Genomic DNA, 95,339 nt, shown 5'->3' with positions numbered 1-95,339 from the left:
AGTAGCCGGGCTCCACGATCGTGGTGTGGATGTTGTACGGCTCGACGTCGTAGCGCAGGGACTCCATCCAGCCCTCTTCCGCGAACTTGCCGGAAGGTCCACGCCGGTGGCCTTGGCCACGTCGGCGAGCATCTGCTCGGCCGCCTGGACGCCGATGCCGGACATCCAGGTCTCGTCCGGAACCTCGAAGACCTTCTTGTTCTTGACGGCGCCCAGGTCCTTCCAGACCGGGTTGGAGGTGACGGCCTTCTGCTGGGTCTTGTCCGGGGTGTCGGCGGTGGTGACGAAGATCAGGTCGGCGTCCGCACGGTCGATCTGCTCGGGGCTGACGTCCTTCATGGTCACGTCCGGGTCGTCGGAGACCTGGGAGGCCGGGCGCTTGAGGCCGATGTCGTTCAGAACGATGCCGCTGTAGGAGTTGGACTGGTACAGGCGGGTCGGTCCGGCGATGAAGCGGACGACCGACGCGGTCGGCATCGTGCCGCCGTCCTTCTTCTTGATGGCCGCGCCGAGCGCCTTGGCGCGGGTCTCGTACTCCTTGAGCTTCGCCGCGGCCTCGCTCTCCAGGCCGAGCGCCTTGGCGTGCACCTTCAGGTTGGCCTTCCAGGGGCCGCCGGTGGTCTCGGTGAAGACGGTCGGGGCGATCGCGCTGAGCTTGTCGTAGACCTTCTCGTGCCGGACCTTGGAGGACAGGATCAGGTCGGGCTTGAGCGAGGCGATCAGTTCGAGGTTCGGCTCCAGCAGCGGGCCGACGTCCTTGGTGCCGTCCAACTCGCCCTTCAGGTAGGTCGGGAAGCCGCCCTCCGTCTTGAAGTGCGGGGCGACGGCGCCGACCGGGTCGATGCCGAGCAGGGTGACGTCGTCCAGCTCGCCGGTGTCGAGTACGACGACCTTCTTCGGCTTGGACGGGATCTTCACGTCACCCATCACGGTCTTGAGGGTGCGCGGGAATCCGGCGAACGCGGCACCGGCGTTCGCCGCGTCGTCCTTCGTGCCGGAGTCCTTGTCGCTGCCGCAGGCGGCCAGCGCCGCGGTGCCGAGCACGACGGCGAGCAGCACGGCGAGGAGCCGGCCGATTCCGCGCAGGGGGGATCGCAAGAGCATGGGGGGTTCGTCTTTCTGGTAGGGGTACGGAGGTGCGGGTCAGGCGGACGCGGTGGTGCGCCGTAGGGCACTGCTCCTGGGGACGACCAGCGGTGTGCCGGTCTCCGGGTCGGGAATCACCCGGCAGTCCACGTCGAACACGGCCTTGACCAGCTCCGCGTCGAGTACGTCGGCGGGTGTTCCGGCGGCGGCGAGGCGCCCGTCCTTGAGGACCACCATGTGGTCCGCGTAGCGGGCGGCCTGTCCGAGGTCGTGCAGCACCATGACCACGGTGCGGCCGGCCTCGGCGTGCAGCGCGGCGACCAGGTCGAGTACGTCGAGCTGGTGCCGCAGGTCGAGGAAGGTGGTGGGTTCGTCGAGCAGCAGCAGTTCGGTGTCCTGGGCCAGTGCGAGGGCGATCCAGGCGCGTTGGCGCTGACCGCCGGAGAGCTGGTCGACGGGGTGGTCGCGCAGCTCCGCCGTGCCGGTGCGCTCCAGGGCGTTCTCGACCGCCGTCTGGTCGGCGGCGGACCAGGGGCTCAGCAGCCGCTGGTGCGGATAGCGGCCGAGTCGTACGAGTGCTTCGACGGTGATCGCCTCCGGGGTGACCGGCTGCTGCGGCAGGAGCCCCATCCGGCGGGCGAGCGCACGTGCGGACAGCCGGTGGATGTCGGCGCCGTCGAGGGCCACGGTCCCGGCGGCCGGTGCGAGCAGTCGGCTCAGGCCGCGCAACAGGGTGGACTTTCCACAGGCGTTGGGACCGACGATCGCGGTGACGGCGCCGCCGGGCAGCGTCAGATCGAGGCCGCCGACCACGAGCCGGTCGCCGTAGCGCAGGTCGAGTCCCTGCGTGGAGAGCTGGTTGGCGGCGGTCATCGATGGCTCCTGCGAACGAGTCATGGGTGACTCTTCGGGACGGGTCATGGCCGACTCCTGGGGGCGAGTCATGTCTGGCTCCGGTGGACGGGGGCGCTCTGGCGGAACATCAGCACCAGCAGCCAGGGGGCGCCGAGCGTCGCGGTGACCGCGCCGACCGGCAGCCCTTCGACGGGCAGCAGGTGCTGCACCACCAGGTCGGAGGCGAGCAGCAGGACGGCTCCGGTGAGAGCGGCCAGGGTCAGCGAGCCGGCGGTCGGCGGTCCCGTGACGAACCGCACGAGGTGGGGTACGGCGAGCGCCACGAAGGTCACGGGACCGGCGAGCGCGGCGGCCAGCGAGGCCAACACCACGGCGATGAGGAGGAGTTGGAGGCGCGCTGTGGAGGTACGCAGGCCGAGGGCGCCCGCGGAGTCGTCGCCCAGGTCGAGCACGGCGAGCGAGCGGTGCAGGGCGAAGGTGGCGATCAGCGCGAGCGCCATGGCACCGCTCGCGCCCCACACCTCGGTCCATGTGCGTCCGTACACGGACCCGGTCGTCCACTGGAGCGCCGAACCGGCCAGCTCGGCCGGGAAGCGCACGATCATCAGGTTCACCGCGGCGGCGAGGCCCGCCTGCACCGCCAGTCCCATGAGAACGAGCCGGGTGACGGCAAGCCCGGAGCGCCAGGCGAATACGCCGAGCAGCAGGGCGGCGAGGAGACCGCCCGCCAGCGCGCCCAGCGGGATGAGCGTCTGCGAGGCACCGGCGGCCACCAGCGCGACCGCGCCGAGCGAGGCCCCGCCCGTCACGCCCATGACATCGGGTGAGGCGAGCGGGTTGCGGAACAGCCGCTGCAGGACGCTGCCGGCCGCGCCGAGTCCGGCACCGGCGACGATCGCCGCCACGGCCCGGGGCGCACGGAACTGCTGCACCACGAGCACGTCACCGGAGTCCCCGAGCCCGAACAGCGCCCGCAGCGCGGTGGTCGCGGGCAGCCGCATCTCCCCCGTGGTGAGGGCGACGGTGAGCAGGACGAGAAGCAGGAGAAGAGCGCAGACGCCGTACGCGAGGACACGGCGACGGTGGCGGGTACGGGCTCGACCGGCTCGTACGACTCCCGTGAGCACGGCGGTCATCGGGCCACCTTCCGTGCCAGGAGCGCCAGCAGGGGGGCGCCGAGGAAGGCGGTGACGATGCCGACCTCCAGCTCCGAGGGCCGCACCACGAGACGTCCGAGGACGTCGGCGGAGAGCAGCAGCAGCGGTCCGGCGATCAGACAGCCGGGCACCAGCAGCCGGTGGTCGCCGCCCAGCAGCGGTCGTACGAGGTGGGGAGCGGCGAGCCCGATGAAGGCGACCGGACCGGCCACGGCGACAGCGGATCCTGCGAGCAGGACCACCGCGATGCCTCCGGCCAGCCGGATCCTGGCCACCGGCACACCGAGCGCCTGCGCCGAATCGTCGCCCAGCGCAAGGGCGTTGAGGGCTGGCGCCACGGCCATGGCGACGATCAGCCCGAGCACCAGGGTCGGCAGCACCGGCCACAGGACGTCGAAGGTACGTCCTGACAGTGATCCGGCGAGCCAGAACCGCGCCTCGTCCAGGGTCCGTTGGCTGGCCAGCATGACCGCGGACGTCCAGGAGATCAGGACGAGTTGGAGCACGGTGCCGCCGAGCGCGAGCCGTACGGGGTCGATGTCCCCGGCACGCCGGGCGAGCGCCTGGGCGAACAGTGCGGCCGCGGCCGCTCCTGCGAAGGCGAACCACAGGTACTCGACGGGGCTGGTGAGATGCAGCGCGAAGATGGCGACGACGACCGCGAATCCGGCACCCGCGTTGATACCGAGGGTGGTCGGGGAGGCGAGCGGGTTGCGCGTGATGCCCTGGGCGACCGCACCGGCGACTCCGAGCGCGGCACCGACCGCGAGACCGATGACGGTACGCGGCAGCCGCAGCCCGGTCACCACGAGCGCGTCACGCCCCTGAGCATGGCCGAACAGTGCGTCGGCCACGGTGGGCAGGGGTATGGAGCGGGCTCCGAGGGCGAGGCTCAGCGCCGCGCAGAGCAGCAGGGCACCGATGCCGGTGAGGAACAGGGGAATGTGCCGGAAGGCACGGAAGGGCACACCCGTGGGTGCGGCCCGTTCGGTCGCAGTCACAAAACGTGAGCTTAGGTTAGGCATGCTTTACTTTTCAACCAGCCATGGAATGGCTGTGACGTGCACACCTTCCGGCCGTCGATACATCCGCACCCCCGAAGTCGTCCGCGTGATCCTTTGAGTAAGGTAAGGCTTACCTATGGATCCCGCAATGACGTCTCATGCTCAGGAGTACCGATGACCGTGGCCCTGGAGACCCCGCCGACCGCCGTCCCGCACGGCGTGCCCGGGCGCCTCTCCGTCGCCTACCGGCGCCTGGGCGACCTCTGTGAGGCACTGACCGTGCATATCGCGGACGGGAGCGCGGAGGGTCACCAAGTCGGGGTCACCGGAGCTGAATTGATCGACCGTCAGGAGGCGGCCGACGCATTCGTCGAGGCCGAGGCCCGGCGGATCCACGACCGCTACGGGCACACCGCGCGCCGGGACGTCGCCGCGTCCCGCGCTCTCCACGACTACGCGTGGTCGGTCGGTCTGCTGATGAGCGGGGTCTGGTACCTGGAGCGGCGGGTGCCGCTGCTCCGGCCCCAGGACGTACGGCTCGACCTCGCGTCCGGTGTGTTCATGATCACGCCGGGGTCTGAGCTGGTGTGTCTGCCCGACGACCCGGCCGCCCGCCTCCCGGGCGCCCGCGTCGTGCCCGACGAGCAGTCGCTGCACGCCGAGTTGAGGACGGCGGTCGCCGACCACATGCGGCCGCTCCTGTCCGCGCTCGGCCCGATCGTCAGGCGCGGGCCGCGCGCCCTGTGGGGCATGGTCGCCGACGACCTCGTGTCGGGGATCTGGTACCTCGGCCGCACACTCGGCGAGGAAGACGACGCCGTACAGGCCGCCACCGCCCTGCTGCCCTCCGCCGAGGCGCCGTTCCCCGGCGGCGCGGACTTCCGCCGGCTCACGGGCGCGGACGGCCGAGTGCACCCGACCCGCACCCGCACGGGGTGCTGTCTCTACTACACAGTCCGCCCCGCCGAGGCCTGCATCACCTGCCCCCGGACCTGCGACGCCGAACGGCTGCGCAGGCTGGAAGCCTGACGCCTACTCCTGACCGCCCGCCTGGCGTCGACGCAGCGCGAAGAAGCCGGCCGCAAGGGCCAGGACACCGGTGCCCGCGATGGCGGTGATGCCTCCGGCACCGCTGAGTGCCAGGTCGCCGCCGCCGGAGTCACCGCCCTGCGGCCGCCCACCCGCGGCTCCGGACGCGGACGGCGAGGCGGAGGCGGCGGACGACCCGGTCGCCGAAGGAGTGACTGTCGTACCGGTGCCGGTGCCGGTCGGGCCCGGCGTGCTCCTCGGCACAGAGACCTCCCCCGCGTCCCGGCTGAACGTCAGTGTTCCGAAGCCGAGTTGGTCGAATCCACCGCTGTTGGGGCCGTAGTCGCCACCGCCTCCCTCGGGCGCCGACTTGGCGGCGATCTGGGTGACGTAGGGCGCGGAAAGACCCCGGCGCTTGGTGTAATGGTTGGCGATCATTGCCCAGATCGGCCGCGTCATCGCCGGGTCCACGGCGGCCGCGCGGCTCGCGGTCTCCGCGCCCGACCACACGCCCGGGGCGCCCTTCCTGCGGGTGTTGGCGGTGTACGGCACATCCCCGCCCATGCTCCACTTGGCCACGTACTGGGCGCCCTTGAGGAAGCGGTTGTCGTCGTATCCGTACAGGTCGATGCCCTGGTTCCAGGCCATCTCGCAGATGGTCCCCATCAGGCCCACACCGAGCAGGGCGTGGCCCTGGTCGCGTCCCGCCTCGACCCACTCGGCGAGACCGTCGCCGTACACGACCGGGATCGCGTTCTTGACGGAGCCCATGCCCTCGCCGTGCTTGAAGTACGCGACCGCGCGGCCGACTTGGTCGCGGTCGTCGCAGAGGATGCCGATGGCGAGAACACAGGCGATGGCGGTCAGGTCCCAGTTGGCCCAGTAGTTGGTGGAGTAGGCGCCGTTGTGGTTGACGAGGAAGTCTTCACTGAGCGGCGCGAAGACCTCTTGCATCATCTTCTGGAAGCGGGCCAGTTCGAAGCCGTCGCGGTCGCGGACGAGTTCGGCGGCGTTGGCGAACTGATAGCCGTACAGACCTGCCGCAAGGAACCGGTCCGCGCTGCCGTCGAGCTGGGTCAGCTTCGCCGACCAGGCGTTGAGGATGGCGACGGCGGTGTCGGCGTGGGCGGTGTCGCCGCTGACGTGCCAACGCAGGGCGTTCTGGTAGGCGGCGTGGATGTCGTTGTAGAGCGTGACGTAGTTCTGGGGGCTTCCCGAGCCCCGGTACACCGTCGCCTGCGGATTCGGCGTCCAGCCGCTCTGCGCATGCCGGTTGGCCACGAGCTTGGCGAAGCCCGCCTTCCAACGGCCGCTGCCCGCCTTCACCTTGGCCGCCATCCGCTCCAGGTCGGCCCGGGTGTGCAGCATCCCCGGATGCGCGAACGCCCCGGCGGCCGCCGCGCCGGGAGCAAGGACGGTGCCACCGAGCGCGGCGGCACCGGCGCCCACCATCGTGACGGCACCCGCCATGCGAAGCGCTCCGCGCCGGGTGATCGGGCGTCCGCTGCTGTCCTGGTTCACGCGCTCACTCCTGAGGGGTGGGGGTCCCGTACGGAGTGGAGACGCGCGGGCCGCTCAGGGATAACAGAAACTCAGCAGTTCGGGACGGGATCCGTCTCGCTGTAGATCGCGGTGTCCTTCATGAAACCCAGCTGCCCGTTGTCGGCCTTCGTCATCAGCCAGCGCGTCGGGTGCGGTCCACCGACCCAGGCCTGGCCGTCCTCCTTGCAGTAGAACCAGCTCGGGTTGGAGTACATGCGGCCCACGATCGTGTTGGGATCCGGGTAGGAGTGGTTGTTGCCGATGATGCCGTAGACCGCTGCGCCAGAGACGTTGTTGCAGTACCAGTGGATGCTGTCACTGGTCCAACAGCCCGAGGCGGCGTGGGCGGACGGTGCCGCCACCGCGCCGAACCCCACGGCCAGCGCCGCCGTCGCCAACGCCGCGCCGATCTTCTTCTGCTTACGCATGGCTACCCCCGAGTCGGTGTCCGCCGAGCGGCGAACGATCAAGATGTGTCGATGGACGTGGTCCACGGCCACTCTGCCGAGCGCGGGCACCTCGGTCGATCCTTTCGATCCTGGTGGAACTGTCCAAACCTCGGCGATTCCCCGGCGCGTGTCGATTTCGGCGGTGTCCGTTCGTGTGGAGAGTGAGACGCCGGCAACATGTCGACGCGAGCGAAGGGACGTGACCGTCATGAGCGAGGTACGCACACTGCTCACGGGGCGGGGACTGGTGGAATCGCCGCGCTGGCACGGTGACCGGCTGTACTTCTCCGACTGGACCGCGGGCGAGGTCGTCGCGTTGGATCTCTACGGCCGCAGCGAGGTGGTCGCACAGGTCCGGTCGCTGCCCCTGTGCACCGCCTGGACCCCGGCCGAAGAGCTGCTGATCGTGTCGTCGCGGGACGGTCTGCTGCTGCGCCGCGAGCCCGACGGGACGCTTGTCGCGTACGCGGATCTCGGCAGGCCCGGCTGGAACGACATCGTGGTGGACGGCCGCGGCAACGCCTACGTCAACCGCGTTGACTTCGATCCGATGGCCGGGGAAGCGTCCAAGCCCGGCTTCGTCCACCTGGTCACTCCGGACGGCTCGGTCACCCAGGTCGCCGACGACATCGCGTTCCCCAACGGGATGGCGGTGACGCCCGACAACTCGACACTGATCGTCGCGGACTCGTACCGGCACAGCCTGGTCGCCTTCGACATCGAGGGGGACGGCAGCCTCTCCCGTCGGCGTGTCTGGGCCGACCTCGGCGAGGGCACACCGGACGGCATCTGCATCGACGCGCACCAGGCCGTCTGGTACGCCGACGTCCCCAACCGGCGGTGCGTACGCGTCGCCGAGGGCGGCAAGGTCCTGCACACCCTCGAACTGGACCGCGGCGGCTTCGCCTGCGCCCTCGGCGGCCCCGACGGCACCACCCTCTTCGTCGTGACCGCCCAATGGCAGGGCATGACCGCGAGCGAGATGGTGCCCGCCGGAACCGGCCAGGTACTGGCCGTCGACGTGGAGGTCCCGGGGGCGGGTTGGCCGTGACCTCGGCGGGGCCGCAGTCGCCGGGCCCGCATCGGTGATCCGACGGACCCAGCGACCCGCGTCCGGTGACCCGCGACCCGCGACCCGCGACCCGCGACCGGCGACCGGCTACAGAGCGGCGGCCACCTCGGTGCCCTGCTTGATGGCACGCTTGGCGTCCAGTTCGGCGGCCACGTCGGCGCCACCGATGAGGTGCACGCTGCGGCCCGCGGCGCTGAGCTCCTCGTACAGGTCCCGGCGCGGCTCCTGCCCGGTGCACAGCACGATGGTGTCGACCTCCAGGACCTGGCTGGTCCCCTCGACGGTGACGTGCAGCCCGGCGTCGTCGATCCGGTCGTACTGGACACCGGGGACCATGGTGACGCCGCGGTGCTTGAGCTCGGTGCGATGGATCCACCCGGTGGTCTTGCCCAGGCCGGCGCCGACCTTGCTGGCCTTGCGCTGCAGCAGGTGGACCGTACGCGGCGGGGCGGGCCGCTCGGGCGCGGCGAGGCCGCCGGGGGCCCGGTAGTCCATGTCGACGCCCCAGGCACGGAAGTACGTCGCCGGGTCCTCGCTCGCCTTGTCGCCGGCGTCGGTCAGGTATTCGGCGACGTCGAAGCCGATGCCGCCGGCGCCGAGGATGGCGACACGGTCGCCGACCGGGGCTCCGTCGCGCAGCACGTCGAGGTAGCCGACGACGCTGGGGTGGTCGACGCCCTCGATGTCGGGGGTGCGCGGGCTGACGCCGGTGGCGACGACGACCTCGTCGAAGCCGGCCAGGTCCCCGGCGGCGACGGGGGTGTTCAGCCGTACGTCCACGCCGTGGTCCTGGAGCTGGGTGCGGAAGTAGCGGATCGTCTCGTCGAACTCCTGCTTGCCGGGCACCTTGCGGGCCACGTTCAGCTGGCCGCCGATCTCGCCCGCCGCGTCGTAGAGCGTGACGTCGTGGCCACGCTCCGCCGCGGAGACCGCGCAGGCCAGGCCCGCCGGGCCGGCGCCGACCACGGCGACGCGCTTGCTGCGGCGGGTCGGGGACAGCACGAGCTCCGTCTCGTGGCAGGCGCGCGGGTTGACCAGGCAGGAGGTGATCCGGCCGCTGAAGGTGTGGTCGAGGCAGGCCTGGTTGCAGCCGATGCAGGTGTTGATCGCCTCGGGGCGGCCCGCCGCGGCCTTGGCGACGAAGTCGGGGTCGGCCAGCATCGGCCGGGCCATCGACACCAGGTCGGCGTGCCCCTCGGCGAGCAACTCCTCGGCGATCTCGGGGGTGTTGATGCGGTTGGTCGTCACCAGCGGGACCGAGACGGCGCCCATGACCTTCTTGGTCACCCAGGCGTACGCACCGCGCGGCACCGACGTCGCGATCGTCGGGATACGGGCCTCGTGCCAGCCGATGCCGGTGTTGATGATCGTCGCCCCGGCGGCCTCCACGGCGCGGGCGAGCGTGATCACCTCGTCCAGCGAGGATCCGCCCGGGACCAGGTCCAGCATCGACAGGCGGTAGATGATGATGAAGTCGTCGCCGACCGCCTCGCGCACCCGCCGCACGATCTCCACGGGGAAGCGCATGCGGTTCTCGTACGAGCCGCCCCAGCTGTCGGTGCGCTGGTTGGTCTGCCGGGCGATGAACTCGTTGATCAGGTAGCCCTCGGAGCCCATGATCTCGACACCGTCGTACCCCGCCTGCCGGGCCAGCCGGGCCGCGCGGGCGTAGTCCTCGATGGTCTGCTCGACCTCGTCCCCGGTCAGTGCGCGCGGCACGAACGGGCTGATCGGCGCCTGCAGGGCGCTCGGCGCGACCAGGTCCGGGTGGTAGGCGTACCGCCCGAAGTGCAGGATCTGCATCGCGATCTTCCCGCCCGCGCCGTGCACCGCGGCGGTGATGGCGGTGTGCTCCTCGGCCTCCGCCTCGGTGGTCATCTTCGCCCCGCCCTCGCCCGGCCGGCCGGCGTCGTTGGGGGCTATACCGCCGGTGACGATGAGTCCCACTCCGCCGCGTGCCCGGGCGGCGTAGAACTCCGCCATGCGCTCGAAGCCGCCGTCGGCCTCCTCCAGCCCCACGTGCATGGAGCCCATGAGTACCCGGTTGGGCAGCGTGGTGAAGCCCAGGTCGAGCGGGTTCAGCAGGTGCGGGTAGCGGCTCACGGGGGCCTCCGTACGGGGTGTCATGTCCTCTGTTGTAGACGACGAACAACGCCTTATGCAACTAGTTGCACAAGGCGCGAAGGGTGAGGCCAGTCACGGAGGCGTACGGGGAGTCGTCGTAGTACGGAGGGCCGGCGGGCGGCGGGCAGACCTGGCAGGGGATGCCGCCCACGAGCCTCTCGCGGGCCGCGGTGCTCTGGCGCACAGGTGCACAGGCGCTCGGCCAAAACGAAAAAGGCCCCCACAGGCTCTCGCCTGCGAAGACCCTTCGCACCGTCGGGACGACAGGATTTGAACCTGCGACCCCTTGACCCCCAGTCAAGTGCGCTACCAAGCTGCGCCACGTCCCGGTGCGCTTTTCGTCGCGGTGACCCGCGTGATCGCGCAGGACAACACTACCGCACCCCGGAGGGTGCCCTCGGCGTCGTCCCGGACAGCGCGCGACAATCGCCGTATGAGTGTGAACAGCAGGGGAGGTACGAGCGACCCGCACACCGCGCCCGGGGCCGGGGCCGACGCGGGGCGCGACCGGGACGTGGAGGGGCGGGCTCGCAGCGCCCGGCCGCGGGACGGCCTGGGCAGACCGCTGCCGTACGGCACCGAGGGCGTCGAACGGCAGCCGGAGGGCGTCGTCCGCACACCCGGGGCGACCGTCGCCGAAGCTCAGGCCCTGCTGACGGCGGGCAAGCCCTTCCACGCCCACGAGGTGTTCGAGGACGCGTGGAAGTCGGGTCCGGAGGACGAGCGCGGACTGTGGCGGGGCCTCGCCCAGCTCGCGGTGGGCCTCACCCACGCGGCACGCGGCAACATCACGGGCGGCGCCAGGCTGCTGCGGCGCGGGGCGGGCGCGGCCGAGGAGTGGTGCACGACGGCGGGGCAGGAGCGCCCGTACGGCATCGACCTCCCTCATCTGGCTGTGTGGGCACGGGAGTTGGCGGGCGTCCTGGAGAGCGAGGGGGCGGCGGTCGACGCGCGTGCATGGGCGCCCCGGCTGGGCGGCGGGGACGCGGCCTGAGCAACGGCGTATGTGCTGCACATCGGGTTCGCGCGTAGCCAGGTTGCGCCTGAGACCGGGGCCGCGCGGGACGGCGTGCGCCGGACACCGGGAGGCCGCGGACGCAGGTCGCCGCGCGCATCCCGCGTGCGGCGCCACATGTATGCACCGCACCCATCCCGGGTGCGGTGCATCCGTTGTCAGTGGCGTGCGGCAGACTCGGGGCGTGCGAAAGATTCATGTCATCGGTATTGGCGCGGGCGATCCCGACCAGCTCACCCTGCAGGCGGTCAAGGCGCTGAAGAGCACGGACGTGTTCTTCATCCTGGACAAGGGCGAGGTGAAGTCGGACCTCGTGCAGCTGCGGCGTGACATCCTCGACGCGCACATACCGGACGGGGCGTACCGACTGGTCGAGGCGCGCGACCCGGACCGCGACCGCTCGGCCGGGGGCTCGGCGTACTCGCCGGCGGTCGGGGACTGGCGCAGCGCCCGGGCGGACATCTTCGAGCGGCTCATCACCGAGGAGCTGGGCGAGGACGAGAGCGGCGCGTTCCTGGTGTGGGGCGACCCCGCGCTGTACGACAGCACGCTCGGGATCCTGGAGGAGGTCCTCGCCCGGGGCGCGGTGGACTTCGCGTACGACGTCGTGCCGGGCATCAGCAGCGTCTCCGCGCTCGTCGCCAGGCACCGCACGGGGCTGAACCGGGTCGCGCGTCCGGTCCAGATCACCACGGGCCGCCGTCTCGCGGAGGGCTTCCCGGAGGGCGTCGACGACGTCGTGGTCATGCTGGACGCCCACCAGGCCTTCCGGCAGTACGCCGAAGAGGACATCGACATCTACTGGGGCGCCTACATCGGCACGCCCGACGAGATCCTGGCCTCCGGCCCCCTCGCCGAGGCAGCTCCCCGCATCGAACGGCTGCGTGCCGAGGCCCGGGAGCGCAAGGGCTGGATCATGGACACGTATCTGCTGCGCAGGAATCCGCGAGGGTAGTTCGGTTCCGTTCTGCGCGACGGCTGGGCCCCCCGAGGAGGCCCGGCGTCGCACGGGGCGGGGCAGGGTACGCCGGGCGGGTCGTTCCGCATGCGCGCCACGCCCGCCGGTGTGAAAGTGGCGATGTGACGACCACCCAGGAATCCGCGCCGCCTGCTGCCGAGGCCGCCGCTCCACCGGTGCTGGACAAGCGGCGCCGCAACGTCGTCTTCGTGACGATCATGCTGGGCATGCTCCTGGCGGCCCTGGACCAGACGATCGTGGGCACCGCCCTGCCGACGATCGTGTCGGACCTGGGCGGCGCCTCCCACATGTCGTGGGTGGTGACGTCGTATCTGCTGGCCGAGACCGTTGCGACGGTGCTGGTCGGCAAGTTCGGTGACCTGTTCGGCCGCAAGGTGGTCTTCCAGGCGTCGGCGATCATCTTCATCACCGGTTCGTTCCTGTGCGGTCTGGCCACCAACATGTCGCTGCTGATCGCCTGGCGGGCGATGCAGGGAATCGGCGCGGGCGGTCTGATGGTCACCGCGATGGCGCTCATCGCGGACGTCATTCCGCTGCGTGAGCGCGGCAAGTACCAGGGCGCGATCGGCGCCGTCTTCGGCGTGGCGACCGTCATCGGGCCGCTCCTCGGCGGTCTGTTCACCGACCATCTGACCTGGCGCTGGGCCTTCTACGTCAACGTGCCCATCGCGATCGTCGTGGTCATTGCCGCGGCCCGCAACATCCCCGTGGTGAAGTCGGCGACCCGCCCCGTCATCGACTACCTCGGCATCGCGTTCGTCGCGATCGGCGCCAGCTCCCTGATCCTGGCGACGAGTTGGGGCGGCAACGAGTACGCGTGGGGCTCGGCCACGATCATCGGCCTCTTCGCGGCCGGGGTGATCGCCCTCGGCCTGTTCTGCTGGACCGAGACGCGGGCCGCCGAACCGATGCTGCCGATGCGCCTGTTCGGGAACCCCGTCTTCACCGTGTGCTCGATCCTCAGCTTCATCGTGGGCTTCGCGATGCTCGGCGCGATGACGTTCCTGCCGACCTATCTGCAGTACGTCGACGGGGACTCGGCCACGGTCTCCGGCGTGCGGACGCTGCCCATGGTGATCGGCCTGCTCATCGCGTCCATCTTCAGCGGCAACGTGATCAGCAAGACCGGGCAGTACCGCTTCTTCCCCATCGTGGGTTCGCTGGTGATGGCGGCCGGACTGTATCTGCTCTCACGCCTGGGCCCGGACACCAGCGCGTGGCTGGCGTCGCTGTACATGTTCGTCCTGGGCACCGGTATCGGCCTGTGCATGCAGGTGCTGACGATCGCCGTGCAGAACACCGTCGACTACGCCGACCTCGGCACCGCGACGTCCGGCGTCACCTTCTTCCGTACGCTGGGCAGTTCGTTCGGCACCGCCGTGTTCGGCACGATCTACACGAACACCCTGAAGACGAACCTGACCGACGGGGTCAAGGCCGCTGCAGGGACCGGCGCGGCGGATCCCGCCACCATCGCCAAGGCCTCCCAGAGCCCCGAGGGGCTGCACGACCTGCCGTCGGCGGCGGCCGCACCTCTCATCAAGGCGTACGCCGACACGCTCCAGACCGTTTTCCTCTGGACGGTGCCGGTCGCCCTCCTCGGCTTCTTCGTCGCCCTTTTCCTCAAACAGGTGCAGCTGCGCGACAGTGCACGGATGGGCTCGACGGACATGGGCGAGGGCTTCGCGTCCCCGTCCGGCGCCGACTCGCAGCGGGTCCTGGAGGCCGCGGTCGGAAAGATCATCGGCGGTACGGAGCTGGAAACCACGCGCCGTATCGTCAACGAGTCGGACACCCGGCTCGACGTGGCGGGCGCGTGGGCGGTGATGCACGTGCATCTGTTCACGAAGCTGGTCGGGCACGCCAACCTCGGACTGATCGCCGCCAGCCACCACCTGCCTCCCGAGATCCTGGTGCCGGTCTTCGACCGCATGGTCGACGAGGGCTACCTCACCCGGGAAGGCACCCTCTTCTCGCACACCCCGGCGGGCGAGCGCGAGGCACAGGTCATCGGCGACGCCTGGGGCAGCTGGCTCGCTCAGCGCGTGGAACAGGACCTCGGCCGCCCGTCGAGCGAGGACCTCCGCGCAGCCGTCCACACCATCGCCAAGCGCCTCCTGGCAGAGGACCTGGCCCAGGAACTCCCAAGGCGCACCCCGGCGGCGGCAGTCGCCGCGGCCCACTGAGAAACCCGGGTGCCGCGCAGGGCACGCGGACCGCATACTCGGTCCATGTCCCCCGCACCGACCCGTTTCCGTGACCCGCTCCACACGAAGTACCAGTTCGTGGACTCGGTTCTGGTGCGCTGCCCGCGGTGCGAGCGGATCGCTCATGTCGTGCCGCGCGCGGAGGCCGAACCCGGCGCCCGGCCCGGGGTGTTCGATCCTCGAAGCCTCGTCTGCCGCGCCTGCGGGCTGTCCAGAACATGGGCCGAACGATCGGTCATGTTCTCCGGGAGCTCCCTCGCGCCCGCTCGTGACCCGTACTTCCGCGTCCCGCTGTGGCTCCGGACGGGGACCCGTCACGGCAGGTTGTGGGCGTACAACCTTGAACACCTGGAGCTGCTCCGGCAGTTCGCCGCGGCCTCGCTGCGGGAGCGGGACCCCTGGTACGAGCACGGGCGGAAGATGACCTACGTCGCCCGGCTGCCCGCCTGGATCAAGAGCGCCAAGAACCGGGACGAGGTGCTGCGCGCCGTCGACCGGATGCGTGCGTCCGTCACGGAAGCCTGAGGCCCAGCCGCTCCAGTACGCCCGGTACGTCCGGGACCGCGGCCGTGCCCTCCGGCAGCTGTGGACGTGGTACGACCACCACGGGCAGGCCGAGCCCCCGCGCGGCCACCAGCTTCGCCGCGGTCGCCGCTCCCCCGCTGTCCTTGGTGACCAGGACGTCGATGCGGTGCTCGCGCAGGAGCGCGGTCTCGTCGTCCACCGTGAAGGGGCCGCGGGCGAGCAGCACTTCGGTGTGCGCGGGGAGCGGTCGCTCGGGCGGCTCCACAGAGCGTACGAGGAAGTGGAGTTCGGGCAGGTCGGCGAAGGCCGCGAGGCCGAGCCGGCCGGTGGTGAGGAAGACGCGGCGGCCCAGCGAGGGCAGCAGCGCCGCGGCTTCGGTGAGGGAGGCCGCCGCATGCCAGCGGTCGCCGGGCTCGGGGCGCCAGCCCGGGCGGCGCAGCACCACGGCCGGGACGCCGGTCGCCGCCGCGGCCGCCGCCGCGTTGGCCGTGATGCCCTCGGCGAAGGGGTGTGTGGCGTCGACGACGGCGTCCACCTCGTGCTCACACAGCCAGGCGGCCAGCCCCTGCGCCCCGCCGAACCCACCGACGCGTACGTCCCCTTGCAGCGGCCCCGGCCGGGACACCCGGCCCGCCAGCGACGAGGTCACGCGCACACCGGGGCACGCCGAGAGCGCGGCGGCGAGTTCACGCGCCTCGGTGGTACCGCCGAGGACCAGGACGTGCGGGGACATGGCGTCGAGCCTACGAGAGCGTCAGCGCAGCAGGAGCTGCACCCCTCCCACCACCGTCGCCGCGATGACCAGCTGTTCGAACAGCCGCTGGTTGATCCGGGTCACGGCCCACTTGCCGAGGAGCGCACCCGGCACCACGAACACCGCGAGCGCCGCGTCCAGCAGCAGCGAGTGCCCGTCGATCAGGCCGAGGCCGACGCTGAAGGGCACCTTGGAGATGTTGACGATCAGGAAGAAGAAGGCAGAGGTGCCCAGGAAGCCGAGTTTCCGGAAGCCGGCCGACAGGAGGTACATCGACATGACGGGGCCGCCCGCGTTGGCGACCATGGTGGTGAAGCCGCCGAGGATGCCGTAGGAGCGGGCCTTGATCCGCCCTGTGGGGGTTGTCACCGCGTCGGGTTCGGCGTCCTGGACGGCGGCCCGGCGGCGCCACATCGTGACCGCCGCCATCAGCAGCAGGATCGCGCCGATCGAGGTCCGTACGGCCCCGTCGTCGGCCCACACCAGGAACAGCGTGCCGAGGACGACGCCTGCGGCGACCGCCGGGAACAGTCGCCACAGCGTCGGCCAGTGGGCGTGCCGCCGGTAGGTGAGCACGGCGAGGACGTCGCCCACGATGAGGACGGGCAGGAGTACGCCGGTCGAGGCGCGGGCGGGCAGCACGGCGGCGAAGATCGCGAGACTGACCGTGTTGGCCCCGCTCACGGCGGTCTTCGAGAAGCCGACGAGCAGGGCCGCGGCGGCGAGAGCGGCGAACTCCCAGGAAGTCAGGTGCCAGAGCGTCATCGTGTTCATGCGGGAACCGATGCTAGGCCCACGCATCCGCCGTCGTCAGGAGCGTCTCGACAGGTGACACCTGTGGGTCGGCGAGGTCGTGGACGTAGCGCACCGGTTTTCGCCCCGCTGTCCTGGGCACCCGCGCCTCAGGGAGTGGTGGCGGTGCGCTGCCCGCGCCCGGTGGCACCCCGGTCCGTGACGGAGCTCGGGGCGCGACGACACAGACGACGGCACAAGGAGGACCTCAGTATGACCGTGGTGAAGAGCACGCTCTCCGACCTGGCCCGACAGGTCACCGGGGATGCGCTGCAGGACACCCTCGTGGATCTTCTCGGACTCTCACTCATCGGGAAGCAGGCCCACTGGAACATCGTGGGTCCCCGGTTCCGGACGATCCATCTTCAGCTCGACGAGGTGGTCGCCACGGCACGCGACTACGCCGACACGGTGGCGGAGCGTGCGGCGGCGCTCGGCGTTCCGCCGGACGGGCGTCCCGAGACCGTGGCGCAGAGCGGCACCCTGCCCGTTCCCAAGGACGGCTGGCTGCAGGACACCGAGGTCGTGAGCCTGCTCGTGGAGGCGCTGGAGACCGCGATCCGGCGGCTGCGCGAACGTATCGCGGCGACCGAGGAGTCCGATCTTGTCAGCCAGGACCTGCTCATCGGCATCACTGCCGAGCTGGAGAAGCAGTTCTGGATGTTCCAGGCCGAGAACAGCCGGGCCGGCGACTGACCGGCACTCCGCGACGAGCACAGGGATGAGAGGGATACGCGATGACCGACGCCCTTGAACTCGACGCGCTGTGGGACGAGTTCCACCGCGTGGTGAACATGACCTCCCAGGAACTGGCGACCTGGCTGCGGGTCCGTGACGCCGGCGAGGAGACCGAGCCGCTGCCGGAACAGGCGGGCACGCCGACCGGGCAGCACGTCCTCGCGATCCTGCAGAAGCGGCGCACGGATCTCACCGACGACGACATCCGCACCATGTACGAGGTCGTGGACAGCGTCACCGCTCAGCGGGACGAGGCGAACGAGCCCGAGGCCGACGACACCCGGCGCCGCCACCGTCTGATGACAGTGGGGCACGATCCCCTCAAGCCACCCCATTCATAGGCTGGTCGAAGCCACGCCGGCCGCTCCCGACAAGGGGCCTGGACCATGGGCGCCAGACAGCAGCAAGTGATCGAGCGACTCGTCGCCTCGTGCGGGCGCACGTACGCCGAGGAGGCGGGCATCCGCCTGAGGAACACGCCGCAGCCGCTGTACCGCCTCCTCGTGCTGGCGTGTCTGCTGAGCGCACGCATCCGCAGCTCGACCGCGGTCGCGGCGGCGCGCGCCCTGTCCGATGCGGGCCTGCGCGATCCCCGGAGCATGGCGGCCGCGACCTGGCAGGAGCGGGTGGATGCCCTCGGCCGAGGCGGCTACCGGCGTTACGACGAGCGTACGTCTACCCAACTCGGCGACGGAGCCCAACTTCTGACGGATCATTGGGGCGGCGACCTGCGGCGTATGCGGGACGAGGCCGACGGGGACGTGGCGCGGCTGAGCGCGCTGCTCCAGGAGGTGCCCGGCCTCGGACCGGCCGGAGCGGACATCTTCCTGCGTGAGGTCCAGCTCGTCTGGCCGGAGGTCGCGCCGCGCTTCGACGCCAAGACCCTGGAGGGTGCGCGCCGCCTGGGCCTTCCGGACAGTCCCGGCCGGTTGGCCAGAATCACCGGCGCCACCGAACCGGCCCTGGTCGCGGCGGCGTTGGTGCGGACGGCGCTGGACAAGAACGTGGCGCAGGAGATCCTTGACGACGCCTCCGCACACGCGTGAGTCGACGACGCCCCGCGCAGACGTGCTTCGACCGTGGGACAGCGCCGACCGCCGCCCTCAGCTGAGCTCAGCTCAGCAGCCAGCCTCCGTCCACGCCGAGGTTGACCGCGTTGACCGAGCGGTTGCGGAGCAGGAAGTCCACGGCGTCCACCACGTCCCGCATGGTGGCCAGCCGGCCGGTGGGCGTTCGTGCGCGCAGACCCGCCAGGACCTCCTCGGGCTTGGCCGCCCAGTAGGGGCTGTCTCCGACGACGCCCGGGTGCACGGCGTTGACCCGGACGGGAGCCAGCTCGGTGGCGAGGGTGTGCACCAGGCCGGTCACGCCCGCGTTCACCGTGGCCACGGTCGTCGCCCCCGGGTACGGCCGTTCCTTGGCCTGTCCGCCGAACAGGACGACGGCACTCTCGTCGTGCAGCCGCGGGTGCAGCGTGTGCACGACCTCGGTGTAGCCGACGAGTTTGAGCGTGACGAGGTGGAGGGCGGCGTCGATGTCGTACGCGGCGACGCGGTTGTCGTCGCGGGAGATGCCGACGAGGACGAGATGGTCGACGCGGCCGAGGTCCGCCAGCGCCCCGGCGATCCCCCGCGGCCGGGAGAGGTCGAGGGCGATGCCGCGGGCCGCGCCGATCTCCTTGGCGACCGTGGCCGCCCGGTGGGCCTCGCGGCCGGTGAGGATCACCTCGTCGCCGCGCTCGGCGCGGAACCGGGCGATCTCGCGGCCGATCCCCGAGGTGCCTCCGATGACGACCACGCTGTTCATGGCTTCTCCTCCAGCGCCGTGCGCAGATGATCCCAGTCCCGGGTGAAGCGGTAGGAGTGGCGCGAGGGCGGTTGCGGTGCCTGTGTCTCCAGCCAGCGCACCGGAGTGTCACCGGCGTTGGCGAACCCGTGCACGCAACCGGCCCCCGCCCAGGCCGCGTCGCCCGGGCCGAGCCGGTGCCGCTCGCCGTCGAAGGTGGCGTCCACGGTTCCTTCCAGGATCAGATACGTCTCCTCGAACGGATGGTCGTGTGTCCGGGCCACACCGTCGGGGGCGTACTGCACCATGAACATGGTTGAGGACACCGCCCCCAGGTCGGCGTCCACCATCATCTTGACGGTGATGCCGCTGTAGACGAGCAGTGCGGTGCGCATGCTCGCCGATGCCGCCAGCAGGTCCTGGGACTGCTTGCCGGGGTCCATCTGTGCCCGTTCGAAGTGCCCGAACAGACGGGTGCGCGGATCGCGGACGTCGATGCGGACCGGTTGCCGGGCCGGGAGTGCGGGCACCTGCTGGGTGTCGTACCCGTAGCGGGCCCGCGGGACGGGCGCGAGCATGTCCGCCCAACGCGCGACGGTGTCTCCGGCGCCGCGCCAGGCGTGCGGCATTCCGGTGGGCAGCAGACCGTAGTCGCCCTCTTCGAGGAGGTACGAGCCTTCCGGCACGTCGAGGATCACGGATCCAGACACCATGTGGAACGTCTCCTCGTACGAGTGCACATGTGCGCCCACCACACCGTCCGGCCGTAGCTCGCAGATACCGAAGCCGGTGTGCACACTGCCGTCCGCCTCGGCGACGACCGCTCGGCGCCGGAACCCGTCGAGGTCGTAGGGGAGATCGGGCACGTTCGCGGCCCTGCGCACCAGGAAGGAGGTCATGCCCGGTCCCTCGCCTCCTTCGCCGCCAGCAGCCGGTCCCGCGACTCCTCCACCAGCCGCCGCGCCCGCCCGGTGTCGGCGAGCAGCCTGCCGTCCCGCTTGCGGACCATGCCGTCGACGATGACGGTGTCCACGTTGGACACGTCCGCGCTCAGCGTGACCGCGGCCGCCGCGTCGTGCACCGGAGCGACATTGAGCGCGGTGGCGTCGATCGCGACGATGTCGGCACGCTTGCCGGGGGTGAGGGAGCCGGTGCGGTCCTCCAACCGGGCGACATGCGCGCCGTTGAGCGTGGCGATGCCCAGCATCTGACGCGCCGTCAACATCGTTTCGGGGATGGGGACATCGGCCTCCCAGCAGGCGGCGTTGACGCGGGCTCGCTCGGCCGCGAAGGCCGCGCGGATCTGGGTGAACATGTCGCCGGGGACGGTGGTGACCACGTCGATGCTCAGGCTCGGCCGCAGCCCGTGCTCGATCGCCTTCATCACGGGCGGCCAGCCGTGCCCCATCTGCGTCTCGACCTGCGGTGCGATCGAGACCGTACCGCCGCTGTCTGCGACCATCCGCCACTCCTCGTCGCTGAGGTAGCAGCAGTGGACGTAGGTGGTGTCAGGGCCGAGCAGACCGAGGCCGTGGAGCTGCTTGACCATGCCGAAGCGGCCGGCCAGGCGGCCCATGGCGACGTGCACGGTGATCGGGAGGTCCAGCTCGCGCGCGAGGGCCCATTCGGAGATGACGACGTCGTTGATGCAGAAGCCGGGGCCGCGCGTGGCCAGCGCCATCGTCAACAGGCCGTCGTCGGAGGCGAAATGGCGCTCGCGGATGCGCCGGACGTCGTCACCCGGTATCGCGATCTTGCTGTCGAACCAGTAGTCCGCGAGTGAGGTGTTGGCGCTGCCGTACGCGTACTGCGCGCGGATACCGGTCTCCGCCAGGGCCTGGACCGCGGCGTCGGGGTGCTCGGGCGTGTTGTTGATGTGCGACCAGTCGACGAGCGTGGTGATGCCCGCGTCGAGGCATTCCAGGGAGCCGGCGAGGTTGCCCGCGTACACGTCCTCGGGTGTGTAGAGGGGGGCGAAGGTGTCGAGGACGTCCACGAAGTAGTCGTCGAGGGTGGCGTCGGGCGCGCAGCCGCGGATCGGCGCCTCCCAGGTGTGGCGATGGGTGTCGACGAAGCCGGGGACGACGATACGGCCCCTCATGTCGAGCACTTCGGCGTCGTCCGCGGCGGGGATCTCGCGGGCGACCGCCGTGATCCTGCCGTCCTCGACGAGGATGTCGCCCTGGGGCAGGTCCCCGATGTCCGGGTCCATCGAGACGACATGGCCCGAGCGCAGGAGCATCCGATGGGGCATGGCCCTTCCTCCCGTGGGGTGTTGGGTGAGCGGCGGTCAGTACGCGGCGAGACGGCGGACCGTCGCCACGACCTTTTCGGCGGTGGGAATGACCTGTTCTTCCAGGGCGTCCGCGAACGGCAGCGGGACGCACTCCCCCGCCACCCGTCGCACGGGTGCGTCCAGCAGGCCGAATCCCTCGTCGGCGACGATCGACACGAGCGTGCCGCCCCACCCGCCCTGGTACGGGTTCTCCTCCACGGTGACCAGCCGGGAGGTCCGGGCGAGTGAGGCGAGTACGGTGGCGGCGTCCAGCGGCACCAGGCAGCGCAGGTCGATCACGTCCGCCTCGATGCCTTCGCGGGCCAGCTCCTCGGCGGCGGCCAGCGCCACGGGCACCATCGAGGCCAGCGCCACCAGTGTGACGTCGCCGCCCGCGCGGACGAGGGCCGCGCGGCCCAGCTCGACCAGGTGGTCCGGGGGTGCGGGCGGGCCCTTGGTGGCGAGCAGTCCCTTGTGCTCGAAGAAGACGACGGGATCGTCACTGCGGATGGCGGCGGCCATCATGCCGATCACGTCGGCGGGTGTCGCCGGTGCCGCGATCTTCAGGCCGGGGACGGTGAACGTCCAGTTCTCGGTGGCCTGCGAGTGCTGTGCGCCGAAGCCGAGGCCGCCTCCGTTGGCGGTGCGCACGACGAGCGGCACCGTCACCTGACCGCCCGTCATGTACCGCACTTTGGGTATCTCGTTGGCGAGGTAGTCCCAGCAACAGGCGAGGAAGTCGGAGAACATTATCTCCGCTACCGGGCGCATGCCGGTCATCGCGGCGCCCATCGCCGCGCCCACGATGGCCTGTTCGGAGATGGGGGTGTCCCACACCCGATCGGGTCCGAACTCCTCGAAGAGCCCGGCGGTCGTCTTGAAGACGCCGCCGGCCGCGCCGATGTCCTCGCCGAGGCACACGACGGCCGTATCGCGGCGCATCTCGCGGGCGATGCCCTCGGCGACCGCTTCCCGGTAGCTGATCACGTCCGCCATGCCGCCCCTCCGTCCGCCCATACGTCGGTCAGTGCCTCGCCGGGGTCGGGCGGGGGCGCGCTCTTCGCGGCGTCGACGGCGTCCGCGACCGTCCGCTCGACGCGGGCGTCGACCTCCTGTGTGGTGGTTCCCAGAGCTTCGAGCCGGGCGCGGGCGAGGTCCAACGGGTCGTGTTTCAGCCAGCGTTCGACCTCCTCGGCCGGGCGGTAGGTCGCCGGGTCGGTGCGGCTGTGCCCGAAGTGGCGGTAGGTCTCCGCCTCCAGCAGGCCCGGCCCCTCCCCCGCCCGCGCCCGGTCCGCGAGCCGGCCAACCGCCTCCCGCACGAGCACCACGTCGTTGCCGTCGACGACCTCGCCCGTGATGCCGTACGCGGGGGCGCGGTCCGCCGCCGGCCGGGCGACCGCCGTGACCTCGGCGATGGGCGTGTACTCCATATAGAGGTTGTTCTCGCACACGAAGAGCACCGGCAGTTTCCATACGGCGGCGAGGTTGAGCGCCTCGTGGAAGGCGCCGATGTTGGTGGCGCCGTCGCCGAAGAAGGCCACCGCGATCTGTTCGGTGCCGCGCAGCCGGGCCGACCAGGCGGCGCCGACCGCCATCGGCAGATGGGCGCCCACGATGGCGTACGAGCCGAGCATGCCGGCGGACGCCTTGGTGAGGTGCATCGAGCCGCCCTTGGCCCGGCACAACCCCGTTGCCCGGCTCATGAGTTCGGCCAGGCACTCCTCGGGGGTGGCACCGCGGGCGAGGGCGTGATGGTGGCCGCGGTAGGTGGCGAAGACGTAGTCGTCGGGGCGCAGGGCCGCGCTCGCGCCGACGGCGATCGCCTCCTGTCCGGCGGCCAGATGTGTGGTGCCCTTGACCAGCCCGGACAGGAACAGGTCGTGGGCGGCCTTCTCGGTACGGCGGATGATCGCCATCCGTTCGTAGAGCGCGAGGAGTTCGGGGCCGTCCATCAGCGCGTCCCGCCTCGGGTGTTGAGGTGGGACTGGGCCTCGCGCCGGGTGTTCAGTTCGCCTCCGACGGTCCAGTACTTGCGGCCCGCGACGAGGAGTTCCTCGGCCGGGAACTTGGTGATCACCTCGCAGCCGTCGGCGGTGACGACGAGCTCCTCCTCGATGCGCGCCGCCGACCAGCCGTCCTTCGCGGGCCAGTACGTCTCCAGGGCGAACACCATGCCCTCTTCGAGGACTTCGGGGTGGTCGAGCGAGACGAGGCGGCTGAAGATCGGCTTCTCCCAGATGGACAGGCCCACTCCGTGGCCGTACTGCAGCGCGAAGGCGGCCGTCTCGTCGGGGAAGCCGAACTCCTCGGCGCGCGGCCACACTTGGACGATGTCGGCGGTGGTCGCGCCGGGTCGCACCAGGGCGATCGCCTCGTCCATGTACTCCCGGCAGCGGACGTACGCGTCGCGCTGCGCGCCCGAGGCGCTGCCGACGGCGAAGGTGCGGTAGTAGCAGGTGCGGTAGCCGAGGTGGCTGTGCAGGATGTCGAAGAAGGCGGGGTCACCGGGGCGGATCAGCCGGTCGCTGAAGACGTGGGGGTGCGGTGAACAGCGCTCCCCCGAGATGGCGTTGACGCCCTCGACGTACTCGCTGCCCAGGTCGTACAGCACCTTGCTGACGAGCCCCACGCACTCGTTCTCCCGGACGCCGGGGCGCAGGTAGCCGTAGAGCTCCTCGTAGGCGGCGTCGACCATCGCGCAGGCCTGGGTGAGCAAGGAGATCTCGTCGCGCGACTTGGTGCGGCGGGCCCGGAGGAACACCTGCTGTCCGTCGACGACGTCGATGCCCTGGGCGCGCAGTGCCATGAGGATCGGCATCTCGACGAGGTCGACGCCCAACGGCTCGCCCGCCAGGCCGCGTTCGCGCAGCTCGGCGGCGATCTTCGCGGCGACGTCCCCGGCGATGCCGGCGTCCGGGTGGAAGGCGCCGCGGAGGGTCGAGATTCCGGCCCGGGCGCCGGTCGGCGGTCCTTCCTTGCCGTCGCTGTAGTCCAGCCAGGGGTTGTGGAGCTGGTGGTGGCGGGCGGCGGAGCCGAAGTCCCAGACGATCGGGTCGCCGCCGCGGACGAGCAGCGCGAAGCGGATCAGCTTGTCCATGGCCCAGGTGCCGATGTGGGTGGACGACATGTAGCGGATGTTGGCGAAGTCGAAGCTGAGCACGGCGCCCAGCTCCGAGCGGTTGAGCGCCTCGTGCAGCCGGGCGAGGCGTTCCTTGCGCAGCCGGTCGAGGTCGATGCGCTCTTCCCAGTCGACCGCGTTCGGCCCGAATGTGCGGATCGTCATGGAGACCACCCCCAACCGGAGTGAACGACCGCAGAGCGGGAGTGTCAAGTGGTACTGAACACGAACCAGACGCCCACGGCCGGTTCGGAGCCGTCGTTGCGGTAGCGGTGCGGAGTGGTCGACTCGAAGCTGACCGCGTCGCCGGGGCGGATCGTGTACTCGTCGAAGCCGAGGGTGAGGACCAGTTCGCCTGAGGTCAGAACGCCGTACTCGGTTCCCGCGTGCCGCATCAGGCCGCCGGAGCCGGAGGAGGAGCCGCCGGGGCGGTAGGTCACGAGCAGGAAGTCGACGTCCGTGCCGGGGACATGGCCGAGGCGCTCCCACACCACGCCCGAGTCCAGCTCCAGCCTCTCCCGCTCCTCGGCACCGACCAGCGGTCCGATACGGCGGCCGGGGTCGGCGGCGAACGCGGCGAGGGCGTGCAGGACGGTGGCCGGTGCCCCCACGGCCGCCGGGGCCGCAGCGGTCGCCTCCCGGGCGTCGAAGAGCGACTCCACGGAGATGTCCAGGGCTGTCGTGATCGCGTACAGCGTGCTCACCGACGGCTGGCTCTTGCCGGTCTCGATCTGCGAGATCAGGCTCGCGGAGACCCCGATCTCGCGCGCGAGAGCGCGCAGGCTCACGCCTCGCTCCAGGCGCGCCCGCCGGATCCGCGCGCCGAGGGGCGGCACGACCGCAGGAGACACGGGCAACTCCCTTCACCGCCGAGCCGTGTTCAGCTTCATTGAACAGCAGAGCGGGCGATCCGACTCCGGAATCCGGTACCCCGGTCGGCGCTTGCGGTCCCCCGGGTTGCGGCGAGGCGGGCGGCCGGACCTGGTCAGGTGACCCGGTCAGGTGAGTTGCGGGACGACGCGGCGATGGCCCTTGCGGTCGTAGTAGAGGGTCATCGCGAAGCCGAAGAGGAGAGCGGCGGCGATTCCGATGGCGGTCATGACCCAGGCACGGCCCAGTCCGGCGTCCAGGCGCGCGTCGAAGAAGAGGATCGAGCGCACGCCGTCGGTGAGCTGCCGCATCGGCTCGAAGATCGCCAGCCCGCGGAAGAACGGGGGCACCGCGACCAGCGGGACGGTCGCTCCGGAGGACGGGATGCCCATGACGATGAAGACGAACATGCTGACCAGCTGCCCGAGCCCGCCGAAGGCGGCGTTGATGGCCTGGACACCGAGTCCTACGGCGGCGGTCGCGCAGAAGGAGAACACCCAGAGCATGGGCAGATGGGCGGCGTCCATGTTCAGGATGCCGACGGTGGCGGCCATGATCACCGATGAGGTGACGGCGGCCAGCACCACCGACATGACGCACTTGACGGCGAGGGTGCGGGTGCGGCTGATGGCCACGACGGGGTGCCGGACCATCCAGGGGCCGATCTCGTTGTCGACGTAGCCCAGGGCGACGTCCACGCCGTTGCTGATGATGTTGGCGCCCAGGAACCCGGCGAGGATCAACAGCAGCGTGTAGTACAGCGCCGACAGCCCGAGCCCGCTGTGGTCGCCGATGGGGTGCCCCTGCTGGACGGTGACCGCGACCGGGTCGGCGAGGACGAGTCGCAGCGGCCCGGAGATCGCCGTACCGCTGCCGCTCAACTGGCTCGTCAGGGTCTTGCCCAGCTCGATCGAGGCCTGCTGGGCGGTCTTCTGCGAGGTCTGCTGGGCCAGCGAGGACCCCAGGCTCCCCATGGAGGGGTTGGTCAGGACGGTCATGGTGGGGCGCGTGGGGTTCTTGGTGCGCGGATCGGCCAGCCCGGCCACCGATGTGGTGAACCCCGCCGGGACCACCAGGGCGCCGTACAGCTTCCCGGACTCCAGCTGCTCCTGGGCCTCCGCCCTGCTGAGCGGTCGCCAGTCGATCTTGTCGCTCCGGTCTCCGGCCTTCTTGACGGAGGCGGTGATCTGGCGCCCGAAGTTCTGCTGCCTGCCGCCCACCAGGGCCCCCTGATCGCTGTTGACCAGGCCGATCCTCATCTCGTGCAGGTTCCCGCGCGGGTTGAGGACACCGCCCATGTAGAACAACGGCAGCAGCAGGGCCAGCAGGGTGAGCAGGACGGTGGGGGTGGCCCAGACCCGGGGATTCCTCAGCACCGCCGTCACCTGGCGGATCGCGGGCGTCGGTGCGGGATCGGATGTCTGCGTCATGGTTCCTCCGAGCGGCCGTGGTGCGTCGCGGGCCGGACAGGACATGGGCCCGAAGGCCTTCGGGTCGGACGGAAGTCCGCGCCCAGAAGATACGTCGCCCGGCCGCCGCGACCGGTGAGGCCGGGATGACCGGGAGCGTGTCCCGGAACGAGCGCGGTCGGGAAGAACGAAGCGGCGGGAAGGACTGCGCGAAGGGCGGGGGACGGAGAGCGGAAGGACTGAGGGGGGCGGCTGCCGACGACGCCGTACGACCGCGGAGGGCGCCGTACGACCGCGCACGACGCCGTAGGACCGCGCACGACGGCGCACGCCCCCTGGCATACCACCCGGACCGGTCCCGACACAGGCGGGTATCGGCCGCCGGGAGCGGCCCCGCGGGAGGCGGTCCCGGACCTCGTAGCCACCTCGTACCCGCCCGGAAATCGCGGGCCGGCCGCCGGGCCGGCCGCTGCGACACCTCTTCTTCTAAACTTTGATGGATCGTTTTCTTGAATCGTTCGTGTTTATGAGGATAGGTTTGACGTCATGACCGCATCCCAGAGTCCGACCACCGCCGAGCAGCTGCGCGGTGCCGGCCTGCGGGTGACGGCCGCCCGCGTCGCGCTGCTCGAAACCGTCCGGCACGGTGATCACCTCGGTGTCGAGGCCATCGCCACCGGGGTACGCGCTCGCGTGGGCCATATATCCGTTCAGGCCGTATACGAAGCCCTGCACGCCCTCACCGCCGCCGGACTCGTACGCCGCATCGAACCGGCCGGCAGCCCGGCCCGGTTCGAAGGCCGCGTCGGCGACAACCACCACCACGTCATATGCCGGTCGTGCGCCGTCGTCGCCGACGTCGACTGCGCGGTCGACGTGGCCCCCTGTCTGACTGCGTCCGACGACCACGGCTTCGCCATCGACGAGGCCGAGGTCATCTACTGGGGCCTGTGCCCCACCTGTTCCACCGCCCTCAGTACCTGACCACCATGATCTGTCTGGTCCGGAAGGATTCCCATGTCTGAGAACCCCGATGCAATCGTCACCGACCCCAAGGTCGAGGGCACCGGTGGCTGCCCGGTCGCGCACGACCGTGCCCCGCACCCGACGCAGGGCGGCGGCAACCGCCAGTGGTGGCCGGAGCGACTGAACCTGAAGATCCTCGCCAAGGACCCCGTCGTGGCGAACCCGCTCGGTGCGGAGTTCGACTACTCCGAGGCGTTCCAGGCGCTTGACCTCGCTGCCGTGAAGCAGGACATCGCCGAGGTGCTGACCACCTCGCAGGACTGGTGGCCGGCCGACTTCGGCAACTACGGCCCGCTGATGGTCCGTATGGCCTGGCACAGCGCCGGCACCTACCGCATCAGCGACGGCCGCGGCGGTGGCGGCCGCGGCCAGCAGCGCTTCGCGCCGCTGAACAGCTGGCCGGACAACGGCAACCTCGACAAGGCCCGCCGTCTGCTGTGGCCGGTGAAGAAGAAGTACGGCCAGTCCATCTCCTGGGCCGACCTCCTGATCCTCACGGGCAATGTCGCGCTGGAGACGATGGGCTTCAGCACCTTCGGCTTCGGCGGCGGCCGCGCGGACGTCTGGGAGGCCGACGAGGACGTGTACTGGGGTCCCGAGACCACCTGGCTCGACGACCAGCGCTACACCGGCGACCGTGAGCTGGAGAACCCGCTCGGCGCAGTCCAGATGGGCCTCATCTACGTCAACCCGGAGGGCCCGAACGGCAACCCGGACCCGCTGGCCGCGGCCCGCGACATCCGCGAGACGTTCCGCCGCATGGCGATGAACGACGAGGAGACCGTCGCGCTGATCGCCGGTGGTCACACCTTCGGCAAGACCCACGGCGCCGGCCCGGCCGACGCGGTCGGCAACGACCCCGAGGCCGCCTCCATGGCCGAGCAGGGCCTGGGATGGAAGTCCACCCACGCCAGCGGCAAGGGCGGCGACGCGATCACCAGTGGTCTGGAGGTCACCTGGACCACCAAGCCCACCCAGTGGAGCAACGACTTCTTCGACATCCTCTTCGGCTACGAGTGGGAGCTCACGCAGAGCCCCGCCGGCGCCAACCAGTGGGTGGCCAAGGACGCCGAGGCGATCATCCCCGACGCCCACAGCGACTCGAAGAAGCTGCCCACGATGCTCACCACCGACCTCTCGCTGCGCTTCGACCCGATCTACGGCGAGATCTCGAAGCGCTTCCACGAGAACCCGGCCGAGTTCGCGGACGCCTTCGCCCGCGCCTGGTACAAGCTGACCCACCGTGACATGGGCCCGAAGTCGCTGTACCTCGGCCCGGAGGTCCCGGCGGAGACGCTGATCTGGCAGGACCCGCTGCCGGAGGCCGAGGGCGAGGTCATCGACGCCGCCGACATCGCGGCCCTGAAGGCCAAGCTCCTCGACTCGGGTCTGACGGTCTCGCAGCTGGTCTCCACCGCGTGGGCGTCGGCCTCGACGTTCCGCGGCAGCGACAAGCGCGGCGGCGCGAACGGCGCCCGCCTCCGCCTGGAGCCGCAGCGCGGCTGGGAGGCCAACGACCCGGACGAGCTCGCCCAGGTCCTGCGCGTCCTCGAGGGTGTCCAGGCCGGCTTCAACTCCGGTGCCAAGAAGGTCTCGCTGGCCGACCTGATCGTCCTCGGCGGTGCCGTCGGCGTCGAGAAGGCCGCCAAGGACGCCGGCTACGACGTGGAGGTCCCCTTCACGCCGGGCCGCGTGGACGCGACCGAGGAGCACACCGACGTGGAGTCCTTCGCCGCGCTGGAGCCGACCTCGGACGGCTTCCGCAACTACATCGGCAAGGGCAACCGCCTGCCGGCCGAGTACCTGCTGCTCGACCGCGCCAACCTGCTCACCCTGAGCGCCCCCGAGCTGACCGTCCTCGTCGGCGGTCTGCGCGTCCTGGGCGCCAACCAGGGCGGCTCGTCGCACGGCGTCCTCACCACCACGCCGGGCAAGCTGACCAACGACTTCTTCGTCAACCTGCTCGACATGGGCACGGCGTGGAAGTCCACCTCGGAGGACCAGAACACCTTCGAGGGCCGCGACGCCGCGACCGGCGAGGTCAAGTGGACCGGCACCCGTGCCGACCTCGTCTTCGGCTCCAACTCCGAGCTGCGCGCGCTGGCCGAGGTCTACGCGAGCGACGACGCGAAGGAGAAGTTCGTGAACGACTTCGTCGCGGCCTGGGCCAAGGTCTCGAACCTTGACCGGTTCGACCTGGTCTGATCCAGCTCCTGACGTCCGGGCCGGCCACGCGGCCGGCCCGGACGCACGAAAACCCTCACCGTCGCACTGACATTCAAGTCCCCCTCACGGGGCCCTCGAAGCCCTCAGCCGCTTCACCGCCTCGGCTTCGCCCGCACCACCCCACGGGCCGCCGCGGCCACCTCCCGCCTCGCCACCGTCGCCTGCACCAGCACCACCGCGGCCCGCGTCCAAACCCGGACCGCCATCAACAACGACGGCGACCGGAACCTCCACTAGCGGCACACGCGCAGGGCGCCATGCTCACGACGCGACCCCGATGAGTCGCTCGTAGTGGTCGCACAGGGCACACAGGGCGCGAGCGAGGCGCCGTGCGTAGGCGACAGCGGACTCGTATCCGGGCTGCGCCTGGACGCGCAGCTTGCCCCGGGCCTCGCCGACGCACGCAAGCGCGCAGTACTGCGCCACGTTCTGGGGGCGCCCCCTGACCGCGCCCTCGATCTCGGGGATCATCAACTCCAGCTGTCCGCGCATCGCGCGGGTGAGTGTGTCCACCTCGCCGGAAGTTGGGGGGAGCGCCTCGGGGGCCGAGTCCGGGTCGAGGAGCCGGTTCACGGTGTCGCGCATGGTGACGATGTCCGGTGGAGGTTCTGCGAACCCTGCCTTTGTGGACGGCTCGGCGGTACGGTGCGCCATGTCGACTCCTTCGCAGTCGGCCATTCCCCGGGGCCGTTCGAGCGGTCGTCCGGGATTTCGCGATCTGTTCAGGATCTTGTGACGCACGGTGCCGGTTCGATACCCGACCGGTAATCTCACGGTGGGATGGCTTTCCATCCAGTTCGTGGATACCGGGGGCTGCGGCATGACGATGCTTGGGCCGATCGAGTTGCCCGACTGGGCATGGGAGCGCGCCGAAGTCAGGCAGTCGCTGCGCACGCGGGACATGGGCGCAGCGTTCCGGCACGTGCAGCAATACGCCGGAGCCAGCCAGGCCCGCATCGCTGCAGCAGTGGGCATGACGCAGGCTCGCGTCAACGAGATCATCAACGGCCACCGCGAAGTCTCACGGCTGGACGTGTACGAGCGGATCGCGGACGGGCTGCGGATGCCCGACGACGCCCGGCACCTGCTCGGCCTGGCCGCCGGCCGAGAGAAGCGCTCCGGCGGCGCCGCCTTTGACCTCGCCGCGTTCCCTGAAGTGGTACGCGTGTACGCCGCCCAGAACTCCGCCGCCGAGGAAATCCGGCAACAGGCCCACACCGCGCAGCAGCTGGACATCTTGGCCGTGCGCGGCCTCGGTGTGATCGGACTGAACAAGAGCCTCCTGCGGGCCTGCCTGCCGCGCGAGCAGGGCGGCAAAGGGCTCCGGGTGCGGGTGCTGCTTCTCGACCCAGACAGCGAAGCCCTGACCAGACGAGCCGCCGAGATCGGAGAGTCCGCCGAGTCCCTCGCCAGCGGAGTGCGGCTCGCCGAGGCGCGGCTGCGTGAGCTGCTCGCCGACTCGTGCGACATCGAGGTGTACCGGTACCGGATGCTGCCCACTTGGCGGCTCATCCGCACAGATTCCACCATGTTTGTGAGCGCCTTCGACGCCGGATGGGAAGGCCACGAGAGCGCGACGTACAAGGTGATGGAGACACCGCACGGCCCTCTGTTTCGAGGGTTCAGCAGGATGTTCGAGGCGCTCATCGACGGCGCTCAGCGCACGGTCTGACCGAGGGAAGGGAACCGCACGTGATCGAGGCGGAGTTGAAGGCCCGCGTCCACTCGCCCGAGGCGGTCATGCGGCAGCTCGACGAGCGTGCCGAGGCCCGCGTCGAGATCTACCAGGACACCTATTACGACGAGCCCGGCAGGCAGTTGGAGAAACGGGACCAGGAACTGCGCGTGCGGACCGTCCACGGACGGGACGGGCTGCGGACCGTACTTGCGTTCAAGGACGCCACAGTCGACGAGGCGTCTGGGTCGAAACCCGAACACGAGACCCGGGTCGACGACTCGCAGGCTGCACACGCCATCCTGCAGGGCCTCGGCTATGTGCCGGTCATCGCCTTCCAGAAGCGGTGCCGCAACTACGACTTCACCGCGCACGGCCGGCGGATGCTCGCCACTTTCGTGCGCGTCCCCGAGATCGACGGCACGTTCCTCGAAGTCGAGGCGATCGTCGACGAGGGCGAGTTGAGCGCGGCCCTCGAAGACATCCGTGCGGTCCTCGGCGAGTTGGGCATCGGCCCGGATAGTCTGACCCGAGAGCTGTACACGGACGCGGTCGCAGCGCAGCGCAGTTGACCCCGGACATGAAGAAGGGCCCCCGCGTGGTCCTCACGACAATGCAGGGGGCCTTGTCACTGAGGCTTATCCAAGGCGGGGCGCGGGAGACCCTCGCTGGGGCACAGGCCCGGGAGGCTCCGCGCCCTTGATGTACATCTCGAACTTCCGTGCCAAGGTTTCAACGTTGACCGCTGCGTTCTGCATGGTCTTTGGATCGCCTTCGGAAACATCTTGGTCACTCGACATTTGCCCGTACAGGACCGCTGCGGCCTGCACCGCTGCGGCTCGAATTTCCTGATCCGGCCTCACGATTCCCCTCCCGACCCGCGACATTTACTCAGCCAGGCTGCCCAGCGTCCCGGTCGATGTAGCGGCCGGAATCGGGCTGCTGCCGAGTCCGCCGGGCGCCCTCAGACCAGACGGCTTGCCGGAAACTACACTAACTGGGCGTCCATACGCGGATAGCATCCATCCGCGTACAAGAGACCCTCTGCACAAGATGATCGGACTTCCCGTGCCTGATGCTGGCTTGGGCGGGCGGGTCCAGCCTGCCCGCCCCGGTGACCCTTCCCGCGTCGGTCCGTACCGCACCGTCGGCCGACTCGGCGTGGGCGGCATGGGAACCGTTTACGCCGGTATCGCCCCGGACGGGACGCGGGTGGCAGTCAAGGTCATCCACCCCGCGCAGGCCGGCGATCCGGAGTTCCGCGCCCGGTTCCGCCGCGAGGTGCAACTCTCCGCCCGGGTGCAGGGCCCCTGTCTGCTACCGCTCTTGGCGGCCGACCCCGACTCCGATTGTCCCTGGCTGGCGACCGCCTACGCACCAGGCCCGACCCTGACCCAGCATCTGGCCGCCCACGGCCCGCTCAAGGGCGGCACGTTGTACGCCTTCGCTACCGGCACCGCCCAGGCACTCGCCGCGATCCACAAAGCCGGGGTGGTTCACCGAGACGTGAAACCCCAGAACGTGGTGCTGACACCGACCGGTCCTCGGGTACTGGATTTCGGCATCGCACATGCCACCGACGGGACCAGCGTGACCCGGACCGGCGTACTCACGGGCACACCGGGTTGGATCAGTCCCGAGCACTACCGCAACGGTGCGGCAGGGCCCGAAGGCGATCTGTTCGCGTGGGGCGCCCTCGTGGCCTATGCGGCGACCGGTCGGCTCCCGTTCGGCAGCGGCGCCCAGGAAGCCATCGCGTACCGCGTCACCTCGGGCGTCCCGGATCTGCACGGGATACCGGAGCGGTTGAAGACGATCCTTGAGCAGGCCCTGGGCAAGGAGCCTTCCGAACGGCCCACCGCGGTCGAAACAGCTGAGACCTGCGCGCGGCTGCTCTCCGCGGAGGCCACCCAGATATTGGATCGCAGTGAGAACGCCGAGGGGAGCATCGCGCCCACGCTCGTGGGAAATTCGGTCGCAGCCCAGTGGTCCGTACCCGCCATCAACGACCCTGCCTGGCCCGAACCAGCCCGAACTCCCGGCAGCTCCAGCCGGCGCCGGGTTGTCACGATCGGCCTCGTCGCCGCAGCGATCGTCGGCGCGGGCATGGGCGGACTGCTCGCCCTCCGCGGCAACGGCGACAACGGGAGCAGCGCAGCCGCGCTCCCCACAACAGTACGAGCCGGCGCCCAGGCCTCTGCCGCCAAGGCCGAGGGAACCGCCCGCGCCGTGCCGGACAGCGACGACGTGGCCGGGCTGCAGGACATCGATCCCCGTACCATCCTCATCCCCACGGACCCGCTGGCCGGGGTGACCGATACCGCCTTCACCCGAGCGGACGACGAAACACAGCCGGCACCCGGCGAGTGGAGCGCGAGCCGTGCCGCGAGCGGTAGAGCAGAGACCGACGCCGAAACTGCGATCCGCAACCAGGTGACGGCCATGCTGGCCACCAAAGACATGGCGTTCATGAAGCCCACGGTGACGTTCAACCAGCGGGCGCAGACCGTGATGGTGACCGGTGGCCCCATCTCCACGCTGACCGACGACTACAAGGAAGTCTTCCGCCGGGCCGGCCAGATGGCCGCCTGCGCCACCCTCGCCACCCGCCTCAAGGACGCGCCGACCAGTTGGCCGTATGGCCGCTTCTCCGTCTACTGGAAGGACTACGAGGGCGAAGACGAAGCCACCCTGCTCGGCTTCGGACGGGCCACTGACGGTTGCTTCACCCAAGTCGCCGGGCAACAACAGGGGACCGAGGAGGGCATGGCGACCGCCGAGATCCCGAGCAGCGACAAGGCCGAGATCCGCGTCGCGGGGAACACGGTGAAAGCTGTCACAGCCGCGTGGAACGCCCGCATCGCCGAGGGGCACGGCCTGGAGCCCTTCGATCGGGACGACGCCATCAGCCTCGGTTTCGACCCGGTCGAAAAGACGATGTATGTGTGGGCCTGGGACGGCTCCGGCGCTCTGGCAGGCCGCGCGCAGCAAACCCACTTCCAGGACGTCGTCACCCATACCGCCTGCCCCAAGCTGCTTGCCGAGTACAACGCCAACAAACGCTGGAACTACACCCATTGGGTCATCGCCGCGTACCAGGGAAACAGCGCAACACCCCAGATCTTCACGTCAGGCGACTGCTTGCCCTCGCAGAGCCGGCCCTAATTTCTGACTCCAAGCCACCCGGGAGGAGTGACCTTAGGTCATCACTCTTGTCTCGTGTGTGCCGAGATCTCACGCAACGTCGTTGTGATCCGCAGTCTGGCGCGTACAGCTCTCTCAGGCGGGTGCTCGCAGCAGCGCACGACGTGACCGACCCGCGCCCTACCCATAAGAGCGGCGTCAGGGCGCGTATCGGGTCATGACCAATGAGCATCGCAGCTTCCGGGGCGAGTGCCCGTCTGGGGTACAGAGGGCCGGCGATCTGCGGCTGCGCCGTGTGGGCCACAGGCAAGCGGCGGGGCCCGAAGGCCCCGGCTGTGTGCCTGCCGGGATGGCGTGTCAGACCACGGGGAGCCGGTCCACCAGCAGTTCCAGCCTCGGCTCGGTGTCCTCCGGCGGTAGCCGGCCCGACCGGGTCAGGGTCGCCACCCCGTGCAGGGACGCCCAGAAGACCTCGGTGAACAGCCCCGGGGCGATGCCGTCCCCGGCGACCTCGCCGAGGCACTCCAGCAGCGCGGCGAAAGCGTCCTTGAGAGGTTCCGGGGTTTCCTCCTGCGCGTACGCGAGGCCGCCGTCGAGCTGGAAGATGGCGTCGTAGACCGCCGGGTTGCGTTCGGCGAAGTCGAGGTAGGCGCGGGCGAGGGCGTACACCCGGGCGCGCGGGCCGTCCGCGGCGGCTGTCGCGGCCCGCACCGCCTCGGCCATCTCGGTGGCGCCCTGGAGGGCGACGGCGCCGATGATCTCGCGTTTGCCGCGGAAGTGGCTGTAGAGGACGGGCTGGCTGTATTCGATGCGCTCGGCGAGCCGGCGGGTGGTGACCGCGTCCCAGCCCTGCTGCTCGGCGAGTTCGCGGGCTGTCGCCACGATGAGGCGCTCGCGCTCCGCCCGTTCGCGTTCCTTGCGTTCCTGTACCGACATGATTCGATCCTAGCACCGCTAGACAAGAGAGCGGCAGCAGTACTAGCGTTGCTTCATCAGCTAGCAACACTAGATGCCGAGAGGGTCATCATGCTCAACGCACTCGAGGTCGTCACCACCGTGGTCGTCGGCGTGATGGTGGGGGTGGAGTTCGCCGTCGCCTTCGTCATGAACCCGATCCTCAACGCCCTCCCGGAGGACAGCGGCCAACTCGGCCACGCTCACGGCGGCCGGATGCTCGGCGCCGTGATGCCGGTCTGGTACATCGGCTCGCTCGTCCTCGTCGGCATATGGGCCGTCGCCGGACGGCACCACCACGGCACCGGCCTCGTGGTCACCGCCGGCGCGCTGCTGATCCTCAGCGTGGTCATGTCGATCCTGCTGCTCGTCCCGATCAACAACCGGAACAAGACGTGGACCCCTGACAACCGGCCCGCCGACTGGAAGGAGCAGATGAACCGCTGGCTCCGCTTCCACTACGTCCGCGTCGCCGTCATCATCGCCGCCTTCGCGCTGCTGGTCGCCGCCCTCGTCTGACCCCGCGGGCTCGCCCGCCCGGTCCTCAGCACCCTCGAACTTCGCTCGTAACCGCAGGACGCGGCCCCCAGTGACACCCACTGACCGATCGTGAGAGGAAGTACCGACGAATGGCCAAGCTGCAGAGTCTCGACCCGCACACGCCGATGTTCGCGCAGTTCAAGGAGGAGACCGGGCCCATCGTCCTGGCCAACACCTTCTTCGTCCCGAAGGACAGGACTGAATCGTTCCTGGCCCTCTTTCGCAGGCAGGCCGAGTTCATGAAAGCTCAGCCGGGATTCATCTCCCTGCAGATGCACAAGGGAACGGCGGACAGCCAGCTGCTGATGAACATCGCGGTCTGGGAGTCGACAGAGGCGCTCGCCACTGCGTTGGACAGCCCGGAGTTCCAGCACATGGCGGCCGAGTTCCCCGACGACATCGTGTCGTACCCGCACATCTTCGAGCAGATCGACGTATGACGGGGCAGCTGTAACCGGGGGTGAGGGCGCGGGCGCGGGCGACCCGAACCGCTGTGGCCGCCGCTCCTGTCGCGGGTCGATCCGGAGGCGGACATCGTCCTGCGCGTGCAGGCCCAGCACGATCGCGTTGAGGCCACGCCGCCCCGGCTGGACGCCGCGGGCCCCGGCGTGGGGCGGCCACCGCCGGAGCCGACGAGCGCGCCACGCTCCTGTCTACCTCCCCACGCCAGTACGCGAGCGGCATCTGGCACACCCTCGGCCGCCCTCGCTACGCCCGCCACATCCGCGCCGCCTGACCAGGCCCCGTGCAACTCACTTGGCTCCCGCAATCTCACGAAGACTCGCAAGGAGAAGAACAATGCCGCTGAAGAAGATCAACACCGTCCTGACCGCCGCCTTCATCCTCTTCATCCTCTGGTTCGGGACGGAGTTCATCCTGAGCCCGGAGACAACGGCGCCGGGCTTCGGCCTGCCGAGCTGGCCCTCCGGCGACGGCGGCGGCTTCCTGATCATCAAGGGAATCCGCGACGTCGTCCTGGCCCTGGTCCTGGGCATCCTGCTGGTGACGGGCCACCGCCGGGCGCTGGGCTGGGTGCTGCTGGTGGAGGCCCTCGCCGCGTACGGCGACATGACCACCGTCCTGGCCCACCACGGCTCCGTGGCCACCGCCCTCGGGGTCCACGGCCTGACCGCGACGCTGATGGTCGTCAACGGCCTGCTGATGATGCACGAGACCCGCGAGGTCGCGGCCGCTCCGGCAAGGCCCGCCCCGCAGCCCGCCTGACCCCATCGATCCAAGGCGGCCCGGACCCCAGCCGGGCCATCTTGGCGCGTGCCGGTATTCGCGTGCCGGTATTCGCGAGTCCGCGCCCGCCGGGAGAGGTCAGGCAGACGATCTTCTCCAGCGAGCGACGACCTGACGGCTGACGCGGCCTGCTGCACCGCAGCGGCCACGGCCACATGGACTGGCGGACATTGGAGATCCGATCGGCGGGCCCGGCATAAGCAGCGGCGCTCACCGCGCGACCGCATCCAGCGACTCCGCGAGTCCCCCCACCGGCGCCGCTCCCCCGCCCCGCCCCGCCCGTCTTTCGACGCCACCGCGGACCATCCCCAAGTGCGGCCCGCGACCACAGCGCGACCACCAGCCCCCAGGAACACGAAAAGCCGCCCTCCCGTAAACGAGAGAACGGCTTCCGACCTGCATCAAAGCTGGTCGGGACGACAGGATTTGAACCTGCGACCCCTTGACCCCCAGTCAAGTGCGCTACCAAGCTGCGCCACGTCCCGATACCCGTCTGACCTGGGGTTTCCCCGGGCCGCACGTGCACGGAAACAATACCGCACTCGGGCTGGTGGTCGCGCACTCCTTTATTCGGAGTCCATCGGGGTTCGAGCGGGCGACGGAGACCGAGGGACGAGGCTTGACCTCAAGTTTGGTCGAGGTTGCACGATTCTTGGCATGACGATCACAGCAGAGCGCGGATACGAGCGCCACGACTACGCGGACCTGCCCCGGCTGATGGAGTTGATGACCGGCGCCGAGAAGCACGGGCCGGCGGCGACGTCCACCTTGGACGCGCTGTGGGTGCTCTACGACCGGGTGCTGCGGGTCGGGCCGGAGCGGATGGGCGATCCGGAGCGGGACCGGTTCCTGCTGTCCAAGGGGCACGGGCCTATGGCGTACTACGCCGTGCTCGCCGCGAAGGGATTCCTGCCGGTCGAGTGGCTGCCGGGCTTCGGCTCGTACGACTCGCCGCTGGGCCACCACCCGGACCGTGTCCTGGTGCCCGGCGCCGAGATCGGCAGCGGATCCCTCGGGCACGGGCTGCCGCTCGCCGTCGGGACGGCGCTGGGGCTGCGCGCGCAGAGGCTCGACGCGCCGCAGGTGTGGGTGCTGATCGGCGACGCGGAACTGGACGAGGGCAGCAACCACGAGGCGATCGCCTACGCCGGACCGGCCGGACTCGACCGGCTGCACACGGTCGTGATCGACAACTCCTCCGCGAGCCATGCCCGTCCCGGTGGGATCGCCGCCCGCTTCGAGGCCGCGGGCTGGTCCGCGCAGACCGTCGACGGTCACGACCACGAAGCGCTGCACGCCGCCTTCGTCGCGGCCCACCCCGGCCGCCCCCGCGTGGTCGTCGCCCGGGTCGAGCCGAAGTACGCCTGAGGTCCGCCGCTCAGCCGCTCAGCCGGGTCGGCTCTTCGCCCGGCGCTCACCATCCCCCACGCCCGTACGCCCTTTCGGAAGGACACGCCATCCCATGGACACCATGCGCGACCGTTTCGCCCCTGTCGTCAGCCGACTCCTGGACGAGGATCCGCGGGTCGCGGTCGTCCTGGCCGAGATCGGCAAGGACGGCTTCACCGAGGCGCTGCGCAAGCATCCGGAGCGGGTGATCAACGTGGGTATCCGTGAACAGCTCCTGATCGGAGCGGGCGCGGGTCTGGCGCTGACCGGACTGCGGCCCGTGCTGCACACGTTCGCGAGCTTCCTCGTGGAGCGGCCCTTCGAGCAGGTCAAGCTGGACCTCGGGCACCAGGACGCGGGCGCGGTGCTCGTCAGCGCCTCCGCCTCCTTCGACTGGCCCGCAGGGGGCTACACGCACATGGCGCCCGGCGACGTGGCCCTGCTCGACACCCTGGACGGCTGGACCGTGCATGTCCCGGGCCATCCGGACGAGGCCGAGTTCCTGCTGCGGCACGCGGTCGCCGCCGGGGACGACAAGGTGTACGTGCGGCTGTCCGTGCAGTCCAACGCACACGGGCTCGCCGTCGACGGCGCCCGGTTCCGCACCGTGCGCGAGGGGCGCGCCGGTGTGGTCGTCGCGGTGGGGCCGATGCTCGACTCCGTGCTGGAGGCCACGGAGGGGCTCGACGTCACCGTCCTCTACGCGACGACCGTCCGCCCCTTCGACGCGGCAGCGCTGCGCCGGGCAACGGAGGCGGCCGCCGCAGACGTCGTACTCGTCGAGCCGTACCTGGCCGGCACATCCACCGTCGCCGCCAACGACGCGCTCGCCGATGTCCCCCACCGGGTCCTCGGCCTCGGCGTGGACCGCCGCGAACTGCGCCGGTACGGACGCATCGACGAGCACACGGCAGCGCACGGCCTCGACGCCGCTTCGCTGCGGGAGCGGATCGGTGGCTTCCTGGGGACGCGGGTCGGGGGTTGATCACTCGGATGCCGGGTGCTTGTTCCTGGGGTCCGCGGCGGACGCCGGAGACGGTGTTCAGTCGACGGCCGGAAGTCCCAGGTCCGGGTAGGACTCCAGCAGCCGGGGTGAGGCCGCCTGGCGCCAGGAGTCGGCGAGGATGTCGTGGAGTTCGCCCTCGTCCTCCAGGGCCGCGAGGCGGACCCGGACCCATGCGAAGCCCGCCTCGTGGTCGGCGATCCAGAACTTGCGCGGCTCGGCCACGGCCAGTTCGTCGCGCTCCTCCTTCGGGCAGCGCACGGCGATGGACGTCTCATCCTCGGGCAGCGTGGCGAACATCTTCCCCGCGACCCGGAACGTGGGCATGTTCCAGGCGACCTTCTCCAGCGTGTCCGGCAGGGAGAGGGCGATACGGCGTACGTCTTCGGCATCCGGCATGACACGCACCGTAGCCAATGCCACTGACAATCACCCGCCGCGGGCAGCCGCGGTGAACGCACCGGCACTGGCGGCCGGTCCCACCCGCTTGAAGAAGATCGTCGTCGGATGCAGTACGCCGCTGGGTGTGGCCGCGTAGTCGGGGATCGCCCCGATCAGGGTCCAACCGGCGGAGCGGTAGAGGGATTCGGCGGGGCTGTCGGTCTCCGTGTCCAGGTGCAGCAGGGTCACGCCGGCCGCGGCCGCCGCTTGTTCGGCGGTGGTCAGCAGGGTGCGGCCGAGGCCTTGTCCCCGGCCGTCGCGGTGCACCATCAGTTTCACGAGCTCGGCGCGGTGGCGGCTGTTGGGCTTGTCCGGGAAGGCGAGAGCGACGGTGCCGATCACCCGGTCCGCCGCGTCCCGCGCGACCCACACGGCCAGCAGGCCGCCGGACATCGCAGCCGCGCGCTCCGTCCACCAGGCGACGGCCAACGTACGGTCGAGCGGCGCGAGGAATCCGATCGAGGCTCCGCCGTCCACGGTGTCGGTCAGCAGGTCGGCCAACTCCTCCACGGAGGAGAGGAGTTGACCGGGTGTCAGCCGGGAGACGGCGGTCACGGCAGCACCACCGCCAGCGCGTACCGCACCTCGCGCGGACCGGGGCACGAGAACCGTGTCGGGCCCCAGACCCGCAGCCGAAGGCAGTCCCCGGCCCCGAGGCGGTGCTCGACGTCCTGCGCCGTCACGCCGAGGGCGCCGTCGAGGACCCAGATGTGCTGTTCGAGGCCGGGTACGGGCGGGCGGTCGTACGCGATGTCGGCGCCGGCCGCGAGCCGCCCCTCGACGAGTTCGCCGCGCAGACCCGGGTGCGGCGGGGACACCGACCGCCGTACGAAACCGGAGGCACGGTCCTCCCAGATCCGCTGATCGGCCGCGCGGACCAGCAGGGCGGGCTCAGCCTCGACCTCGCTGAGGAGCTGTGACATGGTCCGCCCGTACACCCCGCACAGGCGGTTCAGGAGCGCGGCCGTGGGGCTGATCTCCGCGTGCTCGGCCCGGGACAGGGTCGAGCGGCTGATTCCGCTGCGCTCCGCCAACTCCCCGAGCGACCAGCCGTGTTCGGCCCGCAATTCGGCCAGCCGGGCGCCGAGCCGGGCATCGAGAGCTCCACTCTCATCACTTCCCATATCCGGGACGTTATCCCAGATACGAGTCAGACTCCAGCCCTCATTCCACGACCGCGGGCTCCGTCAGCGCCTTCGTCAGTGCGTCCAGCACCGGCCTGATCAGCGGATGGTCCTCCGCTCCGCGGCGTACGGCCGCGAACACCCGGCGGGTGGGCGCGACGCCGTCGACCGGGCGCACGACCACGCCCGTGAGGTCCATGCCGCGCAGGGCCGAGCGCGGCACCAGGGCCACCCCGGCATCCGCCGAGGCCAGGGCGACGACTGCCCGGAAGTCGTCCGAGGAGTGTACGAGGCGGGGTTGGAATCCGGCGTTCTCGCAGGCCAGGACGACCACGTCGTGGCAGGGGTTGCCGGGGTACGGGCCGATCCAGGGGTCCTTGGCCAGCTCGGCGAGGGGCACCTCGGCGGCGTCGGCGAGCCGGTGGGTGACCGGGACGACCGCGTCGAACGGCTCGGCGTACAGCGGTACGTGGCTCAGGCGCGGGTCGTCCGCGTCCGGGGCGCCCCGGTACTCGACGGCGACCGCGATGTCGACCTGCCGGTCCAGCACCATGGGCAGGCTGGCGTCGCCCTCCGCGTCCTGCACGCGGACCCGGATGCCGGGCGCGGTGACGGCGAGGCGGGCCAGCGCCGGCGCCACCACCAGCCCGATGCCGGTGGCGAAGGAAGCGACGGTGACGGTGCCCGCCGCACCCGAGCTGTACGCGGCGAGCTCCGCCTCGGCACGCTCCAACTGCGCGAGCACCGCGTTGGCGTGACTGAGCAGGATCTCGCCGGCCGGAGTGAGCCGGACACCCTTGGCGCCGCGCTCGACGAGCCGGTGCCCGGTCTCCTGCTCCAGGGCGGTCAGCTGCTGCGAGACCGCCGAGGGCGTGAGGTACAGCGCGGCGGCCGCGGCCGTCACCGTACGGTGGTCCGCCACCGCACGAAGGATGTGGAGCCGCCGCGCTTCGATCATGCGACCGATTCTCTCAGGTCAGGCCCTCAGCGCGGCCCGGGCGGCCACGAACGCGTCGACCGCCCGGTTCACGTCCGCCGTCGAGTGCGCGGCCGACAGCTGCACACGGATGCGCGCCTTGCCCTGCGGGACCACCGGATACGAGAAGCCGATCACGTACACGCCGCGCTCCAGGAGCAGCTCGGCCATCCGGCCGGCGACGGTCGCGTCGCCGATCATGACGGGGGCGATGGCGTGGTCGCCGGGGAGGATGTCGAAGCCCTCGTCGGTCATCCGGGAGCGGAACAGCGCGGTGTTCTCGGCGAGCCGCTCGCGCAGGTCGCCCGCCGACTCCAGGAGGTCGAGCACCTTGAGGGAGGCGGCCGCGATCACCGGGGCGAGCGTGTTCGAGAAGAGGTACGGCCGCGAGCGCTGGCGCAGCAGCGCGACGATCTCCGCACGGGCGGCGACGTAGCCGCCGGAGGCGCCACCGAGGGCCTTGCCGAGGGTGCCGGTGATGATGTCGACGCGGTCCATGACGCCGTGCAGTTCGGGGGTGCCGCGGCCGCCGAGGCCGACGAAGCCGACGGCGTGCGAGTCGTCGACCATGACCATGGCGTCGTAGCGGTCGGCGAGGTCGCAGATCTCGCGCAGCGGCGCCACGTAGCCGTCCATGGAGAAGACGCCGTCGGTGACGATCAGGCGGCGGCGGGCGCCGGACGCCTCCTTGAGCTGCGTCTCCAGGTCGGCCATGTCGCGGTTGGCGTACCGGAAGCGGCGAGCCTTGGACAGCCGGATGCCGTCGATGATCGAGGCGTGGTTGAGGGCGTCGGAGATGACCGCGTCCTCGGCTCCGAGAAGGGTCTCGAAGACGCCGCCGTTCGCGTCGAAGCAGGAGGAGTAGAGGATCGTGTCCTCCTGGCCGAGGAACGCCGACAGCCGCGCCTCCAGCTCCTTGTGCACCTCCTGCGTACCGCAGATGAAGCGCACGGAGGCCATGCCGTAGCCCCAGCGGTCGAGCGCCTCGTGGGCGGCCGCGACTACCTCGGGGTGGTCGGCGAGACCGAGGTAGTTGTTCGCGCAGAAGTTGAGGACCTCACCCGGGCGGCCGCCCGCGGTGACGCTCACGGTGGCGGACTGCGGGGTGCCGATGACGCGCTCGGGCTTGTGGAGGCCGGCGGCGCGGATCTCGTCGAGGGTGGTCTGGAGGTCGTCGCGTACGGAGTCGAACATCATCAGTTCCTTTAAGAGGTCCAAGAGGTCCCGGTAAGCGGAAACCGGTCTCGGTCAGAGGTCTCAGACAGTCCAGTCGAGGATGACCTTGCCGCCGCGGCCGCTCGCCGCGTCGGCGAACGCCGCCTCGAAGTCGCGGTAGCCGTACCGACCGGTGATCACGGGGGCGAGGTCGAGGCCGCCCTCCAGGAGGACCGACATGGCGTACCAGGTCTCGAACATCTCGCGGCCGTAGATGCCCTTGATCGTGATCATGGAGGTGACGATCCGGGACCAGTCGACCGGGAACTCCTGGGACGGCAGGCCGAGCATCGCGATCCGGCCGCCGTGCGTCATGTTGGCGATCATGTCGCGCATCGCCTCCGGTCGGCCGGACATCTCCAGGCCGATGTCGAAGCCCTCGCGCAGCCCCAGCTCACGCTGGCCGTCGGCGATGGTCGCGCCCGTGACGTTGAGGGCGAGGCTCGCACCGATCTTGCGGGCGAGTTCGAGGCGCTCCTCGCTGACGTCGGTGATGACGACGTTGCGGGCGCCCGCGTGCCGGGCCACGGCTGCGGCCATCAGGCCGATCGGGCCCGCTCCGGTGATCAGTACGTCCTCGCCGACCAGCGGGAAGGACAGGGCCGTGTGCACGGCGTTGCCGAACGGGTCGAAGATCGCGGCGACGTCGAGGTCGACGGGGACGCGGTGCACCCACACGTTCGACGCGGGCAGGGCCACGTACTCGGCGAAAGCGCCGTCGCGGCCCACGCCCAGACCGACGGTGGCGCGGCACAGGTGGCGCCGCCCGGCCAGGCAGTTGCGGCACTTGCCGCACACCAGGTGGCCCTCCCCGCTCACCCTGTCGCCGACGGCGATGTCCGCGACGTCACGGCCGGTCTCGACCACCTCGCCGACGAACTCGTGCCCGAGCACTAGCGGCGTGCTGATGGCCTGCTGCGCCCACCCGTCCCAGTTGCGGATGTGCAGATCGGTGCCGCAGATCCCGGTCCTGAGAACCTTGATCAGTACGTCGCCGGGGCCGATCGCGGGCTCCGGGACCTCCATGAGCCGAAGTCCGGGCTCCGCCTTCTCCTTGACCAGCGCCTTCAACGCTACGGCTCCTGTGGGTGAGACCCCGGGTCCGCGCACGCCGAAGGCGCCCGTACCGGGGAGAGGGGTGGATTCGCGTAGCAATCTGCCGTACGGCGATGCCCCTGGTCCATCGAGGATTTCTTAAGCGGCGCCGCAGCTTTCCTTCACGCCTGCTCCTGCGTGAAGTACGGCACCGCGAGGAACTCGCCGGCCGCACCGCGGTCCGAGGTGCGACGCAGACCACTTCTTGCCCCGCTTGCCCGGCCGACGATCCCGGCTTGCCGTGGAGTTGATCTGCTGGGAGAGCGAGGGGCCCGCGATCAGAAGCCGCTCGGCGGCCCGGCCGAAGTTCAGTTCTTCGGCGACCGCGACGAAGTACCGCAGCTGGCGCAGTTCCACGCGCGCCATGCTACGCGCGCTGGGAGGCTGTGCCTCTCAGCAGCGAGGAAGCCGGTCGTGGCATCGGTGCTGGTGGCAGGCGCACGATGAGGCCGCAGCGGGACTTCCAACGGCACTGAGCGAACGGTGCCGCGTGAACGGCACCAAGTGAACCCCAGCGAGTGAACCGCACCGAGTGAATACCGCCGAGTATCGGAGAGAGATCATGCGAGAGTTCCTGGTCGAGATCACCACCACCGTCCCCGAGGGCACCAGCCAGGACGAGGTCGACCGGCGGCGGGCCGCCGAGGCCGTGCGCGCCGGGGAGCTGGCCGCCACCGGAAATCTGGGCCGACTGTGGCGCCCCGTGGGCGAGTTGCGCAGCATCGGCGTGTGGCGGGCCGCCGATGAGGAGGAGCTCCACGAGAAGGTGCTCGGCACACTGCCGCTGCGCCCGTGGATGACGCTCACCGTCACCCCGCTGGAGTCCCACCCCAACGATCCGGGTCGGGGCGACGACGCGCGATGAGCGACCCTTCCCCTCGGACCGCAAACCTACGGACCGCAAACCTACGGAGCGCAACCCTCCGGACCACAGCCCTGCCGACCACATCCCCCTGGATCCATGTCGCCCAGGCCGCCGCGGCACTCGCCGCGGGCATGGGGGTCGGCCGCTTCGTCTACACCCCGATCCTGCCGCTCATGCACACCCAGGCCGGGCTGTCCGCCGGCTCGGGCGCGAATCTGGCGACGGCCAACTACGTCGGCTACCTCGTCGGAGCACTCGCGGGCATCCTGGCCCCCGCGCTGGTCCGTTCCCGCACCGTCCTGCGCGGCTCGCTGCTCATGCTGACCGCGACGCTCGCCGCGATGCCCCTCACGCACAGCGCCGCCATGTGGGGCGTGCTGCGGCTGGTGGCCGGGGCGGCGAGCGCCCTGGTCTTCGTCGTCGCGGCCGGCTCCCTCCTGCACCACCTGCGCGGACACCCGCCGCAGCTGCCCGGCTGGGCCATCGGCGGCGTGGGCGCCGGCATCGCCCTGTCCGGTCTCCTGCTCCTGGGCCTGCGTTCCGTCGCGGACTGGCGGGGAGCCTGGTGGGCCTCGGCCGCGCTGACCGTCCTGCTCACCGCCGGCTCGTGGAACCTGCGCCCTGAGGCGGCTGCCTCCGTGAGCGGCGAGAAGTCCGAGAGCACGGCGCCCCGCACCCACCGCTGGTTCGGTGCGCTGTTCGCGAGCTACTTCCTGGAGGGCATCGGCTACATCGTCGCCGGAACCTTCCTGGTCGCCGCGATCGGCCAGCAGTCCCCCGGCTGGGTCGGCGTCGGCGCGTGGGTGCTGGTGGGGCTGGCCGCCGTGCCGTCCCCGGCGCTGTGGGCGCGGCTGGGACGCCGCTGGTCCCGCCCCGGACTTCTGCTCGCCGCGCTGGTGGTCCAGGCGGCCGGCATCGCACTGCCCGCCCTGATCGGGGGACCGGCTGCCGCGCTCATCTCGGCGGTGCTGTTCGGCGGCACGTTCCTGGGTGTCAGCATGATCACTCTGGCCACCGGCGCACACCTGCGTTTCCCCCGCTCGGTCACCCTGCTGACCGCCGGATACTCGGTCGGCCAGATCCTGGGCCCGGTGGCCGTCGCCCCGCTGCTGCACCACGGCTACCGTCAAGCCCTGCCGGCGGCCGCCCTCGTGGTCCTCGCCGCGGCCGCGGCCGCCGCCGTGCTGCGGATCGGATTCCCGCACCACCTGGTCGTAGTACGACACACGGCCACACCGCGGCAGCGAGAATCGACGCAGGACGCCCGGCCCGCAACGGCCGGCCCCGACGCGCTCGCCCCGCACTCGGCCAACTGACGTGGAGCCGCTCATGACCACCGCACGGGACCTCGCGATCGTCGCCCTGGACACGGCATCCGCCAAGCCGGTGGAACAGGGCAACCTGTCACTCGCGCTGGCGGGGGCCGAGGTGTTCGACCTGATCGAGGCCCGGGCCCTCGTCCTGGACGACGACCGCATCCTGCCCAGCGCCCCCTCGCCCACGGGCGACCGCCTGTTGGACGAGGCCGCGGCGGCACTCGTACGGCAGGAGCCGTACGAGTCGATCGAGGACTGGCTGTGGCGCCGGGGCCGCGGGCTGTCCGCGGCCTATGTCGACGATCTGGAGCGGATCGGACTGACGACCCGGGCGCGAGGACGCCGGATTCCGCTGCGGACCGGGCGGACGGAGCTGGTCGACTCGGCGGCCCGGCGCGAGGCCGAAGAGCGATGGACGGCGGGCGAGCCCGTTCTCACCGCACTGGCGGCCGCCGCCGGGTTCCACGACCAGCCGGCCGACGGCGCCGAGGACCTCGCGGGCGGCACGGCCGCGACCGTGCTGGCCGCCGTGGGGGACGCGGTGCAGGAGCTGGAGGCGGTGCGCCAACGGAAGGTGATCGAGGACGCCGCGTTCGACAACGTGTGGCGCGGTTTCTAGGAGCCGGTGGCGCCGAGCAGGGCCCGGCAGTTCTGCCACAGCGGGCTCAGTCTGCTGGTGTTGTTGTACAGCTTGGCGAACATCACCTGACCCTCGAGCTGGGCCACCACCGCCCGCGCCGCTTCCCGGGTGTCGGTCACGCTCACGTCGCCGCGGCCCTGGGCCTCCGCGACGACCGCCTCGACCATGTCGACCTGCGCGTCGAAGATCTCCTGCAGTCGCCCGCGGACCGCCTCGGTCTGGTTGCTCAGCTCCAGGGTGAGGTTCCCGAACAGACAGCCCGACACGGTGCCGCACCCCTCCTGGCCGGCGCGCTGGCCGGCCTCCGTCTCCTCGAAGAGCCGCCGCAGCGGCTGCGCGGCGCCGCCCAGGATTCGTGCCCAGTCGCGCTGCTGGGCCGCCCAGTGCTCGTCGACGACGGTGAGCGCGAGGGCCTCCTTCGACTCGAAGAAGTAGTAGAAGCTGCCCTTCGGCACCCCGGCCGCCTTGCAGATCTCGGCGACACCCAGGGCCGTGTAGCCGCGCGCCTCGATGAGCGAGCGTGCGGCACCGAGGATCTTCTGCCTGGCGTCACTGGTTCGTCCCACGAAGCAAGAGTACGGCGGTACTAGGGGGTGTTTTGAAAGTCCTGTGCGGTGCCCGCGGTGTTCGGTGCGTGCCCTCGGCGTGCCGGGCGAAGGCCCTCGTACTGGACGTACTTGGGGCTTCGGCCGGTGCGGCGAGGGTGCGTGCCGGGCGCCGTGGGTGCTGTGCGGGACTTTCAAAACACCCCCTAGACCGGTCGGCTGGCGACCGGGGTCGTCTCACAGCAGCGGGAGTCCGTCGGCCTCCCGTCGCTCCAGCCTGGCCACCAGCTCCGCCGCCGACGACTTGATGGTCTCCAGGCCGGCCCTCCCCCACGGCCGCGGCTCCACGTCGACGACGCACACCGTGCCGAGCACCGTTCCCGTGCCGTCGATGAGTGGTGCGCCCAGATAGGAACGGATGCCGAACTCGTCGACGACCGGATTGCCCGCAAACCGCGGGTAGTCGCGGACGTCCTCAAGGGCCAACGCCCTGCGTCGGACGACCACATGGGGGCAGAACCCATATTCGCGGGCCATATGGCGCCCGACCCCATACTCCACTCCGTCCGCCGAGGGCGTCACCGGCCTGAGTCCCTCGCCGGTCCCGTACGGGGTGTGCAGGCCCGCGAAGAACTGTCGTTCCTCGTCGATGAAGTTGACCATCGAGTACGGCACCGCCGCGACCTCCGCCAGCCGGTCCGCGAAGGCGTCGAAGGCCGGCTCCGCCCGCTCCCCCAGCCCCAGTCCGCGCAGCCGCCGTACCCGGGCGGGGGCGTCCTTGTCCTCCGGGGTCAGCAGCAGTCGACCGGGGGGACGCGGCGGGTCGTAGCTCATGCGGCGGCTCCGTGGCTCGGGAAACGGGTCATGTGTGGGCGCCGTGGCTCGGGGCGTGCGTCGGCGCGTGGGCGATGAGATGGCGGACCAGGGTGAGCAGGGTCTGTACGCCCGAGCTGGAGATCCGGGCGTCGCAGCGCACGATGGGGATGCCGGGATCGAGGTCGATGGCGGTGCGCACCTCGTCGGGGTCGTAGCGGTACGAGCCGTCGAACTCGTTGATCGCCACGATGAATCCGAGGCCGCGCTGCTCGAAGAAGTCGACGGCGGCGAAGCAGTCCTCGAGGCGCCGTGTGTCGGCGAGGATCACCGCACCGAGCGCCCCCTCGGACAGCTCGTCCCACATGAACCAGAACCGCTCCTGCCCGGGTGTGCCGAACAGGTACAACACATGTTGCGGATCGAGGGTGATGCGGCCGAAGTCCATCGCCACGGTCGTCTCGACCTTGTTCTCGATGCCGTCGAGATTGTCGGTCGCTGCGCTGACCGTGGTGAGCAGCTCCTCCGTACTGAGCGGCGCGATCTCGCTCACCGCGCCGACGAAGGTCGTCTTGCCGACCCCGAACCCTCCCGCCACCAGGATCTTCAAGGCGGTGGGGAAGGGGTCAGAGCTGTCGTCGTAGTCCATCGAGCACTGCCTCCAGAAGAGACCGGTCAGTGGGGTTGTGATCGAATGTGGGGGGCTTCGTGGTCAGCGCCCCGCAGTCGACGAGGTCGGACAGCAGCACCTTGGTGACCACCGCGGGCAGTTTCAGGTGTGCGGCTATCTCGGCGACCGAGACGGGCGCGCGGCACAGGTCGAGCGCCTGGGTGTGCTCGGGGCCGAGGTAGCCGAGGGGGGTGGCTCCGGTCGCCATGACCTGCGACAGGAGATCGAGCGCGGTCGTCGGCCGGGTCCGGCCGTTGCTGACGGTGTACGGGCGCACCAGGCGCCCCGCCGCATCGTCGAGCCAGGGCCCGTCGCCGGCCGCGGCCACGCTCAAGGCCTCATCGCCGAGGGTTCGACGGCGTGCTGCCGGGGCGCGGTCATCAGATACGGCCGGACGCTCTTGACCAGCATCGCCATCTCGTAGCCGAGCACCGCCGCGTCGGCCTCGCGGCCCGCGAGCACGGCGAGACAGGTGCCGGAGCCGGCGGTGGAGACGAACAGCAGCATCGAGTCGAGTTCGACGACGACCTGGCGCACGTCGCCGCCGTCCCCGAAGCGGATGCCCGCGCTGCGGCCGAGGGAGTAGAGGCCGGAGGCCAGCGCCGCCATGTGGTCGGCGCTGTCCGTGTCGAGGCCGTGGACCGACTTCACGAGTCCGTCGCAGGAGAGGAGTACGGCGCTCGTGGTGTGCGGCACGCGCTGTACGAGGCCGCTCATCAGCCAGTCGAGATCGGATACATGGCCCGTCGGCACATCGCTCGCCATGGTGGATCGACTCCTTGAGGTACGAATGTCTGCGGGAGCGGAAGGGGTGGGGGTACGCGTGGGGTGGGGGGTGATCATCCGGCCGGTGTGCTCCCGTCCTGCCGGGCAGTGAGGTCGTGTCCGGGCGCAGGGGTGGATTCGCGCCTCCCCAGCGCTTCGTGCGGGGCTGGCGCGTGTGGGCCGGGCGCGTGTGGAGTGGGCGCGTGCGCCGTGTGCGCGTCGGCTATGTGCGCCGCGCCCATGGGTGATGCCTCCACCGGCGACTCGGCCGCGGAGGGGCCGCCCACGTGCGGCCCGTCTGCGTGCAGCCCGTCCACATGCAGCCCGTCCGCCTGCGACACATCCACATGCGATCCGTCGATGCGCGACACATCCATGGGCAGGTCATCCATGGGCAGCCCGTCCATGGGCGATTCGCCCATGTGCGAGCGCCCCACGTGGGCGTCCCCCATGTGGGCGCTCCCCATGGGCGACGCGTCCATGGCGGCTCCCCCCATGGGTGCCACATCCATCGGCCGCGCATCCATGAGCGTGCTCTCCACGCGGGCGGATTCCAGGTACTGCGCCTCGGCGAGCCCGATGCCTCGTTGGAAGGCGGCCATCAGGCCCGGGTCGTGGCCGGCGACCTCATCCGAGTCCTGGCGGGGAGTGGGCCCTTCGCGCAGTTGCGGGGCGATGTGCTCCTGGGCGCGCCGCCGGGGCAGTTGGGGCTTGCCCATGGTGCCGCGGACAGCACTGTTGCGCGGGGTGGGCGGCGCGGTCGCGTTGCCCGTCACCGTGGGCCGGTCACCGGGGCGGATGCCGGGGACGGCCTCCGCCGGGTTGGGCCGCCCCAGGTGCGCGCCACGCACGGGAAGCGGCGCCGGGGCGCCACCGCTCCCGGCCGGCGCCCGGTCACGTGGTCCTTGATCGGGCGGCAGCGGGTCCTGTGGTGTCCGACCTTGTGGCGTCCGGTCAATCGGCGTCCGACCTTGTTGCATCCGGTCAGGTGGCCTCTGACCATGCGGCGTCTGCCGCGGCACGGCGCGCACGGCCCCGCGCTCAGGCCCCGCACCGGCCGTCGGCGGGACCTCGGAACCCGGCGTTCTCCGGTCGACCTGTTCTCTCGACGGCGGACGCCGCGTGCCACCGGCTTCGAGCGGCTGCGCGGACGGTACGTCCCCCATAACCCCCGGCTCTGCGGATTCAGTGCCCAACAGTGCCTGCGGGACCACGAGTACGGCCTGGACTCCGCCGTAGATGTTCGTCTGGAGCCGGACGTGGATGCCGTGCCGCCTGGCGAGCTGGGAGACCACGAAGAGACCGATGCGGCCGTCCTGCAGCAGGCTGGCGACGTTGACCTGGTCGGGGTCGGCCAGCAGCGCGTTCATCTTGTTCTGCTCGCCGACGGGCATGCCCAGGCCCCGGTCCTCGACCTCGACGGCGAGCCCGGACGTCACGAGGTTGGCCCGCAGCAGCACCTGGGTGTGCGGGGCGGAGAACACCGTGGCGTTCTCGACGAGTTCGGCCAGCAGGTGGATGACGTCGGCGACGGCGTGCCCGCGCAGGGTGCCGTCGATCGGGGGCACCAGCTTGACGCGCGAGTACTGCTCGACCTCGGCGATCGCGGACCGCAGCACCTCGGTCATGGAGACCGGGTTGCTCCACTGGCGGCGGGAGACGGCGCCGCCGAGGACGGCGAGGTTCTCGGCGTGGCGGCGGATGCGGGTGGCGAGGTGGTCGACGTGGAAGAGGCCCTTGAGCAGGTCAGGGTCCTCGATCTCGTTCTCCAGCTCGTCGAGGATCGAGATCTCCCGATGCACTAGGGACTGCAGCCGCCGGGCGAGGTTGACGAAGACCTCGACCTTCTGCTCGCTGCCCGCGTAGCTGGAGAGCTGTGCGGCCTGGACGACCGCGGTGACGGCGCCGTCGTGGGCACGCGCCATGTCGGCGGCGAGCAGTTCGAAGTCATCCGCGTCCGTGGGGGGTTGGCGGCGCGCCTTGCGGTTGGGCGGGCTCTCACCGTGGCGCAGCGCCTCGACGAGGGTGCGCAGGTCGGCCTCGGAACGCGCACTGCCGCGGCGCAGCGCGCCGACCCGCTCCCGTACGGACTTGGCGGCGCGGTCCGCGGCCACGGCGGCGATCAGGATGCCGGTCAGCGCCACGCCCATGGCTCCGGCGAGCACGGCCCACAGGGTGAGGCTGGGCGGCGCGCCGGTGGACCGGACGGTGAAGAGCACGGCCGCGCACGCGCTGAGGGCCACCGCGGTGGGGGGCAGGATCGCGAGCCGCAGCAGTTGGGGGCGTATGTGGGTCTCGGGCAGCGAGGGAACGGCGCGGGCGACCGGTCGTCCGTGCCGCCCGCCCTCACGGCGGTCTGCGCGTGCGGCCGGTGCGCGAAGGTGAGACATCGGTGTCCTCGTACTGGTGCGTCGGGGGCATGGGGGCTCCCGCGGGTCTGCGCGACTCGGGCATGCGCCATCGCGGCGCCGGTCGAGAGAACCGAAAAAAACGGCTCTGCGTCGCCCGACAGCAACTGACAGTAGTCGGCAAGGCATCATGTGCGGTGGGCAGTTGACAAACTCCTACGAAGAGCGTGCCGCTCTGGTATGAGTCTTCGCACGAGGGACCGATAATCGCCTCGGACAGACGTTCCCCTGCGGCAATGAACTGATCACGGCTGGTCAGAAGCGGTCACGAACAGACGGCGAGGGCCGAGGAGCACTGTGCTCCTCGGCCCTCGCCGTCCGCCTGTTCTGCCCCGCACTCACCCGGCGGGAACGGCCTCCGGCTCCCCGGTGCCCGCCACTGCCTCGGCCGGGACATCACCCGGCGTGTCGACCACGGCCGAGTCGAGGGCCGGCCACCCGCCCTTCGGGGTGAGGGCCACACCGCGCCACCAGGGCTCGGCGGGAACGTTCTCGGCCGTGGGTTCGAAGGGCTCGCCGGGACGGGGCAGTGCGATGCGCGCCCCGGTCGCCCGTGCGGCCGCGATGGTGCCCTCGCCGGGCTCCGCCCACGGGTGCGTGGCCAGGTTGAAGGTCGCCCAGTGGATCGGCATCATCACGCCGGTGGGCTGCCCGCCCTGGAGGTCCAGGTGAGCGCGCATGCCCTCCTCGGGCGTCATGTGGATGTCGGGCCAGAAGTCGCTGTACGCGCCGATCTGGATCATCGTGGCGTCGAACGGGCCGTGCTCCGCGCCGATATCCTTGAAGCCGTCGAAGTAGCCGGTGTCGCCGCTGTGGTAGATCCGGTGCTCGTCACCCGCGACCACCCAGGAGGCCCACAGGGTGTGCTGGGTGTTGCGCAGACCCCGGCCGCAGAAGTGGCGGGCGGGCGTCGCCGTCAGGGAGAGCCCTGCGATCTTCGTCGTCTCGTTCCAGTCCAGCTCGCGCAGGCGGTCCGGCGACACTCCCCAGTGCTCCAGGTGGGCACCGACGCCGAGGGGCACCGCGAACACCGTGTCGGTGTCGGCCAGGGCCTTGATGGTGGGCAGGTCGAGGTGGTCGTAGTGGTCGTGGGAGATCACGACGACGTCGACCGGGCCGAGCGCGGCCAGCGGCAGCGGCACCGGGTGCAGCCGCTTGGGTCCGACGAAGTCGAACGGAGAGCAGCGCTCTCCCCAGACCGGGTCGAAGAGCACGCGGTGCCCGTCGATCTCGGCGAGCACGCTGGAGTGCCCCATCCAGGTGACCCGCAGCCCGCTCGGCGCGGGCTTGGCGAGGTCCGCGAACGTCGTCGGGTGGACCGGCACCGTGCCCGACGGGCTGCGGTGGACACGCTCCTCCTTGCGGAAGAACACCTTGGCGAACTCGATCATGGAACCGTCGGGCCGGATCCGGGCGCCCTGCGGGTTGACGAAGACACCGTCCGCGAAATTCGGGGATCTCCGGATGCGCTCCAGGCGCGCACCGCTCGGATCCGCGCCGAAGGCGGCGGGCTGCAGCGCGCGGAGCCCGGAGCTCAGGGTACGGAAACCGGTCACGGCACCTCCTGGTGGAGTCGGTCCGACACATGTCTGGGTCGGACACATTTCATTATGGTCGCCCCCTCCGACAGCGCCGAGTCCAGCGCGTCACAGGGTGATGTCTCCGCGAACGGAGGCACGGCCCATGATCCAGGAACCCGATGTCACATCCGTCGGGGGTCCATGGCCCGTATTCCCCTAACCCCGCACCGGGCGTACTTCTTCCGCATCATGGAGTGGCATTCGAAGCGGACATACGGAAAGGTCCTCGCGACCCACCGCATGCCGCCGGGCGTGCGACCCCGGACCGCTCTCCCCGGGGCGCCCCCACTGGCGAGGGCCCCACTTCGTTGACAGCACCGCACACACCTTCCGATACTGACTGACGGTTCAGTAACGGCACCATGGCACCTCACCTGCCGCTCCGCCCCCACCGAAGCCCTGCCCCCGACCCCACCCCGATCGCCGCACCTGAGGAGAGCTCGTGACCGCCCCCCTGATGTCCCTCACGTGGACCGACCACGTCACCGGTCGGGAGGGCTTTCTCGTCGTCGACCGGCTCGTACGGGGTGTGTCGAGCGGCGGTCTGCGAATGCGGGACGGCTGCACGCTGGAAGAGGTCACCGGCCTGGCCCGGGGCATGACGATGAAGGAGGCCCTGCACTACAACCCCGAGGGCCGCTACATCCCCCTGGGCGGCGCCAAGGGTGGCATCGACTGCGATCCCCGGGCCCCGGAGGCGTACGGCCTGCTGGTGCGATATCTGCGCGCTGTACGGCCGTACATCGAGACCCTGTGGACCACCGGCGAGGACCTCGGCCTCACCCAGGATCTCGTCGACCGCGCCGCCGAGGAGGCGGGCCTCGTCTCGTCCATCCAGGCGGTGTACCCGCTGCTCGACGACGAGCCGACGGCCCGGCAGCGCCTGACGGACGCGTTCGCCGTCGACGTGGACGGAATCGGGCTCGACGAGCTGGTCGGCGGCTGCGGTGTCGCCGAGTCGGTGCTCGCGGCGCTGGACCGGGCCGGGGTGCCCCACTCCGGGACACGGGTCGCCGTACAGGGCCTGGGCACCATGGGCGGGGCGACGGCACGGTTTCTCGCACGGGCCGGCCTCGCGGTCGTGGCCGTCGCCGACGTCAAAGGCACGATCGCCAACCCCGAGGGCCTCGACATCGAGACGCTGCTCGCCGCGCGGGACGCCTACGGGACGGTCGACCGTTCTGCGCTGCGCCCGGCCGACCGTGAACTGCCCGGCGACGCATGGCTGTTCACCGACGACGCCGAGGTACTGGTGCCCGCTGCAGTCTCGTACGCGATCGACACCGTGAACCAGCGGCGGATCACGGCCCGTTGGATCGTCGAGGCGGCCAACATGCCCGTACTGCCGGAGGCGGAACAGTTGCTGGCAGCGCGCGGAATCACCGTCCTGCCGGACGTCGTGGTCAACTCCGGGACGAACGCCTGGTGGTGGTGGACGCTGTTCGGCGACATCGGTGCGGACGCGGACGAGGCGTTCACGTACACACGCCGCTCGATGCGCGCCCTCGTCGACCAGATGCTGGCCCGCGCGGAAGCCGACGGGACGACGCCGAGGGCCGCCGCGCACGCCATCGTCGCCGACCGGCTGCCGCTGATCGCGGAACGGTTCCGGTGGTACAGGTGACGGGGCGTGGGCGGTCCCGACCGGCAACGGGGGCACCGGATCGGTCATTCCCTGCGGGGAATTGAGGCACGGACCGGGGTGAAGCAGAGTCGATGGCGCAAGGAACGCGCAAAGGAACGCGCAAGCAACACGCACGGCACCGCGGACCACAAGAACACCCCGCCGCGCCGTCCGACCGCCGAGGAGCCCGCCCCATGCCTGCCATCGACGCACAGGACCTGATCGAGCGCTACATCGGCGTCTGGAACGAACCCGACCCGGAGATCCGCCGCAAGACCGTCCACGAACTCTGGGCAGCGGACGGTCTGCACGCCCTGCGGCCTCCCCAGGAGATGCATGACACGGCGGTGGGTCTCGGCTTCACCACCGCGGCACTGGAAGCCCGGGGCCACGAAGAGCTGCACGCGCGCGTGACGCGCGCCTACGAGGAGTTCGTCGCCCCGGGGACCTACGTCTTCCGGATCCAGGAGGCCGCCCGACAGGTGCGTGACGTCATCACGTTCCGCTGGGAGTCCTTCCACACGCAGGAGGGACAAGTGACCGGCGGCGGCCTGGAGTTCCTCGTGCTCGACGAGGACGGTCGCATCACGGCCGACTACCAGTTCGTCGACTGACCGCACGCGGGTGCCCCCGGGGCGCCCGACCGGCGTCAAGGGGGTCGGCAGCGCTGCCCTTGGCAAGGGATTAGGGTTGCCGGGTGGCGAGAGTGCGGTTGAGTGTGGCGGAGCGGCGCGAGGAGTTGCTGCGAGCCGCGATTGGGCAGATCGAGGCGCGGGGCGTGGCGGCGGTGCGAATCGCCGACGTGGCCTCGGCACTCGGGGTCAGCAACGCGCTGGTGCTGTACCACTTCTCCACCAAGGAGAAGCTGGTCGCCGCCGCGTTCACCTACGCCGCCGAGGACGACCTCGCCCATCTGCGCAAGCTGCTCGGCCGCCGGACGACGGCGCTGCGGCGGCTGCGGGCGGCCGTGCGCTGGTACGCGCCGACCGGGCAGGCCAAGGGGTGGCGGCTGTGGATCGAGGGCTGGGCGGTGGCGCTGCGCGAGCCCGTACTTCGCGACGTCACCCGCGATCTCGACCGGCAGTGGAAGGCCGCGATCGCCGAGGTCATCGAGGAGGGCGTCGCCGCCGGCGAGTTCCCCTGCCCGGATCCCGCCATGGCGGCGCTGCGGCTCACGGCGCTGCTGGACGGGCTGGCGGTGCAAATGACGGCGTACCCGGGGGCGGTGTCGCGGGCCCGGACCCAGGAGTGGGTCGACGAGGCGCTCGCACGGGAACTGGGGGTCCCCCGCGAGGCGTTGACGGCTACGCCCACGGCAGCGGTGCCCGCGACATCGCGCTGAGGCGCCGTCGCACCCCTGGCCCGCGGACCCCTTGGTTCAGCCCAGCTCGTACGGCGCACACGCGAGCGCCGGGACCGCCGGATCACCTCGGCGCCCCAGCGGTCCCGGCGGTCCCGGAGGCTCAGGCCACCGCCTCGATGCGCATCTTGATGTCGTCCGGCGACAGCGTGCCCTTCGCCGCCACGTGGTCCCCGGAGGACTCGCCGCGCAACCGCCGCCCGATCCACGGGACGAGGTACTCGCGTGCCCAGTGGATGTCGTCGCGCCGGACCTCCAGCGTGCCGCGCGGCGGCAGCGGGGGCCACGGCTGGTCCGGATCGGCGGGCACCTCCAGACCGAGGACCTGGCCGGCGCGGAGCGCGACGCGGGTGTGGCCCTCCGGCGAAAGGTGCAGGCGGTCGCCGTCCCAGGCCCGGCGGTCCTGGACCGTCTTGAGCGACCACAGGTCGAGGACCGGACAGCCGTACCGGTCGGCGATGGCACGTACATGCCCGTTGTACGTGGCGATCTTGCCGCGCAGATGCTTCAGCACCGGGACGGTGCGGGTGTCGAAGCCGGTGGTCACCAGGACGGTGCCGACGGCTGAGGTGAGGTCGGCGATCGCACGCTCGAAGCGCTCCGCGACCTCGTCGGGGTCGGTGCCGGGACGAATGATGTCGTTGCCGCCCGCACAGAAGGAGACCAGGTCCGGGGAGAGCTCCTTGGCCCGCCCGAGCTGGTCCCCGACGATCTGGTCGAGGAGCTTTCCGCGTACGGCAAGGTTGCTGTAGGTGAAGTCGCCCTCGGGCCGGCGGTCCGCGAGAAGCACCGCGAACCGGTCGGCCCACCCGACGAACGCCCCGTCGGGCCCGGGGTCGCCGACGCCTTCGGTGAAGCTGTCCCCCACCGCCACGTACGACCCGATCACTGATCTGTTGTCATTCTTCGAATCGTCTGCCACGTCGGCCCATGATTCACCTTGAGGTGTGAGCTACGCGACCGTAAGAAGGGGTTGACGGGCGGTGAGATAGGCCACTCGTCAAGTATTGGTCAACTTTGGAATAACGTTCTGATCAGGGGCGTTTGGTAAGCCGCCACACTCGGAAGTCCGTGATCCGGAAGTGGCTCCAGGTCGTCCGGAACGCGAAGTGTCCGCTCGTGTACGACTCGGGATCGCTGTAGTCGAACACGAGTCGACCGTTGTCCCACCACTGGACGGCGGGGCCGTCGGAGACGATGCGCACGCGATTGGGCTCGTTCGCCGTGAGCAGCGGTTGCGTGTAGTCGTAGATCAGCGGTCGGACGCCCGCCTCACCGACGTACCGGCGCAGCCGAGTTGTGGTGTTGGTGTTGGCGCCGTACCCGGAATAGTACGTCTTGAGGTAGTCGTACTCCGCGAGTACGCCGCCGCGCGCGGTGGCGAAGAGGTCGTCCGGGGAGCGGACGTCGACGGCGTTCCAGAAGTTGTTGAGGTCGGAGACCCGGTCGTTGACGCCGCCCGCGGAGACCGGCGTGGCGGTGTACTCGATGACGTACGGGCCTTCGAGCCGCTGCTTGAACCAGATGGTCGCCCCGGCGGGTACGTCGGCCTCCAGCGTCCCGTGGGATGCGGTGACAGTGCCGCCCTTCTCGAGTTCCACGGCCCACTGACCCAGGCCGTGGCAGAAGTCGTCGTGGGCGATCAGCCGTCCACGGCGGTGGCGGGACGCGGTGCTCGCGGCGGCGGCCGTCACCGGGGCGAGCGCCGCCAGGGCCGCACCGGCGGCCAGTGCTCCGAATGCTCTACGCGTGGTCGTCATGGGAAACGGCTCCTTCAGCAGGGATACGGGGTGTGGTGATCGCCGGCTTCGGCACGCGCCGGGTCTCGGTGCCGAGGTAGAAGTCCGTGTACGTCGACTGGAGATAGCCGCGCACGGTCCGGCCGAGCCGGTACTCGGGGTTCTGGGCGAGCGTGTAGATGCGCGTCGACGTCGGCTCGGTGCTGGTGCAGAGGCGCAGCGCACTGTGGTCGTCGGTCGGCGAGGATCTCCTCGCGCCAGTCGCCGAGGAGGTCGCCGTAGAAGGGGGTGGCGTTGCGGGCGCCGGAGACGACTCCGGACGGGTCGAAGACCCTCTCCACAACACGACGCGCGGGCCGCTGCTGCCCGGTGGCCTGCGCCGGGGCGGCGACCAGCCCGGCCGGCAGGGCCGCGGCGGCTACGGCGCCGAGTCTTCGGGGTCTCACGGTTCAGTGCTCCTTGTCGAGAGCGAGCGCGGAGAGGATGACGGCTGAGAGGCGGTCGGCCACCTTGCTGTGGCCCTGGGTGTTGGGGTGGACGGTGCCGTTGAAGTCGCCGTCCTCAAGGGACAGCCACCCCGTGGTGTCGACGAACTCCACGCGCTGGTCGGCGAGTTGGTCCACGACGGCCGCGATGTCCTCGGCGTGCGTGCCGTCGAAGGGGCACAGGGCGAGGATGCGGGCGTGCGGGGCGGCGGCCTTGAGCTCTTCGAGGTAGGACCGGTAGGCCGACCGGAAGCCGCCTGCTGTGGACGCCGCATCGTTCGTGCCCTGGTTGACCACGATCACGTCGGCACGGCGATCCGAAGTAGCCCTGGACTCGGCGTAGTTCCAGCCGTAGGCGTCCCCGGCGGCGGGCACTCCCCCGTTTCCGGTCTGGATCACGCCCTGCCTGCCGAAGCCGACCTGGGTGAGGGAGGCGCCCAGCCGGTCCGCGACCAGGGTGGGGTACGCGGCCGTGCCGTCGGCGCAGTCGGAGGTGTTGACCTCGCACAGCGCCATGACTCCCTGGGTGATGGAGTCGCCGTAGAACGCCAACCGCCTTGTGGGCGGCCGGTGTTGGGGAAGCAGACGCGCGCCTTCGTCGAGTCGCAGCCCGGTGAGCACGACGCCCGTCTCCAGAGGAGGGGTCCAGCGGTTGGCCCGTGAGAACACGTCCTTGACGGAGATCTCGACGGTGTGCGGTCCCCGGCCGGGCGCGTCGATATCGAGGTCGTCCCGGTCGACGGCGTACAGCCGCTTCGGTCCGCCGTCGACCGACACATAGATCTGCGCGGGCACGGTGATCGACCCGACATCGAAGAGGGCGTGCACCTCGCCGCCGGTGAAGCGGAAGTGCAGCCGTGAGCCGGAGTTGACAGTGGTCGCGGCCTCCGGCGTACGTCCCCAGTGGCCTTCGTAGGACAGGCGCCTGTCGTCGGGGCGTACGACGTTCGCGTGGTCGGACGCGAAGACGGGAGGGGCGCTCGCCAGGGCCAGGAGCGCGGCCACGGCGGTGATCAGCGGGCGTTCCATGACGGGATCCGGTCTCCGATCAGCGCGAGGTTCTGGATCGCCGCGAGTGCCCACTGGGCGGAGGAGTTGGTGGAGATCCAGGGGATCTCGACCGGCCCGTCCTGTTCGACCTCGGTCTTCTCGATCCGCCCGGTGAAGTACTCGGTCGCGACGCCGTCACGGAGCGAGCCCTGGCGCAGGGCGACCAGCCGTCCGTCGCGGGCGATCTCCGCCGAGCCGCGCCGGACGCTGCGGACGACGGTGTCGGAGCCCTTTGCGCCGAACACGGCCGTGATGACACCGGTCGACACCTCGATACGGCCGCCGGTCCGCGTGACGGTGACCTTCCGGGCGGGGACGGCGGGGGCGCCCGCGGCCAGCCGGTACGTGTCGGCCTTGGCGGCGCCGGGCGCGATCGCGTGGGCGGTCCACTTCACCGAGCCGTCGGGCCAGTGGCCGGTGACCCAGCTCTGCACGGGGACGTCGTCGCCGGAGGCGGTGGTGAGCCGGAACGTCCGGTCGGGCTGATGGGTGCCGCGGGCCCAGGGCACACCCCAGGTGGTCCCGGCGTGGGCGGCGGGCGCGGAGCCCTCCAGCCAGTGCAGTTCGGTGTCACCGCCCGCATCGTCGGCGGCGGAGGCGCTGCGGGAGAGAGCCCAGGAGAACGGGGCGGTGGCGGCCGCGGTCGCGGCGCCCTTGATGAAAGTGCGTCGCTGGACGCCGGGCACGGGGACCTCCGTAAGCATAGAAAGCGCTTGCGGAGATCACTGTGGCGTCACTGTCGCACGCCTGTCGATACCTCGTGCGGTCGTGCCACAAGACCGCAATGCGGCGATCATGAACCGCACATGGAGCCGCGCACACCGAAGGCCGGGCCCCGGGGATCGTGGGGTCCGGCCTTCGGAGGCGAGGAGCAGGCGGGCGTCAGCCGACGGCCACGCCGTGCGAGCGCAGATACGCCACGGGGTCCACGTCCGAGCCGTAGTTCGGCGTGGTGCGGATCTCGAAGTGCAGGTGCGGCCCGGTGACGTTGCCGGTCGCGCCCGAGAGGCCGAGCTGCTGGCCCTCGGTCACGGTCTGGCCCGCCGAGACGGAGAGCTGCGACATGTGGGCGTACTGGCTGTACTGGCCGTCGGCGTGCTGGATGACGACCTCGTTGCCGTAGGCGCCGTCGTAGGCGGCCGAGACGACGGTGCCCGCGGCGATGGCCTTGATGGTGGTGCCGGTCGGCACCACGAAGTCCACGCCCGTGTGGTAGCCGCTGGACCACATGCCGCCGGGGACCTTGTAGCCGGTGCCGACAGTGGCGCCGGAGACGGGCAGGCCGTAGCCGGAGCTGCTGGCCGTGTCGGCGGACTGAGTGGTCTTGGACTCGGTCGTCGGCGCGGCCTTCGACTCGGTCGTCTGCGTGCTCTTGCCGGACGACTGGGTTGCCGCGGTCGCGGCCTTCTTGCCGATCGTCAGCTTCAGGCCCGGGTGGATCAGCGAGGGGTCGCTGCCGACGGCGGCGCGGTTGTCGGAGTAGAGCTTCTTCCAGCCGCCGGTGACGTTCTGGTCGTCGGCGATCTTCGAGAGGTAGTCACCGGCCCGCACCGCGTAGGTCCTCGTGCCCGACTTCTGGGCGGCGGTCGGAGCGGCGGTGATGGTCTTCTCCGAGACGTTCTGCGCGACGTTCTCGGCGGTCTTCTCGGGAACCGTCGAAACAGCGGCGGCGGGGGTGGCGGCGTGCGCACCCGTGGCCCCCATCAGCGGCAGCGCGAGCGCGGCGCCACCGGTTCCGGCGACTGCGATGGAGCGGGTGAAACGCTGGGACTTGGGACGGCGGTGCTTACCCTTCGCGGGCATGGCGTTTTCCTCTCCGGCGCCTGCGAGGTGAGCTGTCGGGTGCGGACTGGAGATGCCCGGCCGCACTCTCGCGCGGCTTTACCCCTAGCCGTTCCGGAGACCGGAACAGGCGTTCTACCTGTGGGTCCCCCGCTCCTGCCGTGACGGGTGAGTGTGCGGATTCCGGGCGGCGGCAGGATTGGGCGTCCGTCCGGATTGGTGGCGAACGTAAGCGAAACGAGCGCAGCGGGACAAGCATTGGGTTTCCTGTGAACACCGCTTTCTTGATCCTTGTGGACAAACCCGGTGACGCTGCGTGGATAAGGATCTCCGGCATTCTTTGAATCCACTGAAAACAAAGGGAAATTACGTGAGCATGACCACGACTCACCGTTACCACTATGACGCTGCTCACGCCACGCAAGCCCAGGTAGCCCTATTCCAGGGCTAGTTGTAACGAAGGCTCTAATTCGGACAGAACAGTCACTTGCGACGCAGTCGAATAACCGTCGCATCAAGGTCACCGCGCAGCTTTGTGCGCAGCCCATGATGAAGCAGCACCGCGCCACGGTGCGTTTCGCCGGTTTCGCGGCATTCGTACGCGTCTTCAGGGCCAAGTCCGCGCAGTCTCAGCGGGGCGACGGGCTCACCGTGACGCTGAGCCTGGAGCCAGGCGAGGACGACGACCTCGTCACCGTGGACGTACTGCACCGCGCTGAGCCCGCCCTCCGGGGGCCGCAACCGGTAGAGGTCCCCACGCTGCACGACGGGCCGGATCTCCTTGTAGAGCTCCACCCACTCCCGCGCCTCGCCGAGCTCCTCCTCGCTCCACTCGGTCAGATCGCCGCCGACGCCGAGCACCCCGGCCATGGCGCTCACGAACCGGAAGCGCAGAGTGCTGACACGTCCGTTGAGCTGGGTGTTCGGGCTGTCCGTGACCCAGGCGGCCATGACCCGGGAGGGGTGGATCTGACTGAAGCCGTGCTGGATGGCGAGCCGGTCGAGCGGGTCGGTGTTGTCCGAGGTCCACACCTGGTCCGTGCGGGCCATGATGCCGAGGTCGATCCGGCCGCCGCCGCCCGAGCAGGACTCGAAGGCGACCCCGGGGTGGGCGGCCCGCAGCCGGTCCAGCAGGGCGTACAGGGCTTGCACGTGGTCGACCCACAGCCGCTGCGGGTAGGGGTCGCCGGGCCAGCCGGCATCCGTGAAGCAGCGGTTGAAGTCCCACTTCACGTAGTCGATCGGGGCGCTGGAGAGCATGCTGTCGAGCTGCTCCCACAGGTACTCCTGGACGTCCGGGCGCGCGAGGTTCAGTACGAGCTGATTGCGGTACTCGGTCCTGTTTCGTCCGGTCTGGAACTGCACCCAGTCGGGGTGCTGCCGGTAGAGCTCGCTGTCCGGATTGACCATCTCCGGCTCGACCCAGATCCCGAACTGCATGCCGAGCGCGTGCACGTAGTCGCCGAGCGGCTTGAGGCCGCCCGGGAAGCGGTCGGGGTTGGGCGTCCAGTCTCCGAGCCCGGCCCGGTCGCTGGTGCGCGCCCCGAACCAGCCGTCGTCGACCACGAACAGCTCGACTCCGATCGCCGCGGCCCGCCGTGCGAGCGTGCCCTGCTGCTCCTCGGAGATGTCGAACCCCGTGGCCTCCCAGGAGTTGAAGAGCACCGGCCGGTCCCGGTCCGCGTCCGGGATGACGTACGCACGCTGGTACGCGTGCCAGGCCCGGCTCGCCCCGCCGAAGCCGCCGTCGCTCCACAGCCCCGCGAAGACCGGCGTCGTGAACGATTCCCCGGACTCCAGGCGCAGCAGGCCCGAGTCGTCGTATCCGGCGCCACCGGTGATCTGCACGCGCCCGTCCGGGAGTTGGGCCACCGAGATCCGCCACGAGCCGGACCAGGCGAGCGCGCAGCCGTACACCTCGCCGCGTTCCTCGGTCGCCTCGTCGTCGAGCGCGACCCAGGGCAGGTGCTGATGCCCGGTGTGCCCGCGGCGGCTGCCGATGACCTTCTCACCGTAGGTGAGGGGGGAGCGTACGAGCCGGGACTCGGCCGCCCACCGTCCGTGCAGCTGGGACAGGCGCCGGCCGTCGCGCTCGGGCAGCGTCCAGGTCGCGGAGTCGGCGCGCAGCAGCTCCACGGCCGGGCCCTCGTTCTCGAGGGTCACCCAGCGCTCCACGACGTCACCGCGGGTGCGGTAGTGCAGCGTGATGCCGAGGCCGGAGTCGGAGAAGCGCAGCCGCAGTTCGTCACCGTCCGCCTCGTGCGCCTCGAACCGCCACTCGGTGCCGCGCCGCTCGTCCGTACGCACGGACAGCGCGGGGCGTACGAAGCGGGGGCCGCCCTCGACGGGATACTCCTCATGGCCGTCGAGCTGTGACTCGAAGGGCCAGTACTGCGGCGCGGGCAGCGCGGCCAGCGCCTCGGCGTCGGCGAGGGTGATCCGCGGGCCCCAGTGCAGGTGCAGCAGCTCGTCCTGCTCGGTGAGCCGCAGTGCGTAACTGCTGGTCGGCCCGGAAAGCAGCCAGATGCGACCGTTGCCGCCGATCTCCATCATCAAGCCCCCACAGATACGAACAGGTGCGATCAAGCACCAACATCATCCGGCGCATTCGGCCCCGCAGGCAACGCCCTGTGGACAACTCATTGCCCCAGGAACCCATGTCGTATCGTCGAGAGCGCACCGTCGGCCACCACCGAAGCCGCGTCGACGGGGCGCAGTGGGAGGAGCCCCCGTGACGCAGCAGGTCCCGTCGACCGAGCCCGAACTGGCCGCAGTGCGCAACTTCCGGGACGTGGGCGGCCTGCCCACCGTGGACGGCCGGAGGGTGCGGCACGGGGTGCTGTTCCGCAGCGGTCACCTCGCGCACGCGACCGAGGACGACGCCGCGTTCCTCGCTTCGCTGGGCCTGCACACGATCTTCGACTTCCGCAATGCCTCGGACCAGAAGCTGGAGGGTCCGGACGTCGAGCTGCCGGGCGTGCGGAACGTGAACCTTCCGCTCAGCGATCCGGCCGACGGCGCCGAGTTCTGGAGGATGGTCCGCGACGGCGACATCGACCAGCTGCGCGAGCTCCTCTCGGACGGCAAGGCGGCGAACCGGATGATCGGGTCGTACCGCAAGATAGTCAGGGATCGCACCGCCGAGCACTCCCAGGTACTGCGCGCACTGGCCGAGGACAGCGCCCCGGCCCTGATGCACTGCGCGGCGGGCAAGGACCGCGCGGGCCTCTCGATAGCTGTGACGCTCCTCGCCCTCGGCGTCGAGCGCGACGCGATCGTGGCGGACTACCTGGAGTCGAACGCGGCCCACCGTCGCTACAAGGTCCACCGCAGCAGCACGTCCGCCTCCGCGTACTCACCGGAGGTCATGGAACTGCTCGCCCCGCTGTTCGACGCCCGCGCCGAGTACCTCACGGCGGCCTTCGAGACGATCGAGGAGACCTGGGGTGACGTAGACACCTACCTGGAGAAGGGTCTGGGCATCACGCCGGAGCTGCGCGAGCGGCTGCGCGAGCGCCTGCTGGACTGACGGCCGCCGGGGTGGCGGCGCCGCTCACTGGTTGTGCGCGCCCAGGGTGAACAGCAGATAGATGAAGGCCGCGAAGAGGTGGCCCACGGCGACGTAGATGATGAGTCGCACCCACAGGGCGCGGGGGAACTTCTCTTCCATGTCTCTCATGACGTCTCTCCCGTCAGGGGGCCGAGGCACAGCGCGGCGCTGGGGCTCTGCAGCAGGGTGTGTACGAAGAGCAGCTCGGCCCCCTCGCGGCCGTCGGCGGCGAGGCGGTGCGGGGTGAGCGAGTCGAAGTGCGCGCTGTCGCCCGGCGCGAGCACATGCGCGGCGTCGCCGAGGCGCAGCCGCAGCCGCCCCTTGAGGACGTACAGCCACTCCTCACCGGGGTGGACGCGCACGATGTCGCCCTGCGCCCCGTAGGGCACGTGCACGCGCAGGGCCTGCATTCCGCGGCCCGCGGCGCCGGCCGGCCAGTACGTCCAGCCACCGGCCCGGGTCGGCTCCATGTCGGCGGCGCGCACGACGGCGTCCCGCTCGGCGACGGTCTCGCCGAGCAGCTCCGAGACGGTCGTATCGTAGATACGGGCGAGCGCGAGCAGCATCGGCAGCGAGGGCTGGCGCTGCCCGGTCTCCAGGCGGGAGAGGTGCGCGGGCGAGAGTCCGGCGGCGCGGGCCGCGGCCTCCAGGGTCAGCGAGGCACGGCGGCGCAGCGCACGCAGCTGGGGTGCGACGGCGGGCAGCACGGCGGACGGCTCTTCTTCGGCCGTCCCCGGTTCGGCAGGGGTCCTGCCCTCAGCAGGGGGCGGACCCTCAGTGGGGCTCATACCTCGATTCAGCCAGAGGCTTGCCTTTGCGGCAAATTTCTTGCCTCAGAGGCAAAATCCTCCCGCAGGCCCACTCACCCGCACCTACCAGCCGCTCAGCGGTTCGCCACGGCCTGCTTCACCAGAGTCTTCCCGAAGTCCCACATCAGACCGCCACCACTGTGCGCGTCATCCATCACCGCGGTGAACGCCTCGACGAACCGGTCCACATCGCCCTCGTCGACGACCAGCGGCGGAATCAGCTTGATCACTTCCAGATGGTCACCGGAGACCTGGGTGAGGATGCGATGCCGCTGGAGCAGCGGGACGACCACCATCTGCGCGAACAGCCCCTTGCGCGCGGCCTGCAGCATCGTCCAACGGCTGCGCAGCTTCAGCGACTTGGGCCGCCCGAACTCGATGCCGATCATCAGGCCCCGGCCGCGGACGTCGCTCAGCAGCTCGTACTTGTCCACGAGCGCCGCGAGCCGCGCCTTCAGCTGCTCACCGGTCGCACGGACCTGCGCGACGATCTGCTCGTTCTCCATGACCGACAGCACGGCGAGGCCCGCCGCCATGGCCTGGGCGTTCGAGCCGAAGCTCGCCGAGTGGACGAGGACGCGGTCCATCGACGAGTAGACCTTCTTGAAGATCCAGTCCCTGCCGAGGGTCGCGCCGACGGGCACATAGCCGCCGGAGAGCGCCTTGGCCACGCACACCAGGTCCGGCTCCACGCCCTCCTCGTGCTGGTAGGCGTAGAAGTCCCCGGTGCGGCCGAGCCCGGTCTGCACCTCGTCCGCGATGAGCAGCGCCTTGTGCTTGTGCAGCAACTCCTGGGCAGCGCGCAGATATCCGGGCGGCGTCTCGTGCACGCCCTTGCCCTGGATGGGCTCGACGATGAGCGCGGCGACGTCGCCCTTCTTCAACTCCCGTGCCAGTGCGTCGAGATCGCCGAGCGGGACGGCCGTGTCGGGCAGCAGCGGGGCGAAGCCGTCGCGGAAGCCGTCCTCGCCGTTCACGGAGAGCGAGCCGGTGGTGAGCCCGTGGAAGGCGTGCGCGCAGTACAGAATGCGCGGCTTGCCGGTCGCGTACCTGGCGAACTTCAGCGCGGTCTCGACGGCCTCCGTACCGCTGTTGCCGAAGAACACCCGGTCCAGGTGCGGGCTGTGGGTCAGCAGCCGCTCCGCGAGGAGGCCGGGCAGGGGCTGGCAGTCGAAGCGGGTGAGGTCGGCGAGCGAGGCGTCGAGGACGTCGTGCAGCGCCTTGCGGACGACGGGGTGATGGCGGCCCAGGCCCATCACCCCGAACCCGGCGAGCATGTCCAGGTAGTCGTTGCCGTCCGCGTCCCAGAAGTGCGCGCCCTCGGCCCGCTCGTAGACCTTGTCGAAGCCGATGGTGTGCAGCATGCGCGGGAGCTGGTGGTTCAGGTGCTTGGTGTGCAGCTCGTAGCGCTCGGCTCCGCGTTCGGCGAGGAGCGCGCCGAGGTCGAACTCCCCCTTCTGAGCAGGGTCGGTCATTCCTTCTTCTCCTTGGACAGCTCTTCCTTGACGGCCAGCCCGGCGCTGATCCGCCCCGCGATCTCGACGGGCGTGAGCCCTATGTCGGCCAGCACCTCGCCCCGCTTGGCGTGCGCGAGGAACTGCTCCGGAATGCCGAACCGCCGTACGGGAACGTCGACTTCGGCGTCTCCCAGTGCCAGCGCGACGGCTGCGCCGACTCCGGACGCCCGGCTGTTGTCCTCGACGACCGCGATCATGCGGTGCTCGGCGGCCAGTCCCGGCAGCGAGGGGTCGACCGGTTTCACCCAGCGCGGGTCCACGACCGTGCAGCCGATCCCGCGGGCTTCCAGCAGCTCGGCGGCCTGGAGGCAGACCGGCGCCATGACGCCGACGGCGACGAGCAGCACCTCGGGGCGCTCCCCGCGGTGCAGCACGTCCACCCCGCCCACGTGGTCGATCGCCTCGATCGAGGGTCCCACCGACTCCTTGGGGAAGCGGATGAGCGTCGGCGCGTCGTCGACGGCGACCGCTTCACGCAGCTGGGCGCGGAGCTGGTCGGCGTCGCGCGGCGCGGCGATCCTGAGGCCCGGCACGACCTGGAGGATCGACATGTCCCACATGCCGTTGTGCGAGGCGCCGTCGACGCCGGTGACGCCGGCCCGGTCCAGCACGAAGGTCACGCCGCAGCGGTGCAGCGCGACGTCCATCAGGAGCTGGTCGAAGGCGCGGTTGAGGAAGGTCGCGTAGACGGCGACGACGGGATGCAGGCCGCCGGTGGCGAGGCCTGCCGCGGAGACCGTGGCGTGCTGCTCGGCGATGCCGACGTCCCACACCCGGTCGGGGAACTTCTCGGCGAACTTGCCGAGCCCCACGGGATGCAGCATGGCCGCCGTGATCGCCACGACGTCCTCGCGTTCCGCTCCGATCGAGACGATCTCGTCGCCGAACACCGAGGTCCAGGAAGGTCCGTTGGAGGGTGCGAGGGGCTCGCAGGTGAGCGGGTCCATCACGCCGACCGTGTGGAAGTGGTCCTCCTCGTGCGCGAGGGCGGGCTCGTAGCCCCGACCCTTCTCCGTCAGACAGTGGATGAGCACGGGCCCGTGGAAGCGTTTCGCGCGCCGCAGCGCCGACTCCACGGCCCCCACGTCGTGCCCGTCGATCGGCCCGACGTACTTGAGCCCGAGGTCCTCGAACATGCCCTGCGGCGCGAACGCGTCCTTGAACCCCTTCTTCGCGCCGTGCAGCGACTCGTAGACGGTGTTCCCGACGACCGGCGTGCGCAGCAGCACGTCCTTGCCCCAGGCGAGGACCTTCTCGTAGCTGTCGGTCGTGCGCAGCGTGGCGAGGTGGTTGGCGAGGCCGCCGATGGTGGGCGAGTACGAGCGTTCGTTGTCGTTGACCACGATGATCAGCGGGCGGTCCTTCGCGGCGGCGATGTTGTTCAGCGCCTCCCACGCCATGCCGCCGGTGAGCGCGCCGTCGCCGATGACCGCGACGACATGCCCCTTCTCGCCCTGCACCTGCCGGGCCTTGGCGAGTCCGTCCGCCCAGCCGAGCGCCGTGGAGGCGTGGCTGTTCTCGATGACGTCGTGCTCGGACTCGTCGCGCGACGGGTAGCCGGACAGGCCGCCCTTTCCGCGCAGCTTGGAGAAGTCCTGACGTCCTGTCAGCAGCTTGTGCACATAGCTCTGGTGGCCGGTGTCCCACAGGATGCGGTCGACGGGTGACTCGAAAGCCCGGTGGAGCGCGATGGAGAGTTCCACCACCCCCAGATTGGGCCCGAGGTGACCGCCGGTCCTGGCGACCGCGTGCACCAGGAACTCCCGGATCTCCTCGGCCAGTTCACGTATCTCCGCCTCGGACAGCGCCTTCAGGTCGCGTGGTCCCCGGATGCTCTCCAAAATCGTCACGCTCGGGCCCCCTCTCGGTCCGTGCCTACTTCAACTCACAGTCACTGCGGGTGTTCCCGTGACGGTCGGAGCGCCGGACTCGGCGCCGTCCTTCCCCATCTGCTCGGCGATCTTCATCGCCTCGTCGATGAGGGTCTCCACGATCTTCGACTCGGGGACGGTCTTGATGACCTCGCCCTTGACGAAAATCTGGCCCTTGCCGTTGCCGGAGGCGACACCGAGGTCGGCCTCGCGCGCCTCGCCGGGGCCGTTGACGACGCAGCCCATGACCGCGACGCGCAACGGCACCTCCATTCCCTCCAGGCCGGCCGTGACCTCGTCGGCCAGCTTGTACACGTCGACCTGGGCGCGCCCGCAGGAGGGACACGACACGATCTCCAGGCGCCGCTGCCTGAGCCCGAGGGACTCCAGGATCTGGATGCCGACCTTGCACTCCTCGGCGGGCGGGGCCGACAGGGACACCCGGATGGTGTCCCCGATGCCCTCGCTGAGCAGCGCGCCGAAGGCGACCGCCGACTTGATGGTGCCCTGGAAGGCAGGGCCGGCCTCGGTGACGCCGAGGTGCAGCGGGTAGTCGCACTGGGCGGCCAGTTGCCGGTAGGCGTTGACCATGACCACCGGGTCGTTGTGCTTCACCGAGATCTTGATGTCCCGAAACCCGTGCTCCTCGAAGAGCGAGGCCTCCCACAGCGCCGACTCGACCAGAGCCTCCGGCGTGGCCTTGCCGTACTTCTGCAGCAGCCGTCGGTCGAGCGAGCCCGCGTTGACGCCGATCCGGATCGGGGTGCCCGCGTCCTTGGCGGCGCGCGCGATCTCCTTCACCTTGTCGTCGAACTGCTTGATGTTGCCCGGGTTCACCCGCACCGCCGCGCAGCCCGCGTCGATCGCCGCGAACACGTACTTCGGCTGGAAGTGGATGTCCGCGATCACCGGGATCTGCGACTTGCGGGCGATGGTCGCGAGGGCGTCGGCGTCGTCCTGCGTGGGGCAGGCGACGCGGACGATCTGGCAGCCGGACGCGGTGAGTTCCGCGATCTGCTGCAGGGTGGCGCCGATGTCCGACGTACGCGTCGTCGTCATCGACTGCACCGAGACGGGTGCCCCGCCCCCGACCGCCACCGGCCCGACCTGGATCTGCCGCGAGAGGCGGCGCTCCGCGATCGGTCGGACCGGCACCTCGGGGACGCCCAAGGAAACGGCGGTCATGACCTCAGCCCTTGCTTTCCGTGAAGGTCTCGCGGGCGGCGCGCAGCGACTCCTTGAGGGAGCCCATGGTCGCGAGGACGGCGGTCGGCTCGTAGCCGCAGTGCGCCATGCAGTTGGCACACCGGTCGTCCTTGCCGCGGCCGTAGGAGTCCCAGTCGGTCTCCTCCAGGAGCTGCTTGTACGTCTGCACGTACCCGTCGCTCATCAGATAGCAGGGCTTCTGCCAGCCGAAGAGCGAATAGCTCGGGATCGCCCACGCGGTGCACGGGAAGTCGACCTTGCCCTCCAGGAAGTCCAGGAAGAGCGGGCTCTGGTTGAGCCGCCAGCGGCGCCTGTTGCCGCCCGCGAAGGCCTTCTTGAACAGCTCCCGGGTCTGCTGGACGCCGAGGAAGTGATCCTGGTCGGGAGCCTTCTCGTAGGCGTAGGCGGGCGAGAGCATCATCTCGTCCACCTTCAGGTCGTCATTGAGGAAGTTGAGGACCTCGATGATGGTCTGCGGGGTGTCGGTGTTGAAGAAGGTCGAGTTGGTGGTGACCCGGAAGCCGCGCCGTTTGGCCTCCTTGATGGCCTCGACCGCCTCGTCGAAGACGCCTTCCTTGGCCACGGACTCGTCGTGCCGCTCGCGCAGCCCGTCGATGTGCACGGCCCACGCGAAGTACGGCGAGGGCTTGAACTTGTCCATCTTCTTGCGCAGCAACATGGCGTTGGTGCAGAGGAAGACGAACTTCTTCTTCGCCACCAACTGGCGCACGATCTCGTCGATCTGAGGGTGCATCAGTGGCTCACCGCCGGCGATGGACACCATCGGCGCACCGGACTCCAGCACCGCGCCCACGGCCTGCGCCACGGGCATGCGCTGCTTCAGCACCCCCGCCGGGTGCTGGATCTTGCCGCAGCCCTCGCATGCGAGGTTGCACGCGAAGAGCGGTTCCAACTCGACCAGCAGCGCGAACTTGTCCCGCTTCCTGAGCTTCTGTTCAAACAGGTATGCAGCGACCTTCATGGTCTGCCGAAGGGGCATGGCCATATGGCTCACCTCCGAGGGAGCAGCAAAGAACGGTGCCATTCAAAAAAAGCGGGAAGGACGGCACGAAGGACACGGAAAGCTGATATTCCACCGCGCACCGTCCCGATTCGGACGAGTTCATGTTCTGGAGCGTCCACGACCACCCGTACGGCCGCAACCGGGCGCACGCCCGTGCGCACGGCGCTGTGGAGCGTGGACGCCGATTCCATGTCGACCGCGATCGCGCCGGTCGCGAGCAGATCCGCCCGTTCGTGACCGCGGACGACGTGATCGGAGCCGGTGAGCGGCCCCGTGTGGACGGTGCGCCCCGGCATGGCACGCACGAGTTCCTTGACGAGCAGGTCGGTGCCCACGCAGGCAGTGGTGGAGCGCGGGTCCCTGGTCTCCTCGGCGACCACCAGGTCACCGGGGTGCATGCCGGGTGCGAGCCCCGCACAGAAGCCCGTGGCCAGGACCGCCGCATCGCGCAGCGCCGGGTCTGCGAGCAGGCGGGTGACGGACCGCTCGGCGGCCTTGGGCCCCATGCCGGTGCGCAGCACGGTGACCGGCCCGTCGGCGCCGCTCCGGTCGCCGCTGCGCAGCGCGAGGTGCTCGATGCCGAGCGCACAGGCGATCACGAGCGGAGTCGGCGCGGGTTGCCTTTCCATCAGCCCCCCTTGACCTGGACGACCGGTTCGCCGTTGACGTAGCGACCGAGCGCGGTGAGCGGGAAGACCTGACGGTAGAGGTTGTAGTTGATCGAGAAGTCCCACGGGAACCCGGTCCCGGTGAAGTACGGCTCGTCCCAGGAGCCGTCCGCCAACTGGGTCTCCGCGAGCCAGGCGACCCCGCGCTCGACGGCCTTGGAGTCGATCTCCCCGGCGGCGAGCAGCGCCATCAGCGCCCACCCCGTCTGGGACGCCGTGGAGGCGCCCCGTCCGCTCCACTCGGCCGCGTCGTGGTAGGAGCGCAGATCCTCGCCCCAGCCGCCGTCCTCGTTCTGCACGGTCTCCAGCCAGGTCACCGCCCGGCGGATCGCGGGGTGCGAGCCGGGGAATCCGGCGGCGACGAGGGCCGGGACAACCGACCCCGTTCCGTAGACGTAGTTGACGCCCCAGCGGCCGAACCAGGAGCCGTTGGCCTCCTGTTCGGCGAGCAGCCACTCGATACCTCGCCGGGTGCGCGGATCGTGGGCGAGGCCCTCGAAGGCGAGCATCTCGACGACGTGCGCGGTGACGTCCGCGGACGGCGGGTCGATGACCTCGCCGAAGTCGCAGAACGGCAGCCGGTTGGGGAACGGGCTGGTGTTGTCGACGTCGAAGGCGCCCCACGCACCGTTCTTCGACTGCATCCCGAGGTTCCAGCGGACCCCGCGCCCGATGGCCTTCTCGACGCGGTCCGGGTCATGGTGCCTGACCCGGCGCAGCGCGAGCACCACCTCGGCGGTGTCGTCGATGTCGGGGTAGTTGTCGTTGTGGAACTCGAACGCCCAGCCGCCTGGCGGAAGTTGGGGCCGCTTGACGGACCAGTCGCCGGGCCGGACGATCTCCTCTCCGAGCATCCAGTCCGCGGCCTTCACCAGCGCCGGATGGTCGGCGGGCAGCCCCGCGTCGGCGAGCGCGATGGTGGCGAGGCAGGTGTCCCACACCGGGGACTGACAGGCCTCGATCATCCGCGCCCCGTCCTCGCGCCACACCGTGAAGCGGTCCAGGGACTCCAACCCGGCCCGCATCACCGGGTGTTCGAGGTCGTAGCCCAGCAGGTGCAGCGCGATGACCGAGTACACGGCGGGCGGCTGGATGCCTCCCCAGCAGCCGTCGTTCTCCTGCCGCTCGATGATCCAGCGCGCCGCGGTGTTCATGGCGGCCTTGCGCAGCCGGCGCGGTGCGACCTTGCGATAGGTGTGCAGCACCTTGTCCAGGCGCTGGAAGACACCGTCCCAACTCGCCACCGGGGCAAGGGGCTTGACCGGGTTGGGATCGGCGGCGTCGCTGTGCAGCTCGTCCAGCGGGAACGGGGCGGGCCGCACCGGGCGCTTGGCGGAGACGACCGTCAGCGGCACGATGGTCTGCCGCGCCCAGCACCCGAAGTCGTAGATGTTCAGCGGCACCCACTTGGGGAAGTAGATGAGCTCCGGCGGGAGTTCGGGCAGGTCGTCCCACTTCCACCAGCCGAACAGGGCGAGCCAGATCCGGGTGAAGACGCGGGCCGCGGCGATGCCGCCCCGCTCACGGATCCACCCGGACGCCCGCGCCATGTGCGGCTCGTCCGGGCTGTCCCCGGCCAGCCGCAGGGCGACGTACGCCTCGATGGTGGTGGAGAGTTCGCCCGGGCCGCCGTAGAACGTCGCCCAGGCGCCGTCGTCCCGCTGCTCGCCGCGGATGAACAGCCCGGCGGCCCGCGTGGTCGCCTCGTCCTGGATGCCCAGGAACTGACGGAGCAGCAGATCCTCGGCGTCCATCGTGACGTTGGTCTCGAGGTCGCCCTTCCACCAGCCCTCGACGTCCTGCCGGGTGAGCAGGAAGTCGGTGGCACGCTGCATCGCAAGCGCGGCGGCGTCTCGGGTCTCGACTGTCCCGGCCGCCTCGGGAGTCGTCTGTTTGCGGGTGTCGCTGGCCGAGGCAGCGCGGGGCGGCAGGGCCCCGGTGCTTCCGTCGGTCGTCGCTGTCATGGCTTCCCCTTCGTGCAGTGGTTCTTCTGCTGGGTCCGCCGTCGGCCGGTGCTCGTGCGCTGCCGGGCACCGGCCGGCGACTAAGCGAGGGATATTCGACCGATAACGATCATCTCTTCCGTACGACGACGAAGTCGGCCAGCGCCACGAACTCGTCCCGCACCCGCTCGGGCATGGCGATGGAGTCCAGTGCGTCGATGGCGATGGTGTGCTGGCGGCGCGCCTCCTGGGCGGTCCACTCGCGGCCGCCCGCCTCCTCGATGAGCGCGGCGCGCGCGGCGAACTCCTCCTCGGAGAAGTTCTCGAAGTCGTTGCTCTTGGCGTCGGCGGCGAGGAGTTCGCCGAGGCGCTCGGAGGCGGGTCCGCCCGCGGCGAGCGCGGCCACCACGGGCAGGGACTTCTTGCGCTGACGCAGATCGCTCCAGGTCTGCTTGCCGGTGGCCTCCGGGTCGCCCCAGATGCCGAGGAGGTCGTCGACGGCCTGGAAGGCGAGGCCGAGGTGGTAGCCGTACTTCTCCAGAGTGTCGGCCGTGCGGTCGTCGGCGCCGCCGAGCACCGCGCCGATGGAGCAGGCGCAGGCGAGCAGGGCGCCCGTCTTGTTGCCCTCCATCTCCAGGCACTCCTCGACGGTGACGCGCTCGCGGTGCTCGTAGGAGATGTCCTGCGCCTGGCCGTCGATGAGGGCACGGGTGGCGCTGGTCAGTCGGCGGGTGGCACGGCCGGCCTCGACGGTGCCCAGTTCCAGCAGAACTTCGTTGGCCAGCGCGAACAGGGCGTCGCCGACGAGGATGGCCTGGGCGGGCCCGTGCACCTTCCAGACGGTGTCGCGGTGGCGGCGCTGCTCGTCCCCGTCCATGAGGTCGTCGTGCAGCAGCGAGAAGTTGTGCACCAGCTCGACCGCGACAGCGCCGGGCACGCCGACCTCGGGGTCGGCGCCGGCGGCCTGCGCGGAGAGCACGGCGAGCGCGGGGCGCACGGCCTTGCCGCCGTCACCGTCGGCGGGGTTGCCCTCGGCGTCGATCCAGCCGAAGTGGTAGGCGGCGACGGTGTCCATGGGGGGTGCCAGGCGGTCGACGGCCGCCCGCAGTACCGGTGTTGCCAGGGTCCGGCCGCGCTCCAGGAGCGCGGTCACGTCCACCGCGTCGGCAGCCGTTTCGGCCGGGGGCACAGTGGGCACAGTCTCTCCTCTTGTTGCGGTACCGGGGGTGCGGGGACCAGTCCCGTGCAGATCGAGCGTCATGCCGCCTCCTCGAAGGACTCGAAGACTTCGAGAAGGTGATCGCGGGACCGGCCCAGGGCGCTCAGTGCGGCACCGGCCGCACCGACACCACTGCGGACCGCACTCTCCATGGTCGCGGGCCACCCTGTGGCGGTCCACGCTCCGGCCAGGTACAGGCCGGGGGCCTTGGTGCGGGCGCCGGGCCGCAGTCGCCCGACGCCGGGGGTGGGGGCGAACGTCGCCGTGCGCTCCCGGGTCACGAAGAAGTCCTTCACCTCGGCGCCGCGCGCGCCGGGCAGCAGCCGCTCCAGCTCCGGCAGATAGCGCTCGCGCAGTGCGGCGACGGGCGCGTCGATCTCGTCCTGCGCCGCGGACTGCGACAGCGCCAGGTACTGGCCCTCCCGCAGCCCGGACGCCTCGGTGCGGTCGAAGACCCACTGCACCGGGGAGCCGAGCGCCGCGAAGAACGGCCTCGCGAGCACCTTGCGGTCGTAGACCACATGGATGTTGAGGATCGGAGCGGTGCCGATCTCCAGCAGCCGTCCGGGGTCGTCGAGCGCACCCTCGGGCAGCAGGTCGTGCGTCTCGCGCTGGGGTACGGCGAGGACGACCGCGTCGGCGTCGATGCTCTCGCCGGGAACCTGAACGCTCCAACGCCCGTTTTCGTAGGGGGAGATGGAGGTGACGCGTGTACGGACTTCGGTACGCACGCCCGCGGAGTCGAGCGCCTTGCGGGCCAGAGTGTCGTGCAGTTCGCCCAGCGGGACGCGCGCCCAGCCGATGTCGGCCGCGCCCGGGTCGGACAGCAGACCGGTCTTGAACACCATCGCGGCGAGCCCGAGCGAAGCATCGCCGGCCACCGCGTTGAGGGTGGCGACCCCCACCAGGTCCCACAGTGCCTCGATGGCACGCTGCGACTGACCGTGCTCGGCCAGCCAGGCGCCGAAGTTCTGCTCGTCGAGCGCCGGATCGGCGAGATCGAGGCCCTTGAGCGCCAGTGCGGCACGGCCGACCTTGGCGCGCTCGGCGAGCGACAGATGAGGATAGGTCGCGAGGCTTTTCGCCAGATGCAGCGGTACGGGCAGCGCCGTGCGGCCGATTCTGCCGAGCCGTCGCCCGGGCTTGGCCGCTGCGTCGAGAACGGGCACGTCGAGACGATCCTGCAACGGCGCGAGCGAGGCTCCGTCGACGCGGTCGAGGAACCACCGGTAGGCGGTGCAGCAGCGCAGGTACACGTGCTGTCCGTTGTCCACGGTGAGATCGCCGCGCCGGAAGGAGAAGGCGAGTCCGCCGAGCCGTGGCCGCCCCTCCAGCAGGGTCACCCGCACGCCGGCGTCGGCGAGCGCGAGCGCGGCGGTGATCCCGGCGAGTCCTCCGCCGACCACCACGGCGGACGCCGGCACGGACGCACCCGGCGTCTCGGCCTCCGTGGCCTCACTCATCGTGCACCCTCCCCCTCGACCGTGCCGCGGTGCTTGAACGATGCACGGCAGGTCGTTGCAGTCAGGGACGCCACGCGGCAGCGGAGGGTTGCCTGCCGGTTTCCTCCGTTGGAATCACCTTGGCCCAGTTTGTCCATCAGGCACGCCTCCTGACGGCCTGGCGCGACACATGCCGGGCGTCGAGGCCCGACAGACCGCGCACGGCGACGTAGGCCTTCTCCCGTCCGGGCAGCGAGACCCGGCCGCGCAGCACCGCCTCCGGCTCGCGCTCGATGCGGTCGAGGAGGCGGCGGTAGATGCCGGCCATGGCCGCCACACAGGCGCCGCTGCGCCGGTCCAGCATGGGCAGCAACCGGTAGCCCTCCGCGAAAAGAGCGCGGGCCCGACGCACTTCGAAGTGCACGAGGCCCGCGAAATCGGAACCCTCGGGTGGATTCGCCCCGCTGAACCCGGCCGAACAGCCGAACTTGGCCAGGTCGTCGGCGGGCAGATAGGTACGCCCGCCCTCGGCGTCCTCACGCACGTCCCGCAGGATGTTGGTGAGCTGGAGCGCGAGCCCGAGCGTGTCGGCATACTCCGGCGCGCGCTCGGCTCCGCGCGCTCCCCGTTCCGTGCCGAACACCCCGAGCGAGAGCCGCCCGATCGCCCCGGCCACACAGCGGCAGTAGACCTTCAGGTCGTCCCAGGTCTCGTAGGTCTCGCCGCGGACGTCCATCACGACGCCGTCGATGAGCTCGTCGAGGCCCCCGAGCGGGATCGGGAAGTGCCTGCCCGCGTGGGCGAGGGCGACCGCGACCGGGTCGGTGTCGTCCTCGTCGATCAGGCCCTCGCGGACCTGTTTGAGCAGCGCCCTCGTCTCCTCCAGACGGGTCGCCTTGACGTCCGGTGCGAGCGCACCGTCACCGATGTCGTCGACGCGCCGCGAGAACGCGTAGAGCGCGGACATCGCACGGCGCTTGGGCGTCGGCAGCAGTCTGATGCCGTACGCGAAGTTCCTGGCCTGCTGCCCGGTCACTGCCTCGCAGTAGCTGTACGCGGCGAGTACCGGTGCGGACACATGCTGTTCCGACTCCACGGTCCGGATCACCCCTCTCCTCGCAGAGTCACGCCCGCCTCACGCAGCAGCCGGAGCTTGCCGGGCTTGGGCGGGCCGGGAAGTACGTCGTATCCAGCGGCGGCGATCGCGTGGATCGCCGCCCTTCCCCCCGCCACGAACCCTGCGAGCAGCAGCTTCAGCCTGCCGTGGACGCTACCCACGAGGGGGGTGCCTTCATTCAGGAGGTTCAGGGCGCGTTCCGATTCGTATGCAACCAGAGCGCGCAATGATGCGCCCGCGGTGGACGTGGCGAGATCCGCCTCCTGGACGTGAAAGCGCTTCATGTCCTGGGCGGGCAGGTAGATCCGGTCGCGGCCGAGGTCCTCGGCGACGTCCTGGAGGTGTTCGACGATCTGCAGTGCGGTGCAGACGGCGTCGGAGCGGCGGACACGCTCGGGCGTCGAGGTGCCGGTGACGGAGAGGACGAGGCGACCGACGGGGTTGGCGGAGAGCTCGCAGTAGGCGACCAGGTCCTCGTATGTCTCGTACCGCGTGACCAGCTGGTCCTGGCGGTTGGCGGCGATCAGGCCGAGGAAGGGCTCGGGGGTGAGGCGGGCGCGCCGGACGGTGGGCTGCAGCCTGCGCAGCAGGGGGTGGCGCGGCGTCGAGTCGAACACCCGGTGCAGGTCGGCCTCGAAGGCGTCGAGCAGGAGCAGCCGGTCGTCGGCGTCCTGCGGCGAAACGCCGAGCAGGCGGGCGTCCGCGCCGCCGGGGGCCAGGTCGCCGTCGCCGATGTCGTCCACGAGGCGGGCGAAGCCGTACACGGCCATCAGGTCGTCGCGCCAGGCCTTGGGCAGAAAGAACGGCGCCACGGGGAAGTTCTCGTGCGCGGCCTTGTCGAGCGTGCTGCGCTCGGGGTCCCCGGCGCGCTCCGTCCCGGCTCCCGTCACCGCTCACTTCCCGGTACGGGGACGGCACGCGCAGCGCGCAGCTGGAGAGTTTCCATAGCCATGGCCGTCACATCTCCCGTTCTACACTGCCGACCCAATACTGCCCATTTCGGACACGCCGCCCGGAGGTCCGCGCAGCGCGGCGGTGCCGGTGTCGCGCATTATCGCCCCACTTGACGCGATTCAGCACCGGTACAGCTTACGTTGTACAACGCGCCATGCTCCGTCGGGGTGTCCTGCACATCACAAGAACACACCGATTGGCGTCAAGATTCCTAAGGGCAGAGGCAGTTGGCGTTTCCCTTGCAGACGCAGGGCCCCGCCGGAACAGTTCCGGCGGGGCCCTGGGCAATTCGGGTCACTTACCCGTGAACTTCTCGTATTCCTTGAGGACCTCGTCGGTCGGGCCGTCCATGCGCAGCTCACCGCGTTCCAGCCACAGGACGCGGTCGCAGGTGTCGCGGATCGACTTGTTGTTGTGGCTGACCAGGAACACCGTGCCGGCTTCCTTGCGCAGCTCGCGGATGCGGGCCTCGGAGCGCTTCTGGAACTTGCGGTCGCCGGTGGCGAGGGCCTCGTCGATCATCAGGACGTCGTGGTCCTTGGCGGCGGCGATGGAGAAGCGCAGGCGGGCCGCCATGCCGGACGAGTAGGTGCGCATCGGGAGGGTGATGAAGTCGCCCTTCTCGTTGATGCCCGAGAATTCGACGATGTCCTCGTAGCGCTCCTTGATCTGCTCGCGGGACATGCCCATGGCGAGGCCGCCCAGGATGACGTTCCGCTCGCCGGTCAGGTCGTTCATCAGGGCCGCGTTGACGCCGAGCAGCGAGGGCTGACCGTCGGTGTAGACGTGGCCCTTCTCGGCGGGGAGCAGCCCGGCGATCGCGCGCAGCAGGGTGGACTTGCCGGAGCCGTTGGAGCCGATCAGGCCGATGGCCTCGCCGCGGTAGGCGGTGAAGGAGACGCCCCTGACGGCGTGCACCTTGCGCACGCCGCGCTCCTCGCCGCGCTTGAGGATGCGGCTGAGGGCGGAGGTCGCGCTGCCCTTGCCGGTCTTGGCTCCGTTGACGCGGTAGACGATGTGCAGCTCGTCCGCGATGACGGTGGGAACGTGGGAACGCTGCTCGGTCTCAGCCACGGCCGTACCTCTCTTCCGCCTTCCAGAAGTACACGAATCCGCCGACGGAGATCGCCACGGCCCAGAACAGCGCGATGAGCCAGACATGTGGCGGCAGGTTGCCGGATCCGTAGCCGTCGATGAGCGCGAAGCGCATCAGGTCCATGTAGACGGCGGCCGGGTTCACCTGGAGGGCGCGGGCGATCCACTCCGGGCGGCCCTCCAGCATGTGCGCGATGGAGAACATCACGCCGGACGCGTACATCCAGGTGCGCAGCAGGAACGGCATCAGCTGCGCGAGGTCGGGGGTCTTGGCGCCCGCCCGGGCCACGATCAGCGCGAGGCCGGTGTTGAACAGGAACTGCAGGACCAGCACCGGGAAGATCAGCAGCCACGACAGACCGGGGTAGCTACCGAACGCGACCGCCACGGCGAACAGCACGATCATCGAGAAGAGCAGCTGCTGGAGCTGCTGCAGCGCGAAGGAGATCGGCAGCGAGGCGCGCGGGAAGTGCAGCGCGCGCACCAGGCCGAGGTTGCCGGAGATCGCGCGGACCCCCGCCATGATCGAGCTCTGCGTGAAGGTGAAGACGAACACGCCGGTGACCAGGAACGGGATGTACACGTCGTGCGCCATGCCTCGGCTGGCCTTGAGGATGAAGCCGAAGATGAAGTAGTACACGGCCGCGTTCAGCAGCGGTGTGGCCACCTGCCACAGCTGGCCGAGCTTGGCCTGGCTGTACTGCGCGGTGAGCTTCGCCTGCGAGAAGGCAAGGATGAAGTGACGCCGTCCCCAGAGCTGGCGGACGTACTCGGCGAGGCCGGGCCGGGCGCCGCTCACGGCGAGCCCGTACTTGTCAGCCAGGTCGGCCGATGACAGCCCTTCATCGGGCGACGGTCGGGCGCTCACCGCGACTCCGCCGTCATGCGTTGTCTCACTCACAAGTGGAAACTTTCGTCCTCTAAGTACGCATCATTACGCATCAGTACGCAGCCGGATCGGGCCTGGGCACACGCCAGGCACCGGGGTACGGCCGCATGCTCTCAGATATCGAGCTTGTCAGATGACCGGCGGTCGGCCCAGTCGGGTCAGCCGCCACACCGTACGCCACTTCATGGGGCGCCGGGGCCCGCACGGGCTGGTCCAGCCCTCCTTGAAACCGCCGAACCACGCCTTCAGGGCGGGGGCGGAGGGCCTGCGGGCCAGCGTCAGGAGCATCCAGACGCCGAGGTAGACCGGGACCAGCGGCGCGGGCAGGTTGCGGCGCGCGAGCCAGACGCGGTTGCGGGCCACCATGCGGTGGTAGACCGCGTGCCGGGACGGGGCGGTCGTGGGGTGGTACAGCACCATGTCGGACCGGTAGTCGATCATCCAGCCCGCGTCGAGGGCCCGCCATGCCAGGTCGGTTTCCTCGTGCGCGTAGAAGAACGCGTCCGGGAGGCCGCCGACCTCGGCCAGCACCTTCGTACGGACGGCGTTGGCGCCGCCGAGGAAGGTGGTCACACGGGAGTTGCGCATCGGGTCGGAGGCGCGCAGCCGCGGCACATGGCGGCGCTGGGTGACGCCGGTCTCGGGGTCGGCGATGCGGAAGCTGATGATGCCGAGCTCGGGGTCGGCCGCGAAGGCGGCGCGGCACAGCTCGGCCGTGTCGTGCTGGGCGAGCAGGCCGTCGTCGTCCAGGAAGAGCAGGATGTCGACGTCGGTGCCGCCGGGGCCGAAGGCCTCGATGCCGACGTTGCGGCCGCCGGGGATGCCCAGGTTCTCGGGCAGCTCGACCGTACGGACGCCCTCGGGGACCTCCGGGACGGGCGAGCCGTTGCCGACCACGACGACCTGGACCGCGTCGCCGTCCTGCTTGGCGACGGAGTCGAGCAGGGCGCGCAGCTCGTCGGGGCGGTTGCCCATGGTGATGATGACCGCGCCGACCTTCAGGGCCGCACTGTTCATGGCCGTACTCATTTCAGCCTGCTGGAGGCGAGGATGGACACGAGGTGCAGCAGGGTCTGGAGCAGTGCGATGCCGGCGAGTACGGCGGTGCCGAGGCGGGTGAAGAACAGGTCGCCCCGGCTCGCGTCCATGATCGCGAGGACCAGGATCAGCAGGGACGCCTCGATTCCGAGGATCAGCCGGTGGAACTTGAGTGCGCCGGCGGCCCTGCGGGCCAGTGCCATGCCGGAGGAGCGCGGCTCGGACGCGGCCTCCTTCACCGGCGGCAGCCCACCCTGGTGGCGGGCGACGCCGACGAGGTCGGTCTCGGCCTTGACGAGGATCGCGCCGAGGGCGGCCAGGGTGCCGAGGAAGGCCCACAGCCAGTCGATGCGCCCGGGGCCCCACAGATCGGCGGCGCGCAGGCCGAGGCCGACCAGGACCGCGGCATCGGTGAGATAGGCCCCGACCCGGTCCAGGTAGACCCCGCCGAGTGAGAACTGCTTGTTCCAGCGCGCGACTTCGCCGTCGACGCAGTCCAGCAGCAGGTACAGCTGGACCATCACGACGCCGAGCACGGCGCCCGCGATCCCCGGCACCAGAAGTGCCGGGGCCGCGAGTACACCGAAAACGGTCATCAGGTAGGTGAGCTGGTTGGGCGTGACCCTGGTGTCGACCAGGTAGCGGTCGATTCGCAGGGACACCTCACGCATGTAGAGGCGTCCCATCCAGTGCTCACCGCTGCGCCGGTCCTTCACCCCTGCGGGGTGAACGACGGGGCGGAGTTCAGCTACTGATGGCCTTGGCATAGTCGGTGTAGATGTCCTTGATCTGGTTGGTCTTCAGGTCGAGGTGCTCGAGGATCGTGTAGCGGCCGGGCCGGGTCTGCGGAGCGAACTCCACGACCTGGACGAACTCGTCCACGGTGAAGCCGATCTCCTCCGGCAGCACCGGCAGTCCGTGCCGGCGCAGTACCTCGGCCATGTAGGCCGCCTCCTCGTGCGCCCCTCGCAGGTACATCGCGAAGGCCGCGCCCAGACCGCACTGCTCGCCGTGGCTCGCCGCGCGCTTGGGGAAGAGGAGGTCGAAGGCGTGGTTGATCTCGTGGCAGGCGCCGGAGGAGGGGCGGGAGTCGCCCGACACCGACATGGCGATCCCGGTGAGGACCAGTGCCTCGGCCAGCACCTGGAGGAAGGCGTCGTCGCCGACCCCGCCGGGGTGGCGCAGCACGGCCTCGCCGGCCTGCCGGGCCATCGCGGCGGCGAGACCGTCGATCTTCTCGCCGTTGACGCGGCCGGCCAGCTCCCAGTCCGCCACCGCGGAGATGTTGGACAGGGCGTCGCCGATGCCGGAGCGGACGAAGCGGACCGGGGCCTCCCGGATCACGTCGAGGTCGATGACGACCGCGATGGGATTCGGTACGCCGTAGGAGCCGCGGCCCGCGTCGTTGTCGAGCGTCGCGACCGGCGAGCACAGGCCGTCGTGCGCGAGGTTCGTGGCGACGGCGACCAGCGGGAGGCCGACGCGCGCGGAGGCGAACTTCGCGCAGTCGATGATCTTGCCGCCGCCGAGACCCACGACGGCGTCGTAGTGGCCGGACTTTATGGCGTCGGCCAGCCGGACCGCGTCGTCGAGGGTGCCGCCGCCGACCTCGTACCAGGTCGCACCCGGCAGCGAGGGCTCCAGCCGCTCGCGCAGCCGGGCGCCCGAGCCGTTGCTGACCGCGATGGCCAGCTTGCCGGAGTGCGAGATCCGCTGGTCGGAGAGCACGCTCGCCAGGTCGTCCAGGGCACCCGGGCGGATGTCCACGACGACCGGCGAGGGAATGAGCCTCGTCAGTACTGGCACGCGATCTCCCGTCCCTTGGCGAGGTCCTCGTGGTTGTCGATCTCGACCCACTTGACGTCGCCGATCGGCGCCACGTCGATCCGGAAGCCGCGGTTGACCAGTTCCTGGTAGCCGTGCTCGTAGAACTGCTGCGGGTCGGCCTCCCACACCGTCTTCAGGGCGTCGGCCAGCTCGGCGGCGGCCTCGCCCTCGATGAGGGTGACCCCGATGTACTCACCGGTGGCCTCGGACGGGTCCATCAGCTTGGTGATCTTCTGGACGCCCTTGGCGGGGTCCACGACGACCTTCATCTCCTCGTCGGCGAGGGACTTCACCGTGTCGAGGGCGAGGATGATCTTCTTGCCGTCGCCGCGGGCGGCGAGCAGCGTCTTCTCGACGGAGACCGGGTGGACGGTGTCGCCGTTGGCGAGGATCACGCCGTCCTTGAGGGCGTCACGGCCGCACCACAGGGAGTAGGCGTTGTTCCACTCCTCGGCCTTGTCGTTGTCGATCAGCGTGATCTTGACGCCGTACTTCGCTTCAAGGGCGGCCTGGCGCTCGTACACGGCTTCCTTGCGGTAGCCGACGATGATGCCGACCTCCGTCAGGCCGATCTCCGCGAAGTTGCCGAGGGTCAGGTCGAGAACCGTGATGCTGTCCTCTATGCCTGCGGGTCCCACCGGAACGAGAGCCTTGGGGAGGCTGTCGGTGTAGGGACGCAGACGCCTTCCGGCGCCGGCCGCCAGCACGAGGCCGATCATGCGGGTTCTCCTTCATCGTGTACGGCGGGGGCCCCGGAGGACACCCAGAAGCGGATGCTCTCGAAGAGCACCAGCAGGGCCACGGCCACGGCGAGCGCCGTGAGCGCGACCTTGAACTGTGTGGCGGTGAGCAGCGCGGCCAGGACGGTGACCAGCAGCGTCCTGCCTTCGTGCCCGCCGATCGCCCGCACCAGCCAGTGCGGGGACGCGCCGGCGTTGCCGCGAATGCGGTACACCGTGTCGTAGTGATGGTAGGCGACCGCGGCCACCAGGCCGAAAGCCGCAGGAAGGGCTCCGTTCACGTCCGCTTCGGCGGCCAGGATCAGCACGGTGCAGTACTCGGCCGCCCGGAAGAACGGCGGGATCAGCCAGTCCAGGGCGCCCTTGAGGGGGTGCGACACGGCTTCCACCGACAGCAGGACGTACAGGCCGGCCATCAGGACCAGCTGCCAGCCCGGCCCGAACGCCCAGGCCGCGGCCACCATCGCGACGGCTCCGAGGGCCGCGGAGAGCGGGGCTGTGCGGCGCGGCTTGCCCCGCAGGACGGGGGTGAGCAGTTCGACGAGCGGTCCGCTGTCCGCCAGGTCCGCCAGCGCCTGCGCGGCCCGGTCCGTGCGCTTCGCCTTGCGGGTCAGCGAGCGCAGCACCCGGCCGGCCGTCGTGTACGTCGCCGCGAAGGCGCAGCCGACGAGCAGGGCGTAGAAGGTGATGCGGGGCGTGGTGAGGGCCGTCAGGACGGCGATCATCGCCCAGCGCTCGCCGATCGGGAGCACGATCATCCGGCGCACCCAGACCGTCCAGCCGACGCTGTCGAGCTTGTCGGAGAGGGCGGCGGTGGGGCTGGTGTTGGCGGTGGCGTCGTGGTTCGCCTCGTTGAAGGAGAAGTCGACGACGTGCCGGCAGGTCTGAAGGATCATCGCGCCGAGGGCGAGCGCCCACACGTCGTCGCCGCCGCGGGCCGCCCCGAGGGCGAGGCCCGCGTAGTAGGCGTACTCCTTGGCGCGGTCGAAGGTCGCGTCGAGCCAGGCGCCGAGCGTGGAGTACTGCAGCGAGTAGCGGGCGAGCTGCCCGTCGGTGCAGTCCAGGACGAAGGAGAACAGCAGGAGCAGTCCCGCCGCGACGAACCCGGCGCGGGTGCCGGTGGCGGCGCAGCCCGCCGCGATCAGGGCGGTGATGAGCGAGGCGGTGGTGACCTGGTTCGGGGTCAGGCCACGGCGGGCGCACCAGCGGGCGATGTAGCGCGAGTACGGGCTGATGCAGTACGTCGTGAAGAAGCCGTCGCGGGCCTTCACCGCGGAGCGCAGCCGTACGGCCTCGTCGTCCACGGCGGAGACGGCCTGCCGTGCTTCGTTGCGCTCCTGGGGGTCGGCGGGGACCGCGGCGACGAGCGTGCCGAGTTCCGGGCGGCGCACGTCGAGGCCGTCCGCGGCGAGGGCCGCGGTGATGCGGTCGGCGAGGTTGTCCGTGGCGACGGCGACACTTCCGGCTGCGGAGCTCTCGCGGGCCATGGCCCGGGTCAGCGCCCGGCGGGCCTCGGGCTGCACGGTGACGGCGCCGGGCAGGCCCGCGGCGGCGAACCGGGGGTCGGTGAGGCCGAGGCGCAGTGCGTGGAGGTGCCCGACGAAGCGGGCGTCGACGAGGGCGACGCGCTGGTCCGCCGGGACCGCGGCGAGGAGCGTTTCGGCGTCACCGGCGTCGGAGGCGACCCGCACGTCGAAGCCGAGCGACCGCAGATCGCCCTCGAGCGACGATCCGGGGACCGGCTGGCCGGTGAGGATGGCGGTCGACAGCGAACTCACTCCCTGGGTGCCCGGCGCGGCCTCGCGCCGGGCGTTGCGTGATGGAGGGCGCCCTGGCGCCGAGAACAGCGGCCGGGCGGCGTGTCGGCAGAGGCTATCGGATGAACGGAAGCGGCCGTTCACCGCCCGTTCACGGCCCGATCAACCCGGTCTGCTCGGTCGCCTCCGCCGCGATCATCATCGGGGATCCGGGGCCCGCGCCACAAACCGCTGCCGCATACCGGCACATTCACGGCATTGCCCACGGCGGCCCAGGACACGGTCGTGAACGGCTCGGGCCGGGGCGCGCGGGGCACCGGCATAGGGTGGGCGTCCATGACATGGCTGATCACCGGCGGGGCCGGATACATCGGGGCACACGTGACGCGGGCGATGGCCGGGGCCGGTGAGCGCGTCGTCGTGCTCGACGACCTGTCGGCCGGGGTGCCGGCCCGCCTCCCGGCGGACATCGAGCTGGTGCAGGGTTCGTCGCTGGACGGGCAGCTGCTGAAGCGGGTCCTCGCCGAGCACGCGGTGACGGGTGTGGTGCATCTCGCGGCCCGCAAGCAGGTCGGTGAGTCCGTGGCCCAGCCGACGCGCTACTACCAGGAGAACGTGGGCGGCCTCGCCACGCTCCTGGAGGCGGCGGCCGGGGCGGATGTCCGGCGCTTCCTGTTCTCCTCTTCCGCGGCCGTCTACGGCAACCCGGACGTGGACCTCATCACGGAGGACACCTCCTGCGCCCCGGTGAACCCCTACGGCGAGACGAAGCTGGCCGGGGAGTGGCTGGTGCGGGCGGCGGGCCGAGCCCACGGCATCGCGACCGTGTGCCTGCGCTACTTCAACGTGGCGGGGGCGGCCGCGCCGGAGCTGGCCGACACCGGCGTCTTCAACGTGGTCCCGATGGTCTTCGACCGGCTCACGCGCGACGAGTCCCCGCGGATCTTCGGCGACGACTACCCCACGCCTGACGGCACCTGCATCCGTGACTACATCCACGTCTCCGACCTCGCCGAGGCCCACCTCGCAGCGGCCCGGCGGCTGGCCGGGGACACCGCCGGGGGCGATCTGACGGTGAACGTCGGCCGCGGCGAAGGCGTGTCGGTGCGCGAGCTCCTCACGCTGATAGGCGAGGTGAGCGGAGACACCCGGCCGGCGCTCGTCGAGCCGCGCCGTCCCGGTGACGCGCCGCGCGCGGTCGCCTCGGCCGCCCGAGCCGCGGCCGAGCTGGGCTGGAGCGCACGGCGAGGGGTACGCGAGATGGTCGAGTCGGCGTGGGAGGGCTGGCTGCTGCACCATCCCGAGACATCCGCCAGGTGATCTTCCGATGCTCTGACCAGCGGATCGTTTCCGCAGGTCAGGGCACATGACAACGGTGTTCACTGCCGCGTTGCCCGATACCCCCTGCCCGTAGTTCACTGTGATCCCGAGCAGAGCGCAGGAAGGCGGCTTCCATGGGGGCTGGGCACGATCACGGACACGCGCACGCCGCGCCCACCACGGGTACGGCGGCCGCGGCGTACCGGGGAAGACTGCGCGTCGCGCTGTCGATCACGCTCGCCGTGATGGTCGTCGAGATCGTCGGCGGTCTCCTCGCGGACTCGCTCGCGCTCATCGCGGACTCGGCGCACATGGCGACGGACGCGCTGGGCCTGGGCATGGCGCTGCTCGCGATCCACTTCGCCAACCGGCCGGCGAGCACGAACCGCACGTTCGGGTACGCGCGCGCCGAGATCCTCGCCGCGCTCGCCAACTGTCTGCTGCTGCTCGGGGTCGGCGGTTACGTCCTGTACGAGGCGATCCAGCGCTTCATGACGCCCGCCGACACCGAGGGCGGCCTGACCGTCGTGTTCGGTCTGATCGGCCTGGTCGCGAACATGATCTCGCTGACGCTGCTGATGCGGGGCCAGAAGGACAGCCTGAACGTGCGCGGCGCCTTCCTGGAGGTGGCTGCGGACGCGCTGGGTTCGCTGGCGGTGCTGATCTCCGCCCTCGTCATCATGACGACCGGCTGGCAGGCCGCCGACCCGATCGCCTCGCTCGTCATCGGCCTGATGATCGTGCCGCGCACCTGGAAGCTCCTGCACGAGACGCTCGACGTCCTGCTGGAGGCGGCTCCCAAGGACGTCGACATGGCGGAGGTGCGGGCGCACATCATCGCGCTGCCCGGCGTCGAGGACGTCCACGACCTGCACGCCTGGACCATCACCTCGGGCATGCCGGTCCTCTCCGCCCACGTGGTCGTCAGCTCCGACACGCTCAACGCGATCGGCCACGAGAAGATGCTCCACGAGCTCCAGGGCTGCCTGGGCGACCACTTCGACGTGGAGCACTGCACGTTCCAGCTGGAGCCGAGCGGTCACGCGGAGCACGAGGCGAGGCTCTGCCACTGAGGACCGGCTACGCACCACCTCCGGTCGTCGCAGGCGGCCGGCAGCAGACGCCTGGCGTATCAGCGCCGCGGCGCGGTTCCCCGTCGCCGTCACCGGGCACGAACGGGTATCCGACGGCTCGCGGGGCGGGACATGCGGGAGCCGCGAAGTGTCGGGAGTGCCGGTTTCGTACGGCAGACTTGAGGTTCGAAGACCGAGGCGAAGGATGGGTATGCCGATCACACCTGCCACCGCGACGCACAGTTCGTCGAACGGCACCGCTGAAGCGATCATGCTGGAACTGGTCGACGAGGACGGCAACACCATCGGCACGGCGGAGAAGCTCGCCGCCCACCAGGCGCCGGGGCAACTGCACCGCGCGTTCTCCGTGTTCCTCTTCGACGAGCGCGGCCGGCTGCTGCTGCAGCAGCGGGCCCTCGGCAAGTACCACTCCCCGGGCGTCTGGTCGAACACCTGCTGCGGCCACCCCTATCCCGGCGAGGCGCCCTTCGCGGCGGCTGCCCGGCGGACGTACGAAGAGCTCGGGGTCTCGCCGTCGCTGATGGCCGAGGCGGGCACCGTCCGCTACAACCACCCGGACCCGGACTCGGGCCTGGTGGAGCAGGAGTACAACCACCTCTTCGTCGGGATGGTGCAGTCGGCGCTGCGGCCCGACCCGGAGGAGGTCGGCACGACGGCCTTCGTGACCGCCGCCGAACTGGCCGAGCGGCACGCGAAGGACACCTTCTCGTCGTGGTTCATGACGGTGCTGGACGCGGCTCGTCCCGCGGTCCGGGAGCTCACGGGCCCGGCCGCGGGCTGGTAGCCCCGGCCCTCAGATCAGTTCGGCGGGCTTGAGCGGCAGGGCGGCCCAGATCACCTTGCCGCCGCTCGCCGTGTGCTCGACGTCGCACACCCCGCCCGCCTCCCTGGTGACCTCCCGCACGAGCAGCAGGCCCCGGCCGCCGGTCTGCCCGTGGTCGGCCTCCAGGGCTGTCGGGCGGTAGGGGTGGTTGTCCTCCACGGAGACCCGCACCCACTCGGCGCCGACGGCGATCTCGACCGCGAGCATCGGCGACAGCAGGGCCGCGTGCCGGACGGCGTTCGTGACCAGTTCGGAGACGATCAGCAGGAGTCCGTGGACCAGATCGGCCGACACGGGCACTCCCTGCCGGGCGAGCAGATCGCGGACGGCGTGCCGCGCCTGGGGTACGGAGGCGTCGACGGCGGGAGCGGTGAACCGCCACACCCCTTCGTACGGCAGCGGTCCCGGCGGTCTCGCGTCGGGGGGCGTCTGCCCGCCGACTTCTGGGCGCGGGTCGGGCCCCCGCCCATGGTTCTCCATCGTTCGGTCGCCACCCTTGCGCTCGATTGTCACCACACGTCGAGTGTCAGTAACGCGCTGCTCCGGACCCGAGAACTGAACAGAAGTCAGCGACTATCGACGGCATTTGACCGTTCGGGTATGACGACGTCACCTGATGGGACCGATCCCGTCCCCGTTGTGCCGACTTACAGAACTATTCGGGTTGTACGGGTTTGCCGCCGGACTCAACCGATTCGTCTCCCTCGGCCGCCTCCGCGGTGAGCCGTTCGGAGACCATGCCGACGATGCGGCGCCCGCCGTAGCCGGTGGCGATCAGGCCGAGGCCGTCGAAGAGCAGCGCCAGTCCGAAGAAGGTGCCGATGACGTACTTGCTGCTGCTCGGCCAGGCGGCGAGCACGAGGATGCCGAGCAGCAGGTCGAAGGTGCCCTGCAGCAGGGTCCAGCCGAACTGCGGGCCGCGCACCACGAGGCTGCCGGCCAGCCGGAACACACCGCCGGTCAGGAACAGCAGGGCCGCGAACATGGTCAGCGCCTCTGCGGCCGCCTCCGGCCTGCTCATGATCACCACGCCCGCCGCGATGTTCAGGGCCGCGACGACGACGCCGAGCCAGAAGAAGTTGGTGCCGCGTGCCTGGATCGCGTGCAGCAGCCCCACCACACCGCCGATCAGGAGCAGCCACCCGAACAGCAGCATCGAGGTGAGGGTGGCGAGCCCGGTGTAGATGAGTCCGACCAGCCCGGCGATCACCAGGATCACGCCGAGTGCGGCGAGCCAGCCGAAGCCGCGGCTGAGCTTGGCGGTCTCGTCCTCGGCGGTGGCCGCACCGGGCGTCGCACCTGGCCCGGCCGACTTCGATCCGTCCATCAGCGCCTCCTCGCGCGCCTACCCCTTCTTGATCGTGCGTTCGACGGTTGCGGATAGCATCCGGCTCATGGAGCCGCAGCTACTGCACCGCGTCACCGACGGTGTCGCCACCGTCGTCATCCACCATCCGGCCAAGCGCAACGCCATGACGGCCGGTATGTGGCGGGCGCTGCCGCCCTTGCTCGACGAGTTGACCGTCGACGCCGATGTACACGCACTGGTTCTGACCGGTGAGGGCGGGACGTTCTGCGCCGGGGCCGACATCTCGACCCTGCGCGGGTCCCCGGACGAGGCGCAGCGCCTGGCCGTGGCCGCCGAGGAGGCGCTCGCCGCGTTCCCGAAGCCGACGCTCGCGGCAGTCCGCGGGTACTGCGTGGGCGGCGGCTCGCAGCTCGCGGCGGCCTGCGACCTGCGGTTCGCGGAGGAGGGGGCGTTGTTCGGGGTGACTCCGGCCAAGCTCGGGATCGTCTACGCGGCCTCGTCCACCCGGCGGTTGGTGTCGCTGGTGGGCCCTGCGACCACCAAGTACCTGCTGTTCTCGGGCGAGTTGATCGATGCGGAGCGGGCGCTGCGTACCGGCCTGGTGGACGAGCTGCTGCCCTCGGGTGAACTCGACAAGCGTGTCGCCGAGTTCACCCGGGTGCTGGTCTCGCGCTCGCAGCTGACGCAGGCCGCCGCCAAGGAGTTCGCGGACGGCCGCAGGGACCGCGATGCCCACTGGGCCGCGCAGGCGCTCGGCAGTGGTGACACCGAGGAGGGGGTCACCGCCTTCCTGGAGCGCAGACAGCCGCGGTTCACCTGGACTACGTCAGGCTGAAGCGGTTGTTGGTGCGGAACTCCTCGACGAGGTACGCGGGCGCCTTGTGCGGCGATCCCGCGTCGTAGGGCGGCTGCGGGTCGTACTCCGTCAACAGCTGGACGGCCTGGGCGTGTTCGTCGCCCGCGACTTTGCCGACCAGGGTGAGCCCCATGTCGATTCCGGAGGAGACGCCGGCGGCGGTGACGTACTTGCCGTCGAACACGACCCGCTCCCCGGTCGCCTCGGCGCCGTACTCCTTGAGGAGGTCGAGGGCCAGCCAGTGGGAGGTGGCGCGGCGGCCGTCGAGGAGCCCGGCGGCGCCGAGCAGCAGCGAGCCGCTGCACACGGACGTCGTCCAAGTGCTCGTGGCGTCGACGGCGCGCAGCCAGTCCAGCAGCACCTCGTTGCCCATCTGGTCGAACTGTCCCGGGCCGCCGGGGACCACGACGATGTCGGGGTGCGCCACCTCGGCCAGAGTCCGGTCGGCCGTGAGGGCGAGGCTTCCCACGTCGTTGCGGACCGGGCCCGTGTGCTCGGCGACGAACACGGTCTCCGCGTCGGGCAGCCGTCCGAGGGTCTCGTACGGGCCCACGGCGTCCAGGGCGGTGAAGCGGTCGTAGAGGACGATCGCGATCTGCATGGCGTTCTCTCCTGGGTGAGGTTCTGTGAGGTTCAGTGACGTTCAGTTGGTGAGTGACGGGCGGAATCGGCGTCGGTACTCGGCCGGTGGCGTGTCGAGCGCTTTGACGAAGGCGCGGCGCATCGCCTCCGGTGTGCCGTAGCCGCTCGCTCGGGAGACCTCCTCGACGCCGTCGGCGGTGTCCTCCAGGAGGCGCCGGGCGTGTTCCAGGCGGACGCGGTCGACGTGGCGGCCGGGCGTCGTGCCCGTCTCGGCCCGGAAGGCGCGGGCGAAGTGCCGGGGCGAGAACCCGGCGCGGGCGGCGAGTGCCTCGACCGACAGATCGCCGGCAGGGTGCTCGGTGATCCACTGCTGGACCTCGCGCAGCGGTTCGCGCCGCGCGGTCTGCGCGGCCAGCTGTGCGCTGAACTGGGCCTGGTTGCCGGGGCGGCGCAGGAACACCACCAGATGGCGGGCGATCTCGAGCGCGACCTCACGGCTGAGGTCCTCCTCGACGAGCGCGAGCGCGAGGTCGATGCCGCAGGTGACGCCCGCCGACGTGGCCACGCGTCCGTCGCGTACGTAGATGGGGTCCGGGTCGACCTCGATCGCCGGATGGTCGCGGGCGAGTTGGTCGCAGTACGCCCAGTGGGTCGTCGCCCGCAGGCCGTCCAGAAGCCCCGCCTCGGCGAGCAGGACGGCGCCGGTGCAGACGGAGACCAGGCGCTCGCAGTGCGGCCCGTGCACGCGCAGCCACCCGGTCAGGCGGGGGTCCGGGAGCCGGGTGCCCGTACCGCCCGGCACGATCAGGGTGTGCGGCGCGGGTACGTCGGCGAGTGCGTGGTCCGGCACGAGGGTGAGGCCGCTGGAGGCGCGCACGGGGGCTCCGTCCACGGACGCGGTGCGGATGCGGTAGGACCCCGGGCGCGCGATCTCGGCGCCCGCGAAGACCTCCATGGGGCCCGTGACATCGAGACTCTGCACGTCGTCGAAGAGAACGACCAGGACGGTTCGCATGCCCCGATTCTTGGGCAGCTGCCCGATGGCCGCAACGACGAGTACCCCACCTTTTCTGCCACGGTGCCCTCACCCGTTCCCTCCGTACCGACCAGTCGGTAACGTGCAGGTCATGACCTCTCCCCTGCCGGAGCGCGCCGGGCGGCGCTGCCACAACATCCTCAATCCGCTCCACTCGACGCACTACTTCTCCCCCGATCTGGGCCGGGAGCTGGCCTCGGTCGGGATCGAGGACCGCAGTGCCGCGTACTTCGCCGTGCGCGCGGCCGCGATGGGGCCGGTGGGCGCGGGGGTGGTGACGGCGACGTTCTACAACTTCCGCCACGAACTCGTGGCACGGCACGTGCCCGCGGTGTGGGCGACGGCCTCCGCCGAGACCGTCCTCGCGGCACGCGCGCGTGCCGTCGACGCGACACTGCGGCGGCTGCTCGGCGAGGACGCCGTCGCCGCCAAGGAGGTGGCCGAGGCGGCGGAGCTCGCGCTGCGGGCAGCCGAGGCCTGCGGCAGGACTGCGCGCCCGCTGTACGCCGCCCATGCCGACCTGCCCGTTCCCGACGCGCCGCACATGGCGCTCTGGCACGCGGCCACCCTGCTGCGCGAGCACCGCGGCGACGGCCACCTCGCGGTGCTGCTGGAGGCGGAACTCGACCCGGTCGAGGCGCTGGTGAGCCACACCGCGACCGGCAAGGGCATGGCCCCGAAGTGGGCGCTGGCCACCCGCGGCTGGTCACGGGCGGACTGGGACGCGGCGGTCGGGCGGCTGCGGGGGCGCGGACTGCTGGACGCCGCGGGCGAGCTGACGCAGGCCGGCATCGCGCTGCGCAAGGGGGTCGAGGCGGAGACCGACCGGCTGGACCGCGCGCCGTACGAGCACCTGGGCGCGGCGGGCGTCGAGCGGCTCACGGAGCTGGCCACCGGGCTGCTGAGCACGGCACTCGCGGCGGGGGCGTTCCCCGAGGGCGTGACCGGCAAGGCATGACCCGCACGGCACGAGGTACCCGTACTCTCCCGGCGCACCCGCCGGGAGACGAAAGGGGAAGCACGTGTTCCGCGCGATCGCAGACGTATTCCGACAGATCGGCGGGGCGCTCGCCACTGTGGTGACACTGCCGTTCCGGGCGGTGGCCCGACTGTTCGGGGGCGCCTCGCAGTCCACCCGGCGCGGCGGCCGGACCCGCAGGGCCTGACCGCCGG

At 70.6% G+C, this 95,339-nt stretch carries 95 protein-coding genes, 2 tRNA genes, 1 pseudogene and 1 riboswitch; of the genes and pseudogenes, 32 read left to right on the top strand and 66 right to left on the bottom strand.

Annotated features, from left to right (window positions below; all coding sequences use genetic code 11):
* The 4 genes from ABZS97_RS07170 to ABZS97_RS07155 all read right to left on the bottom strand — a co-directional run.
* Window positions 1-1,104 (bottom strand): iron-siderophore ABC transporter substrate-binding protein (locus ABZS97_RS07170; RefSeq protein WP_356134517.1); only part of this gene is annotated, 1,104 nt, incomplete at its 3' end.
* Between the two features lie 39 nt (window positions 1,105-1,143).
* Window positions 1,144-1,959 (bottom strand): ABC transporter ATP-binding protein, encoded by an 816-nt coding sequence (locus ABZS97_RS07165; protein WP_356134515.1) that lies wholly within the window; start codon window positions 1,957-1,959, stop codon window positions 1,144-1,146.
* A 68-nt stretch (window positions 1,960-2,027) separates the two neighbouring features.
* Window positions 2,028-3,077 (bottom strand): iron ABC transporter permease, encoded by a 1,050-nt coding sequence (locus ABZS97_RS07160; RefSeq protein WP_356134513.1) that lies wholly within the window; start codon window positions 3,075-3,077, stop codon window positions 2,028-2,030.
* Window positions 3,074-4,066: an iron ABC transporter permease gene (locus ABZS97_RS07155; RefSeq protein ID WP_356134534.1), complete on the bottom strand. Its 993-nt coding sequence runs from the start codon at window positions 4,064-4,066 to the stop codon at window positions 3,074-3,076. Before ABZS97_RS07155 ends, ABZS97_RS07160 begins: the two co-directional genes overlap by 4 nt.
* Before the next feature lie 210 nt (window positions 4,067-4,276).
* On the opposite strand from ABZS97_RS07155, the gene ABZS97_RS07150 reads away from it, so the two are divergent.
* Entirely contained in the window at window positions 4,277-5,131 is an 855-nt protein-coding gene (locus ABZS97_RS07150) for a (2Fe-2S)-binding protein (protein ID WP_356134511.1), read from the top strand.
* A gap of 3 nt (window positions 5,132-5,134) precedes the next feature.
* On the opposite strand, the gene ABZS97_RS07145 is transcribed toward ABZS97_RS07150, so the two are convergent.
* On the bottom strand, window positions 5,135-6,583 hold the full coding sequence (locus ABZS97_RS07145; RefSeq protein WP_356134531.1) for an alginate lyase family protein: 1,449 nt from the start codon (window positions 6,581-6,583) through the stop codon (window positions 5,135-5,137).
* Between the two features lie 140 nt (window positions 6,584-6,723).
* Window positions 6,724-7,101 carry a hypothetical protein gene (locus ABZS97_RS07140; protein ID WP_356134509.1) on the bottom strand — a complete coding sequence of 126 codons (378 nt, stop codon included), beginning with the start codon at window positions 7,099-7,101 and terminating at the stop codon, window positions 6,724-6,726.
* 229 nt (window positions 7,102-7,330) lie between these two features.
* On the opposite strand from ABZS97_RS07140, the gene ABZS97_RS07135 reads away from it, so the two are divergent.
* Entirely contained in the window at window positions 7,331-8,173 is an 843-nt protein-coding gene (locus ABZS97_RS07135; RefSeq protein ID WP_356134507.1) for an SMP-30/gluconolactonase/LRE family protein, read from the top strand.
* Window positions 8,174-8,281: 108 nt separating this feature from the next.
* On the opposite strand, the gene ABZS97_RS07130 is transcribed toward ABZS97_RS07135, so the two are convergent.
* Together ABZS97_RS07130 and ABZS97_RS07125 are read right to left on the bottom strand one after the other, a co-directional pair.
* The gene (locus ABZS97_RS07130; RefSeq protein ID WP_356134529.1) at window positions 8,282-10,297 is read right to left on the bottom strand and encodes an NADPH-dependent 2,4-dienoyl-CoA reductase; all 2,016 of its coding nucleotides are present in this window, start codon (window positions 10,295-10,297) and stop codon (window positions 8,282-8,284) included.
* Between the two features lie 276 nt (window positions 10,298-10,573).
* Window positions 10,574-10,647, bottom strand: a tRNA-Pro gene (locus ABZS97_RS07125).
* A gap of 104 nt (window positions 10,648-10,751) precedes the next feature.
* On the opposite strand from ABZS97_RS07125, the gene ABZS97_RS07120 reads away from it, so the two are divergent.
* From ABZS97_RS07120 to ABZS97_RS07105, 4 genes are all read left to right on the top strand, one after another.
* The gene (locus tag ABZS97_RS07120) at window positions 10,752-11,312 is read left to right on the top strand and encodes a DUF309 domain-containing protein (protein ID WP_356134505.1); all 561 of its coding nucleotides are present in this window, start codon (window positions 10,752-10,754) and stop codon (window positions 11,310-11,312) included.
* Window positions 11,313-11,517: 205 nt separating this feature from the next.
* Window positions 11,518-12,288 (top strand): precorrin-6A synthase (deacetylating), encoded by a 771-nt coding sequence (cobF, locus tag ABZS97_RS07115; protein WP_356134503.1) that lies wholly within the window; start codon window positions 11,518-11,520, stop codon window positions 12,286-12,288.
* A 125-nt stretch (window positions 12,289-12,413) separates the two neighbouring features.
* The gene (locus tag ABZS97_RS07110) at window positions 12,414-14,498 is read left to right on the top strand and encodes an MDR family MFS transporter (RefSeq protein WP_356134499.1); all 2,085 of its coding nucleotides are present in this window, start codon (window positions 12,414-12,416) and stop codon (window positions 14,496-14,498) included.
* A 45-nt stretch (window positions 14,499-14,543) separates the two neighbouring features.
* Window positions 14,544-15,044 (top strand): hypothetical protein, encoded by a 501-nt coding sequence (locus tag ABZS97_RS07105; protein WP_356134497.1) that lies wholly within the window; start codon window positions 14,544-14,546, stop codon window positions 15,042-15,044.
* On the opposite strand, the gene ABZS97_RS07100 is transcribed toward ABZS97_RS07105, so the two are convergent.
* Both ABZS97_RS07100 and ABZS97_RS07095 read right to left on the bottom strand, forming a co-directional pair.
* Window positions 15,031-15,777 (bottom strand): cobalt-precorrin-6A reductase, encoded by a 747-nt coding sequence (locus ABZS97_RS07100; protein WP_356134495.1) that lies wholly within the window; start codon window positions 15,775-15,777, stop codon window positions 15,031-15,033. The two genes, ABZS97_RS07105 and ABZS97_RS07100, sit on opposite strands and share 14 nt — an antisense overlap.
* 21 nt (window positions 15,778-15,798) lie before the next feature.
* Complete coding sequence (locus ABZS97_RS07095) at window positions 15,799-16,572, bottom strand: sulfite exporter TauE/SafE family protein (protein ID WP_356134493.1); 774 nt, start codon at window positions 16,570-16,572, stop codon at window positions 15,799-15,801.
* Between the two features lie 231 nt (window positions 16,573-16,803).
* On the opposite strand from ABZS97_RS07095, the gene ABZS97_RS07090 reads away from it, so the two are divergent.
* From ABZS97_RS07090 to ABZS97_RS07080, 3 genes are read left to right on the top strand one after another with little or no spacing between them, the layout of a single operon-like run.
* On the top strand, window positions 16,804-17,286 hold the full coding sequence (locus ABZS97_RS07090; protein ID WP_356134491.1) for a DNA starvation/stationary phase protection protein: 483 nt from the start codon (window positions 16,804-16,806) through the stop codon (window positions 17,284-17,286).
* A 41-nt stretch (window positions 17,287-17,327) separates the two neighbouring features.
* Window positions 17,328-17,669 (top strand): DUF3140 domain-containing protein, encoded by a 342-nt coding sequence (locus ABZS97_RS07085; RefSeq protein ID WP_356134489.1) that lies wholly within the window; start codon window positions 17,328-17,330, stop codon window positions 17,667-17,669.
* Window positions 17,670-17,714: 45 nt separating this feature from the next.
* Window positions 17,715-18,374 (top strand): endonuclease, encoded by a 660-nt coding sequence (locus tag ABZS97_RS07080; RefSeq protein ID WP_356134487.1) that lies wholly within the window; start codon window positions 17,715-17,717, stop codon window positions 18,372-18,374.
* A 67-nt stretch (window positions 18,375-18,441) separates the two neighbouring features.
* Here the strand turns inward: ABZS97_RS07080 and ABZS97_RS07075 are convergent, their stop codons facing one another.
* The 8 genes from ABZS97_RS07075 to ABZS97_RS07040 all read right to left on the bottom strand — a co-directional run bounded on the left by ABZS97_RS07075 (window position 18,442) and on the right by ABZS97_RS07040 (window position 26,806).
* Window positions 18,442-19,134, bottom strand: a complete 693-nt coding sequence (locus ABZS97_RS07075) for an SDR family oxidoreductase (RefSeq protein WP_356134485.1) — start codon at window positions 19,132-19,134, stop codon at window positions 18,442-18,444.
* A complete protein-coding gene (locus tag ABZS97_RS07070; protein WP_356134483.1) occupies window positions 19,131-20,012 on the bottom strand; it encodes a cupin domain-containing protein in 882 nt (293 codons plus the stop codon). The genes ABZS97_RS07075 and ABZS97_RS07070 overlap by 4 nt, the downstream gene beginning before the upstream one ends.
* Window positions 20,009-21,367 carry an amidohydrolase family protein gene (locus tag ABZS97_RS07065; protein ID WP_356134481.1) on the bottom strand — a complete coding sequence of 453 codons (1,359 nt, stop codon included), beginning with the start codon at window positions 21,365-21,367 and terminating at the stop codon, window positions 20,009-20,011. The genes ABZS97_RS07070 and ABZS97_RS07065 overlap by 4 nt, the downstream gene beginning before the upstream one ends.
* Before the next feature lie 36 nt (window positions 21,368-21,403).
* Window positions 21,404-22,384, bottom strand: a complete 981-nt coding sequence (locus ABZS97_RS07060; protein WP_356134479.1) for a pyruvate dehydrogenase complex E1 component subunit beta — start codon at window positions 22,382-22,384, stop codon at window positions 21,404-21,406.
* Window positions 22,372-23,340, bottom strand: coding sequence for a thiamine pyrophosphate-dependent dehydrogenase E1 component subunit alpha (locus ABZS97_RS07055; protein WP_356134477.1), 969 nt, complete (start codon window positions 23,338-23,340; stop codon window positions 22,372-22,374). Before ABZS97_RS07055 ends, ABZS97_RS07060 begins: the two co-directional genes overlap by 13 nt.
* Entirely contained in the window at window positions 23,340-24,671 is a 1,332-nt protein-coding gene (locus ABZS97_RS07050; RefSeq protein WP_356134475.1) for a Xaa-Pro peptidase family protein, read from the bottom strand. Before ABZS97_RS07050 ends, ABZS97_RS07055 begins: the two co-directional genes overlap by 1 nt.
* Before the next feature lie 44 nt (window positions 24,672-24,715).
* The gene (locus ABZS97_RS07045; protein ID WP_356134473.1) at window positions 24,716-25,357 is read right to left on the bottom strand and encodes an XRE family transcriptional regulator; all 642 of its coding nucleotides are present in this window, start codon (window positions 25,355-25,357) and stop codon (window positions 24,716-24,718) included.
* 147 nt (window positions 25,358-25,504) lie between these two features.
* A complete protein-coding gene (locus ABZS97_RS07040) occupies window positions 25,505-26,806 on the bottom strand; it encodes a DUF3533 domain-containing protein (RefSeq protein WP_356134471.1) in 1,302 nt (433 codons plus the stop codon).
* 525 nt (window positions 26,807-27,331) lie between these two features.
* Here ABZS97_RS07040 and ABZS97_RS07035 point away from each other — a divergent pair.
* Both ABZS97_RS07035 and katG read left to right on the top strand, forming a co-directional pair.
* Window positions 27,332-27,769, top strand: a complete 438-nt coding sequence (locus tag ABZS97_RS07035) for a Fur family transcriptional regulator (protein WP_356134468.1) — start codon at window positions 27,332-27,334, stop codon at window positions 27,767-27,769.
* 33 nt (window positions 27,770-27,802) lie between these two features.
* Window positions 27,803-30,016 carry a catalase/peroxidase HPI gene (gene katG / locus ABZS97_RS07030; RefSeq protein WP_356134466.1) on the top strand — a complete coding sequence of 738 codons (2,214 nt, stop codon included), beginning with the start codon at window positions 27,803-27,805 and terminating at the stop codon, window positions 30,014-30,016.
* Window positions 30,017-30,298: 282 nt separating this feature from the next.
* Here the strand turns inward: katG and ABZS97_RS07025 are convergent, their stop codons facing one another.
* On the bottom strand, window positions 30,299-30,691 hold the full coding sequence (locus tag ABZS97_RS07025; protein WP_356134463.1) for a DUF6415 family natural product biosynthesis protein: 393 nt from the start codon (window positions 30,689-30,691) through the stop codon (window positions 30,299-30,301).
* 88 nt (window positions 30,692-30,779) lie between these two features.
* On the opposite strand from ABZS97_RS07025, the gene ABZS97_RS07020 reads away from it, so the two are divergent.
* From ABZS97_RS07020 to ABZS97_RS07010, 3 genes are all read left to right on the top strand, one after another.
* Entirely contained in the window at window positions 30,780-31,709 is a 930-nt protein-coding gene (locus tag ABZS97_RS07020; RefSeq protein ID WP_356134459.1) for a helix-turn-helix transcriptional regulator, read from the top strand.
* Between the two features lie 20 nt (window positions 31,710-31,729).
* Complete coding sequence (cyaB, locus tag ABZS97_RS07015; RefSeq protein WP_356134457.1) at window positions 31,730-32,284, top strand: class IV adenylate cyclase; 555 nt, start codon at window positions 31,730-31,732, stop codon at window positions 32,282-32,284.
* A gap of 481 nt (window positions 32,285-32,765) precedes the next feature.
* Entirely contained in the window at window positions 32,766-34,877 is a 2,112-nt protein-coding gene (locus ABZS97_RS07010) for a serine/threonine-protein kinase (RefSeq protein ID WP_356134453.1), read from the top strand.
* Window positions 34,878-35,213: 336 nt separating this feature from the next.
* On the opposite strand, the gene ABZS97_RS07005 is transcribed toward ABZS97_RS07010, so the two are convergent.
* Complete coding sequence (locus tag ABZS97_RS07005) at window positions 35,214-35,792, bottom strand: TetR/AcrR family transcriptional regulator (RefSeq protein WP_356134451.1); 579 nt, start codon at window positions 35,790-35,792, stop codon at window positions 35,214-35,216.
* Window positions 35,793-35,882: 90 nt separating this feature from the next.
* Between ABZS97_RS07005 and ABZS97_RS07000 the strand changes: the two genes are divergently transcribed.
* From ABZS97_RS07000 to ABZS97_RS06990, 3 genes are all read left to right on the top strand, one after another.
* Window positions 35,883-36,329 carry a DUF1772 domain-containing protein gene (locus tag ABZS97_RS07000; protein WP_356134449.1) on the top strand — a complete coding sequence of 149 codons (447 nt, stop codon included), beginning with the start codon at window positions 35,883-35,885 and terminating at the stop codon, window positions 36,327-36,329.
* Window positions 36,330-36,439: 110 nt separating this feature from the next.
* A complete protein-coding gene (locus tag ABZS97_RS06995; protein WP_356134447.1) occupies window positions 36,440-36,790 on the top strand; it encodes an antibiotic biosynthesis monooxygenase family protein in 351 nt (116 codons plus the stop codon).
* A 358-nt stretch (window positions 36,791-37,148) separates the two neighbouring features.
* The gene (locus ABZS97_RS06990; RefSeq protein WP_356134445.1) at window positions 37,149-37,574 is read left to right on the top strand and encodes a DUF4267 domain-containing protein; all 426 of its coding nucleotides are present in this window, start codon (window positions 37,149-37,151) and stop codon (window positions 37,572-37,574) included.
* Window positions 37,575-38,003: 429 nt separating this feature from the next.
* Here the strand turns inward: ABZS97_RS06990 and ABZS97_RS06985 are convergent.
* Window positions 38,004-38,080: transfer RNA gene (locus tag ABZS97_RS06985), tRNA-Pro, on the bottom strand.
* Between the two features lie 172 nt (window positions 38,081-38,252).
* Between ABZS97_RS06985 and ABZS97_RS06980 the strand changes: the two genes are divergently transcribed.
* Together ABZS97_RS06980 and ABZS97_RS06975 are read left to right on the top strand one after the other, a co-directional pair.
* The gene (locus ABZS97_RS06980; protein ID WP_356134443.1) at window positions 38,253-38,963 is read left to right on the top strand and encodes a transketolase; all 711 of its coding nucleotides are present in this window, start codon (window positions 38,253-38,255) and stop codon (window positions 38,961-38,963) included.
* A gap of 94 nt (window positions 38,964-39,057) precedes the next feature.
* A complete protein-coding gene (locus tag ABZS97_RS06975) occupies window positions 39,058-39,969 on the top strand; it encodes a transketolase (protein ID WP_356134441.1) in 912 nt (303 codons plus the stop codon).
* A gap of 57 nt (window positions 39,970-40,026) precedes the next feature.
* Here the strand turns inward: ABZS97_RS06975 and ABZS97_RS06970 are convergent, their stop codons facing one another.
* The 7 genes and pseudogenes from ABZS97_RS06970 to ABZS97_RS06940 form a co-directional block, all read right to left on the bottom strand.
* The gene (locus tag ABZS97_RS06970) at window positions 40,027-40,386 is read right to left on the bottom strand and encodes an MmcQ/YjbR family DNA-binding protein (protein ID WP_356134439.1); all 360 of its coding nucleotides are present in this window, start codon (window positions 40,384-40,386) and stop codon (window positions 40,027-40,029) included.
* A gap of 30 nt (window positions 40,387-40,416) precedes the next feature.
* Complete coding sequence (locus tag ABZS97_RS06965) at window positions 40,417-40,983, bottom strand: GNAT family N-acetyltransferase (RefSeq protein ID WP_356134437.1); 567 nt, start codon at window positions 40,981-40,983, stop codon at window positions 40,417-40,419.
* Window positions 40,980-41,552, bottom strand: coding sequence for a helix-turn-helix domain-containing protein (locus tag ABZS97_RS06960; protein ID WP_356134436.1), 573 nt, complete (start codon window positions 41,550-41,552; stop codon window positions 40,980-40,982). The genes ABZS97_RS06965 and ABZS97_RS06960 overlap by 4 nt, the downstream gene beginning before the upstream one ends.
* 40 nt (window positions 41,553-41,592) lie before the next feature.
* Window positions 41,593-42,510 carry a LysR family transcriptional regulator gene (locus tag ABZS97_RS06955; RefSeq protein ID WP_356134435.1) on the bottom strand — a complete coding sequence of 306 codons (918 nt, stop codon included), beginning with the start codon at window positions 42,508-42,510 and terminating at the stop codon, window positions 41,593-41,595.
* 18 nt (window positions 42,511-42,528) lie between these two features.
* Window positions 42,529-43,722: a glycine C-acetyltransferase gene (locus tag ABZS97_RS06950; protein ID WP_356134434.1), complete on the bottom strand. Its 1,194-nt coding sequence runs from the start codon at window positions 43,720-43,722 to the stop codon at window positions 42,529-42,531.
* Window positions 43,723-43,785: 63 nt separating this feature from the next.
* On the bottom strand, window positions 43,786-44,814 hold the full coding sequence (tdh, locus tag ABZS97_RS06945; protein ID WP_356134432.1) for an L-threonine 3-dehydrogenase: 1,029 nt from the start codon (window positions 44,812-44,814) through the stop codon (window positions 43,786-43,788).
* A 267-nt stretch (window positions 44,815-45,081) separates the two neighbouring features.
* Window positions 45,082-45,204, bottom strand: a pseudogene (locus tag ABZS97_RS06940) (LysR family transcriptional regulator); the annotation flags it as partial.
* A 196-nt stretch (window positions 45,205-45,400) separates the two neighbouring features.
* Between ABZS97_RS06940 and ABZS97_RS06935 the strand changes: the two are divergent.
* The 3 genes from ABZS97_RS06935 to ABZS97_RS06925 all read left to right on the top strand — a co-directional run bounded on the left by ABZS97_RS06935 (window position 45,401) and on the right by ABZS97_RS06925 (window position 47,638).
* Entirely contained in the window at window positions 45,401-45,703 is a 303-nt protein-coding gene (locus ABZS97_RS06935; RefSeq protein WP_356134429.1) for a muconolactone Delta-isomerase family protein, read from the top strand.
* A 131-nt stretch (window positions 45,704-45,834) separates the two neighbouring features.
* Window positions 45,835-47,019 (top strand): YbfB/YjiJ family MFS transporter, encoded by a 1,185-nt coding sequence (locus tag ABZS97_RS06930; protein ID WP_356134427.1) that lies wholly within the window; start codon window positions 45,835-45,837, stop codon window positions 47,017-47,019.
* A gap of 13 nt (window positions 47,020-47,032) precedes the next feature.
* Window positions 47,033-47,638, top strand: a complete 606-nt coding sequence (locus tag ABZS97_RS06925) for a GPP34 family phosphoprotein (protein ID WP_356134425.1) — start codon at window positions 47,033-47,035, stop codon at window positions 47,636-47,638.
* Here the strand turns inward: ABZS97_RS06925 and ABZS97_RS06920 are convergent.
* The 7 genes from ABZS97_RS06920 to ABZS97_RS06890 all read right to left on the bottom strand — a co-directional run bounded on the left by ABZS97_RS06920 (window position 47,635) and on the right by ABZS97_RS06890 (window position 54,416).
* Window positions 47,635-48,225: a TetR/AcrR family transcriptional regulator gene (locus ABZS97_RS06920; RefSeq protein ID WP_356134423.1), complete on the bottom strand. Its 591-nt coding sequence runs from the start codon at window positions 48,223-48,225 to the stop codon at window positions 47,635-47,637. The two genes, ABZS97_RS06925 and ABZS97_RS06920, sit on opposite strands and share 4 nt — an antisense overlap.
* 216 nt (window positions 48,226-48,441) lie before the next feature.
* Window positions 48,442-49,038, bottom strand: coding sequence for a GAF domain-containing protein (locus tag ABZS97_RS06915; protein WP_356134421.1), 597 nt, complete (start codon window positions 49,036-49,038; stop codon window positions 48,442-48,444).
* A 28-nt stretch (window positions 49,039-49,066) separates the two neighbouring features.
* Window positions 49,067-49,666 (bottom strand): ATP/GTP-binding protein, encoded by a 600-nt coding sequence (locus ABZS97_RS06910; RefSeq protein ID WP_356134419.1) that lies wholly within the window; start codon window positions 49,664-49,666, stop codon window positions 49,067-49,069.
* Window positions 49,644-50,015 carry a DUF742 domain-containing protein gene (locus ABZS97_RS06905; protein ID WP_356134417.1) on the bottom strand — a complete coding sequence of 124 codons (372 nt, stop codon included), beginning with the start codon at window positions 50,013-50,015 and terminating at the stop codon, window positions 49,644-49,646. Before ABZS97_RS06905 ends, ABZS97_RS06910 begins: the two co-directional genes overlap by 23 nt.
* Window positions 50,016-50,017: 2 nt before the next feature.
* On the bottom strand, window positions 50,018-50,452 hold the full coding sequence (locus ABZS97_RS06900; protein WP_356134415.1) for a roadblock/LC7 domain-containing protein: 435 nt from the start codon (window positions 50,450-50,452) through the stop codon (window positions 50,018-50,020).
* Window positions 50,453-50,526: 74 nt separating this feature from the next.
* On the bottom strand, window positions 50,527-52,842 hold the full coding sequence (locus ABZS97_RS06895) for an ATP-binding protein (protein ID WP_356134413.1): 2,316 nt from the start codon (window positions 52,840-52,842) through the stop codon (window positions 50,527-50,529).
* Between the two features lie 356 nt (window positions 52,843-53,198).
* On the bottom strand, window positions 53,199-54,416 hold the full coding sequence (locus ABZS97_RS06890) for an MBL fold metallo-hydrolase (RefSeq protein WP_356134411.1): 1,218 nt from the start codon (window positions 54,414-54,416) through the stop codon (window positions 53,199-53,201).
* A 466-nt stretch (window positions 54,417-54,882) separates the two neighbouring features.
* Between ABZS97_RS06890 and ABZS97_RS06885 the strand changes: the two genes are divergently transcribed.
* From ABZS97_RS06885 to ABZS97_RS06875, 3 genes are all read left to right on the top strand, one after another.
* Window positions 54,883-56,064: a Glu/Leu/Phe/Val dehydrogenase dimerization domain-containing protein gene (locus ABZS97_RS06885; protein WP_356134409.1), complete on the top strand. Its 1,182-nt coding sequence runs from the start codon at window positions 54,883-54,885 to the stop codon at window positions 56,062-56,064.
* A gap of 194 nt (window positions 56,065-56,258) precedes the next feature.
* Window positions 56,259-56,678, top strand: coding sequence for a hypothetical protein (locus ABZS97_RS06880; RefSeq protein WP_356134407.1), 420 nt, complete (start codon window positions 56,259-56,261; stop codon window positions 56,676-56,678).
* A gap of 83 nt (window positions 56,679-56,761) precedes the next feature.
* Window positions 56,762-57,406, top strand: coding sequence for a TetR family transcriptional regulator C-terminal domain-containing protein (locus ABZS97_RS06875; RefSeq protein WP_356134405.1), 645 nt, complete (start codon window positions 56,762-56,764; stop codon window positions 57,404-57,406).
* Between the two features lie 121 nt (window positions 57,407-57,527).
* On the opposite strand, the gene ABZS97_RS06870 is transcribed toward ABZS97_RS06875, so the two are convergent.
* The 7 genes from ABZS97_RS06870 to ABZS97_RS06840 all read right to left on the bottom strand — a co-directional run bounded on the left by ABZS97_RS06870 (window position 57,528) and on the right by ABZS97_RS06840 (window position 65,033).
* A complete protein-coding gene (locus ABZS97_RS06870; protein ID WP_356134525.1) occupies window positions 57,528-58,313 on the bottom strand; it encodes an SGNH/GDSL hydrolase family protein in 786 nt (261 codons plus the stop codon).
* Between the two features lie 145 nt (window positions 58,314-58,458).
* On the bottom strand, window positions 58,459-59,184 hold the full coding sequence (locus ABZS97_RS06865) for a DUF6250 domain-containing protein (RefSeq protein WP_356134403.1): 726 nt from the start codon (window positions 59,182-59,184) through the stop codon (window positions 58,459-58,461).
* Window positions 59,168-59,509, bottom strand: a complete 342-nt coding sequence (locus tag ABZS97_RS06860) for a hypothetical protein (RefSeq protein ID WP_356134401.1) — start codon at window positions 59,507-59,509, stop codon at window positions 59,168-59,170. Before ABZS97_RS06860 ends, ABZS97_RS06865 begins: the two co-directional genes overlap by 17 nt.
* A 103-nt stretch (window positions 59,510-59,612) precedes the next feature.
* Complete coding sequence (locus ABZS97_RS06855; RefSeq protein ID WP_356134399.1) at window positions 59,613-60,677, bottom strand: GDSL-type esterase/lipase family protein; 1,065 nt, start codon at window positions 60,675-60,677, stop codon at window positions 59,613-59,615.
* A complete protein-coding gene (locus ABZS97_RS06850; RefSeq protein WP_356134397.1) occupies window positions 60,662-61,384 on the bottom strand; it encodes a hypothetical protein in 723 nt (240 codons plus the stop codon). Before ABZS97_RS06850 ends, ABZS97_RS06855 begins: the two co-directional genes overlap by 16 nt.
* A gap of 196 nt (window positions 61,385-61,580) precedes the next feature.
* Window positions 61,581-62,501, bottom strand: coding sequence for a peptidoglycan DD-metalloendopeptidase family protein (locus ABZS97_RS06845; protein WP_356134395.1), 921 nt, complete (start codon window positions 62,499-62,501; stop codon window positions 61,581-61,583).
* A 4-nt stretch (window positions 62,502-62,505) separates the two neighbouring features.
* Window positions 62,506-62,661, bottom strand: a riboswitch (cyclic di-AMP (ydaO/yuaA leader).
* Between the two features lie 302 nt (window positions 62,662-62,963).
* Window positions 62,964-65,033: an alpha-galactosidase gene (locus ABZS97_RS06840; protein WP_356134393.1), complete on the bottom strand. Its 2,070-nt coding sequence runs from the start codon at window positions 65,031-65,033 to the stop codon at window positions 62,964-62,966.
* 178 nt (window positions 65,034-65,211) lie between these two features.
* On the opposite strand from ABZS97_RS06840, the gene ABZS97_RS06835 reads away from it, so the two are divergent.
* Window positions 65,212-66,009: a tyrosine-protein phosphatase gene (locus ABZS97_RS06835; protein ID WP_356134391.1), complete on the top strand. Its 798-nt coding sequence runs from the start codon at window positions 65,212-65,214 to the stop codon at window positions 66,007-66,009.
* Window positions 66,010-66,033: 24 nt separating this feature from the next.
* Here ABZS97_RS06835 and ABZS97_RS06830 read toward each other — a convergent pair whose 3' ends face one another.
* From ABZS97_RS06830 to ABZS97_RS06735, 20 genes are all read right to left on the bottom strand, one after another.
* Window positions 66,034-66,159, bottom strand: a complete 126-nt coding sequence (locus ABZS97_RS06830) for a DUF6126 family protein (RefSeq protein WP_356134389.1) — start codon at window positions 66,157-66,159, stop codon at window positions 66,034-66,036.
* Complete coding sequence (locus ABZS97_RS06825; protein WP_356134387.1) at window positions 66,156-66,818, bottom strand: XRE family transcriptional regulator; 663 nt, start codon at window positions 66,816-66,818, stop codon at window positions 66,156-66,158. Before ABZS97_RS06825 ends, ABZS97_RS06830 begins: the two co-directional genes overlap by 4 nt.
* Window positions 66,819-66,913: 95 nt before the next feature.
* A complete protein-coding gene (locus ABZS97_RS06820; protein WP_356134385.1) occupies window positions 66,914-68,314 on the bottom strand; it encodes an aspartate aminotransferase family protein in 1,401 nt (466 codons plus the stop codon).
* The gene (dxs, locus tag ABZS97_RS06815) at window positions 68,311-70,206 is read right to left on the bottom strand and encodes a 1-deoxy-D-xylulose-5-phosphate synthase (protein ID WP_356134383.1); all 1,896 of its coding nucleotides are present in this window, start codon (window positions 70,204-70,206) and stop codon (window positions 68,311-68,313) included. The genes ABZS97_RS06820 and dxs overlap by 4 nt, the downstream gene beginning before the upstream one ends.
* Window positions 70,207-70,236: 30 nt before the next feature.
* Window positions 70,237-71,412: a flavodoxin-dependent (E)-4-hydroxy-3-methylbut-2-enyl-diphosphate synthase gene (gene ispG / locus ABZS97_RS06810; protein WP_356134381.1), complete on the bottom strand. Its 1,176-nt coding sequence runs from the start codon at window positions 71,410-71,412 to the stop codon at window positions 70,237-70,239.
* A gap of 4 nt (window positions 71,413-71,416) precedes the next feature.
* Window positions 71,417-72,439, bottom strand: a complete 1,023-nt coding sequence (gene hpnH / locus ABZS97_RS06805) for an adenosyl-hopene transferase HpnH (RefSeq protein ID WP_356134379.1) — start codon at window positions 72,437-72,439, stop codon at window positions 71,417-71,419.
* A gap of 5 nt (window positions 72,440-72,444) precedes the next feature.
* Window positions 72,445-73,086: a 1-hydroxy-2-methyl-2-butenyl 4-diphosphate reductase gene (locus ABZS97_RS06800; protein WP_356134377.1), complete on the bottom strand. Its 642-nt coding sequence runs from the start codon at window positions 73,084-73,086 to the stop codon at window positions 72,445-72,447.
* Entirely contained in the window at window positions 73,086-75,089 is a 2,004-nt protein-coding gene (gene shc / locus ABZS97_RS06795; protein ID WP_356134374.1) for a squalene--hopene cyclase, read from the bottom strand. Before shc ends, ABZS97_RS06800 begins: the two co-directional genes overlap by 1 nt.
* 109 nt (window positions 75,090-75,198) lie before the next feature.
* Window positions 75,199-76,329 (bottom strand): polyprenyl synthetase family protein, encoded by a 1,131-nt coding sequence (locus tag ABZS97_RS06790; protein WP_356134372.1) that lies wholly within the window; start codon window positions 76,327-76,329, stop codon window positions 75,199-75,201.
* Window positions 76,326-77,750 (bottom strand): hydroxysqualene dehydroxylase HpnE, encoded by a 1,425-nt coding sequence (gene hpnE / locus ABZS97_RS06785; protein ID WP_356134370.1) that lies wholly within the window; start codon window positions 77,748-77,750, stop codon window positions 76,326-76,328. Before hpnE ends, ABZS97_RS06790 begins: the two co-directional genes overlap by 4 nt.
* On the bottom strand, window positions 77,747-77,887 hold the full coding sequence (locus tag ABZS97_RS06780; protein WP_356134368.1) for a DUF6380 family protein: 141 nt from the start codon (window positions 77,885-77,887) through the stop codon (window positions 77,747-77,749). The genes hpnE and ABZS97_RS06780 overlap by 4 nt, the downstream gene beginning before the upstream one ends.
* A complete protein-coding gene (gene hpnD / locus ABZS97_RS06775; RefSeq protein WP_356134366.1) occupies window positions 77,887-78,837 on the bottom strand; it encodes a presqualene diphosphate synthase HpnD in 951 nt (316 codons plus the stop codon). Before hpnD ends, ABZS97_RS06780 begins: the two co-directional genes overlap by 1 nt.
* The gene (hpnC, locus tag ABZS97_RS06770) at window positions 78,834-79,736 is read right to left on the bottom strand and encodes a squalene synthase HpnC (RefSeq protein ID WP_356134364.1); all 903 of its coding nucleotides are present in this window, start codon (window positions 79,734-79,736) and stop codon (window positions 78,834-78,836) included. The genes hpnD and hpnC overlap by 4 nt, the downstream gene beginning before the upstream one ends.
* Window positions 79,737-80,094: 358 nt before the next feature.
* Window positions 80,095-80,874, bottom strand: a complete 780-nt coding sequence (locus ABZS97_RS06765; RefSeq protein WP_356134362.1) for an ABC transporter ATP-binding protein — start codon at window positions 80,872-80,874, stop codon at window positions 80,095-80,097.
* Entirely contained in the window at window positions 80,867-81,796 is a 930-nt protein-coding gene (locus tag ABZS97_RS06760; protein ID WP_356134360.1) for an ABC transporter permease, read from the bottom strand. Before ABZS97_RS06760 ends, ABZS97_RS06765 begins: the two co-directional genes overlap by 8 nt.
* 117 nt (window positions 81,797-81,913) lie before the next feature.
* A complete protein-coding gene (locus tag ABZS97_RS06755; protein ID WP_356134358.1) occupies window positions 81,914-82,801 on the bottom strand; it encodes a glycosyltransferase in 888 nt (295 codons plus the stop codon).
* An 8-nt stretch (window positions 82,802-82,809) separates the two neighbouring features.
* Window positions 82,810-83,589, bottom strand: coding sequence for a CDP-alcohol phosphatidyltransferase family protein (locus tag ABZS97_RS06750; protein ID WP_356134356.1), 780 nt, complete (start codon window positions 83,587-83,589; stop codon window positions 82,810-82,812).
* Entirely contained in the window at window positions 83,567-84,628 is a 1,062-nt protein-coding gene (locus tag ABZS97_RS06745) for an iron-containing alcohol dehydrogenase family protein (RefSeq protein WP_356134354.1), read from the bottom strand. The genes ABZS97_RS06750 and ABZS97_RS06745 overlap by 23 nt, the downstream gene beginning before the upstream one ends.
* Complete coding sequence (locus tag ABZS97_RS06740; RefSeq protein WP_356134352.1) at window positions 84,616-85,368, bottom strand: phosphocholine cytidylyltransferase family protein; 753 nt, start codon at window positions 85,366-85,368, stop codon at window positions 84,616-84,618. The genes ABZS97_RS06745 and ABZS97_RS06740 overlap by 13 nt, the downstream gene beginning before the upstream one ends.
* Window positions 85,365-87,158, bottom strand: a complete 1,794-nt coding sequence (locus ABZS97_RS06735) for a DUF5941 domain-containing protein (RefSeq protein WP_356134523.1) — start codon at window positions 87,156-87,158, stop codon at window positions 85,365-85,367. The genes ABZS97_RS06740 and ABZS97_RS06735 overlap by 4 nt, the downstream gene beginning before the upstream one ends.
* A 324-nt stretch (window positions 87,159-87,482) precedes the next feature.
* Between ABZS97_RS06735 and galE the strand changes: the two genes are divergently transcribed.
* The 3 genes from galE (at window position 87,483) to idi (ending at window position 90,344) form a co-directional block, all read left to right on the top strand.
* A complete protein-coding gene (gene galE / locus ABZS97_RS06730; protein WP_356134521.1) occupies window positions 87,483-88,466 on the top strand; it encodes a UDP-glucose 4-epimerase GalE in 984 nt (327 codons plus the stop codon).
* A gap of 134 nt (window positions 88,467-88,600) precedes the next feature.
* On the top strand, window positions 88,601-89,539 hold the full coding sequence (locus ABZS97_RS06725; RefSeq protein WP_356134350.1) for a cation diffusion facilitator family transporter: 939 nt from the start codon (window positions 88,601-88,603) through the stop codon (window positions 89,537-89,539).
* A gap of 211 nt (window positions 89,540-89,750) precedes the next feature.
* Window positions 89,751-90,344, top strand: coding sequence for an isopentenyl-diphosphate Delta-isomerase (gene idi, locus ABZS97_RS06720; RefSeq protein ID WP_356134348.1), 594 nt, complete (start codon window positions 89,751-89,753; stop codon window positions 90,342-90,344).
* 9 nt (window positions 90,345-90,353) lie between these two features.
* On the opposite strand, the gene ABZS97_RS06715 is transcribed toward idi, so the two are convergent.
* Window positions 90,354-90,863, bottom strand: coding sequence for an ATP-binding protein (locus tag ABZS97_RS06715; RefSeq protein WP_356134519.1), 510 nt, complete (start codon window positions 90,861-90,863; stop codon window positions 90,354-90,356).
* Window positions 90,864-91,038: 175 nt separating this feature from the next.
* A complete protein-coding gene (locus ABZS97_RS06710) occupies window positions 91,039-91,710 on the bottom strand; it encodes an HdeD family acid-resistance protein (protein ID WP_356134346.1) in 672 nt (223 codons plus the stop codon).
* A 67-nt stretch (window positions 91,711-91,777) separates the two neighbouring features.
* Between ABZS97_RS06710 and ABZS97_RS06705 the strand changes: the two genes are divergently transcribed.
* A complete protein-coding gene (locus ABZS97_RS06705) occupies window positions 91,778-92,527 on the top strand; it encodes an enoyl-CoA hydratase-related protein (RefSeq protein WP_356134344.1) in 750 nt (249 codons plus the stop codon).
* Here ABZS97_RS06705 and ABZS97_RS06700 read toward each other — a convergent pair.
* Window positions 92,514-93,149 (bottom strand): DJ-1/PfpI family protein, encoded by a 636-nt coding sequence (locus tag ABZS97_RS06700; RefSeq protein WP_356134342.1) that lies wholly within the window; start codon window positions 93,147-93,149, stop codon window positions 92,514-92,516. The genes ABZS97_RS06705 and ABZS97_RS06700 overlap by 14 nt on opposite strands.
* 42 nt (window positions 93,150-93,191) lie before the next feature.
* Entirely contained in the window at window positions 93,192-94,145 is a 954-nt protein-coding gene (locus ABZS97_RS06695; RefSeq protein ID WP_356134340.1) for a GlxA family transcriptional regulator, read from the bottom strand.
* 112 nt (window positions 94,146-94,257) lie between these two features.
* On the opposite strand from ABZS97_RS06695, the gene ABZS97_RS06690 reads away from it, so the two are divergent.
* The gene (locus ABZS97_RS06690; RefSeq protein WP_356134338.1) at window positions 94,258-95,124 is read left to right on the top strand and encodes a hypothetical protein; all 867 of its coding nucleotides are present in this window, start codon (window positions 94,258-94,260) and stop codon (window positions 95,122-95,124) included.
* 64 nt (window positions 95,125-95,188) lie between these two features.
* Window positions 95,189-95,332 (top strand): LPFR motif small protein, encoded by a 144-nt coding sequence (locus tag ABZS97_RS06685; RefSeq protein WP_356134336.1) that lies wholly within the window; start codon window positions 95,189-95,191, stop codon window positions 95,330-95,332.
* Window positions 95,333-95,339: the final 7 nt, after the last annotated feature.

Origin of the sequence: Streptomyces sp. NPDC005485, from assembly GCF_040606085.1 — a bacterium.
GTDB lineage: Bacteria > Actinomycetota > Actinomycetes > Streptomycetales > Streptomycetaceae > Streptomyces.
Note: the sequence above shows the minus strand (reverse complement) of the source record. Positions and strands in the feature narration are given on the sequence as shown.

Excerpts from the sequence above, each read along its gene's own strand:
- ABZS97_RS07165 (WP_356134515.1), bottom strand. The coding sequence starts at position 1,959 with ATGACCGCCGCCAACCAGCTCTCCACGCAGGGACTCGACCTGCGCTAC.
- ABZS97_RS07160 (WP_356134513.1), bottom strand. The coding sequence starts at position 3,077 with ATGACCGCCGTGCTCACGGGAGTCGTACGAGCCGGTCGAGCCCGTACC.
- ABZS97_RS07150 (WP_356134511.1), top strand. The coding sequence starts at position 4,277 with ATGACCGTGGCCCTGGAGACCCCGCCGACCGCCGTCCCGCACGGCGTG.
- ABZS97_RS07145 (WP_356134531.1), bottom strand. The coding sequence starts at position 6,583 with ATGGTGGGCGCCGGTGCCGCCGCGCTCGGTGGCACCGTCCTTGCTCCC.
- ABZS97_RS07140 (WP_356134509.1), bottom strand. The coding sequence starts at position 7,101 with ATGCGTAAGCAGAAGAAGATCGGCGCGGCGTTGGCGACGGCGGCGCTG.
- ABZS97_RS07135 (WP_356134507.1), top strand. The coding sequence starts at position 7,331 with ATGAGCGAGGTACGCACACTGCTCACGGGGCGGGGACTGGTGGAATCG.
- ABZS97_RS07120 (WP_356134505.1), top strand. The coding sequence starts at position 10,752 with ATGAGTGTGAACAGCAGGGGAGGTACGAGCGACCCGCACACCGCGCCC.
- ABZS97_RS07105 (WP_356134497.1), top strand. The coding sequence starts at position 14,544 with ATGTCCCCCGCACCGACCCGTTTCCGTGACCCGCTCCACACGAAGTAC.
- ABZS97_RS07100 (WP_356134495.1), bottom strand. The coding sequence starts at position 15,777 with ATGTCCCCGCACGTCCTGGTCCTCGGCGGTACCACCGAGGCGCGTGAA.
- ABZS97_RS07095 (WP_356134493.1), bottom strand. The coding sequence starts at position 16,572 with ATGAACACGATGACGCTCTGGCACCTGACTTCCTGGGAGTTCGCCGCT.
- ABZS97_RS07090 (WP_356134491.1), top strand. The coding sequence starts at position 16,804 with ATGACCGTGGTGAAGAGCACGCTCTCCGACCTGGCCCGACAGGTCACC.
- ABZS97_RS07085 (WP_356134489.1), top strand. The coding sequence starts at position 17,328 with ATGACCGACGCCCTTGAACTCGACGCGCTGTGGGACGAGTTCCACCGC.
- ABZS97_RS07080 (WP_356134487.1), top strand. The coding sequence starts at position 17,715 with ATGGGCGCCAGACAGCAGCAAGTGATCGAGCGACTCGTCGCCTCGTGC.
- ABZS97_RS07075 (WP_356134485.1), bottom strand. The coding sequence starts at position 19,134 with ATGAACAGCGTGGTCGTCATCGGAGGCACCTCGGGGATCGGCCGCGAG.
- ABZS97_RS07070 (WP_356134483.1), bottom strand. The coding sequence starts at position 20,012 with ATGACCTCCTTCCTGGTGCGCAGGGCCGCGAACGTGCCCGATCTCCCC.
- ABZS97_RS07065 (WP_356134481.1), bottom strand. The coding sequence starts at position 21,367 with ATGCCCCATCGGATGCTCCTGCGCTCGGGCCATGTCGTCTCGATGGAC.
- ABZS97_RS07060 (WP_356134479.1), bottom strand. The coding sequence starts at position 22,384 with ATGGCGGACGTGATCAGCTACCGGGAAGCGGTCGCCGAGGGCATCGCC.
- ABZS97_RS07055 (WP_356134477.1), bottom strand. The coding sequence starts at position 23,340 with ATGGACGGCCCCGAACTCCTCGCGCTCTACGAACGGATGGCGATCATC.
- ABZS97_RS07050 (WP_356134475.1), bottom strand. The coding sequence starts at position 24,671 with ATGACGATCCGCACATTCGGGCCGAACGCGGTCGACTGGGAAGAGCGC.
- ABZS97_RS07040 (WP_356134471.1), bottom strand. The coding sequence starts at position 26,806 with ATGACGCAGACATCCGATCCCGCACCGACGCCCGCGATCCGCCAGGTG.
- ABZS97_RS07035 (WP_356134468.1), top strand. The coding sequence starts at position 27,332 with ATGACCGCATCCCAGAGTCCGACCACCGCCGAGCAGCTGCGCGGTGCC.
- katG (WP_356134466.1), top strand. The coding sequence starts at position 27,803 with ATGTCTGAGAACCCCGATGCAATCGTCACCGACCCCAAGGTCGAGGGC.
- ABZS97_RS07025 (WP_356134463.1), bottom strand. The coding sequence starts at position 30,691 with ATGGCGCACCGTACCGCCGAGCCGTCCACAAAGGCAGGGTTCGCAGAA.
- ABZS97_RS07010 (WP_356134453.1), top strand. The coding sequence starts at position 32,766 with ATGATCGGACTTCCCGTGCCTGATGCTGGCTTGGGCGGGCGGGTCCAG.
- ABZS97_RS07005 (WP_356134451.1), bottom strand. The coding sequence starts at position 35,792 with ATGTCGGTACAGGAACGCAAGGAACGCGAACGGGCGGAGCGCGAGCGC.
- ABZS97_RS07000 (WP_356134449.1), top strand. The coding sequence starts at position 35,883 with ATGCTCAACGCACTCGAGGTCGTCACCACCGTGGTCGTCGGCGTGATG.
- ABZS97_RS06995 (WP_356134447.1), top strand. The coding sequence starts at position 36,440 with ATGGCCAAGCTGCAGAGTCTCGACCCGCACACGCCGATGTTCGCGCAG.
- ABZS97_RS06990 (WP_356134445.1), top strand. The coding sequence starts at position 37,149 with ATGCCGCTGAAGAAGATCAACACCGTCCTGACCGCCGCCTTCATCCTC.
- ABZS97_RS06980 (WP_356134443.1), top strand. The coding sequence starts at position 38,253 with ATGACGATCACAGCAGAGCGCGGATACGAGCGCCACGACTACGCGGAC.
- ABZS97_RS06975 (WP_356134441.1), top strand. The coding sequence starts at position 39,058 with ATGGACACCATGCGCGACCGTTTCGCCCCTGTCGTCAGCCGACTCCTG.
- ABZS97_RS06970 (WP_356134439.1), bottom strand. The coding sequence starts at position 40,386 with ATGCCGGATGCCGAAGACGTACGCCGTATCGCCCTCTCCCTGCCGGAC.
- ABZS97_RS06960 (WP_356134436.1), bottom strand. The coding sequence starts at position 41,552 with ATGGGAAGTGATGAGAGTGGAGCTCTCGATGCCCGGCTCGGCGCCCGG.
- ABZS97_RS06955 (WP_356134435.1), bottom strand. The coding sequence starts at position 42,510 with ATGATCGAAGCGCGGCGGCTCCACATCCTTCGTGCGGTGGCGGACCAC.
- ABZS97_RS06950 (WP_356134434.1), bottom strand. The coding sequence starts at position 43,722 with ATGTTCGACTCCGTACGCGACGACCTCCAGACCACCCTCGACGAGATC.
- ABZS97_RS06935 (WP_356134429.1), top strand. The coding sequence starts at position 45,401 with ATGCGAGAGTTCCTGGTCGAGATCACCACCACCGTCCCCGAGGGCACC.
- ABZS97_RS06930 (WP_356134427.1), top strand. The coding sequence starts at position 45,835 with ATGGGGGTCGGCCGCTTCGTCTACACCCCGATCCTGCCGCTCATGCAC.
- ABZS97_RS06925 (WP_356134425.1), top strand. The coding sequence starts at position 47,033 with ATGACCACCGCACGGGACCTCGCGATCGTCGCCCTGGACACGGCATCC.
- ABZS97_RS06915 (WP_356134421.1), bottom strand. The coding sequence starts at position 49,038 with ATGAGCTACGACCCGCCGCGTCCCCCCGGTCGACTGCTGCTGACCCCG.
- ABZS97_RS06910 (WP_356134419.1), bottom strand. The coding sequence starts at position 49,666 with ATGGACTACGACGACAGCTCTGACCCCTTCCCCACCGCCTTGAAGATC.
- ABZS97_RS06900 (WP_356134415.1), bottom strand. The coding sequence starts at position 50,452 with ATGGCGAGCGATGTGCCGACGGGCCATGTATCCGATCTCGACTGGCTG.
- ABZS97_RS06895 (WP_356134413.1), bottom strand. The coding sequence starts at position 52,842 with ATGTCTCACCTTCGCGCACCGGCCGCACGCGCAGACCGCCGTGAGGGC.
- ABZS97_RS06880 (WP_356134407.1), top strand. The coding sequence starts at position 56,259 with ATGCCTGCCATCGACGCACAGGACCTGATCGAGCGCTACATCGGCGTC.
- ABZS97_RS06865 (WP_356134403.1), bottom strand. The coding sequence starts at position 59,184 with ATGACGACCACGCGTAGAGCATTCGGAGCACTGGCCGCCGGTGCGGCC.
- ABZS97_RS06855 (WP_356134399.1), bottom strand. The coding sequence starts at position 60,677 with ATGGAACGCCCGCTGATCACCGCCGTGGCCGCGCTCCTGGCCCTGGCG.
- ABZS97_RS06845 (WP_356134395.1), bottom strand. The coding sequence starts at position 62,501 with ATGCCCGCGAAGGGTAAGCACCGCCGTCCCAAGTCCCAGCGTTTCACC.
- ABZS97_RS06840 (WP_356134393.1), bottom strand. The coding sequence starts at position 65,033 with ATGATGGAGATCGGCGGCAACGGTCGCATCTGGCTGCTTTCCGGGCCG.
- ABZS97_RS06830 (WP_356134389.1), bottom strand. The coding sequence starts at position 66,159 with ATGAGAGACATGGAAGAGAAGTTCCCCCGCGCCCTGTGGGTGCGACTC.
- ABZS97_RS06825 (WP_356134387.1), bottom strand. The coding sequence starts at position 66,818 with ATGAGCCCCACTGAGGGTCCGCCCCCTGCTGAGGGCAGGACCCCTGCC.
- ABZS97_RS06820 (WP_356134385.1), bottom strand. The coding sequence starts at position 68,314 with ATGACCGACCCTGCTCAGAAGGGGGAGTTCGACCTCGGCGCGCTCCTC.
- ispG (WP_356134381.1), bottom strand. The coding sequence starts at position 71,412 with ATGACCGCCGTTTCCTTGGGCGTCCCCGAGGTGCCGGTCCGACCGATC.
- hpnH (WP_356134379.1), bottom strand. The coding sequence starts at position 72,439 with ATGGCCATGCCCCTTCGGCAGACCATGAAGGTCGCTGCATACCTGTTT.
- ABZS97_RS06800 (WP_356134377.1), bottom strand. The coding sequence starts at position 73,086 with ATGGAAAGGCAACCCGCGCCGACTCCGCTCGTGATCGCCTGTGCGCTC.
- shc (WP_356134374.1), bottom strand. The coding sequence starts at position 75,089 with ATGACAGCGACGACCGACGGAAGCACCGGGGCCCTGCCGCCCCGCGCT.
- ABZS97_RS06790 (WP_356134372.1), bottom strand. The coding sequence starts at position 76,329 with ATGACGCTCGATCTGCACGGGACTGGTCCCCGCACCCCCGGTACCGCA.
- hpnE (WP_356134370.1), bottom strand. The coding sequence starts at position 77,750 with ATGAGTGAGGCCACGGAGGCCGAGACGCCGGGTGCGTCCGTGCCGGCG.
- ABZS97_RS06780 (WP_356134368.1), bottom strand. The coding sequence starts at position 77,887 with ATGGACAAACTGGGCCAAGGTGATTCCAACGGAGGAAACCGGCAGGCA.
- ABZS97_RS06755 (WP_356134358.1), bottom strand. The coding sequence starts at position 82,801 with ATGAACAGTGCGGCCCTGAAGGTCGGCGCGGTCATCATCACCATGGGC.
- ABZS97_RS06750 (WP_356134356.1), bottom strand. The coding sequence starts at position 83,589 with ATGCCAAGGCCATCAGTAGCTGAACTCCGCCCCGTCGTTCACCCCGCA.
- ABZS97_RS06740 (WP_356134352.1), bottom strand. The coding sequence starts at position 85,368 with ATGATCGGCCTCGTGCTGGCGGCCGGCGCCGGAAGGCGTCTGCGTCCC.
- galE (WP_356134521.1), top strand. The coding sequence starts at position 87,483 with ATGACATGGCTGATCACCGGCGGGGCCGGATACATCGGGGCACACGTG.
- ABZS97_RS06725 (WP_356134350.1), top strand. The coding sequence starts at position 88,601 with ATGGGGGCTGGGCACGATCACGGACACGCGCACGCCGCGCCCACCACG.
- idi (WP_356134348.1), top strand. The coding sequence starts at position 89,751 with ATGCCGATCACACCTGCCACCGCGACGCACAGTTCGTCGAACGGCACC.
- ABZS97_RS06715 (WP_356134519.1), bottom strand. The coding sequence starts at position 90,863 with ATGGAGAACCATGGGCGGGGGCCCGACCCGCGCCCAGAAGTCGGCGGG.
- ABZS97_RS06710 (WP_356134346.1), bottom strand. The coding sequence starts at position 91,710 with ATGGACGGATCGAAGTCGGCCGGGCCAGGTGCGACGCCCGGTGCGGCC.
- ABZS97_RS06705 (WP_356134344.1), top strand. The coding sequence starts at position 91,778 with ATGGAGCCGCAGCTACTGCACCGCGTCACCGACGGTGTCGCCACCGTC.
- ABZS97_RS06700 (WP_356134342.1), bottom strand. The coding sequence starts at position 93,149 with ATGCAGATCGCGATCGTCCTCTACGACCGCTTCACCGCCCTGGACGCC.
- ABZS97_RS06695 (WP_356134340.1), bottom strand. The coding sequence starts at position 94,145 with ATGCGAACCGTCCTGGTCGTTCTCTTCGACGACGTGCAGAGTCTCGAT.
- ABZS97_RS06690 (WP_356134338.1), top strand. The coding sequence starts at position 94,258 with ATGACCTCTCCCCTGCCGGAGCGCGCCGGGCGGCGCTGCCACAACATC.